The sequence below is a fragment of the Sinorhizobium sp. NG07B genome, from assembly GCF_002532005.1.
Taxonomy (GTDB): domain Bacteria; phylum Pseudomonadota; class Alphaproteobacteria; order Rhizobiales; family Rhizobiaceae; genus Sinorhizobium; species Sinorhizobium fredii_C.
Genome location: NZ_NWTD01000012.1, coordinates 1 through 115,343 on the forward strand (window position 1 = coordinate 1; position 115,343 = coordinate 115,343).

At 58.3% G+C, this 115,343-nt stretch carries 99 protein-coding genes and 6 pseudogenes (1 of these 105 running past the window's edge); 32 read left to right on the forward strand and 73 right to left on the reverse strand.

Features of this window, described 5'->3' with window-relative positions:
* Positions 1 to 195 precede the first annotated feature (195 nt).
* From CO664_RS25410 to CO664_RS31365, 17 genes and pseudogenes are all read right to left on the reverse strand, one after another.
* Positions 196 to 1,200, reverse strand: coding sequence for a nucleotide kinase domain-containing protein (locus CO664_RS25410; protein WP_158254896.1), 1,005 nt, complete (start codon positions 1,198 to 1,200; stop codon positions 196 to 198).
* Between the two features lie 79 nt (positions 1,201 to 1,279).
* Positions 1,280 to 2,095: a deoxycytidine triphosphate deaminase gene (locus CO664_RS25415; RefSeq protein ID WP_097540258.1), complete on the reverse strand. Its 816-nt coding sequence runs from the start codon at positions 2,093 to 2,095 to the stop codon at positions 1,280 to 1,282.
* Positions 2,096 to 2,097: 2 nt separating this feature from the next.
* Positions 2,098 to 2,679 (reverse strand): hypothetical protein, encoded by a 582-nt coding sequence (locus CO664_RS25420; RefSeq protein WP_097540259.1) that lies wholly within the window; start codon positions 2,677 to 2,679, stop codon positions 2,098 to 2,100.
* Entirely contained in the window at positions 2,676 to 3,509 is an 834-nt protein-coding gene (locus tag CO664_RS25425; protein WP_097540260.1) for a hypothetical protein, read from the reverse strand. Before CO664_RS25425 ends, CO664_RS25420 begins: the two co-directional genes overlap by 4 nt.
* Positions 3,509 to 3,964: a C1 family peptidase gene (locus CO664_RS25430; protein WP_097540261.1), complete on the reverse strand. Its 456-nt coding sequence runs from the start codon at positions 3,962 to 3,964 to the stop codon at positions 3,509 to 3,511. Before CO664_RS25430 ends, CO664_RS25425 begins: the two co-directional genes overlap by 1 nt.
* A 194-nt stretch (positions 3,965 to 4,158) precedes the next feature.
* Positions 4,159 to 5,178 (reverse strand): ImmA/IrrE family metallo-endopeptidase, encoded by a 1,020-nt coding sequence (locus tag CO664_RS25435; protein ID WP_097540262.1) that lies wholly within the window; start codon positions 5,176 to 5,178, stop codon positions 4,159 to 4,161.
* Positions 5,171 to 5,527 carry a helix-turn-helix transcriptional regulator gene (locus CO664_RS25440; protein ID WP_097540263.1) on the reverse strand — a complete coding sequence of 119 codons (357 nt, stop codon included), beginning with the start codon at positions 5,525 to 5,527 and terminating at the stop codon, positions 5,171 to 5,173. Before CO664_RS25440 ends, CO664_RS25435 begins: the two co-directional genes overlap by 8 nt.
* Positions 5,528 to 5,535: 8 nt before the next feature.
* A complete protein-coding gene (locus CO664_RS25445) occupies positions 5,536 to 5,898 on the reverse strand; it encodes a hypothetical protein (protein WP_097540264.1) in 363 nt (120 codons plus the stop codon).
* A 29-nt stretch (positions 5,899 to 5,927) separates the two neighbouring features.
* Positions 5,928 to 6,350: a holo-ACP synthase gene (locus tag CO664_RS25450; RefSeq protein WP_097540265.1), complete on the reverse strand. Its 423-nt coding sequence runs from the start codon at positions 6,348 to 6,350 to the stop codon at positions 5,928 to 5,930.
* A 132-nt stretch (positions 6,351 to 6,482) separates the two neighbouring features.
* A complete protein-coding gene (locus tag CO664_RS25455) occupies positions 6,483 to 7,370 on the reverse strand; it encodes a hypothetical protein (RefSeq protein ID WP_097540266.1) in 888 nt (295 codons plus the stop codon).
* Positions 7,367 to 9,232: a caspase family protein gene (locus CO664_RS25460; RefSeq protein ID WP_097540267.1), complete on the reverse strand. Its 1,866-nt coding sequence runs from the start codon at positions 9,230 to 9,232 to the stop codon at positions 7,367 to 7,369. The genes CO664_RS25455 and CO664_RS25460 overlap by 4 nt, the downstream gene beginning before the upstream one ends.
* An 85-nt stretch (positions 9,233 to 9,317) precedes the next feature.
* Positions 9,318 to 9,737 carry a hypothetical protein gene (locus CO664_RS30400; RefSeq protein WP_141471783.1) on the reverse strand — a complete coding sequence of 140 codons (420 nt, stop codon included), beginning with the start codon at positions 9,735 to 9,737 and terminating at the stop codon, positions 9,318 to 9,320.
* Positions 9,738 to 11,106: 1,369 nt separating this feature from the next.
* Positions 11,107 to 12,162 (reverse strand): type I restriction endonuclease, encoded by a 1,056-nt coding sequence (locus CO664_RS25465; RefSeq protein ID WP_176536672.1) that lies wholly within the window; start codon positions 12,160 to 12,162, stop codon positions 11,107 to 11,109.
* Positions 12,163 to 12,584: 422 nt separating this feature from the next.
* Positions 12,585 to 13,346 (reverse strand): DUF2726 domain-containing protein, encoded by a 762-nt coding sequence (locus tag CO664_RS25475; protein ID WP_097540268.1) that lies wholly within the window; start codon positions 13,344 to 13,346, stop codon positions 12,585 to 12,587.
* A 956-nt stretch (positions 13,347 to 14,302) separates the two neighbouring features.
* On the reverse strand, positions 14,303 to 15,190 hold the full coding sequence (locus CO664_RS25485; protein ID WP_176536673.1) for a class I SAM-dependent methyltransferase: 888 nt from the start codon (positions 15,188 to 15,190) through the stop codon (positions 14,303 to 14,305).
* 289 nt (positions 15,191 to 15,479) lie between these two features.
* Positions 15,480 to 16,442: a hypothetical protein gene (locus tag CO664_RS25490; protein WP_234819993.1), complete on the reverse strand. Its 963-nt coding sequence runs from the start codon at positions 16,440 to 16,442 to the stop codon at positions 15,480 to 15,482.
* A gap of 92 nt (positions 16,443 to 16,534) precedes the next feature.
* Positions 16,535 to 16,724 (reverse strand): annotated as a pseudogene (locus CO664_RS31365) (hypothetical protein); the annotation flags it as partial.
* Here CO664_RS31365 and CO664_RS30865 point away from each other — a divergent pair.
* Positions 16,724 to 17,100: pseudogene (locus CO664_RS30865) on the forward strand (transposase); the annotation flags it as partial. The pseudogenes CO664_RS31365 and CO664_RS30865 sit on opposite strands and share 1 nt — an antisense overlap.
* Positions 17,101 to 17,381: 281 nt before the next feature.
* Here CO664_RS30865 and CO664_RS25500 read toward each other — a convergent pair.
* From CO664_RS25500 to CO664_RS25530, 7 genes are all read right to left on the reverse strand, one after another.
* Positions 17,382 to 18,503, reverse strand: coding sequence for an alkane 1-monooxygenase (locus tag CO664_RS25500; protein WP_097540271.1), 1,122 nt, complete (start codon positions 18,501 to 18,503; stop codon positions 17,382 to 17,384).
* Positions 18,484 to 20,034: a hypothetical protein gene (locus CO664_RS25505; RefSeq protein WP_141471785.1), complete on the reverse strand. Its 1,551-nt coding sequence runs from the start codon at positions 20,032 to 20,034 to the stop codon at positions 18,484 to 18,486. The genes CO664_RS25500 and CO664_RS25505 overlap by 20 nt, the downstream gene beginning before the upstream one ends.
* Positions 19,919 to 22,807, reverse strand: coding sequence for a patatin-like phospholipase family protein (locus CO664_RS25510; protein WP_097540273.1), 2,889 nt, complete (start codon positions 22,805 to 22,807; stop codon positions 19,919 to 19,921). The genes CO664_RS25505 and CO664_RS25510 overlap by 116 nt, the downstream gene beginning before the upstream one ends.
* A 199-nt stretch (positions 22,808 to 23,006) precedes the next feature.
* Entirely contained in the window at positions 23,007 to 24,761 is a 1,755-nt protein-coding gene (locus CO664_RS25515) for a lysozyme (RefSeq protein WP_097540274.1), read from the reverse strand.
* Positions 24,762 to 24,813: 52 nt separating this feature from the next.
* Complete coding sequence (locus CO664_RS25520) at positions 24,814 to 26,937, reverse strand: hypothetical protein (RefSeq protein WP_097540275.1); 2,124 nt, start codon at positions 26,935 to 26,937, stop codon at positions 24,814 to 24,816.
* Between the two features lie 121 nt (positions 26,938 to 27,058).
* Positions 27,059 to 29,548: a DUF2235 domain-containing protein gene (locus CO664_RS25525; protein WP_097540276.1), complete on the reverse strand. Its 2,490-nt coding sequence runs from the start codon at positions 29,546 to 29,548 to the stop codon at positions 27,059 to 27,061.
* Between the two features lie 1,059 nt (positions 29,549 to 30,607).
* Positions 30,608 to 30,814 (reverse strand): hypothetical protein, encoded by a 207-nt coding sequence (locus tag CO664_RS25530; protein ID WP_097540277.1) that lies wholly within the window; start codon positions 30,812 to 30,814, stop codon positions 30,608 to 30,610.
* A gap of 79 nt (positions 30,815 to 30,893) precedes the next feature.
* Between CO664_RS25530 and CO664_RS25535 the strand changes: the two genes are divergently transcribed.
* The 3 genes and pseudogenes from CO664_RS25535 to CO664_RS25545 form a co-directional block, all read left to right on the forward strand.
* Entirely contained in the window at positions 30,894 to 31,340 is a 447-nt protein-coding gene (locus CO664_RS25535; protein ID WP_234819995.1) for a transposase, read from the forward strand.
* Complete coding sequence (gene tnpB / locus CO664_RS25540) at positions 31,337 to 31,690, forward strand: IS66 family insertion sequence element accessory protein TnpB (RefSeq protein ID WP_348627807.1); 354 nt, start codon at positions 31,337 to 31,339, stop codon at positions 31,688 to 31,690. Before CO664_RS25535 ends, tnpB begins: the two co-directional genes overlap by 4 nt.
* Before the next feature lie 45 nt (positions 31,691 to 31,735).
* Positions 31,736 to 32,500: pseudogene (locus CO664_RS25545) on the forward strand (IS66 family transposase zinc-finger binding domain-containing protein); the annotation flags it as partial.
* 273 nt (positions 32,501 to 32,773) lie between these two features.
* Here the strand turns inward: CO664_RS25545 and CO664_RS25550 are convergent.
* The 7 genes from CO664_RS25550 to traA all read right to left on the reverse strand — a co-directional run bounded on the left by CO664_RS25550 (position 32,774) and on the right by traA (position 42,291).
* Positions 32,774 to 35,260, reverse strand: a complete 2,487-nt coding sequence (locus tag CO664_RS25550) for an EAL domain-containing protein (RefSeq protein ID WP_097540278.1) — start codon at positions 35,258 to 35,260, stop codon at positions 32,774 to 32,776.
* A 418-nt stretch (positions 35,261 to 35,678) separates the two neighbouring features.
* The gene (locus tag CO664_RS25560) at positions 35,679 to 35,933 is read right to left on the reverse strand and encodes a hypothetical protein (RefSeq protein ID WP_097540280.1); all 255 of its coding nucleotides are present in this window, start codon (positions 35,931 to 35,933) and stop codon (positions 35,679 to 35,681) included.
* A gap of 73 nt (positions 35,934 to 36,006) precedes the next feature.
* On the reverse strand, positions 36,007 to 36,177 hold the full coding sequence (locus CO664_RS25565) for a hypothetical protein (RefSeq protein ID WP_176536671.1): 171 nt from the start codon (positions 36,175 to 36,177) through the stop codon (positions 36,007 to 36,009).
* 439 nt (positions 36,178 to 36,616) lie between these two features.
* Positions 36,617 to 37,228 (reverse strand): TraH family protein, encoded by a 612-nt coding sequence (locus CO664_RS25570; protein ID WP_097540282.1) that lies wholly within the window; start codon positions 37,226 to 37,228, stop codon positions 36,617 to 36,619.
* A 35-nt stretch (positions 37,229 to 37,263) separates the two neighbouring features.
* Entirely contained in the window at positions 37,264 to 38,427 is a 1,164-nt protein-coding gene (locus tag CO664_RS25575; protein ID WP_097540283.1) for a conjugal transfer protein TraB, read from the reverse strand.
* On the reverse strand, positions 38,417 to 38,983 hold the full coding sequence (gene traF / locus CO664_RS25580; protein ID WP_097540284.1) for a conjugative transfer signal peptidase TraF: 567 nt from the start codon (positions 38,981 to 38,983) through the stop codon (positions 38,417 to 38,419). The genes CO664_RS25575 and traF overlap by 11 nt, the downstream gene beginning before the upstream one ends.
* A complete protein-coding gene (gene traA / locus CO664_RS25585; RefSeq protein WP_097540285.1) occupies positions 38,980 to 42,291 on the reverse strand; it encodes a Ti-type conjugative transfer relaxase TraA in 3,312 nt (1,103 codons plus the stop codon). Before traA ends, traF begins: the two co-directional genes overlap by 4 nt.
* Positions 42,292 to 42,541: 250 nt before the next feature.
* Between traA and traC the strand changes: the two genes are divergently transcribed.
* From traC to CO664_RS25610, 5 genes and pseudogenes are all read left to right on the forward strand, one after another.
* Complete coding sequence (traC, locus tag CO664_RS25590; RefSeq protein ID WP_097540286.1) at positions 42,542 to 42,838, forward strand: conjugal transfer protein TraC; 297 nt, start codon at positions 42,542 to 42,544, stop codon at positions 42,836 to 42,838.
* Positions 42,839 to 42,842: 4 nt separating this feature from the next.
* Positions 42,843 to 43,058: a type IV conjugative transfer system coupling protein TraD gene (locus tag CO664_RS25595; RefSeq protein ID WP_018097559.1), complete on the forward strand. Its 216-nt coding sequence runs from the start codon at positions 42,843 to 42,845 to the stop codon at positions 43,056 to 43,058.
* Positions 43,051 to 45,027 (forward strand): Ti-type conjugative transfer system protein TraG, encoded by a 1,977-nt coding sequence (gene traG, locus CO664_RS25600; protein ID WP_097540287.1) that lies wholly within the window; start codon positions 43,051 to 43,053, stop codon positions 45,025 to 45,027. Before CO664_RS25595 ends, traG begins: the two co-directional genes overlap by 8 nt.
* 363 nt (positions 45,028 to 45,390) lie before the next feature.
* A pseudogene (locus CO664_RS25605) lies at positions 45,391 to 45,834 on the forward strand (thermonuclease family protein).
* Positions 45,835 to 46,032: 198 nt separating this feature from the next.
* Complete coding sequence (locus tag CO664_RS25610; RefSeq protein ID WP_097540308.1) at positions 46,033 to 46,290, forward strand: WGR domain-containing protein; 258 nt, start codon at positions 46,033 to 46,035, stop codon at positions 46,288 to 46,290.
* Between the two features lie 273 nt (positions 46,291 to 46,563).
* Here the strand turns inward: CO664_RS25610 and CO664_RS25615 are convergent, their stop codons facing one another.
* From CO664_RS25615 to repC, 3 genes are all read right to left on the reverse strand, one after another.
* Positions 46,564 to 47,544 (reverse strand): DUF3991 and toprim domain-containing protein, encoded by a 981-nt coding sequence (locus CO664_RS25615; protein WP_234819997.1) that lies wholly within the window; start codon positions 47,542 to 47,544, stop codon positions 46,564 to 46,566.
* A 193-nt stretch (positions 47,545 to 47,737) separates the two neighbouring features.
* A complete protein-coding gene (locus CO664_RS30870; RefSeq protein ID WP_176536675.1) occupies positions 47,738 to 47,908 on the reverse strand; it encodes a hypothetical protein in 171 nt (56 codons plus the stop codon).
* 977 nt (positions 47,909 to 48,885) lie between these two features.
* Entirely contained in the window at positions 48,886 to 50,154 is a 1,269-nt protein-coding gene (gene repC / locus CO664_RS25620; protein ID WP_097540288.1) for a plasmid replication protein RepC, read from the reverse strand.
* A gap of 729 nt (positions 50,155 to 50,883) precedes the next feature.
* On the opposite strand from repC, the gene CO664_RS25625 reads away from it, so the two are divergent.
* From CO664_RS25625 to CO664_RS25640, 4 genes are all read left to right on the forward strand, one after another.
* A complete protein-coding gene (locus tag CO664_RS25625; RefSeq protein ID WP_234819999.1) occupies positions 50,884 to 51,279 on the forward strand; it encodes a DUF2867 domain-containing protein in 396 nt (131 codons plus the stop codon).
* Between the two features lie 176 nt (positions 51,280 to 51,455).
* Positions 51,456 to 52,526, forward strand: coding sequence for a LacI family DNA-binding transcriptional regulator (locus tag CO664_RS25630; protein ID WP_097540290.1), 1,071 nt, complete (start codon positions 51,456 to 51,458; stop codon positions 52,524 to 52,526).
* A gap of 206 nt (positions 52,527 to 52,732) precedes the next feature.
* The gene (gene hisC / locus CO664_RS25635; protein ID WP_097540291.1) at positions 52,733 to 53,839 is read left to right on the forward strand and encodes a histidinol-phosphate transaminase; all 1,107 of its coding nucleotides are present in this window, start codon (positions 52,733 to 52,735) and stop codon (positions 53,837 to 53,839) included.
* A gap of 305 nt (positions 53,840 to 54,144) precedes the next feature.
* Positions 54,145 to 55,173 carry an LLM class flavin-dependent oxidoreductase gene (locus CO664_RS25640; RefSeq protein ID WP_097540292.1) on the forward strand — a complete coding sequence of 343 codons (1,029 nt, stop codon included), beginning with the start codon at positions 54,145 to 54,147 and terminating at the stop codon, positions 55,171 to 55,173.
* A gap of 145 nt (positions 55,174 to 55,318) precedes the next feature.
* On the opposite strand, the gene CO664_RS25645 is transcribed toward CO664_RS25640, so the two are convergent.
* Positions 55,319 to 56,245: a LysR family transcriptional regulator gene (locus CO664_RS25645; protein ID WP_097540293.1), complete on the reverse strand. Its 927-nt coding sequence runs from the start codon at positions 56,243 to 56,245 to the stop codon at positions 55,319 to 55,321.
* A gap of 288 nt (positions 56,246 to 56,533) precedes the next feature.
* Here CO664_RS25645 and CO664_RS25650 point away from each other — a divergent pair, with 288 nt between their 5' ends.
* Positions 56,534 to 57,124, forward strand: coding sequence for a NodA family N-acyltransferase (locus CO664_RS25650; protein ID WP_097540294.1), 591 nt, complete (start codon positions 56,534 to 56,536; stop codon positions 57,122 to 57,124).
* Positions 57,125 to 57,520: 396 nt separating this feature from the next.
* On the opposite strand, the gene CO664_RS25655 is transcribed toward CO664_RS25650, so the two are convergent.
* Positions 57,521 to 58,732: a beta-ketoacyl-[acyl-carrier-protein] synthase family protein gene (locus tag CO664_RS25655; RefSeq protein WP_097540295.1), complete on the reverse strand. Its 1,212-nt coding sequence runs from the start codon at positions 58,730 to 58,732 to the stop codon at positions 57,521 to 57,523.
* A 7-nt stretch (positions 58,733 to 58,739) separates the two neighbouring features.
* Positions 58,740 to 58,991 carry an acyl carrier protein gene (locus CO664_RS25660; protein WP_037390236.1) on the reverse strand — a complete coding sequence of 84 codons (252 nt, stop codon included), beginning with the start codon at positions 58,989 to 58,991 and terminating at the stop codon, positions 58,740 to 58,742.
* A gap of 973 nt (positions 58,992 to 59,964) precedes the next feature.
* Between CO664_RS25660 and CO664_RS25665 the strand changes: the two genes are divergently transcribed.
* The 13 genes and pseudogenes from CO664_RS25665 to nodD1 all read left to right on the forward strand — a co-directional run bounded on the left by CO664_RS25665 (position 59,965) and on the right by nodD1 (position 74,151).
* The gene (locus tag CO664_RS25665; RefSeq protein ID WP_097540296.1) at positions 59,965 to 60,555 is read left to right on the forward strand and encodes a NodA family N-acyltransferase; all 591 of its coding nucleotides are present in this window, start codon (positions 59,965 to 59,967) and stop codon (positions 60,553 to 60,555) included.
* The gene (gene nodB, locus CO664_RS25670) at positions 60,552 to 61,211 is read left to right on the forward strand and encodes a chitooligosaccharide deacetylase NodB (RefSeq protein ID WP_097540297.1); all 660 of its coding nucleotides are present in this window, start codon (positions 60,552 to 60,554) and stop codon (positions 61,209 to 61,211) included. Before CO664_RS25665 ends, nodB begins: the two co-directional genes overlap by 4 nt.
* Before the next feature lie 12 nt (positions 61,212 to 61,223).
* On the forward strand, positions 61,224 to 62,570 hold the full coding sequence (gene nodC, locus CO664_RS25675) for a chitooligosaccharide synthase NodC (RefSeq protein WP_097540298.1): 1,347 nt from the start codon (positions 61,224 to 61,226) through the stop codon (positions 62,568 to 62,570).
* A gap of 16 nt (positions 62,571 to 62,586) precedes the next feature.
* Positions 62,587 to 63,204 carry a nodulation methyltransferase NodS gene (gene nodS, locus CO664_RS25680; RefSeq protein ID WP_097540299.1) on the forward strand — a complete coding sequence of 206 codons (618 nt, stop codon included), beginning with the start codon at positions 62,587 to 62,589 and terminating at the stop codon, positions 63,202 to 63,204.
* A 35-nt stretch (positions 63,205 to 63,239) separates the two neighbouring features.
* Positions 63,240 to 64,960, forward strand: a pseudogene (nodU, locus tag CO664_RS25685) (nodulation protein NodU).
* Between the two features lie 4 nt (positions 64,961 to 64,964).
* Positions 64,965 to 65,879 carry a nodulation factor ABC transporter ATP-binding protein NodI gene (nodI, locus tag CO664_RS25690; protein ID WP_097540300.1) on the forward strand — a complete coding sequence of 305 codons (915 nt, stop codon included), beginning with the start codon at positions 64,965 to 64,967 and terminating at the stop codon, positions 65,877 to 65,879.
* A 3-nt stretch (positions 65,880 to 65,882) separates the two neighbouring features.
* Positions 65,883 to 66,671 (forward strand): ABC transporter permease, encoded by a 789-nt coding sequence (locus CO664_RS25695; protein ID WP_097540301.1) that lies wholly within the window; start codon positions 65,883 to 65,885, stop codon positions 66,669 to 66,671.
* A 34-nt stretch (positions 66,672 to 66,705) separates the two neighbouring features.
* Positions 66,706 to 67,758, forward strand: coding sequence for an NADP(H)-dependent aldo-keto reductase (locus CO664_RS25700; RefSeq protein ID WP_097527836.1), 1,053 nt, complete (start codon positions 66,706 to 66,708; stop codon positions 67,756 to 67,758).
* Between the two features lie 147 nt (positions 67,759 to 67,905).
* The gene (locus CO664_RS25705) at positions 67,906 to 68,667 is read left to right on the forward strand and encodes a sulfotransferase (RefSeq protein WP_097527837.1); all 762 of its coding nucleotides are present in this window, start codon (positions 67,906 to 67,908) and stop codon (positions 68,665 to 68,667) included.
* 5 nt (positions 68,668 to 68,672) lie between these two features.
* Positions 68,673 to 69,572 (forward strand): sulfate adenylyltransferase subunit CysD, encoded by a 900-nt coding sequence (cysD, locus tag CO664_RS25710; protein WP_097527838.1) that lies wholly within the window; start codon positions 68,673 to 68,675, stop codon positions 69,570 to 69,572.
* A pseudogene (gene cysN / locus CO664_RS25715) lies at positions 69,572 to 71,464 on the forward strand (sulfate adenylyltransferase subunit CysN). The gene cysD and the pseudogene cysN overlap by 1 nt, the downstream one beginning before the upstream one ends.
* A gap of 215 nt (positions 71,465 to 71,679) precedes the next feature.
* On the forward strand, positions 71,680 to 72,027 hold the full coding sequence (locus CO664_RS25720) for a nuclear transport factor 2 family protein (RefSeq protein WP_097527839.1): 348 nt from the start codon (positions 71,680 to 71,682) through the stop codon (positions 72,025 to 72,027).
* Positions 72,028 to 73,206: 1,179 nt separating this feature from the next.
* Positions 73,207 to 74,151, forward strand: a complete 945-nt coding sequence (nodD1, locus tag CO664_RS25730; protein ID WP_097540303.1) for a transcriptional regulator NodD1 — start codon at positions 73,207 to 73,209, stop codon at positions 74,149 to 74,151.
* Positions 74,152 to 74,296: 145 nt separating this feature from the next.
* Here nodD1 and CO664_RS25735 read toward each other — a convergent pair whose 3' ends face one another.
* From CO664_RS25735 to CO664_RS25810, 15 genes are all read right to left on the reverse strand, one after another.
* The gene (locus CO664_RS25735) at positions 74,297 to 75,175 is read right to left on the reverse strand and encodes an SIR2 family protein (RefSeq protein WP_097527692.1); all 879 of its coding nucleotides are present in this window, start codon (positions 75,173 to 75,175) and stop codon (positions 74,297 to 74,299) included.
* A gap of 40 nt (positions 75,176 to 75,215) precedes the next feature.
* A complete protein-coding gene (nifT, locus tag CO664_RS25740; RefSeq protein ID WP_018097520.1) occupies positions 75,216 to 75,428 on the reverse strand; it encodes a putative nitrogen fixation protein NifT in 213 nt (70 codons plus the stop codon).
* Entirely contained in the window at positions 75,425 to 75,727 is a 303-nt protein-coding gene (locus CO664_RS25745) for a nitrogen fixation protein NifZ (RefSeq protein WP_097527691.1), read from the reverse strand. The genes nifT and CO664_RS25745 overlap by 4 nt, the downstream gene beginning before the upstream one ends.
* 70 nt (positions 75,728 to 75,797) lie before the next feature.
* The gene (locus CO664_RS25750; protein WP_018097518.1) at positions 75,798 to 75,998 is read right to left on the reverse strand and encodes a 4Fe-4S binding protein; all 201 of its coding nucleotides are present in this window, start codon (positions 75,996 to 75,998) and stop codon (positions 75,798 to 75,800) included.
* Between the two features lie 31 nt (positions 75,999 to 76,029).
* Complete coding sequence (gene nifB / locus CO664_RS25755) at positions 76,030 to 77,511, reverse strand: nitrogenase cofactor biosynthesis protein NifB (protein ID WP_097527690.1); 1,482 nt, start codon at positions 77,509 to 77,511, stop codon at positions 76,030 to 76,032.
* A 213-nt stretch (positions 77,512 to 77,724) separates the two neighbouring features.
* Positions 77,725 to 79,470 carry a nif-specific transcriptional activator NifA gene (gene nifA, locus CO664_RS25760; RefSeq protein ID WP_176536676.1) on the reverse strand — a complete coding sequence of 582 codons (1,746 nt, stop codon included), beginning with the start codon at positions 79,468 to 79,470 and terminating at the stop codon, positions 77,725 to 77,727.
* A 148-nt stretch (positions 79,471 to 79,618) separates the two neighbouring features.
* Positions 79,619 to 79,918 carry a ferredoxin family protein gene (locus tag CO664_RS25765; protein WP_018097515.1) on the reverse strand — a complete coding sequence of 100 codons (300 nt, stop codon included), beginning with the start codon at positions 79,916 to 79,918 and terminating at the stop codon, positions 79,619 to 79,621.
* Between the two features lie 11 nt (positions 79,919 to 79,929).
* Positions 79,930 to 81,237, reverse strand: a complete 1,308-nt coding sequence (locus CO664_RS25770) for an FAD-binding protein (protein WP_097527689.1) — start codon at positions 81,235 to 81,237, stop codon at positions 79,930 to 79,932.
* Between the two features lie 12 nt (positions 81,238 to 81,249).
* Positions 81,250 to 82,308, reverse strand: a complete 1,059-nt coding sequence (locus CO664_RS25775; protein ID WP_097527688.1) for an electron transfer flavoprotein subunit alpha/FixB family protein — start codon at positions 82,306 to 82,308, stop codon at positions 81,250 to 81,252.
* A 65-nt stretch (positions 82,309 to 82,373) separates the two neighbouring features.
* On the reverse strand, positions 82,374 to 83,225 hold the full coding sequence (locus tag CO664_RS25780) for an electron transfer flavoprotein subunit beta/FixA family protein (RefSeq protein WP_097527687.1): 852 nt from the start codon (positions 83,223 to 83,225) through the stop codon (positions 82,374 to 82,376).
* Positions 83,226 to 83,412: 187 nt separating this feature from the next.
* Complete coding sequence (nifW, locus tag CO664_RS25785; protein ID WP_097527686.1) at positions 83,413 to 83,796, reverse strand: nitrogenase stabilizing/protective protein NifW; 384 nt, start codon at positions 83,794 to 83,796, stop codon at positions 83,413 to 83,415.
* Positions 83,797 to 84,046: 250 nt separating this feature from the next.
* Positions 84,047 to 85,195, reverse strand: coding sequence for a homocitrate synthase (locus CO664_RS25790; RefSeq protein ID WP_097527685.1), 1,149 nt, complete (start codon positions 85,193 to 85,195; stop codon positions 84,047 to 84,049).
* A 22-nt stretch (positions 85,196 to 85,217) separates the two neighbouring features.
* On the reverse strand, positions 85,218 to 86,408 hold the full coding sequence (gene nifS, locus CO664_RS25795; RefSeq protein ID WP_097540304.1) for a cysteine desulfurase NifS: 1,191 nt from the start codon (positions 86,406 to 86,408) through the stop codon (positions 85,218 to 85,220).
* Between the two features lie 846 nt (positions 86,409 to 87,254).
* Positions 87,255 to 87,575: an iron-sulfur cluster assembly accessory protein gene (locus CO664_RS25805; protein WP_097527682.1), complete on the reverse strand. Its 321-nt coding sequence runs from the start codon at positions 87,573 to 87,575 to the stop codon at positions 87,255 to 87,257.
* Between the two features lie 601 nt (positions 87,576 to 88,176).
* A complete protein-coding gene (locus CO664_RS25810) occupies positions 88,177 to 88,722 on the reverse strand; it encodes a hypothetical protein (RefSeq protein ID WP_018097507.1) in 546 nt (181 codons plus the stop codon).
* A gap of 590 nt (positions 88,723 to 89,312) precedes the next feature.
* On the opposite strand from CO664_RS25810, the gene CO664_RS25815 reads away from it, so the two are divergent.
* The gene (locus tag CO664_RS25815; protein ID WP_097527681.1) at positions 89,313 to 89,843 is read left to right on the forward strand and encodes a nitrogen fixation protein NifQ; all 531 of its coding nucleotides are present in this window, start codon (positions 89,313 to 89,315) and stop codon (positions 89,841 to 89,843) included.
* 49 nt (positions 89,844 to 89,892) lie between these two features.
* Here the strand turns inward: CO664_RS25815 and rpoN are convergent, their stop codons facing one another.
* Positions 89,893 to 91,347: an RNA polymerase factor sigma-54 gene (gene rpoN / locus CO664_RS25820; protein ID WP_097527680.1), complete on the reverse strand. Its 1,455-nt coding sequence runs from the start codon at positions 91,345 to 91,347 to the stop codon at positions 89,893 to 89,895.
* Between the two features lie 77 nt (positions 91,348 to 91,424).
* Positions 91,425 to 91,964, reverse strand: a complete 540-nt coding sequence (locus CO664_RS25825) for a peroxiredoxin (protein WP_097527679.1) — start codon at positions 91,962 to 91,964, stop codon at positions 91,425 to 91,427.
* Positions 91,965 to 92,635: 671 nt separating this feature from the next.
* Here CO664_RS25825 and CO664_RS25830 point away from each other — a divergent pair.
* The 4 genes from CO664_RS25830 (at position 92,636) to CO664_RS25845 (ending at position 96,973) form a co-directional block, all read left to right on the forward strand.
* Positions 92,636 to 93,247 carry a CDP-alcohol phosphatidyltransferase family protein gene (locus CO664_RS25830; RefSeq protein WP_097527678.1) on the forward strand — a complete coding sequence of 204 codons (612 nt, stop codon included), beginning with the start codon at positions 92,636 to 92,638 and terminating at the stop codon, positions 93,245 to 93,247.
* 18 nt (positions 93,248 to 93,265) lie between these two features.
* Positions 93,266 to 94,201 (forward strand): class I SAM-dependent methyltransferase, encoded by a 936-nt coding sequence (locus CO664_RS25835; RefSeq protein WP_097527677.1) that lies wholly within the window; start codon positions 93,266 to 93,268, stop codon positions 94,199 to 94,201.
* Between the two features lie 51 nt (positions 94,202 to 94,252).
* A complete protein-coding gene (gene asnB, locus CO664_RS25840; protein WP_097527676.1) occupies positions 94,253 to 96,133 on the forward strand; it encodes an asparagine synthase (glutamine-hydrolyzing) in 1,881 nt (626 codons plus the stop codon).
* A 177-nt stretch (positions 96,134 to 96,310) separates the two neighbouring features.
* Positions 96,311 to 96,973, forward strand: coding sequence for a GNAT family N-acetyltransferase (locus tag CO664_RS25845; RefSeq protein WP_097527675.1), 663 nt, complete (start codon positions 96,311 to 96,313; stop codon positions 96,971 to 96,973).
* A 363-nt stretch (positions 96,974 to 97,336) separates the two neighbouring features.
* Here the strand turns inward: CO664_RS25845 and phnN are convergent, their stop codons facing one another.
* From phnN to CO664_RS25940, 19 genes are all read right to left on the reverse strand, one after another.
* Complete coding sequence (phnN, locus tag CO664_RS25850; RefSeq protein WP_234819640.1) at positions 97,337 to 97,903, reverse strand: phosphonate metabolism protein/1,5-bisphosphokinase (PRPP-forming) PhnN; 567 nt, start codon at positions 97,901 to 97,903, stop codon at positions 97,337 to 97,339.
* 8 nt (positions 97,904 to 97,911) lie between these two features.
* Positions 97,912 to 98,628, reverse strand: a complete 717-nt coding sequence (locus tag CO664_RS25855; protein ID WP_097527673.1) for a DUF1045 domain-containing protein — start codon at positions 98,626 to 98,628, stop codon at positions 97,912 to 97,914.
* Positions 98,628 to 99,377 (reverse strand): phosphonate C-P lyase system protein PhnL, encoded by a 750-nt coding sequence (gene phnL, locus CO664_RS25860; RefSeq protein ID WP_097527672.1) that lies wholly within the window; start codon positions 99,375 to 99,377, stop codon positions 98,628 to 98,630. The genes CO664_RS25855 and phnL overlap by 1 nt, the downstream gene beginning before the upstream one ends.
* A gap of 54 nt (positions 99,378 to 99,431) precedes the next feature.
* The gene (gene phnM / locus CO664_RS25865; RefSeq protein ID WP_097527671.1) at positions 99,432 to 100,637 is read right to left on the reverse strand and encodes a phosphonate metabolism protein PhnM; all 1,206 of its coding nucleotides are present in this window, start codon (positions 100,635 to 100,637) and stop codon (positions 99,432 to 99,434) included.
* Entirely contained in the window at positions 100,638 to 101,435 is a 798-nt protein-coding gene (gene phnK, locus CO664_RS25870; RefSeq protein ID WP_097527670.1) for a phosphonate C-P lyase system protein PhnK, read from the reverse strand.
* Positions 101,432 to 102,379, reverse strand: a complete 948-nt coding sequence (locus CO664_RS25875; protein WP_097527669.1) for an alpha-D-ribose 1-methylphosphonate 5-phosphate C-P-lyase PhnJ — start codon at positions 102,377 to 102,379, stop codon at positions 101,432 to 101,434. Before CO664_RS25875 ends, phnK begins: the two co-directional genes overlap by 4 nt.
* The gene (locus tag CO664_RS25880; protein WP_097527668.1) at positions 102,379 to 103,485 is read right to left on the reverse strand and encodes a carbon-phosphorus lyase complex subunit PhnI; all 1,107 of its coding nucleotides are present in this window, start codon (positions 103,483 to 103,485) and stop codon (positions 102,379 to 102,381) included. Before CO664_RS25880 ends, CO664_RS25875 begins: the two co-directional genes overlap by 1 nt.
* Positions 103,486 to 104,091 (reverse strand): phosphonate C-P lyase system protein PhnH, encoded by a 606-nt coding sequence (phnH, locus tag CO664_RS25885; protein WP_097527667.1) that lies wholly within the window; start codon positions 104,089 to 104,091, stop codon positions 103,486 to 103,488.
* Positions 104,088 to 104,549, reverse strand: coding sequence for a phosphonate C-P lyase system protein PhnG (phnG, locus tag CO664_RS25890; protein WP_234819639.1), 462 nt, complete (start codon positions 104,547 to 104,549; stop codon positions 104,088 to 104,090). The genes phnH and phnG overlap by 4 nt, the downstream gene beginning before the upstream one ends.
* 189 nt (positions 104,550 to 104,738) lie before the next feature.
* On the reverse strand, positions 104,739 to 105,440 hold the full coding sequence (gene phnF, locus CO664_RS25895; protein ID WP_097527665.1) for a phosphonate metabolism transcriptional regulator PhnF: 702 nt from the start codon (positions 105,438 to 105,440) through the stop codon (positions 104,739 to 104,741).
* A gap of 64 nt (positions 105,441 to 105,504) precedes the next feature.
* On the reverse strand, positions 105,505 to 106,734 hold the full coding sequence (locus CO664_RS25900; RefSeq protein WP_234819641.1) for an alkaline phosphatase family protein: 1,230 nt from the start codon (positions 106,732 to 106,734) through the stop codon (positions 105,505 to 105,507).
* Positions 106,731 to 107,789 (reverse strand): oligopeptide/dipeptide ABC transporter ATP-binding protein, encoded by a 1,059-nt coding sequence (locus CO664_RS25905; protein WP_097527663.1) that lies wholly within the window; start codon positions 107,787 to 107,789, stop codon positions 106,731 to 106,733. Before CO664_RS25905 ends, CO664_RS25900 begins: the two co-directional genes overlap by 4 nt.
* The gene (locus CO664_RS25910; RefSeq protein ID WP_234819638.1) at positions 107,786 to 108,901 is read right to left on the reverse strand and encodes an ABC transporter ATP-binding protein; all 1,116 of its coding nucleotides are present in this window, start codon (positions 108,899 to 108,901) and stop codon (positions 107,786 to 107,788) included. Before CO664_RS25910 ends, CO664_RS25905 begins: the two co-directional genes overlap by 4 nt.
* Positions 108,841 to 110,352 (reverse strand): ABC transporter substrate-binding protein, encoded by a 1,512-nt coding sequence (locus tag CO664_RS25915; RefSeq protein WP_234819637.1) that lies wholly within the window; start codon positions 110,350 to 110,352, stop codon positions 108,841 to 108,843. Before CO664_RS25915 ends, CO664_RS25910 begins: the two co-directional genes overlap by 61 nt.
* A gap of 61 nt (positions 110,353 to 110,413) precedes the next feature.
* On the reverse strand, positions 110,414 to 111,319 hold the full coding sequence (locus CO664_RS25920; protein ID WP_097527661.1) for an ABC transporter permease: 906 nt from the start codon (positions 111,317 to 111,319) through the stop codon (positions 110,414 to 110,416).
* The gene (locus tag CO664_RS25925; protein ID WP_097527660.1) at positions 111,319 to 112,233 is read right to left on the reverse strand and encodes an ABC transporter permease; all 915 of its coding nucleotides are present in this window, start codon (positions 112,231 to 112,233) and stop codon (positions 111,319 to 111,321) included. The genes CO664_RS25920 and CO664_RS25925 overlap by 1 nt, the downstream gene beginning before the upstream one ends.
* A gap of 1,044 nt (positions 112,234 to 113,277) precedes the next feature.
* The gene (locus tag CO664_RS25930) at positions 113,278 to 114,087 is read right to left on the reverse strand and encodes a class I SAM-dependent methyltransferase (protein WP_097527659.1); all 810 of its coding nucleotides are present in this window, start codon (positions 114,085 to 114,087) and stop codon (positions 113,278 to 113,280) included.
* 323 nt (positions 114,088 to 114,410) lie between these two features.
* Positions 114,411 to 115,187: a phosphocholine cytidylyltransferase family protein gene (locus CO664_RS25935; protein WP_097527658.1), complete on the reverse strand. Its 777-nt coding sequence runs from the start codon at positions 115,185 to 115,187 to the stop codon at positions 114,411 to 114,413.
* 42 nt (positions 115,188 to 115,229) lie between these two features.
* Positions 115,230 to 115,343, reverse strand: partial view of an aminotransferase class I/II-fold pyridoxal phosphate-dependent enzyme gene (locus CO664_RS25940; RefSeq protein WP_097527694.1) — the final stretch only. The gene runs 1,074 nt beyond the window's last position; 114 of the gene's 1,188 nt are visible here — the last part of the coding sequence; its start codon lies off the right edge, out of view; its stop codon occupies positions 115,230 to 115,232.

Sequence of the window (115,343 nt, forward strand, 5' to 3'; positions counted from 1 at the left end):
CGAGGGCGTTGCAGCTCTTTAATTTGAACGCCCCCTAGCGAAATCGAAGCCACCGCGGCCTCGGCCGTATGGTTACGCCGCAGGCGGCGCGGCGGATCGTTTTCGGAGCTCGGCCTGCGCGAGATTACGGGCAGGGGGAGATTAGGGGTAATGCATGAAAGAGAGCCCAGCCGACTGACGGTAGAGCCTAAAAAGTCAGCCAGTCCAGGACAAAGACATCTGGCGATTCACGGCAGGGGCTGGGAACGTGGTAATATCTAGCTCAACTTGCCATCGTGGTGGAAAGAATGGCTGTTCTGTTGCCCTACTGCTTGGCCGGTATTGTTGCTTGATACGGGTTCGTCCTGAAACGCCCGCTACAGTTGGATGTGCGACGCGTGCGTATTTGGATATCTCGCAAAACAGATTTTGGCAGTCTATCGGCTGCAGAGGCCGATCTCCCAACCCTTTGAAATCCAGGCTCAATCGTGCAAAAGCTGCAGCTTGGCTTTCGGTTACCGCATAAATAATGTCTTCAGCGGATAGCCTGCCGGTATCGACGCAGCATTTTGCTATGCCGTCGAGCGCTCCTGGACCTGCTATGACAAAGTTGGATTCATCGAAGTCCAACATGGATGAATAGTTCAAATCAATCGCGTATTGGAAAGCGAGGAAGCGCCCGAGGCCAGGATATGGGACTAGCATCTCAAAGACGTCACGAAGTGTGGCGGCCTTAGCAATCTTCGCGGGCAACCCGTCTCCCATCATCAACCTGACCAGAGCGAGATGGTTTGCGTGTTTTCTCACAAAGCCCAACCTCGGTGCTGGCATGATGTATGCTGCAGAATAAATCGTGTGACCTGCCGACATCATTCTGTCCAGAGCGTCAGACATGCTCGAGAGAGAAGTGTGTGCCCAAGACAGAGGCCCGACTTCGCGTTCCAGGCGCTCCCACGTCTCGATTTTATTGAAGATCTTGAACATCAGCGTACGAAAGAAGATCTCTTCGACGTCTTGCGATCGGGCATCATCATATTGAACATGCCGGATGAGGTACTGACTCACGCGATCGGCCGCCCGATAAGCGTTGGTGAAGCGATATCGATCAATGATCGGGTCATCCGTCCATGGGCCGTAAGGGTCCTGTAGACGCTTGAAATAGACCTGCTGGCGCTCATGGGCAAAGCGCCAATACGTGTCAATGATCGGTGAAAATTCCATGCGATGTCCGCCCTAATATCGGTCCTTCCATAGACCGTTAAGACACTCCCTGGAAGGGAGAAACGGCGTAAACCAACAGCTATAGTGTTTTGCTTGAAGTGCCCGACCCTTGTGGAGTCGGCTCGGTCACTGGATCTGGCACAGTCGACCCGGCTTGTGACGCCGGTGGAACGTGTACCGAAAGAGGCGGATTGCTTACAGCATGGGCAGTCGGAGGGGCGGTTGGAGCTTTTTTGAATGACGTGACTAAGATTGTTATTCCAACCCCCAGAAGCAGGGTGCCTAGCCACCACATTATCGACTGCTGCTTTTCGACAGAGACCAATCGATCAGCGAGTTTCTTTTCGGTTTCGTTGATCTTGGTTTCTAGGCTCGAGAGTGATTGCACGCCTTCAGCGATATGCTTTACGAGCGCAGGCGGAATAACTTCGTATCCAGTTTTCTCGCCCATTTGCGTGTGATCACGGAGATCAGCGAACCAGATGTGGAAGCAATCCTCTCCACGAGAAAGGTGAACGGAACCTGGGCCAGCGTTGAAGACGGAGAAAATTAAACGTCCGCTAAACCCGGGGTCGACGTGAAATCCAGAGACGTTGACCAGGCCCTGGAATTTGTAACCAGCCCTTATTGAGATGAAGGCAAGTGCGTCCTGTGGTACCGAGACGCTCTCTTCGGTTATCAACAACGCAAACTGGCCGGCCGGGATCTGGAAGTGCTCTCCAGCCGCAAGAAGCTTTTTCGTCTTTAGTTTTGTATCACTGCCGACTCCTGTCGGAGAGACATAGATTTCAGCCCCGATCGTTAAACGATAGGTGGCCCTATCCAAGAGTTTAGGATCATAGGGTGCGATGAGATGCTGTAGCTGCCTTTTCAGTTCCTCGTTGCCCCAGAACATTCTTAGCCCCTGTTCACCAGAGATCGATGGAAGATTGATCGTTGCTCGATAAATCTGAGGCGCTTTCGATAGCTATCGACGATGTCGAGCTTCGTCGCGGCGGCATAACCCACGACGATCCTGAATAGTGATAGGTTGCTCTCTCGCATCATTGAATTGAACGGTGCCATCTCTAAATGGTCCCATGACTCGCATGCCTTTGAGAGCAATCCCGCCGCAATCGCATATGCCTTGATAAATCCATCTCGGCCCGGGGGGTGTGGGTAGGGCACGTCGGCCAGCCCAGATATTGTTGCCCAATCTTCAGACAGGGACTTGCCTAGATCCTGGTTGAGCGTATTCGCAGTAGCTAGCGTTATGATGAACGCATCCGTGAGCACCGTGGCGAAGCGGTCGTCGTCATCAGCTTCGAAAAAATAGCCAACGTATTTTCCGTTATGCAAGGCCATGTGTTTGACCCGTTCCGCCAATGGCAGAATCACCACATCCTTGTGGAAGCTTTCGTCATGGCGGAGCTGCTCGAGCTGCAGCTCATAGATGAAGCTTTCCGCAGAAAAACGCGCGCCGGTATCAAAGTTGGTCATGCAGTCTCCTCAACCGTGTAGAGCTCGCGACTTGCCGCAAGCAATTCTTTGATATCGCGCATGCTCCACTTCCCGGCTGCTGTGTCGAGCTTGGCATATGTGGAGTTTATCGTTAGGGGACCGATATTTAACCCGGCCTCGTGCGCAAGAAAATACTGCAGTCGAGCAAGCCCTAAAAGGTTCCCGAGCAGCCTCTGCACGTAATAATGCGATCGATAGGTAACATTCAACCTAACCTTCCCATGGTGGAGTTTGACGCTGAGATGCATCAAGCAAGGCAGGTGGCCATACATCGGGCGCCTATCGGCCGCACCATTGTATATAGCAATATCGTCACCGGTGGCTTCGGAGCCGCAAACATCTATTTCGGCACCATCCAGTGCGTGGCCGCAGCCTAGCTCGAAGGTAGCTTTGTAATCACCATGGTCCTGAATTTTCTTCAGCAGATCCTTCAACGGGTTGTAGATCGTTCCATCCCTATCCTTCTGACGTAAGATTCGCATGGCGTAGTTTCCCCACTGCCGATCTTTTCTCGCAGCGTGAATCTTAGCCATTCTCTCGGGATAGACCTCGAATACACCGTTCTTTCCGCCGCGGAGATAATCTTGCAGGGGGAAAATCGTTTCGGCCACGGTATCCACTGAGGCGCCGCCGTGTCTCACCAGAAAGCTGTCAACGCCAGCCAAGACCCTCGCATCGGGTTTAGACAGTGGGGAGGGGTCGGTGATGTGTAAGATAACGTCGAAGTCCTCATGGCCTGTTGTTTTGGCCAAATATTCGCATGCCCGCAGCCAGACTTCGGGAGTACTTTTCCCCTTGATTAGTTCCATTAGTTTCCTCCCATGGACAATATGGCCGTTTCGTACACCTGATCATCGAGATACGCCTTAGACACCCACGCATGGCCGTCCATACCCCAAGTCACACCCCAACTGTTTCGAATTAGGAGGTATCGATGCCCCGTTTGGTCAAGGCCGTGACCAACTGCAAGCACTGCATGGCCGCCGCGTTCGATATCTGTCGGCGATACTTCGATCTTCCCGAATTGGTCCGGAACTCGAAAGTTGTCGGTGATGATGATCCCTAAGACAACGACGAGGCCACCATCTAGCAGGTCGCAAATCTCTTCGAAGTCCAGCTTTCCGACCTTGGCGTCGGCGTGGAAGAGTTTACCCAGATCAGCCGGGGGCGCCCATGCCGGCGGATATAGTTGTGCCTTCTGAAAGGGCCATACCGCTTCCGTAGGCTGTCCATCTTTCATTACTGCGGAAGCGACCGCCTCCATGGTCGCGCCCCTATCAGGATTTGCCCCAGGCGAACGTGCCACTGACTGGAAATGGAGATACTCGACCGACAATGAGAAGGCGCCACCTCGAGCGTGCTCATGCGCAGTTGATGCTGCAAATGCCAGGCAGCAGTTGCGTCGTCCCTGCGTTGTAGGAGCAGGGAACTGTCCGCGTAAATCGACAACAGCGGCGATCAAAATCTAATCCCTCTCCGTCGCCGCTCCGCTCGCGACAGACCACTATCCTCTTTACCTTCGAGGGCCAGGGTCATTTGGAATTGGGAATCTTCATCTGCCTCTTCGCTGCCTGCTTGACGTTCTTGCAACCGGATGCGGGTCACGCCGGGCCCAAGAGGACGGGCGATAACTGTCCGCTGCGCAGGCGCACCGTAATGCAGCGGATCTCGAGAAAAGCTGGATTCATCGGCCAGCACTTCATATCCGGCACTCTTCAGTTCGCTGAAATCCCATTGGTATCCGCCGTCGACCATCTCATCGAGATCGAATCGGACGAGGTCATCGGGATTTCCATTGACACTCAAACCCGAATCCCTGCGGGTAAGGCGCCACACGTCAGCCCAAGAATTCCCCGGACGGAACGATTTACCGACAGCATTTTTAATGTGCGCAACCTTAGAGAGAGCCAATAGCCCAGCGTCTGCTCGGTTTATGATCTGATGGCCCGCCAGCCCCCAGCAAGTTGCAGAGTAACTTGCACCCATACGAAGCGACAGCTGGTATACGATGTCCGGGTTACGAAGATGGGAAGTGCCCCAACCTTGCGTTTTGGCATGGTGAATATAGAGCCACCGAGGCAGAAGAAACTCGGCTGCGAACGCCTCTGCCTGAATTTCTTGCAGATCGCCCTTATCCCAAGAAAACGGATCACGGGCCAAAATTTCCTGCTCTCTATCGATACTGCCGGTATGCTCCAAGATCACGTGTCCGAGCTCATGGGCTGCCGTAAAGCGCTGGATCTGTAAGCTCCGGAGGGTGGTCACCATGATCCCGCGCAATGGCGCTGGAAGACAGAAGCCGAGTGCCGAAGTCAGTGGTTTGAAGATCAACGCGATATCTAGTTCGGCAATCGCGTCGAAAATATCGACCTGGCCGCCAGATTCGATCACTCTTTGCTCGAGGTCAAGACCGCGGTGCACCCGTTTTGCGGCTGCCACTGCCTGTAACCGAGCAAGAGAAGCAGCTGCTCTAGCCATTGTCTCGATCTTTCACAGGCCTGGCTTGGAGAAATTGTGCAAATCGAAGCAGTTCGTCCTGATCTTCCGTCGATAATCCCTTTGCAGCGCGGGCCAGCGCAGTAACGCTATCAGGAACAGCTTCTTCTTGGGCATCACCTGACAAGTGTTCGATTGTCTGTCCGTAAAGTCGGGCGAAACTACTTAGTTCAACCGCATCGACTTTGCGCTTGCCATTCTCAATCTGCGAAAGCGCAGTCCTCGATATACCCACTGCTTGTGCTGCTTCCTCCTGCTTGAGTTCCACATATTCGCGTGCTTTTCTCAGCCGCTCGCCGATCTTCTGCCACCGCTCCTCTTCGTTCGCCATTGGATCACCTACGCTGCAGCCCTCACGAGCGGCTTTTTGACTTTGATTTCTTTTGTAAAGACCCGCTTCAACATCGGTACAAGATGATCCGTCATCTCCTCAAAGCTTTCGTAACCGCCCGGCTTGATGATTTCCGGGGGAAGCTCGATGCCCAAAACCTCTTCGGTAATAACGGTAGCGTCGACGACGCGCTTCGAGTCGATTGCAGGCCTCGCAGATACGATTGATCCTCCTGTCCCGCTCGGTGCTGACGTGGCAATTATATCGTCGATCGAAGTTGTCTCAGCATCGAACCAATCACGTAGTCGATTGAGTAATTCTGGTAACTTGACATCAAACTGCTTGGCAAGATCACTAACGGTCGCATCCATGGCACACCTTCATGTTCGAAAATCCAACATTATGATGACAATCGTGTGGGAAAAGTCAACTCCCTATCGTTTTGCGGGATCTGAAATGCAACTGCAATCGCACCGCAGACATTGTCTCGGCAGAAAACGTCAAGTATCACGCGCCCCCTGTGCCCACTTTCGGTAATAGCGTTCAGTCGATGGAGCGCAGCTCCAGATAATGCGACTGTATTCGGCAGAACGATCTCAATGTTGTGCCAATGGACGCCATCCGTCATGCCCGTTCCGAGGGCTTTTGAGCAAGCCTCTTTTGCGGCGAAGAGCTTTGCGACATAAAGGGCGTCGTTCCACGATGGAGCCCTTTCAAGCTCGACTGGAACGAGGATCTTGGTCACCCAGCGCTGCCCGAGACCAGCAAGTGAACGCCGGATTCTCTCAGCGTTCACAAGGTCGCTTCCAAGGCCAATGATCATCGAATGTCAAAGCCTTCTATCGTGTAGGTATAGGGTGAGTTTCTGCACGAGAGGCGCAGCAATCGGACGTGCAGCCACGTTCTTTAAAAGACCCTTTCCGGCTAGTCGATCCACGCTAGATGCCAAGTCACATCAGTTCGTGGTCACGGCATCATGGATTGCTTGTGCGATCTTCGGACTTCGCAGATAGGCGTGAATGTCATGGCGATCACCCGAATTATCGACGACGTCTATCTCATCGTCGACACCTTCAAAGCCGATCGACTTTTTGTTGATGGGCTTGCCTAGGGTGACAAAGTCATTCTCATTTCGTCCGTTAAGCCATCGTGCCATTGGCGGGTTTGGAAAAAGTCCCCGCTTTGGCAACATAGGCTTGAACATATCGACACTGAGCGGAGACCCCAAGGTCACAAATAGCGGAATGTCGCGGGTCATCATCGAGTCGCTCGCGAGCAACCTGTACCCGACTACAGAGCCCAGCGAGTGACCAATAATAACCATCGGATCTGGCTTGTCATAGAATACCTGCTTAGCAACCGTGTCCGCAATCTTTTCAGCAAGAACTGAATCGCCAATGTAAATCGCGGCTTGTCTCAGGAAATGCTTGGCAACGTATTTTCCTTTTGTCGGAAGAACGTGTTCAAGAGCTCTTGCAAATGCAATTACCCACCCCTCGTGGGGGATCCCCTGTGCTACGGCCTCTTGCGGTAAACCTTCTTCGACTGCCGCCTCTCTCAGTTCATGCTCTGAAACTCCCGCCATCTCCGCGTATGACCTTAGGAATTCGATAGCTAAGCAAGAGTTAGCCTCGACAGGTAAGCCCATCTCAACGGCGGGCGGCCTGTTGCCACTCGCTTGAGCTAGAATATCTGCGTAGTAGGCCGCTTCAATGGAAAGTTGGGATGGTGTAGTCAATCCCAATCGCTGCCAGCCGTCTTCCAACGCTCCGAACCAGCTGTTTCGGATCTGCTCAACCGTCAGACTCTCGTTATTGATGCCGTGGATGAATATCAGTCTCATGAGAAAATCTCTCCAAATGCGTTGGCAATTTCCGAGCTGACGCGTTTGCCCACGAAAGTAGAAATGGATGACGATCCAAGCCGATCGATATTCTTCCAGCAAATCTTGTGAAACGGGTGAGAGCTGGCGCGTAAATACGGCCACCCGGCACGCAAAATCGGAGAAACGCCACCGACGCGACCTTCTGCAGCCCTAGTCCGATTCAGCGTAAACCTCGGGGCCCCGTCCTCCAGATTTTCTGCCTGAGGAACTGATGGTACGTGCGTGCGGAAACCGCCATTGTCATCGATAAGCGGCAGACGAGCTAGCATTGCAATGTCGAACGGGATGGGCTGCCCATGATCGGCATAGTAGTAAGCTACACGGCGAATATTATCTATGTCACCCGCGGAGTTGTAGAGGTATCCTGCGATTACACCCATCATTGGATCCAGATGCTTTGCAAAACGAATTTGGCCAGCCAGCCTTTTAGCATCGACTGCCCTCAGATTGCCCTTTGCTAAAGCGTCGAGCGCCTTCGCCGAGTTTAGTAATTGCGGTCGGTCTTCGTCTCCGTAGACGGAAATCCAGCTCAAAAGCTCAACTTGGAGCCCGTCTCGGGCCGGACTTGTTACCGCAATCGCGTGCATATTGCGGTAAAATGGCAATAGGCAGATCGCGCGATAGTTGAGCCGCGCACAAATAGTGCGCTCTGTTTTGTCACGGACGGTGAAAGCAGAAGCATTAATGCCCAGATCGCGACCGAATTCGCGTAAGCGGCGCGATCTGTCGTCTTCAAACATCAAACGGGCACGGTCACTTCCAAGAACAACGAAGGACTCGTCGTATACTCCGTCGTCGCGCAACAACGCGCCAACCCGCTGCACGAGAGGCGCACGCCAGTCCGACAATGATGTTTCAAGGCGAAACGACTGGCGTCTCATGCGACTGTGCTCTGCAGCTTGAAAGCTCTTCGCGACAAAGTCCTGTATTGCCGGGAGGTCGTTTCGGTCGGGAGGAGGTAGCGGCATTGTATCGTCGTCGGCCTGGCCGGGTTGTTCCGACAATCTTTCGCCGACATCAGGGTCCGGCGGCGCACCATACAGCGGTGCGAACTCTTCATAGATGTGCTCGAAAGGTCGAAACCCGGCATCACACTGAGCGGCTTGAGCTCGATCAACTGCGAGCGCCTTGACGGGAACATTTTCTTCTAGGTAATCGGAGAGGCTTTGACTCGTTACAGCTTGCCGATTCAGTTGTAGCAGCGCACGATCAAGGTTCGTGCCATCTGGCTTTGTGAGCGCTTTGAGCAGAACAGAAGTGAAAACGAGATATGCGGGCCCACCTTCTGCAGAAGGTACAGCGTATGAGTTTGCGCCATCACGGCACGAGTAGAATATATCTTTCTGAGGATTGCGATAATTGCCGGCCAAGGTGTCAAAAACGCCGTTCCCAGCCCCATGCAGAGGTGCAGCTTGTCGGCAGGCATCACTGATTAAAGCAATTTGACGAGGATCGTAGGACGCCAGGATATCTCGTAAAGCGTTTGCGCTAATTCGTTCGGCCGATTGATCCGGTCCTTTGGAGAGAATCCAATACTGGTCCGGCCAAGCTGTGATCCCATGACCGCAAAAATAAACGACTATGCGAGGCCGCTCCAACAAGAGCGATGGATCTGCGTCTCCATCATCATCTTCCGGCGTGATAATTTCCCGAAGGCGTCTGATCGTCACCGGTTCGTTTGCGTCGTCGATCGAAAGGACATCGTATCGCTTCTCCGCCCATTGGCACATCGCTCGGTTTGCTTCGAGCACTCCGGGGAGCTGGGCCATCTGCCTAGGTTTGTGGACTGCAATACCGATAAACAGTGGCTTTCGCGCCATTACTTCTCCCCGATTACACCGCGCGTGTGGGTCAATTCGGCATTTGCCGAGACTTTTGACCATCCTATTGGCTTCATTTCAACTTCTAAGTGATTCGCCGAAATGTCGGATTATGCAACTTCATTCGCAAGCGGAGTTTTGGTGGAGGCGTATGCCATAGCATCGCCGAGGGGGTACTTGAGGGACGGCGCTTATCTTTCCCCTCGCTGAAGAGATAAACGCCGCGCGCGGGCATTTGCTTGGGCAAATTTCCGGCGGACACCGGAGGCATCGCGATCAGCGCCTCAAACTTTGGATGGAGCGCTTCTGAGTACGATTTAAATTCCGGATGCACTGAACTTCTCCCGTGGCAAATTATCAACTTCCAGATAATCAAAAGATGGTGCCGTTCATCGCGTAAGCCCCAGTTTTGTCCCTGCTCACCTTCAAGCGTGGGCGCAGATATCATCTGCCAGCCGACGAAATCGATTGAGGGGATGCCCGGCAGACGGCGGGCTTGCGTCAAGGCCCGCCTAAAGCGCGGCTTTGACCGTGCTTCCGGCATGGAGGCTTAGAAACATCGACGGGACATTCTGCCCGTCAACGCGAACAGGAGAGAGAGGGCAAGCCGTTCTGCCTAAACTAGTCTGGTGGGCGGCTAAAGTTCGGTAGCCACGGCACTCTGCAGGAAACATCGTACTGCCCATATCCGCATTTATTGCCGTCTCTTACGTTGATTCTCGTCACATGAGCCCGCGAAGCAAGGTACCTGTCCCGGCAAATTAGCTCAGCCCAATTTTGAATGTTGGTTCCGCAGGACGCGCGCACGGACTCGCGTGGGCACCCTGCGTCTTTTTCGCCGTCACAGGCCCGAAATGAACCAACGGGCACGCCGATCCAAAGCACGATACCAATTCCGCACACCGCGAGCAGTCTGTAGAACCACACTCGGATCGTTCGGCCCTCGATTTTCCTTAGGCGCTCGGCGTAGAGGTGAATGGCGCATGCAACAATAAAGGCGGCAAAGGCGTACAAATTATCGACCGACGAAATGGCTTCCAACATATCGATCACCCCTTGAAGCGTGCGGGATATTTTCCGTAATAGAGATTATCGAAATCTAATATGCATCGATTAACACTCCTCAAAAAATGACGGGCGCCCGAAGACGCGTGGCTTGATAATCCAGAACACACCCGTGAACCACCCCCTGCAACGAGCCCAATGCAGGGCTTGTTCCGAGCATGTTCACGTTCTGGGCCAAGAAGATCGCATAATGTATCGACTCTGGAACGGGCGGTCTTGAAGACCCCCGCTCGCTTCTTCCATAGCGAAGGGCGACTATGGTGTCATCTGGATCTAGCCATTCTTTGCAGGGCAACTCGATTAAGAATGCAGAGCCCCAAAACGCCCGAGCATGTCCTCCGTTCTCGGGCATTTGCGGGTCTGCAGTTCGAATCCGTTCAAGGCGAGATGTTTAAAGTGCCGGATACGGCGCCTGATGGGGTTCTGTCGGGCAGTGTCGCGCGACTAAATCCCTTTCAGAGGCCAGAACGCGCCCAGAAGCGGACTGATCAGCCGTAGGCGCTCGCGACCCATCGAGCACCAACCGATACGATGTAAAGTATGACCGGACTTCGTCTGGACATTGGCTTTTCAGAGGAAGGAAGCGAGCAAGTCCCTAAGCCAGCGAGGTTTTGCAGAATTCACGTAGTGCACGGCGTCCCCCAGAAGTGAAAGAACGATAGGGCTTCGACCGTAGGCTTAATTCTTCGACTAAAATAAACCTGACGCAAACCGCGCTTCACTCACAGAAAAAACAACTCAGGGGAACACTTGAGGACAACGTCAGCGGCCCGAATCCGGTAATGTTGTTATGTTGTCCCTGGTGGGTGTTATTCGCCCGCGTACTTCTTCGCAGTCGCCCTTAAACGATCGCTGTGATCGTAGATTTGATCGAGAGAGTCGACGATGAGCCGCTCTTCCGCTTCACCATCGAAAAGGCCGATGTACTTGACTGAACGGTTGAAATGCAACCGCGCCAACGGCTTCCGATTGTTGTTGTCGATCAAGATGCCGCAGTAGGATTTCTGATCGCGGATGACCACGCGGTTGGGTGCGATCGTGTCACGGACGATCGCCTTCACGATCATGTAGCCTTCACGCTCCTCTTCGGTCGTGACGACTTCAGGCTCTTCCTCCACCGGCTCGTCGATCTTCTCGATTACTTCTTCGGTGTCCGCAAGAGCGCTGGAAAGGCGGTTCTTGACCGAGTCCATTATCACGTCGCGAAATGCTGTCCGTACGACCCCCGTCAGCATTTCTTTCACCTGGGCAGTAATTCTGCCCTCGTAGACGGTCCCCGCGACAAGCCGAACGAAGTCCTCGGAAGGTTCTTCGATAAGCTTGGAGATCACCTGTTTGACACCGGAGGTGTACTTCAGGCGCTCGGCGGTCGCGAGGATGGCCGATACGTCGAAAGACGCCTTCTCGAACTTCCGCAGTTCGGTGACAATTCCCGAATTGAAATCGGTAACGTCAAACACGAAGAAGGGCCGCGTATCGAGCTTGTTGGGAGCCTCAAGGTCTGTATAGAAGTTGAACGTCCGGCCGTTGGTGAGAATGGCGAACTTGGCGTTCGTCACACTGAAGTAGCGATACAACTGGTCCAGATGCTTCTTTTCCAGCGTCACCGAAATCGGTTTGCACTCAATCAGGATCCGGATCTCGCCATCAATCTTGATCGCGTAGTCGACCTTTTCACCCTTTTTTCCCACGGCGTCAGCCGTGAACTCAGGGATAACCTCGGTAGGATCGAACACCTCGTAACCGAGCGACCGGAGAAAAGGCAGGACTACGGCAGTTTTGACCGCCTCTTCCGTTGCCATGGTACTGGAATGCGATTTCACGCGTTCGGATATCGCGCGCAGGCTCTCTTCAATCGTAGACATCAGACCCCCAACAGATTCTTCAAGTTAAAGTTGCTGATAGAGGTCTCGGCGTCAAGGGCGGGCTTCCGGTTCTCTCATGCCCTGTGTCTTGCTAGATGACGAATGGCTGGCGCGGTCCGGTCCATTCATCGGTTTCCATCTGGAGCGCGAGATCAGCGTCGGCCATGCGTCGTACACTTGATGCGGCGACAAACTGCACTCGCAAAGCGAGCTTAACCACCTGCAGTCGCTTCAATCCGGCGGGCTTGTATCGGCTTTCAACGTAAGGCGGCAGTGCGTCAACGATGGTCTGGACGCGCTGGTCATCGCGGTGCGCTCGCGTTTCCGCCATACGGCGGGCAGGGCTGAATGTGCGGGCGGCCGTGCCTGTTTCGGCGCGGGTAGGCCGGTGATGCACAGAATCAGTCGACGGAGGCAGAGCGCTAATTGACATTCGGCTTGTCCACCAACTTCTCGATCAACTGCCGAAGCTCTGCCGGCGTCGTGTGGCCAGCCACAACCTCGTAGTAGCCGATCCCAGCGCGTCGTAGCGCCTCTTTCTTGACGGCATCGCGCGCGGCTGCGTCACCCTGGTAATGCGCCCCGCCCTGGTATTCGATAGCGTGCCGAGGTTGGCAGTTACCGTCCACCAGCAGCAGGTCTACCCTCTTCGAGTTGATGCAACGGTGCGCGAGCGGATCCTCGCTATGGATGATTTCCCCCAACGAGACTTGTGCCATCACCTGCCAAGTCGGATTGCGGCTAATCACGATGCGGTCAAGCTCTTTGAAAACGCGCGCTTCACTCTTGTTGAGGAGCGGTTGAATGACGTAGTTCGCGCCCATTACGATCCGTAATTGTTCGGGCGCATCGAATCCTTTCGGCCCCTGTGGGACAGGCGTCGGAAGCCGGGGCCCGGCGACCAACTTCGGGCCGCTGCGTTTTCCCTGCCAGCGTGATCGACTCCTTGGCCGCGCCTGGACATCGGCTATATCCGGGTGACGGATGACCGCCTCCTGGCTCCGCATGTTGGACAGGAGCTGCTCAATGGCCATGCCGACGATAACGCCGACAAACAGGGCGGCGATCAGCAGCTCGGGCGCCTCGACATCACCCACCGTCATGCCGCCGGCAGCAGCTACCGCGACCACCCCGATAACCAGTCCAGGTGCAGCGAAAAGCACCGACTTCTGGCGATACTGCATACCCCTCTCCGCCATTTTCGCGCGAAGATCGTAAACGCGGGGGCGTGTTTGCGAAAAGCTACACAAAGTAGTTAATCCGGCGCCTGCAGTCCGTCTGGGTCAGAACGAATCTTCGACAGCCACTTTTCGAACGCCTGCCCACTCCGGCACTTGCTGGTCCTGCCGCAGGCGTAGACGCCTCCATTCAAGGGCGGCAAAAATGTCTTCCGTGGAGGCCCCGGTGCCGACTGGGAGCGCCGCCACGATCTCTCGCTCGAACCGGCGCTGAAGCGCCTCGTCAGGGAGCCAGGCTTGCTCCCACCATGCGACGATGCTCTCCCGCGCTGCGGCGAGAGCTGACGCCGAGGGCAGCCGATCGCGCTTTAGGTGCTGATTGACCCGCGGTGAGGCTGGAAGCAAATTCCAGAGATCGCCACATGGTCAGACCGACCAAGGCAGGCAGTGATCAATGTCCAGCATTCCTGGACCGAGCCGTGCACCGGTCCACACGCAAGTGACCGGCCGTCCTTGCTCGAGCATGCGCTTAGCCGTTGATCGTGCGAGAAGAGTATCTCGGGCCGGGTCGAGCCAAGCGAGTGCAGCTTCGACTTCGCCATACGATAAGAGACGACCCATCCGTTCGCCGTAAGCGCGCACAAGGCGCGCCACTCGTCAACCAGCACCGGTTCGACCCATGGCCCGAGTCGTTGAAGAGTGCGCCAGATATGGCCTGGAACCGTGAGGCTGCCGTGGGCTGCGAGCACCTCGCGGTCCAGCGTCAGGTCGGCTCTGAGGCACGGCGCGGTGGAGGGGGCCGCCCGAAAAACCCTTACCTCTGAGTTCGGGAACCGGGTGTAGTTGGCTGGCATGTCGACAATGGTGCGACGGACTTCTGCCAATGCGCGCGCGACCGCGGCAGCTCGGTCACCGATGAAACGCGCCCCGATACGCAGGTCCTGGCCGACGATCTTGTAGGCTCACAACTCACGGAAGCCTGCCTTGGCGAAGCCCAAGCCGTCCGGCCCTGAGTTGCCGGGCGTCTGCGGTAGCCCAGCGCTGACGAGCGGCAGGTACATGCGGATCCAATTCAAAGCGACCATTCCGAGGGGTATGTCGACTACATCCTCGTCGGCGTGCTGAACGGCGAGCGCGGGCGTCGCGTCTGCGACCCGCGCCACCGCCCGGAGAAGGCCGAGCTTGTAGGTAGAAGACTTCTCGTCATTTAGAATGATACCTCGCAGCAGCGGGAGAGCGCCGGCTCCATCATCTGGCACGCGCAGACATATTCCAGTCCATCGCACCTCATTGCGGCCGAGCTGGTCCTGGCCGGTAACGACTCGCAAAACAGCAAGCCCGTGAGTGCGGGCGAGAGTCTCCACCTCACCAACCGGTGCCGGCCACATCGTTCGGTCTGGCTCGGACGGACCCTCACGCAGGCTGATGAGGATGACGCCGCCGGGTTTGAGCAGGGTCGAAAGCTTGCGAAAAGCTCGCGCCCTTGCAGGGGGTGGTACATGCATCCATACGGCACTGAGAAGGATCAGGTCGAATGCGAGGCCGAGGCGATGCACAACGGCCAGATCCGGTAGGCGGTCATCGAGCCACCGAATCCGCGGGTCAGGATGGCGCCGCTGCGCCTCGACGCGCATGCCGGTAGCCGGCTCGGCCGCCACCACTTCGTCGCCCAGTGAAGCGAGCCATGCCGCATCCCGACCGGACCCTGCGCCAACATCCAGGGCAATCAGATTGGAATCACGGCGAATGTATTCGAGCAACGCAGAGTGCACTGTTTCGGCCGATACGCTCTCGTATTGGGCCTCGAAGGCGCCGGCGCGGGCGTGATATGCGCTGACTGTGTCGCTCATATCGCTGAATCGGTTCCGCTTCCAACATCGACAGTCCCCGACCCCCACAGCGTCCGCTACCCCTTTCAAACGTAATGCTACGTGCTCATACTACCTTAACGGGTCCGGATTTGTCCGCTAATGGACGGGAGCTTTCGGGGCATCGTCGAACTGGATCAATTTCTGCTGTCGGGCGAAATGAAAAACTAACCCCCCCTATTGCCTCATCCAGGAATGTTACCGAAGTTTTGTGCGCTGAGATGGCCGTTCTCTTCTCCTGCCGCGGCGGGAGAAGAGAACGGCGCGCGCTTCATCCAGTCTCCATCGAGTATAATCTGCCCGGCTGTTTCGATCGCCAAGCCTTGACGGCCATTTGCACCGTCCGCAGGCTTTTCTTCGTGAAGCGTGACGGATCGACGCTCATTAGACGCTCCAGGACCGAGGCTGCCGAGACCGCCGGATCCGCCTCTAGCCACGCTCGAATCAGGGGCTCGAATGGCTCCAGCATGCTCTGCCTTTTCGGATAAGGCTTGGTCCGTCGATATGGCCGCCGATGTGTCGGCCGTTTCTCCCCAACCTGCCAGGCTGTCTTCAGGCTCAAGGTGAAGCGTTGCAGATCGACGGCGACCGATTCTTCGGATCTGGCGTTTAGGCCACGCCGATCGACCCGCCTTCCGAGCTCCTCCTGGGCGGCGCGGATCCCGGCAAACAGTATCACTGGATCCGCGCTTTCCAACATCGCCTGGAGCCGATCCTCGTCGGCCTCGGCCACACCGGAATGGGCCAGCACCCGCGCAACAGGCGGCACGGGCGGATGGTAGCGTTTGATGACACGAGCGCCGATCCGCGTCTTCTCCCGCAACTTGAACGAAGGTTGGAACAGGTTGCCATGCAGACGCACCACCTCATAGAGGCGAGCCAGCGCTGTCGTCGCCTCCGCGCCGACGAACCTTCCGTAACCGACAAGCCTTCGCACGATCGCACCGTTCTTCTGCTCGACCCAGGCTTGATCGTTCTTTCGATACGCGCGCGAACGGGTCACCTCCAATCCCTGGCTTCGACACCAGCAGACCACCAGTTCGTTCATGAAGGCGCTGTCATTGTCGAAGTCGACGCCAAGCAGCGGAAATGGAAACTGCGAGCGGGCCTGCTTGATGGCAGCGATCACGAGGCCGCTTTCGCGGGTCCGCACCGGCACGCACTCGGTCCAGCCCGTAGCGATATCGGTCAGCGCAATAAAACAATGGGTTAGGGGATGAAAACGACGAAGCATTATATCATTCGCCGCGGGCTAAGGGGTCCTTTTCACTCTGCCCGTGCGTGGAGCTGATCATTAAGAATGCGGGCCGCAAGCGCGGCCTTGTCCTATGGCAGGAAGCGGCATAGTGACTGGCGACCATTTCGGGGGTGTCCTGGATGGCATAGCTCGCCTGCTCGTAGGAGCCCGTCTGTTTGAGGATATGCGTGGCGAGCACGTCACGGACATTATGCGGCCCATGCGGTAGCAGGCCCTTGATCGCGCCGCGATGTAGGGGTTGTGGATGCCATAGCGTTGGCTGCTGGTCACACACTCGGCGCAAGTTCTATGAGCTGCATGTCCCGGGGTCGCAACCGAGACAGTCGAGCGGATGGCGAAGCTCTGGCAGGTTGAGGAGACCATCCGCGGCAAAACCCCTAACCTCCGCCGCGATCGTCGCCGACCTCTTCGCTCTCTGGCAGAAGACCCTGCCGCGGGTCTCCGGCAAATCGAGGCTCGCCGAGGCGCTTCGCTATGCCATCTCGCGTCGCGCCATCTTCGAGCGCTTCCTGACCGACGGCCGCATCGAAGTCGACTCCAACATCGTTGAACGAGCAAAATCCGGCCCCAGGCCATTACAAGAAAGAACTCGCTCTTCGCCGGCAGCGGCGGAAGGATCTGGGCGACCATCGCGCGGCCGGGAACGTGATCGTCATCCATTCTTGTGTAAATTCAAGCACTCACAATGCTCCTTTTCTCGCCGATGCTAGAAAGGCACCGGCTGCGCGGCCGAACAGGCAAACAGCCCTACCAAAATTATGCCTGCGCATAATATGATCGACGTCAGAGACGCCCCTCCGAGCGCGGCGATCGCGCCCGCCATCGACCGTCTCCAAGCGGATTGCCAGGAACCGCAATGCGGGCACCGCTTGGCAGCATCGTTAAGATCGTCTTTCAAGCACATAGGGCAGGTCTTCATTCTATACCTCCTTTAATAAGGGCGCGTCTTTGGCCGGTTTGACCCTGAATTTTTTTATCCATCAGTTGACGCCATAGAGGGGGAAACAGGGCGATCCAGAGAATTCCGAAATAACCCACCGGAAGTTGAGGTGCGTCGGGGCTTAACGCGAGGCTTTGAAATTCTCGTCCCGGCTGAAAATGGTGATCACTGTGTCTGGCCAAGTCGAAGAGCAAGAGGTTCGTGAGAAAATGGGTCGAATTCCAAGAGTGACGGCGGTCGACTGGTTCGTATAAACCTCGTTCGGTCCGTTTTCGTTGGAGGCCGTAATGCTCGATATAGTTCACCCCCTCGAGCGTTAAAATTCCCGTGATGCCTTGCGCAAGAAAGAACAGCGCCCCCTGAGACCCAAACATGGTGAAAACTAGAATGTGAAGAAGAACGACGATGCAGAAGTAGGCAAGCATACGATTAGACACACTGAACTTGCCGCGCCGCCGAATACGCAATCGGAGTACCTCCCTCCGCCAGGAATTTAGAAAGCTCTTGCACAGGGTTCTGCCGAAGAATGCATAGATGCTTTCGCCGGGACGTGCTGTCGCGGGATCCTCGTAGGTACCCACATTGCGATGGTGTCCGCACATGTGCTCTAGACAAAAATGCGGGTAACTGAACATCGCCATGATGACAACGGCCCACCTTCGATCTTCCTTAGATTTGCTGTGCATCAACTCATGCGCAATTGGAATAGCGAATATCGCACCCAAAAAGCCCGTCGTGAGACAAAGAGGGACAAAATCACTATCGAGCAAATCTTGCCTCGAACCTAAATTTATTTGGGCAATCAAAAAGAGGACAAACAGCAAGGTCGCTACTTTCTTGACAACAATGCCAAGCGGTGGCGCAATCGGGAATTGTTCAAGTGTATCGATAGGGAGGGATGGAACCCGAGGCAAAAGTTCGTCGAGAATTACTAATCCGGCCCAGCACCAAAAGGCCACGCGGGTAACTGTACTTGCAGGACCGTTCGACAAAAAAATAAAGAATAGAAATACGGCATGCGGAACTAAGGATTGACAGAAACGCCACGTGTGCTTCCCTATCGTGAGACGTTTCGCATCAGGATTTGGCTGCCTCATCTTTGTCCCTCCGTATACATGTTGATGAGGACAACTCTGCGTACCAGTTTGCGACAGTCTTATAGTCGGGATCCTCCTTAAATGCTCTTGTCGCGCGAAATCCGATCGATTGCGCAATGATGTAAGCGACCAGTTTGCGAAAGCGCGGTACGTAAAAGTAGGATGTATGGACAAGCTCGCGCCAAGATAGGAAATCGAGAGAACTGCCGTCGCCAGCCAAGGCCAGTGTTGCAATTTGCGTCCGAATTCGCTTTAGCGCTTCCGCGGCGGCCGCGTCACTGAGGTGGGAAATTTCCTTAGCCAAGTCCGCCGGCAGGGGTTTGCCACGCCCACCTATCCAAATGGGTGCGTCGTCGGCAGCAATCACCTCCTCTCCTAACGCGTCGCCACCTAGACTGATCGTGCGTATCTGTATGTGTGCTAGTCGATTCAATATCCAGCTAAGGGCGGAGCTCACATACCCTGCGAACAAAACGACCAGTAGATTGATCAAAACGCTTGCCAACCACAGTCCAGTAAGCCCGGCAAGCGTACCGACGAAGAGGGCGAAACCTAAGAACTGACTGTTGGGGGTGACATCAGCCGCTTGCAGCACCTGCAGAATGTGCACAGTCGGATAGGCGATGACAGCGAGACTGTCTCTAGCGAACGCCTCGAGCCTTCCGACCTGTGATTTAGGGGTTGGCGTCAAGGACACCCATGCTCCTAGATGAGCGGCGAGATCCTCGTATACTGCCCAGTGCGAGAGCGCATACATGATAACTGGAATGGAAATCAGCGACATGAAAGACAACGCAGGGACGGCAAAATTCTTATCGAACAATGAAACCTTTGCCGCTCGCACCCAATGAAGCGCGCCGAGGGCCTCATCATCCGCGTGGAAGAGTGGGAACCATTTACCGAGTAAAGATGTGACGGCCTCTTCCGAAAGCCTGACCGCATAGAGCCTGACTTTCTGGGGCTGCGAAAACAGAAGCAAAATGTAAAGGAAGGCCAACAAGGAGGGACCGCCAAACAATACAATGCGATCGAAAATGGGGTTATCCGACTGCGTCAACAAAACAGATATCGCAAAAGAGGCCCAAGTGATTGCCGTGTAAGCGAACAGAAGATATCCGGCGCGTCCCCAAGGCCGTAGGCGGGAGAACAACGCAAATCGCCTTCGAGTTTCAATGTACGGAGTTCCAATCGTTATCCATCTTCGTGCATAGCGCAGGGGATGACCCTTTTTGGAAGCGTTTACCAATGCTGTCGCAACGACGGAGCCCCCATGGCTATGCCCGAGCAGACAATAGTCCTCATCTTGTCTTTCAAGCTCAAATAGCCGATTGCGCAACGCCTCGGCTGCGGCAAACCGGGACATTTCGCTATTGCAGCCGTCCCATATAATGTGCTCGAACTTGAGTTCGTTCTGCTCAGCCTCGAGAAGGACGCGAAGGTCTTCCTCGAAGAAACTGCCTCGTTGCCACCAACCGGGCCCCCTTTCGGGTCCAGTAGCACCCGTCCCGTGAACCATGACGATCGTACCCATTGATCGTCGCCCCCCTGTTTATTGCGCTCCAGCAGCGCAGATTAATTGAATCCAGATCCCTCAGTTGGTCGATATGTCGTTTAAACCATTTATATCGTCGTCGCTCGCTGTCGGTGATTTCCAGTGTTGAAGCGTTGGCTAGCGCCGTGGGGTGACGTTTAGGGTCACCTAGTCTTTCCATCATGTGCGCCAATAGCCGCTCGCCACGCAGTGAAGCGGCTGACGTCGAAGAAATCGGCCCCAGGTCATTGAGGGTTGCCGAGCCATTTGCCTGAACTTCGGAGAGCGCAACGTTCACGGCGTGAAATCCAAGTGCTCTGTAGGCTTCCATTTGCTCTTCAGAGAAAAACTGATCACTTGTCGCCTCGTGGGGAAAATCCGGATAACGTCTCTCGTAGTCCAGCACGTAATCCGGTTCGTCTCCCCGAACGGCCGCTTTTACATAGAGAAGGATGCCTTTGTCGCCATTTTCATTGACGATACTCCCGACGGCATAGTGAGGAGTTCCCGTCGAGTCAGAGTGCGTCTTGCTTCGATCGGCCAATCTTTGAAGTGCAGCGTGCCTGACAGGCCGCCAATCAAGCGAAACGATCGCGCCGTCGTCGATACGCGCAAAACGCTGCACGTCAGCGGATGCGGAGAAATTCATGCCCGGATCCGCTTCGCCATCAATGACGATTATAAATCTGCAGCGGCGTTTCAGAAGCTGGTACAGCCCGATGTTATCTATGTGGCCGCCGTCGGTCACGTAGATGCGCAGGCTGTCGGAACGTAGCCTTCCAAATGCCTCGGCAAACAGGTAAAGCCGGAAGATATCCTCCCAATGCCGGTCGCGCGTCCTAGGTGTGGAGGGGTTCGGAAGCCAAAAGCGAAGATTTAGAAGCGCAAGCGTAGGGCCGAGCAATCCTATGCCGATCCTGCCCATGCTTGAGGATACCGCGGCGCCGGATATCGCGGCGGCCGCCGCCAAGTCGAGGTCCGGTTCCACCGTCGACAGCCATTCGGGACCCGCGTAGCGTGTCGATTCACTACCAATGGCATGTTGGGAAAAAATAAAGAATTCGGCATTGCGTCCTCGTTTCGCCGGGTCTGGCGAGCGAGGCGTGTCGGGTGCAGGCACGGCAGAAGCGATTTTGCTCCCGCTTGCATTCTGCTTGTCCTTTCTGGGCAATCGGACGTTCAATGTTGCATTCACCAGAAGGTAGGGAGCATTCTCGGGAAGTGCGTGAAGAGGTAGTGGTTGTTCGGTTCTGTCGCATAGACGGTACGCTACCTGCAGCCGGTCGCGATAAAGCCTGTGGAGGCCGTTCGCATTTTCGGTGAATGCCGATGCTACTACCACTCCAGCCACACTGAGTGTCAAATAATTCGACAGAACGATCCAATCCCGTACGGTATCATCGGATCCGCTTCGGGTAGCAAGCGCTAAAAAAGATAGGACCGAAAGCCACGCGCCTACAAGCAGCAAGATGTAACCATTGAACGGGCGTCGCCAGATCGCCGTCAATGCATCCCAGGGTCGACTCTTGTGAGTGCGGCTCAAAGCTTGACCTACTGCGAAGAAAATCGATGCAAAGGAGGCCACGCAGATTGAGAACGTCCAGCTCTTTGCAACGAAAAATTCGGGACCGTAAGGATAGGATGTGCCGACTCGGATACCCCAGATCACGATCGCGAGGAAAACGCCGTATATCATGAGCGGCAGAGTCATTGCTGCGCCATAAAGCGCGATTTTTGCAGCAAGTGACCGCAGGCGTACACCTGTCGAAGGCATATGCAGCGCGTGTTGTATCCAGACCACGAGCTTTGCCTGGAGGCTGGCAGTGAAGGAGAGAATTGTAGCGGCGGCGAGGATCAGCCCTTTGAACCAATTCGTCTCACTCTCGCTGCCCTCCATTTCTGTCGTCACGATTCGTATGATCGTCGGCTGGAGTTCCATTACCAGAGAGACGACGAGCGCGATGATGAGGACTCGACCCACCTTGGCGCCCAGTCCGTTGTGTTCCAGTCCTCCGCCTCGGTGCCGGAGGCTTTCCATATAAGAGCGCCTCAGTGCCCAACCGATCAACCATAGACTCAAGTAGACAGCCGCGATCCTCGAAAATATGAACGGGTCGGCGATAGTGCCCTCGAGAGGGCCCCACCAGTTCCGCCAGCCGGCAGGAAAGGCATAGTTTGCAACGTCCAGCAGGATGCTGTGTTCGAGCTCGCGGGTTGTCGGGTTGGTGAGTACAAAGACAGTCGCGAGAGGCAAAAGGAACGCCAGCAGTAAGAGAATATTGACCGCCAGCCCACGCATGATGATCGCTGCGGATATTGTTATGTCCTGAAAACCGCGCGGTGCGAGGAAACGACTGTAGTCGCGTAAGTGGCTCACAGTTTCGCAATCACGTACGTTCTCCATGGACGCTCTGGAGAATGGGAAACTACATTCTTCCCCACGCTCGCCGGCACCCCGCTGAGCATGCATCGCGGCGATCATGCTGGCGCCGATGTAACCTCCACCTGATACCGTGGAGAGATAGTCCATGCGCTTGATTAGGCCCCAACTGTGAAGTGCCTGCAGGGCACCTAGAGAGAACGAGGCCGAACGGATTCCGCCACCAGACAATGCGACGCCGAACAAGTCCGTGGGGGGGTCAGCACGGCCAGCCTCCGGCACCTTGATTCTGGCGGCACGGCGGCGCGCTCGTATGAATTGGTGTTCGAGTCTCAGGATGTCCTCGAAGCTTCGAGTCCTCAGGATGTGTTCAGTTTCCTCGTCGCTCGTCATAATCCCCTCCCGAGAGCCACGTGGATGGGCAAAGCTCCCAAATGTGGCGTTCCCTGTCGAGAAGCCTTGGCCAAGGCGTCGGCTCAACAAACTTCTTGGAACCCGTCGTGTCTAACCCATGAATGCGATCGTGTCGGACATCTCCTCACCCTCCCGGATAGAAGTCCCCGTCCTAACCGAGATCAGCTGAGAACACCGCCTAGTGAGTGGTACCAGCCGGAGCCACGAGCCCGCTTCGCAGCGCCCGAACCCACTTTTCGACTTTGCCCATCGCCCCCCAGCCTGTCACAGCAGCGAAGACCGGGAAGGCAGCCGCGACCAGCTCGCGGCCAAGCCCACCGCCAGCCTGCGTTGCCGCGCCTGCGGCAGTGCTTGCGTTTGCTACGCCGTCGATCACCTGTCCGGCGACCGCTGCCATCGGCGCCAACGGCGGGAAAAAGATCGGCAGGATGGTTGTCGCGAGCATGCCAACGACCCCTATCGCGGTCTTTCGGCCGTCGAGAGCATGCCCGATCGTCTTGCCGAGCGCACCGTTGACCGGCGTCAGTTCGGGGTCGCTGGCCGATGCAAGGGGATCTTGTTTCTTGCCATTCAGAATTTCACCATTGAGTATATTCGGCTCGGCGCGCAGGAAGTCCTGCAGCCAGATCATGTCGGCGTGATTCGGCGTTTTGCGTCCGCGCAACATAGCGGCGAGTGTCAAAAGCTGTTGCAGCACTTGTGCGGGGTTGACTTCGGTAGGCATAGGTGTGGGCTGCGTTACAGCGGGCACGGTCGTTTCCTCCTGTGGGACATCCTCGTGATCAACAAGCAAATAATAGAAAGTCTCCTGGCTGTGCTTTTTCAGCAGGCCATCGACAAGCGTTTTAAATTCATGCCATTGGTGCGGCGGAACTGTCTGGCAGCCGAGGCTGGAGGTGGTTGTGATGCCGCCGCGATGGAGATTGATCCAGAAGCGGCCCGCAGGTGAGTCTGTATCCTCACCTGTCTCGTCGCGGATCACGGCGCAGTTGCTATCCTGGCGAAAGGCCGGATAGGGGCCATTCTTGCGTGAAAACCCATGCGGGCCGGGACGGTACCGGATTGCCTGGCGCGACTTCAATTTGGCAATACCACGAGCAAACCGGCCGGGATCGGTATTTGCGTTGAAGTTGTGTACGCCGTCCGGTTCGACCACGAATATGGCGTCGTCATAGACGCCTCGATCGTTGGCACCCTCCTTGCCCATTGTGTTAAGGTAATAGCCACGGACGGCCACCACGGCCACCGCGTCGTCTCGTCCCTCCTCGGGAATCAGGTCGTGGAATTTCTGAAGCACGGCCTGCGTGACGGCGGCCGTCTGCTTGGGGCGGTGAAGCGGTAGTAGCTGGGAGATCGGATTGGCCAGCAGTTCTTCGGTGGACTGCTCGTCCTCGGAATTCACTGCGCCGTCGAGGAGCGCCTCGATCTGGTCAGCAGTGAAGATCTCCTCCGAACCACCTTTGTTCTCCAGAACACGGACTTTCGGATTGCCGTAATCACCCTTCGAAAACATCACCGTCTCACGCTCGCGGCGGGCGACAAGGCCCTCCAGGACCTTTCCCTTGCTCTTGTTCCAGCGCGCGAACTCGGCTGCAGCGCCGGCCAAGTCTCCGCTGTTCAGCTTCCGCGTCAACGTGGCGCTTGAAATCGCACCTGTGTTGAAGTGCCAGGAGACGAGAGCATCGAATTGATGCTGCGAGAGCACGGCTCTGACTGCAGACTGGACCTGGCTTTCTGTCTTGGCGAGATCGTTGCGGTATATGTTTATGGCCTCGGTGAGCGAGATCGCCATTCCGGAGCGGGGGAGCGGGGGACCGGCAGCCGCGGTGTGGCCGGCGCCGATCGTCATAGTGCCCGTGCCGTCGTTATAAGCCGCCAAGACGATCGCCTCTTCGGCAAGCATTGCGCAAATGCCGCGTAGACTTGTCTTCACTTCAGCCTCCCATTCTTGAATGGCCCCTTCAACGTTTATAAAAGCGACACATTTACTTCTGGATCATGCTTTCCGCCACGACCTGCTCGGGCACGAAAACCCCGTCTTTGCTGACCCGCGCGATCATACTTGCGGTCGGAGGGCTCCCCGCGCCGGGAAAGATCACCTCGAGCGTGTTGTCTCCTTCCAAATCGTCAACAAGTGTCGGGGTCTGCCGGAGCAGTTCGAGACGCTTCTGCTTCAGGAGTGGTTGCGGTCTGTTGTGGTCATCCTTGGTCGCATTCGGTATCAGCGTCACCGAAGGGATCATTGGCCCGGAGAAGAGACTTTCGTTACAGCGCCCATTGGTTCCGATCTTGAGCGTGGCCAACTCCAGCCCGTAGCCTCCGTTTTCCTCCTTCGCGGCGACGATGCGCGACAAGAGGACGACGGCTTCGTCGGATCCGACGGAAACCACGATCGGAGGCCTAGCCAGCCACGTGCCTTCGAATTTCGGCTGGCACGCCGCGGTGTTCGCCGCGATCAACGGCGCCTCGCCCGAGTCGTCGTCCCTTAGCCCCGGCAAGCGCCATTGGCGGATCTCCACGCGGCCCATGCCCGTATAGTCGGACTTCCGTATCGCTACCAGTGATTGGCGCTCGCCTGTCCGACCCAAGGCGAAAAGCGGTTCGTCGTTTTCCTGTATGTCGGCGAGCCAAACGGAACCGCGCGACCGACCGATATCGTTCTTGGGCCTTGCGGTCTTGCGCGCGATGCCGATGCGCCGCACAAATGCCTTCGATTCATAGTCCTTGTCCCGTCGCGCCCAGGTCATGAGCGGATCGCGTTCCAGCGGCGACTGGAAAACCAGCGGCGCAGAGACGTAGTTGCGATAGACGTAGTCTTCTTCCTGTTTCTGTCCGGGCGTTTCTTTCGCAAGCTGATCCGTTACTCGCAGGGGTTCCTGTGGCTGGTGCTTGCGCCGCACCGCCGTACTGATGAGAATGTCGCGAAAACAGGGTGTGTTCGCACCATTTCCGAGGCAACTGTTCGTCTGCAACGCCATCAAGTGAAGCGTATCTGGCACAGGCTGCGCGCCGTGGGCCGCGACGATCTGGGAAAATCCGCCATCGTCAGGACGCCCGGCGTCCCCCACTTCGACTATTGCTATGGTGCTGCGCGCACCGCACGGATCGCTGTTGCCGAGCATCGCATTGGTCATGCCGGCGAGGTAGAGGCAGTTCCAATCCTCTTTGGTCGCCCGCCGCGGAGCAATCGCCAGGATGCGCCCGCCAGTTTCGCTAAGGCCACGTCGCTGCCACCATACGAACCAGTCTTCCTTGTTGCCGCGATGTGTCGTGGCGACGACAATCGGCGCATTGACGATGTAGGACGGATCGCCAGGTAACTTTACGTGGAGTTCGAGCGCACCAAATTTCGCATCTTTGCTTACGGTCGCTACCGAGACGAACATGCCGGAGGGCCGCATCGAGAACTTGTAAAGCGCCTTCAGTCCCTGATGGCCGTGGGGGGCATCCGCAATTCGATATACGGCGTAGGAAAGAGACCGAACCGGATAGGGGTCGAACTCAAAGTAGGTTGAAGCTCTGCCATCAAGTCCAGCCTTGTTTTCGAGACCTTCCGATAGAGCATCCACGTCCGGGTTCAGCGGCCGGAATGAATCACTGCCGCCGGCGCGAACGCCTAGGGTCACGAGCCTGGCATCGCGGATGCATTTGCTTTGTTTGGCCTCCATGTCACTTCCGGGTTCCCGCCTCTCGATGAAATAGCAAAGCCGAAATGCGTGCTCCTGGAGCAGGAAGTCGCAATCGGCTTGGGTGTAGCCATAGGTGGCCGCACCGTGCCTGTAGCAGTAATCGTGCGTGGCACAGGCCTGCCGCATCTGGAGGCCGATAGCTTCGCGACCTTCTTTTTGGGGAAAGGCGAGGTCGGCCAAAAGTCTGGGCAGGCTGCAACTCAACCCTTCACCCCGTCCGCCGATGATCTGGATATCCGCGGAGGAAAAGGGGATCTGCCCGGAAGTGGGTGGCATCTCCTTTTCCGTCGGCATGGCGGCGTTCGCCAGCACCCTGTCAGCGAGCAAGCGCCCAAAAACGTCCATGCGTATGAAGACGGCCGTAACGGCGACGCAGACCAGAAATCCGATGGTGGCCATGAGCAGATAGACGCGGCGCATTGACCCGTACCTCCTCGATCGTTCTACCTACCATGACGTCGTCTCGTGCGCTGTTTCATTAGGAACAACTGAAAATTGCGAGCGAGCCGCAAGACGCGTTGCGCTGCGGATGATGCGACGCTCAATAGCCGCTGACATTCTCCACAGTGACCCGGGCGGCGCCGCTGTTGTTCCGATAGAAGAGATCGTAAAATCCCGGTAGGCCAACTGCAGCGTCGTTCAGGTAGAGGTAAAGCCGTCCGGTTTCGCGTGGCGTAAACAGGAAAGCGGCACGCGAAATGTCCTCTGGCTTGGGGGCTCGCAGCCTGATAGGCACTACCGCCTGCTCATCGGCGCCGCGGCTGCCGATACGGGCGATCAATTGAAAATAAGGCTGTCCCCACCACCTTCTGAGCGGAACTCCAACGGCTTGTCTGAAGGACCGGATTTTCATTCCCGCTGCGCCAGACCGGATGCTGTCGTCTTTCAACGACGATCCGGGCGGAATGTCGAGTGTGATCCGGTAGCGCTCTCCTTTGAGGAGAACCATCTGCGTGTCCCAGCACATTGAGGCCGGGTCGAAATCCCCCTGGTCCTTACTCAATATTTCAACTTTTTCATCAGACGGATTGTCGTCCCCGCAGAAGGCGCCGGCGGCGCTGGCCACATCGACCGACGCCTTGTTGATCAGGAATAGGGCAGCAAGGCCTGCAAGGCCGAGAGACAGTGCCGGGAAGATATGTTCACGAAGGGCGTTGTAGAGCGCAATCAGTTTCGGGTTGGTCCGCACCGACCGCGCAAACCTCAGGAAAATCGAACTCGTCAGTCTTTGGCGCTCCCTTTTCATACCGATCATGCCGAGGAAGCACAAAAGCCCAGCCGTCGCGAAAAATGCAGCCGCGATCTGCGTACCCGTTGCGGCAGCCGCTATCGCAGCAACGAGGGAGATCAGGGTGCCAGAGGCAGCAAGGCGCTTGTGGTGCTCGGCCCGCTCCTTTGCGAAATATGACTGGTCGCGCCGCCACCTGCCACTGCACCAGGCAATTCGGGCCCGATCGGCTATACGCGTACGAAGAAATGCGCTCAGCCACATCGTGGCCGCCACCAGGGCGGCAAGTATGGCAGCCGCGGCTGGATTGCGGGCGATTGCGTTCAGCCACGGCATAGCAAAACCGGGTGTGAAGAACTCGATAATGCCGGTCAGGCGCCCGACGATAGGTACTGCCCCATTTTCCAGTCGGTCCAGCGGACCGGATGATACATATTCGGCGAACAGCGGGTAGCAGGCGACGAGCAGGACGAGGAACAGGAGCACGTAATAGACGGCGCGGCGCCACCAGATCGTATCGTGCATGACGGCGAAGCGTTCAAGCTGATCTGCCCCGTCCGACGCTTGACGCTCGCGCAGCTCGGCGAGCACCATTTGGGCACGAGCCTGGAGAGCGGAACAGTTTGGCGAAGGTGCATCCCCAGTCCGCGGCGTTAGGAAAGGCACGACAGTGCCGTTCGGCATTCGAATCCGAAAATCGAGCGGCAGGGAGAGAGGCGCGTAGCCGTCGGAACCGTCTGCCATGCGAAACAGAACGCTCCAATCTACCAGCGGGGCGAATTGGCCCAATAGAGTTTTGCTGTCACGCGGATGGTAGCGATAGAAAAAGCCGAGCTTCGCGCGGCTATCGTAGATCCGGCCGTTCTCCGAGGCGAGATCGGCGTATCTCGCGACCGGATCGGCCTTGAACCTCAGCCCAGCAATTTGAGCTTCCTCTATGAGCCAGCACAAAGGCACATAGGCCAGGCGGTCGTCCGGATAGCCGCCGCCGATATTCGAGTGCACACCGGCGAACCATAGCTGGCATAGGCGGTCCGGACCTATTTCGTTGCCATCGGCACCCGTCGGGCTCCACGGAATGGGGAAAAACGTCCGACGCTCGTCATCGAGGCTGAGTGCTTGACGGGCCCGCTCGACACACGGCAGCAGGTGAGATTTCTCGAACGTCATCGGCCAGATCCACCGGTTGACCGCCCGGGTCAACTCATCGATCGGCAAACCATATGCCGCAACCGTGTCCCAAACGCCGACAAAGGCGATCTTCACCTCTTCGGCCGAGCGAGGGCCGGAGCGAGGCCGGACCTCATCGTACGAGCGGCTCCCCGTCAACCAGTTCCAGCGCTTGACGGCTGCATCCCGCAAGCTCCGCCCCCATTGCGTCCAGGGCAGTCGTGACGGAAATGCTTTCTTGCGATACGCCCGGTAGGCCGCAAGCGCGTTACGGTCAAGTTCCTCGTGCGATTGGAAATCGACTAGTCCCTCGCGAGCGACCAGCCCGACCAGCAGACGGATCGTGAAGGCGCCGCGGCTAAAGCCGAAGACATGGATCCTGTCGCCGGGCTGGAAATTCAAGCAGAGGAACCTGTAGAGAGCGATGACACGTCGCTTCACCCCGAAGCCAAGCGCCAGGCCGATCACCTCGAAGGGTTTGAACGAGGAGGTTCCGACCCCGTCGCTGAAGCTCGCGATCTGATCCTGCTCACCGAGATCGAGCGCTTCGTAGAGCCGCCACACATTCGTCTTGAACAGTTTTGCAGCGCTATTGCCCGTTCCGTCTGCAAGAAGCACGATGTTCTTCTGCATGGCATGACGTCCCCAACGAAATGACCGATGCGACCATGTCTATGCTGCCCCACTGTGCGCCGGATGTCCGATCTTGGTCTGAGGCACTACTTGTTTGTTATCCATGCACCCCACACTTCGGCCGCCGCGGGCGTTGAAGTCACAAACCTCCCTTGGCGATTTTGCCACGACAAAGCGGCGCCTATTGCGCGTCAACGACAGCTGCGCGTTGGCATTTGCTTGTTCAGATACGTCCTGCGATACCGGGTCTCGCGCCTGCAGCCTTCGCCGGAACGCAGAAACTGACGCAGCTCTGTCTGCGTATTAGACTAGAAATTTCCGTATAAAATGAATTAGAAATATATACGCCTGAGATTGCGATATGGCAAGCTACGAAACTTTAAAGAGTGCAACGGCGATAGCGGGCAGGAAAAACCTCGCGGTACCGAACCGAAGGTGCGAAACAAAGGTTCTTCTGGCGAAGCCCAAGATGCAGGCCCCAGGCGTAGGAACGATCGGACCGCCTCGGCAGCAGCGAGGATAGAGATCCACATCCGTTTAGGATCTCGTCCGCGCGGTATTGGACAAGCGGGCTGTCAGCCTCGGGCACGCAGATCCAGTGACCTTCCCCTGCGGGCGTATACTGACTTCACTTCCGCTTGCACAAGCGCAAGCCAGATTTCAGATTTCAGGGCGGTGCGGCGTCACAATGGTGGCTGAGCGGCGACTGCTGACGCACAAAAAGAGCGGCGTCCTTCGAGGGGATCGAAGGCGCCGCTGCTTTTGCCTTTGTCGCGCTGAGGTGAGGGCGACGAAGACAAACTCCGGTGTTCCGGAATCGGTTCCCAAAGCGTTACTTCCAATTGAAGGGCGTACAGTAGGGACGGAGCCCCTAGCCGACCGGGAGGTCGCCGCTATTCTGGCGGCCTACCGTCTGGCGTTGGCCCAGGCGTTCCTGATCGCTGTGTTTGTCCTGTGAGATAGAGGCGAAGTCGCGAAGGCATCTGGACCATGCTAAAAAATTTGCGTGCAAGAAGTCTCCGCAGAATAGGAAAGATTCCTCGCCGGGCGCGCCGTGCCTCAAGACAGCCCTGCAACAATACTTAGACCGAGATCATCACGAACCCCGGCGTGGTAGGCTGCAATCAGCTCCGCGGCGAGCGCTTCAGCTTCTTCTGACTTGCGTGACAATGCGCGCCTTTGCAGTTCGGCGTGGAGCGCTCTTTCGATCATTTCCAACGCGTCGGATCCAAGTGGATCGAAACTCAAGGGTTGCGCGAAATCCATCGTATTCCCTCCGACTAGCGTACGCCTCCGAGGAGGGCCGCCTTGCTGAGAAGTGAGGCGAACTGGATGTTCTGTCTATATGGACGTCAATATAGACAGTGTGAGAAGCGTGGATTTAACAATAGAGAAGCGGCCGCTAGTTAGCCGTATGGAGATTGTCGATAGCGGGCGGCGTCGCCGTTTCAGCAACGAGGCCAAACTTGCGATCGTGGCGGAGAGTTATTCCGCCCCGCGTCAGGTGACGGCAACGGCACGCCGCCATGGGATCACACGCTTTCAGTTGAACGATTGGCGTAAAGCGGCTCGCGAGGGACGGCTCGGCAATGGCCGGGGGAGTGAAGGGTTTGTTCCTGCGCTGTTGGTCCCGGAGGCAGGCATGCCGGTTGTTGCGCCGACCAATTCTTCGACGGCACAAAGTGGGCTTATGGAGGTTGTCAGCGCCAATGGTCGCCGTGTGATCGTGGGACGCGATGTCGACGTTGAAGCACTGCTGCGGATCCTGCGCGGACTGGAGGCGCTGCGGTGAATCCGTTTCCGATGGGAACAGGGGTCAAGGTCTGGCTTTCGACGGGGTATACGGACATGCGCTGTGGCTTTCCCTCCCTGGCGCTTCGGGTGCAGGAGATTTTGAAGCATGATCCGTTGTCCGGGCATCTCTTCGTCTTCAGAGGCCGCAGATCGGATATTTTGAAGATCATCTGGCATGATGGTCTGGGCGCCTGCCTTTTTACGCGGCGGCTGGAGAAGGGCCGGTTTATCTGGCCGAACATGGAGGGCGGCGCGGTAGCGATCTCACCGGCGCAATTGTCTTATTTGTTGTCCGGGATCGACTGGCGCAATCCGCAGGAAACCTGGCGTCCAACACGGGTCGGGTAGCATTATGCCGTTGAAACTATTGAGTGAATCTGATCGAATGGCTTCATGACCTCGAAGCCTGTGGATCTTCCTGCGGACCTTGCGAGCGCCTATCTGGCGCTGCTTTCCGAGCGTGAGATGTTGCAGGCTGAACGTGATGTCGTTGTTGCCGAGCGCGATACCGTCGTCGCCGAGCGGGACATTGCGGTGGCGCAAGCCGCCAATGCGCAGGCCATGCTGTCGGACAGTGAGGCCTTGATTGCCAGTCTGGAGCTGGCGATCGAAAAGCTGAAGCGCGAACTGCGCGGCCGGCGATCCGAGCGCACGGCGCGCCTGATCGACCAGATGGAATTGCAGCTGGAAGAACTGGTGATGGCGGCGACGGAGGATGAAGCCGCAGCGCAGGCGGCTGCCGCCAGGACCTCGAGCGTGCGTTCGTTCACGCGCAAACGGCCGGTCCGAAAGCCGTGGCCGGAGGATATCGAGCGTGAGCGTGTGGTCATCGATCCCCCAGTCACCTGCGCATGCTGCGGCGGCTCGCGCCTGTCGAAACTGGGCGAGGACGTCACCGAGACGCTCGAGGAGGTTCCGCGCCGGTTCAAGGTGATCGAGACGGTGCGGGAGAAATTTACCTGCCGTGACTGCGAGGCGATCAGCCAGCCGCCGGCGCCGTTCCATGCGACGCCGCGCGGCTTCATCGGTCCTCATCTGCTGGCGACGATCCTCTTCGACAAGTTCGGCATGCATAGCCCTCTCAACCGCCAGAGCACCCGGCTCAAATGCGAGGGCATCGAGCTTTCGACCTCGACTCTGGCCGACCAGGTCGGGTATGGACATTTACGCTCGGGGACCCTGCGATTCGCCATGAACAAGGTGTGGGTGGGGAGATACCGAACGCGACTGTCAGTCTTCACCGGCCCCTAGCCCGCCGTGGCGCCGTTTCCGGTTGCAGGGCGCCTCAGATTTCCTATTGCCGGGCGGCTCCTTGCACGCTCGGGCGCGAAGCCTTCTTGTTGTCTTGGCAGCAGTGGAGGCCTTTCTTTCTCAAAGAGTGCCAATGACGGATAAGATCGGGCTGCTGAAGGGCAGTCGGTCGGCAACTTGCTATGGCAAACACTTGTTACGCCATGAGTGCATTAGCTCGAGTAACTGTGCAGTGGGCAGGGGGCGTGAGAAAAGGTAACCTTGCGCCTCATCGAAGCCTTCAGCCTTGATAATCTCGAGCTGGTCTGGAGTCTCGACGCCTTCCACGGTTGTGGTGATTCCCAGCGTGCGTCCAATTCCGGCAACCGCCCTGAGGATCGCCAGCGATTCCTTCCCGGCCGGCAGATCGGAAACGAAGCTACGGTCGATCTTGATTTTGTCGAACCGAAAGCTCCTCAGATAGCTCAGCGACGAATAGCCGGTCCCGAAATCGTCGATCGCGACTTTGACTCCGAGTTGCCGAATCTCCTTCAGTATCTGAAAATTGCGGTCGCATTCATCGAGCAATACCGACTCGGTGATTTCGAGCTCTAGGCGCGAGGCATTCAGACCGGTCTCTTTCAATATGTCGCAGACAGTCGCAGCAAGACGGCGGTCGAACTGCGCAGGCGATAGGTTGACCGCCACGCTGATATCGAGCGGCCATTTCGCTGCCTCGGTGCAGGCCTGACGAAGGACCCATTCGCCAAGTGGTAGAATTAGGCCAGCTTCCTCGGCAACCGGTATGAACTCCGCCGGAGAGATCTGGCCTCGTCCTGGTTGCGGCCATCGGACCAACGCCTCACAAGTCGTGAGGCTGCCTGTATGGAGGTTGACCAGCGGCTGGTAGTGGACTTCAAGCGCATTGTTTGCGAGCGCCTGCCGAAGCAAAACCTTCATCTCATGTTTTGCCTGGAGATGCGTGTCCATCCCCGGCTCGTACTCTACATATGTGCCGCGGCCGCCGGCTTTGGCCTGGTCAAGCGCTATATCGGCAGCCTGGATAAGCTCGTCTATCGACTGGTCACCCTTCGGAGCAGCCGCAAGTCCGACAATAACCCCAAGATTGACATGCGATCCTGCGAGCTCATACGGCACTTCAACGACATCGATAAGCTGCTGAGCAAGGTTGCGCGCTTCGTCATTGCTCTTGATGCCCGTGCGCAAGACGAGGAAATCGTCGCCGCCGAGGCGGCAGAGGATGTCGGATTGCTTGACACAATTTCGCAGCCGATCGGCGACACGGCGCAGCAGCAGGTCGCCGCTGGCGCGACCATAGGCGTCATTGATCGACTTGAAGCGCTCGAGATCGAGGCAGAGAATTGCGATCTTCGTGTCCGGCACGATGTTGTTCGATATGCGTTCGAACTCCTCGCGGAGAGACTGCCAATTCGGCAATCCCGTCAACGCATCGTGTCGTGCCATGTGGTGAATTTGCTTTTGCGCCAGCAGTCGGTCCTGTTCTGCCTTGCGGCGTTCGGTGATGTCCAGGGCAATACCAACATAGCCGAGGAACCGTCCGTCGGAGGCAAAGCGTGGCTGACCGAGATCGATGACCCAAGCCCAACTGCCATCGGCGCGCCGGAGACGGTATTCCACCCGGACGGGTTTTCGGTCGCGCATTGCCGCCTCGAACCCAGCCTCAACCTCTTGTCGTTTCTCCGGATGAACTGCATCGGCCCATCCAAGACCTCGGGACTGCTCGGTGGTTTGGCCGGTTGTTTCGAGCCAGCGACGACTGTGGTAAGTGGCAGCGCCGTTTTCATCAGTCACCCAAATCATCACTGGCGCGTCGTCCGCGATTGCCCTGAACCGGGCCTCGCTCTCCTTAACGGCCTCTAAGGCTCTTCGGCGATCGTCGACATCTTCCAGGATCCCGTACCACCGGATGATCGTACCGTCCCCCGCCTTTCGTGCAGCCGCGCGACTGCGAAACCAACGGTGGCCTCCCTCGGCGCTCGCCAGCCGGAATTCGACATCCAGCGGGTCCCCGGTTGAAAGCGATCTGGACCACAGCCGCTCCACGTCCTCAACATCATCAGCATGCACCGCCTTCGCCCGCTCTGTCCCGAGCGCATCGGCAACCTCGAAGCCGGTAATCTCTTTCCATCGCGGGCCGACTTCAAGAACCTCTCCGGATGGGCGCGCCGTCCACGGGACCTGAGGATGGAGCTCGATCAAGGACCGATAATGCTCTTCACTGGCGCGGAGCTCTGTCGCTGCCCTACGACATGCGGTCATATCCAGGATCGTCACCACCAGCAGCATCTCCTTCGAGCCGCCACCGGCGAGTTCGACGCGGCGTTTCTGTGTCACTAGGTTCCTGACGGTTCCGTCGGCTGCAGTGATGTCTTCCTCAAAAGAGAATTCTTCCCCGGTCTCAAGAACCCGTTGGTCCATCGCACGTATGCGATCGGCCTCTGCCGCGGGTAGGATGTCGTGATCCGTGCGTCCGATCAGATCGCTGCGTGCTCTGCCGAGAAGAGCACAGGCGGCATCGTTAAGGAAGCGGAAGCGCGAATGTTTGTCCTTCACGATGATCGGCTGAGGGACGGCATCGGAAATGAGCTCGAGTGCGTGATCGAACTGAAAAAAATCTTCCCATACGCTGGGTTGCGTGTTTTCCATGGCGCTTTGAACGGTCCATTTTGGAAGAAGAGGCTGGCAACGTTTGGTTCCATCGTCGAGGCGAGGAACGCAATCGTCCGCTTGATCGAGTGGCGCGCATCTGCGCCTTGTCAACACTTTACGGTAGCAATCGTGAACAAGAAATGAACGAGTGCGCCTTATAGAAACAACCCCGCCGGGGCCAGATCGTAACCCTCGTGAACCCCTCCGGACACCACGAAGCGACGGCAGCAGCGCTCCGTATGATCAAACCTATGCTGCACTCAAGCAGGTTCATCGGTGTCGGATTCGGTGCCAGCCGGCAGCCGGACGGTTTTTACCCTTTACGCGTTCCGACGCTGCAGGGGGCGGTCATCGATCTGCTGAAAGGGGAGCGCAAGCATGTCTTACCGTTGGCGCGCTTCGTGGACCGTCGCAGTTAAAGTTTGCGTATCGCCAGCATTCTCTCATCTCTGATGAGCCGGTCGCGATCGAAAAGATGAAAGGCAAGCGATTGCTCGAAGACAGCAAGGAGTCCACGCAGGTTTGGTGTTGTGGCCGCCGCTCTCAAGGTCGGCCAAGATTTCACCTGAAGTACCACGTGGCGAGCACCGTCAGCTACGTGTCTCTCCGCCAACGCCAGGTGAGCTTCGATGAGGGCCAGTCCATCCATGATGAAGAAGGATGATAGCATTCGTCGGCTTCGCAGGAAACGTGGCAGCTTAGCGCACAATCGGTGAGACACGTTTCGGCTTTGGCCGCGGCACCTACGCGCTTCCCGCAGTCTCGCTGCCCTCATCCAAGTCGTTGAGGGGCAGGTAAGCATAGGACTCCAGCCACTCGCGAACGAGGAGGCGCATCAGCTCTTCCCGCGTCATCCGGAGTTCTTCGGAGGCGAAAGCTAGCGCTGTCTCTACGTCGTCATCGAATATCATCATGCTTCGCATCTCGCTTTGCTTCGGCGGGAGCTGCAACGACTAAGGCAGTGCCCGCGCGACACGGACACTGCCTTGTTACAAGCCATGAACTGGGAAGCCGCCCGGATAGGGGAGCGGCAGGAGCGGCATTTTTGAGGGCGTACAGAGAACACCGCTTCCTTATTTACATCTGCCATTTACGTCGCTTTGGTGTGCGACGGTACTAAACGCAGGCGTTCTAATTTAGTTCCGGCAAAACAAAGCGGCCGGGTTAACCGCACCTGGCGCAGAGATGTAACCGGGAATAGACTGCCACACCTGCCGAAAAGGTGGGGCAGTGGGAGAAATTCCCCACCCAGTTTTGCGGTTCGTCAACCACTTAGGTGTGGCAATGGAGGCCTCGGCCGATTTGACCATTTTTGATCGGGACATTCCCGTCTGTCTCCGTCGCGCGAGAATGTCATTTGCCGCCTATGCTCGACAGGTCGATCCGCATCTCGGCTGAACCAATCTTGCTGGCGTCGGGCGGTTCGGTGGCAGCTTCTTCCGGGTGGATGTCGCTGTTTTTGTTTTCCGCACGGACCGGCGATACATTTTCCATTGTGACGCTCCCTCCCGGATCGGGAGCTTGAAACACCCTCACCCCCTCGAACTCTCCGGTTTTCCATGCGTAGACGGCGTCTTCGAAGATCTGCAGGAAGGCTTCATCGTGCGTGGGATTGCCGTACCACTTTGAAACGATCCTGATGATCTTGGCGAACATAGCCGTGCCCTTGCGAACGTTTTGGCAAGCGTCGAGCAAATCCCGCTTGAGGTCCGCCGGGTCCTTGACTCCCACGCCAACTGGAAACTGCGTCAGACCGACACGGACCACCGCGCTTCCCGCATATTGCCGCACGATTTCCATCGCTTCGTCGGCTGATTGGGCCGGCGGGACAAGGATCAATCGACCACCCGATCTGACGGTCACGGAGAGGGGATCGGCCGATCCGGCCGCCGTCACGAACTGTTCAACGATCGCCGGCTTCAGGGAAGGGTCGGCACAGTCTTTGATCAGGGCAGCGTCGAGCATGGTGTCTCCTTTGGCATCCGGTATTCAGGGGGCCATCAGGTGTTGAAGGAAAAAACAACCGGTTTTGCGAACAGCTTCGCCCAGGCCGCGGTGCTGGCACGCTGGATGGCGACAATGGACGTCCCTTTTGTCCACCAGCCGTTGCCGACAGCCACGATCAGATCCGGATCACTAAGCATCGATTGAAGGATTGGCCAGACGATCAGTTGCTCATAGCAGATCAGTGGTGCAACTCGTGTGGCTCCGAGAGTGAGAATCGGGTTTGCGAAGAAGTGCGCCCGCGCCCCGCCGCTTTCCTCTAAAAGCGCTCGCCAAGGCTGCCACATTGAGCCCGGCACGGGCATCCGTTCCCGGTAGAGGATCTGACCGCCCTGGGCAGACAGCGCGATGAGCACGTTATCGTATCCGCGTGCGTTGACGACCGCGGCACCCGCGAGAATCGTGATGTCCCGCCCCTCCAGCGACCGCGTCCACAGCCGCTCGATCCTCGGCGTCCAGAAACCCAAGGTACTCTCGGGAAGAGCAATGTAGCGGAGGTCCTCGGCTGCTCGATCCTTCACTCTGGCAATCAAATCACGGTGACGCTGAATGCTGGTGTCCCGCCCAAGCGAAGCACCCAGTTGGAGATTGACGCCCTGCCACGCTTGCGGTGGCGTCGGATCCGTCCAGAACGCGGCGGACCCGAGCCAGAAGCCTACGAGGGCGATAGCAACAGCCGTCCTTAGGCGTGAGACGAGACTCGCCGCGCCTGCTGTTATCGCCGCCAGGCCCCACCATCCCCATCCCGGAAATAACACGCCGGCAGCCGTGACGGGATGAGCCCAACCGGTAATACCGAGAGGCGGAACCGTCATAAGGACGGCCGCCAGGACATAGCGGTAGGGCAGGCTGCCGGCATCTTTCGTCCAAAGCAGCGCGTGCAAAGAGACAAAGCTCGCGGAGGCGATTAGCCACAACAGCAGGCCCGGCCAGAGATCCGAGGCATAGAAAGTTGCCACGCCTTGCGGCAGGCCACGCGACGCCGCCAGGAAGTACCCGATCGAAACGAGTGTTGCCGCGGACCTCGTTCGCGCCAGCGACCACAGGACGGGGAATCCCAGCGCGATCGGCAGCAGCAAGACATGGCCGTTCCATGCTACCGTTCCGGCGATGACCGACGCGATGATGAGCAGCGTTGGTCGGAGCCAATCACGGCGCATAGGTCAGCACCTCCTGCGCCAGGCCGAGAACGTTGGAAGCCGGCAGCGGCCCAAAGTAGCGAGAATCGTAGGAGCCGACGAACGAGGAATGCAGGAACACGTGTCCGTCTGGCACGACGCCGCTTGGGGAAGGCCTCAGCCGCCGACCTTTTCCGTCACGCTGTGCCAGAGCGGAGGAAGGAAGCGCGCGCCCATCGATCGTCACTTCGGCGCCGATTTCGACACGCTGCCCAGCGACGGCGACGACTGTCTTGATGAGCGGCGCGACACGAGCCGGGCAAAGACCGGGGCGGAGATATCCCCGCGCTCTCGCCTCCGGCATGCCGGCCTTCCCGGCTGGGCAGACAAACACCAAGTCTCCGACGCCCGGCGGACGATGTAGCGGAACAATGCGCCAGAGACCGAGAGCCTCGCTCGGAGTTTGATTGATCCGATAGCCACCCAGGAAGCCAGCTACTGTGATAAGGACGATGGCGGCCGCGGCCACCGACAGAATGCTAGCCGTTCGCCTCCGTCGCGGGATGATCGGTAGGCGTTTTTCAGCTCCAGCCCTCATTTAAGGGAGAGCCCCTGGCTCTTCTTCTGCCGCATCGTTGCCGCCTGCTTCAGCGCCTCGGTGGTGCGCTCATGAGCTGCAAGTTGCTGCACCGTCCGCATCGAATTCCAAGCGGATTGCAACTCCGCCTTCTGCGCGTCCGACATGCCGTTGGTCACGGACTGGAACGCCTGTCCGCCCGTGTCCTCGGCGGCAAGAGGCAAGAAGGTCCGTTCGCCAAAACGCTCCGAAATGGCTCTGGCAAATCCTTCGAGCTCCGCTTTCACCATCTTGTCGGCAAGCGCGTATTCGAGCCCTGCCTGAAGATCGTTTCGGTCGATGGCGTCTCGGACGCGCTCGAGCGTCTGCTTTGCCGCCGGCGACAGAGCCGGGATGTGGACCGCCACCTTCAGACGAAGGGCGCGTTCTTCGATTTCATACTTGCGCGCCGCCACCGTCCGTTGACGCAGATAGCGTTCGAGATTGCGCGCCAGCGCGGGAGCGTTAGCGTCGGCCGTATCACGGGTCTGCTTGTCCGCGCGGCTGGCGAGGATGCCGGTCTTGCCCTTCAGCGCGCCAAAGGTTCTGGGCTTCGAACCGATCATGGATATCGTGGTTTTTGCTGCAGCTCTGTCCTTCAGCATCGCGTCGACATTGGCGGCTTTGAACGCCGCTTCCGGCTGGGCATAGACAAGATGGAAACGTGCCGAGACTTCCTGCCATTGCTTCATCAAGCCGGGATCGGCGGCAAGCCTGTCCTCGACAGCCTGTTCGAGAGATTTCGCGAAGGTGGTGATGCCGGAGACCATAGGTTTCAACTCCTTGACCGTGCGCGGTTGAGAGGTCCCGGCTGCGGCAGCAGACAAACCGAGCTTGCCGGCGATCGCTGAGAGACGCGCGCCGAGGTCGGCGAACCTCGATTTCTGGCGGACTGTCCATTCGAGCCGATCGCGGATGAGCGTTCGGGCGACACTGACGAGGTGGAAACCCCGAGCCCTGGCGAAGCGGAGCGCCTGGCGGTACAAGCGGCCGTTCGCATAATCGAGCGTGGTTTCCTTGGCGTTTTTCCGCGACAGGATCGGAATCAGGCCGCCGGCCTTGGCGAAAGACCGACGGCCGTAATAGACGGCAAGATCCTCGCGATGACGTGTCATGGCGACGTAAGCGAGGTGGCGGTCGAGCGACAAGGACGCCAGCACCTTGACCCGATCGACGGTGGCACCCTGGCTCTTGTGAATCGTGGTAGCATAGCCGAAATCGACGTTATTGTAGAAGCGGCTCTCGACCGTAACCTGCCGGCGGTGTTCGCCTTCTCCGGCTTCAGCAACGATGCGGCCGGGCGCTGCGTCGACTACCTTCGCCAACATGCCGTTCTTGACCCCGAGCGCGACCTCGTTCTTCAGGAAGACAATTTGGTCGCCGGTCGCGAACTTGCGGGTTCCGTCCTCGGTCCTGAAGGCAAATCCCTCGTCGACGATGCGGCGCTCGACGAGCTTCGCGCGCGCCATTTCGTTGAGCATGCGAACGTCGCGACGAAGATGAGCGAGGATCAGCGAAGTTCCGATTGGATCGTAGTCGCTGTTCCAATCGGTGATCAGCGCCTGCATTGCCTCGGTTTTGAGCTCCGAGCCACTGACGTGCCCATGTGCGCGATAGGCCTCGACCGCTTTGCCGACATTCCCGCGTGCCAAATCAAGCGAGGCGTCGCGCATCCACTGCTCGCGTTGGCGGTAGATGGTTCCGAGCTCGGCGTAACCGATACGATCGGCAATGGCGCGGAACGCGGCTCCGGCCTCAATCGGTTGGAGCTGTTGCGGATCGCCGATGAGCACGAGCTTGGCTCCGGCCTTGGTTGCCGTTTCGACAAACAGAGCCATCTGTCTGGATGAGACCATTCCGGCCTCATCAAGCACGAAGACGGTCCTGTCGTCGATCAGATCACGGCCCTCGTTCCAGCGAAGCTCCCACGACGACAGCGTGCGGGACAGAATGCCAGCTTCCTTTTCCAGGCCCTCGGCGGCTTTGCCGGCAAGCGCGCCCCCTACAACGCGGTAGCCGGCGGCCTCCCAAGCCTCGCGGGCCGCCTTCATCATCGTCGTCTTGCCGGCGCCGGCACGGCCGATCACCGCGGCGACCCCTTCTCCCGCAACAACGTGAGCGATAGCGGCCTTCTGCTCTTCCGACAGACGAGTGTGACGCGCAAAAGTCATCTTCAGCACGGCGTCTCGAACATCATGGGACGATTGTAGAGAGAGCCAGATTGCCCGTCCGACCATCTCCGCTTCGAGTCGGATCAGCTCCCTTGTCGTGTATTTCGCCGGTGCACGAAGCCCGCTCGCAAAATCAATGCGTTCGCGCTCAAGGCGGAGCGTTTCCGGGCTCTGCAGGATTCTTGCCATCAGACTATGGAACCGGCCGGCATCGTCGAAATAGCGGTGCAGGATCTTGGCGATATCGCGCTCGTCGAAGACGCTTTTCTCCCGGGTGATCAGGTCGAGAACGATCTCCGGACGGCGCTGGATGCGGCGGGCGTTTTCGGCTCGACGCTCTTCCTGCAGCTCCAGCCGTTCCAGCGAAATGTCCCAGTCGGCTTCCGCTGACTTCCGCTCGATCGCCTTGGCCCCGACGCCGAGATGAATGGTCGGCGTGAGCTCGATTCCCTGCTTCTCGAAGGACCGGCCGTCGACCCGTATATCGAGGCCGGCGAGTGAGAGATGCTTGTTCTGGCAGGCGAACCAGCCATCGCGGAAGGCATTGAAGTCGGGGGCGCTGCCGGCCCAAAGCTCGTAGACGATCTTGCCGGAATCGTTGCGGATCGGATTGCCGTCGGGCCCGAGGACCGCGATTTTCTTGGCGCCGAATCCATCTTCGGTAAGCGGTCGCAGCGTCGTCATCAGGTGTACATGCGGATTGCCGGGTGCATCGTGATAGACCCAGTCGGCAACCATGCCTCTCGAGGTGATGTGGCGGTCGATGAAATCCCGTATCAGCACGATGTTCTGCTCCGTCGAAAGTTCGATTGGGAGCGCGATCGTGATATCCTTGGCGAGTTGCGCATCGGCGCGTTTCTCGAACCCCTCGACTTTGTTCCAGAAGGCCTCGGACGCGCCAGACACCGACTGATCGGCGATCATCGCCCGCAGCCAGTCCGGCGCATCGGCCGGGACGACGAATTCTTCGTGCAAGAGCCCCTGCTTGCGGGTGTAGTCGATCGTCCGGGCTTCCCGCTCGAAGGCCATTTTGGCGCAGTGCCGATAAGCCGCCGACAGCACGGCGCTGCGGCCGGAGCCGCGAGCGACGATGCTGACGGAGAAATGAGGGACGGCCACGGCGGAATTTTTCCCGATTACGAGCGGATCAACGTGTTCGACAGCGAGATTGGCCCCGCCGGGCCTCAAGAAGAACGTCGCGCCAGCGACGTATAATTGCGCCCTTGGATGCCGCTCTCACCGAGCGGCCGGGATCATTCGCGAAAGCATCGCCCTTGGCGATTGTATGATTCACAGTAGTGCGTTCCGCACTCACCTCCGGAACATTGGGTCCGAAAGACAGGCTTTCACGCCCAAGGAGACAGTCGAAATGAAAAAACCAGCTTTTAGAATTCGCGACGAAATCGCCAAGCTCCAGGAGCAGCTCAAGCTAGCCGAGACCCGCGAGGCCGAGCGCATCGGCCGGATCGCGCTCAAGGCCGGGTTCGGCGAGATCGAGATCGAGGAAGGTGAACTGCAGGCGGCGTTCGAGGATGTGGCGACACGCTTTCGCGGAGGCGAGGCCCGTTCGACCGGAGGAAAGAGGGCTGCCGGCGCCGAAGAGAGCAGCATGCCCGCCACGCAGAACGCGTCTGGCGCGGCTCAGGGCGGGGTTGGCGAGGCTTGAGCGGATGCGAAGAGCGACGACATCCGACGCCCGCAAGAAGGATACGCGCGAAAAAATCGAACTCGGCGGACTGATCGTCAAGGCGGGGCTGCGCTACGAGAAGCGGGCGCTGCTGCTTGGGCTCCTTATCGATGCGAGCCGGCGGCTGAAGGGAGACGAGCAGGAGCGCTCCCGGCTAACGGCAATCGGTGCAGAGGCCTTCGGGGAGACCGATGACTAGGATCCTGCTTTTCCTTGCACCCTGTGCCTTGATGATCCTCGCGGGCATCGGCATGACCGGGATCGAACAATGGCTTTCCGCGTTCGGCAAGACGGATGCGGCACGGCAGATGCTCGGCCGCGCCGGCATCGCTTTGCCCTATGTCGTCGTGTCGCTCGTCGGTATCTCCTTTCTGTTCGCGAGCGCGGGCTCGATGAGGATCAGGGCGACCGGTTGGGGCGTCGTCGCGGGTGCGATAGGGACGCTCCTCACCGCAGCCATACGTGAGGCAATGAGGCTCTTCGCATTCGCCGAACAGGTCCCGGTCGGCAAGTCCATATTCAACTATCTGGATCCCGCGACTGCGATCGGAGCCACCATCGCGCTGATGTCGGCGCTGTTCGGCATGCGGGTAGCGATTGGCGGTAACGCCGCTTTCGCCAGAGCCGAGCCGAAACGCATCTACGGCAAGCGGGCTCTGCACGGTGAGGCGGATTGGATGAAGCTGTCGCAAGCCGGAACGCTGTTTCCCGAGAGCGGGGGCATCGTCATTGGCGAGCGCTATCGTGTCGACAGGGACAGCGTCGCCGTGCAATCGTTTCGCGCCGACAGCGCCGCGACGTGGGGATCGGGCGGCACGTCGCCCCTGCTTTGCTTCGACGGCTCGTTCGGCTCGTCGCACGGCATCGTCTTCGCCGGTTCCGGCGGTTTCAAGACGACGTCAGTCACGATCCCGACGGCGCTCAAATGGGGTGGAGCGCTCGTCGTCCTCGATCCGTCAAACGAGGTGGCGCCGATGGTTTCGAACCACCGTGGCAGCGCCAACCGCGACGTCTTCGTCCTCGATCCGAAACAATCCGAGATCGGTTTCAACGCGCTCGACTGGATCGGCCGCTTCGGCGGAACGAAAGAGGAGGATATCGCCTCCGTTGCTTCGTGGATCATCAGCGACAGCGGTGGCGCGCGTGGCGTCCGCGACGACTTCTTTCGCGGCGCGGCTCTGCAACTGCTGACAGCGCTCATGGCCGACATTTGTCTCTCCGGACACACGAAGGAAATCGACCAGACGCTCCGGCAGGTGCGAAAGAATCTCTCCGAGCCGGAACCCAAGTTGCGCCAACGCCTGCAGTCGATCTACGAAAATTCGGACTCGGATTTCGTGAAGGAAAATGTCGCTGCCTTCGTCAACATGACGCCGGAGACCTTTTCGGGGGTCTACGCCAATGCAGTGAAGGAAACGCACTGGCTGTCCTACCCGAACTACGCCGCCCTGGTTTCGGGAACGACCTTCACGACGAGCGATCTTGCCGGAGGAAAGACGGACGTCTTCATCAACGTCGATCTCAAGACACTAGAGACGCATTCGGGCCTGGCGCGCGTCATCATCGGCTCGTTTCTGAACGCGATCTACAACCGCAATGGCGCGATGCAGGGGAGGGCGCTCTTCGTCCTTGATGAGGTGGCGCGCCTTGGTTACATGCGGATCCTCGAGACCGCCCGGGACGCCGGCCGTAAGTATGGGATCACACTGACCATGATCTACCAGTCGATCGGCCAGATGCGCGAGACCTATGGCGGCCGGGAAGCCGCCAGCAAGTGGTTCGAGAGCGCCAGCTGGATTTCCTTCGCCGCGATCAACGATCCGGAGACTGCGGAATACATTTCCCGCCGTTGCGGCACGACGACGGTGGAGATCGACCAGGTCAGCCGCAGTTTCCAGTCGAAAGGGTCATCGCGCACACGATCGAAGCAACTTGCAGCTCGACCGCTGATCCAGCCGCATGAGGTGCTGCGCATGCGTGCCGACGAACAGATCGTTTTCACCGCTGGAAATGCACCGTTGCGTTGCGGACGCGCGATCTGGTTCCGGCGTGACGATATGAAGGGGTGCGTGGGCAAGAACCGGTTTTCCGAAGCCGGGAAAGACGTAGCGAGCTTGCCTGATCGGCCGACGCGCAGTGCAACGAGCAAGGGCGATCCGGAGAGATGAAGAGCATCGGAGAAATCAGCATAGCGGCCGCCAAAGGGCGGGATTTCGGGAATTCTCGTCGTGCGAGGAGCGGGAACAGCGCAGCCGCAGGAGCCTCAACAAAGTGGCCCCAAGGGAGGCGGGACCGACTGCGCCCGCCCCTCGCACACCACCCGAATCTCGGCATGTCCTTAAAGACTGAACCGAGTCCGAGATTGGTTGAGCCAAACCGAAGAGGACCGGCAAGTGGCGAAATCGAATGTGGTTCCGTTCAGAAGCGCGCGAAATTCCGGCAGCAGGAAAGATCGAAATCGCCCACAGGGAAAATGGCCCCGATCGGGAAAGAACGGCCCGAACACATCGCTGACAGCGGTCATCTTAGCCATCATCATTGCTGCGGGAGGATGGCTTGCCTTCGGCGGCGCCGGCGATCTCTCTGGTGTCCTCGCTCTGAGCAACATACCTCCGACGGATACGTCGGCGGCCGCGTTTTCATTCTGCGGCGATAGCACGCGAATGAACTGCGTCGTCGATGGCGACACGTTCTGGTTCAAGGGGGAGAAGATCCGCATCGCGGATATCGACACGCCGGAGCTCAGCCCACCGCGCTGCGAGGCGGAACGGATAAAAGGCGAGGCGGCGAAAGCACGCCTGCTGGCGCTGCTCAATGCCGGAAAAGTCTCGCTATCGTCCGGTTTGGCGCGACGAGGACAAATATGGCCGCAAACTCCGTACCGTCACGCGAGTGGGCGCTCACTAGGAGACAGTCTCATCATTGAAGGCCTCGCGAGGCGCTGGGACGGCGCAAGACACGGGTGGTGCGGCTAAGCTGTCGCGAGCAATCGTCACTCGGATGGCCAAACTGCGCTCGCGGTTTGGTGAGCGCGATTAAGGCTGTGCGCCGCAGGCGTCTCGCTCAAAATCCCTGCGGAAGCTTCGCTTATCATCACTGATGTGAATCGATCCTTGCCGAACGATTCATAAGTGTCGTTGGACGTGACTCCCGGGATCGGCGATTCTGATCTCATGATCTCGCAGCTCTATCACCTCTATGTCGAACGCACGGATGCGGCAAAGAACATGGCGCGCTACTACGCCATGTCGATCGAGCCGAACCTGTTCGGGGATATTTGCCTGCTCAGGACGTGGGGCCGCATTGGCGCAAAGGGTCAGACAATGATCCATCATTTCGGGCGGGAAGAGGAAGCCGTCGAACTGTTTCTCGATCTGCTGCGACGGAAGCGAAAACGCGGCTATCGGCCGCGCGCCTCCGCGCCAACATGAGAGAGACTCGCCGGATCGGGCCATGCTGCCTCATCGGCGCCGCTGGGCCGCGCCGTCCTTTACGCAGGCGTCAGCCGGAGGACGGGTCGGGGAAAATCCCCGACAGCCGGGACCCCGGTCGATCAGGCGGACCTGGTCACATTGCAGGACAAAAAAGTGCCGCCTCAGAAGGGCGGCCCGGCCTTGATCGCACCGTTCCGGACCGAAGCGCGGCACAGCCCTCTCGACTCGCCATCCACCCCGTTCGGGCCGCCGACATTGCGACCGGGCGGGTCAAGGGCCGGCTGAAGCCGGGCGAAGCCTGACGCGGGTGGCGCGCATGCGGCACGCCTTTGCCTGCTCCTCCTTTCCCTCTCTTCTATTTCCCTTAAGTTTCAGCGTTTCGTTCCAGTCCTCCTCCGACGGCCGGAGTCGCGTCCAGTCGCAGCCGGCATCACCGGCGAGCAGCCGCAACCGCTCGGCAAAAAACTCGCCCTGGGGATTGGCGTCAGTGGCGGCGACGAGCTGGACGTCGGGGCGCCTGGCCAGTTCGCGGAGCGCGGCGGCCGTGGTCGGCGACCAGCCGCCGCCGGTGCTGAGATAGAGCGTACCATCGCGCAGTCCCTCGATTGCCGCGAGGCTCATGGCGTCGATGGCAGCTTCCGTGACGGCCAGGCGCAGTGCAGTTCCAGGCCCAAAGCGGAAAAGCACCTTCGCTCCTCCGGAGGCGAAGCCCCGATATTGTGGACCCCGCGCCTCCCAACCGGTGACTTCACAGGCCTCATTCGTATGGGCGGCCCACATGCTGCCGTGAGGGCCTTCGCGAAGGAGGTTGCCCTTGATCGCTGCGCGAAGCAGAGCCACGGGCAGGCAGCGCTCATAATGGAGGTAGCGCCACGTCGATGAGCCTGGCCAAGGGCGGCGTCGCGCTTGCCAGCGATCGGCCATAGAAAGGTCGAATTGGTCGTCGGCAATGCGAAGCTGTCGCTCCGGTCCGGAAACTTCGAACCCCACGAGGCCAGCGACCTTTTCAAGGCATTCCATGAAGGCGACGCGATCGAGATGCTGGACGAGCCCGAAGACATCGCCTTTTGCATCGCTGAGAGGGTCGAACCATCCGCGGCCCTCATGCGTGACGATAATGATCTCGCCGCCGCGCCGAAACTTCAGGGCCCGCCGGGTGCTTTCCTTGGCATCGTTTGCAAAACCGGCCTGTTCCAGAACCGCGGCGCAGCTTACCTTGTCGCGGAGCGTTTCTATTTCTCGTCTCTCCATTTTCCTTCCGATCGCGAGAGCGATCGCCTCCATTTCCTCAGCTCTATCCGTCCGCCGCTTGAGCGGCCGCGAAGAGCAAAGGACGCAAGGGCGCGGCCGGCAATTTGGTGAATCATGCAAAGGTCGGCCGCGGCGAAGCCTCCCTTGCGGCCTGCCGCTCGCAAGCGGCAAAGCCGCAAGCTATGCCGGAGGCTCAATGCCAGGGCGTGTATTCATGGACGATTTCAAGATCATCGTCCGGCTCGATTTCGTCGGACGGGAGAACGCCGTATTGGCCGTCGACGGTGAAGAGGGTGACCGGGGCCATCAGGTCGCGGGAAAGCTGAAAGGCGCGGGACTGTGCGAGTGAGAGATCGTGCGACATTCGAGAGCCTCCAATAGGAGCGGGCCAATCCCGCTCGATGGCTCCTCAAAGGCACGGCTTCCGGACGCGATCACCGCAACGCGAAGCGGCAGCGGCCGCAGCTTGGCGCACGGACCCCTCGCGGGTTGATCGTGGAAGATCCGGAACCGTGCCAGGACGCCATCCCAAAGAAGCGGGATTGGACTGCTCTGGTCGGAACTCCATCGTTGCGCACGGTTGTCGGAGTTCGTTGCTGAATTGGTATTCCCGACGCCCATTGGGGCGGAGCCCACGGCCAATCACCTGCTCGGCAAACTGAGTGACCTATTCAGCCACAGGGGCATTGTTGAGCCTAAGCTCGAGAAGGGGATGTCGCGGAGGCTGCAATGTTGCTCCCGCAGACGTGAACCAGGCTAAGCCCGGCGATGACGCATGCGGTAGCCCGTTCGCACATTGCCACGGCTTCAATGCCATTTTTGGCGAGGCGATCCGTCCCCGGCCTTTTCATAGCAATCGGCATGGGTCGGTCCCTTTCGACGCTGCGTCCGCGTCCAACGAGGCGTACGATCTCCAGATCTTGCGACGGCGCCGCTGCAACAGCTTTCCACTGGCGTGAGATCCGGACGCCTGTCGCATGCGCTGTCCGACCGAGTTCCCTTGCCGTACGACCCCAGACGGAAGCGCGACTTTGCTGGTGAATGTGTTTCTTTCCTCGCGTTGAACGAAGGGCGATGGTGCAAGCGGGGCGCTAACGGCGCCGACGTGTGAAAACGTGGAGCACTCGTGTCGTTGCCTATCAGTTTGCGACAAAGCCCTTCTCCCGGCGTGTGATGCGGCTGGGAATAGCCTTGCACCTACCGTGCCAAGGAGAAATTCGTTTAGAAGCAGGGTGATACTTCAAGACTGTTGTGACGTTTGTCGGATATTGTCGGGCATGCGACAACGAAAGAGCGCATTGAACGCTCTTCTGTCCCGTGCCTGAAGATGTTATTTCGAACCTAAGTCAGCGGCTCCATGGTGTAGCGGGCCGCGAGCCCAAAGATCGAACGGGAAAGGTGTAGTTCGCCGGAGCCCGCCCGCTCAGTCATTGCTCGCAGATAGCCCTCTGGCGAGGAGACTTCCTGCCGATCCAGCTTCTGCAGGGTAATCGCGATCGCAACGGCGGCCCGGTGCTCGCCCATCTGATCGACGGCGCGGCGCCGCGCATCGTCCGAAATACCGGCAAGTCGGCACATTTGCGGAGCAATCCGGGTGAGATCGGCCCAACTGCGGGGCAGCGCCAAACCGTAAGTGCTCAGTGCTGGTATGGCTCGCAATATGTCCTGCAGTGCGACCATCTCCTGCCGCGAATGACGTGGTTGTTTGACTGCGCGCCCGCGTCGCCTCGGGCTTGCTTCAGAAGCCCCTTCGCTGGCGGCGCCCGCCCTGGCTGAAGTCATTGGTCCAGCGGTAGCCGTACACTGGTTATCGTTACTCTCTTCATGTGAATCAGGGCTTGTACTCTGTCTGTGCATGCCGCTTTCGACACATTTGCATGCCGAATCTTGCGGCGCAAACGCAACTTCAGGCCGGCGCGGGAGCTGCATAACCCGTTCGACAAACCACTCAAGAAGCGCGGTAGCGCGAAGCAACAGGGCGCTTGATGCGCGCGTCGCGATGCCGACCAAAATGATGACTTTTTCAAGACGCACCTCAAGCCGCGCCCGCGTGCGCTGCGGAAGGCAGCAAGCCGAAGCAAGCGCACGTCGCAGATTACGCAAAGCTCCGCGATACCGCCGCAGCGCTGCATTTGCGGCAGCCTTTTCGACTCTGGCTTGCCTTACGAGTTCATCAAGCTCGCGGTAACGAACGATGAGTATTCGCAGGTCGATCCCGCAACCGTCGACAATGACGCCTTCGACGTCTCGGGTGGGATATCGCTTGTAGTTGCCGCTGTCCTGCATGGTGATCAGCCCGGCATCGAAAAGCCTCGACAGCAGCCGGCTCACCCGCCCGGCCGACCGATTGATTTCGAAAGCGAGTTGCTGGTTCGACTTGAAGACGATTGGCCGGCCGCCTTTGTCGAAAGCTTCCGCAGGTGCCGTGTTGATCAGTGTGGTCAAAAGATACGCTTCGGTCGCATTGACCATCCCCGTGCAGGGCAGATTTTGCGCAAGCACGGCGAGCTGTCCGCGTGTCACGGTGCCGATTTCAGCCGATAGTGCCAGCCGTCGGAATTCGGCACGTGTGGGCGTCTGTCTACGGCCGATCGACCGCTTTGGTGGCATCGGTTCTCGCACTCTCGTCTCCTGTGTTGGAGACCAGGCAAAGAAACCCCATTCACCGAAACGGTGTTTTTTAAGTTGACGGGGGAAGTGAGGTTTGCTACTGAGGATTTGGCAAAATTGATTATTTAGCAAACCGCTTCCGGATCTGTTTCGGGGCGGTTTTCTTTTCTGGTCCGGTCGGTTTTTCTCCGTTGCAAGTTTGGAATACTTTGCTCAACCGAAATGAACTTCGGCGCATTTTGCGCGGACGATAACCCGAATCATCTTTTTGGCGCAACAATCGTGCAACGCCGCTGAGCGGACCAGTGGCGCAAACGACTGCGTGACTAGCGGGTTGCCGTGATGCAGAGCTCGCGAACTGCCAACCGATTTGCATTTGAGCACGCGGCCTGTCTACCAACGCTGCCATGCTCAAGCGTTCTGCCTCTATGGCTTATGCGGCCCGGTCTTGGGCTTTGATGTCGTCGTCCTAAAGCCGCTGCGGCTTTCTGGTGGGACGCACGTGCGACGATTGGCGCTCGGCTGCGACAAGCGGTCTCGTAGCTGGTACCTGCTCCCGGAGCAATCATGGACCATTCAGGGTGGCGGCAAGCGCCCCGGCAATGCGCTTAGCAAAGGCGAAAGGAAGCACTCATGAGACCACGAAGGGTGCCCGTCAGTTTGCCGAACCCTTGGCTTCCGGGAGCAGACTGGGCCGATCGTCACGAGCTTCTCCTCTTCTCCGAGCGCATGACTGCCGCCGAAGCGGCACTCCGAGCACTTCGGAACGCTGCGGGCTGGGTGCGAAGTTTTTGGGAATGGCGCAACTGCGTGGCAACTGCCCTTGGGCTGAACGCGGCCCCGCACCCCACTCAATCCGACCTGATCGGCAGCATTCCGATCATGCACAGCGGCGAACGGGAAACTGTCGTCGGCTATGATGCGCGGCACTTGCATTTTCGTATTGTGGTGGATGTTCGTGAAGGTCCTGCCGACGGCCAGGTCATCGGAATGACCACCTTGGTGCGCCGCCGGAGCGCGATCGGGGGGCTCGTTTTCGCCGCGGCGATTCCCTTGCACAAGGCGATCGCCCCGGCCTTGCTGAGGGGAGTTGCGCGACCCGGCCACGGCGTAGGGAAACGGTGATACACAACTAGAGATTGATTCCGCCCGCCCACATTTTTCTCCATTTCTCGCGCCCCTGCCTCGACCGCTCTGGTGCCGCGATGCAATGCATCGATGCCGTGGATGGGTTGATAGATATCCATCAAAATACATCATGTCTTTGCATCCTTTCCGATGACGATTTATCAGATAGAGCCATGACCAAGCGTCCCACAATTAGCGATCTCGCACGCGAATCAGGATTAAGCGTTGCGACGGTCGATCGAGTTTTGAACGCCCGCCATCCGGTACGGGAAGAGACCGCGCGGCGCGTCTACGAGGCGGCGCGCGCGCTCGGCTATCCTACGGCTCGCCTCATGGAGCAGCGGAGGCAGCAGAATCTGTCTGACTACCGGCTGGGTTTTATTCTCAAGAAGCCCGCACACCCCTTCTTTGCCGCCCTTGCACGCGAAGTCGAGGCGGCAGTGAATGCCGCATCTTCTTTTCACGGCATTCCGTCCATCGAGTTCGTAACGTCGAATGCACCCGGCGACCTGGCAGTGCTTCTCAAAAATATGGGCGCACGCTGCCATGCGATTGCCATGGTCGCTCCGGACCACCCGACGATCACGGCAGCAGTCGAAGATTTGAAGGCAAAAGGCGTTCCGGTCTTCTCTCTGCTTTCCGATTTCGCTGCGGGCGCACGCGCGGGCTATGTCGGGCTTAACAACCGGCAGGTTGGGCGGACGGCTGCCTGGATGGTAGCCAAGGCCGCAAAACGGCCGGGCAAAGTGGCGGTCTTCGTTGCAGGTCACCGTTCCCTGGCGGAGGAGCTTCGGGAGATTGGCTTCCGTTCGTATTTCCGTGAGAACGCGCAGAAATTCGAGGTGCTCGCTACGTTGGTGAGCCCCGAGACACGGCAGCTCACCTATGAAGCTACTCTCGATATCATTCACCATGAACCCGAGCTCATCGGATTTTATGTGCCTGGTGGCGCTATGGAGGGAGCCATCGCGGCGCTGCGCGAGCGGCGCGAGCGCCGGGATCTTGTCGTAATCGTCAATGAGATTACACCGGACTCACGGGCGGCGCTGGCAGATGGCGTCATCACGATGGCGATCGCCACGCCGTTACGGCGGCTGTGTCGCGAGCTGACGACGTTGATGGCGCGGGTAATCGAAACCGGAACGGCAATTCCTTCAGGGCAAATCGACCTGCCGTTCGAGATCTACTTGCCGGAAAACATTCCATATCCGACCGAGAGCGCGAGCTTTGGCGATCTATCATAATGATAGATTTAAAGATAGAATCCTATCATCGCATCAGGAAATTTATTGACGCTCCTCCGTCAGTCTGGTCTCGTGGGTGTGCTTCTATGGCGCGGCGACCTGCCGCAAAGGATCCGACCGCGCTCCAAAGCGGAACGCCAAACTGGCGCTAAACACTCAACCAAACGGCGAGGCCTCGGACGTGGAGACTGAAAACGGAGAAAGATATGCCTGACGCGAAATTGCAGAGCGTGCTTTCATCTCTTTCGCAGCAGGCGAGTGAGTTAAATGCGCTGCCGTCCAAATGGCCGGTGCCTGATGCAACCTATGTCAAACTCGACACGAATGAGAATCCATTTGCGCTGCCGGCGCCCGTGATGGAGTGCGCCGTTGCGGCGCTCAAACGCCAGTATCTCTATCCGCAAGATGATAATTTCAGCTTGAGGGAAGCAGCTGCCAAAGCGTACGGGCTCTGTAGGGATCACGTGATCGCCGGCAACGGTTCCTCTGAACTGCTAGGGCTTATCTATAAGGCTTTCCTTAGTCCGGGCGATGCCGTGGCGATGATTTCGCCAGGATTTTCGTTCAACCGCAAACTCGCCACTTTGCAGGGCGCTAAATTTCTCGAAATACCATTGAGCGAAGCTTATGTGCTGCCGACAGAGCAACTGCTTTTCGGCCCTGCCAAAGATGCCAAGTTCATCCTATTAGCCAATCCGAACAACCCTACCGGAACGTTTCTTCCGGTAGCCGAAATCGAGAGCCTCGTAGCACAATCGGACCGATTGATCGTGGTGGATGAGGCCTATGTCGACTTTGCGCCGGACAATGCGCTGCGCCTTCTCGATCGCTATTCGAACCTTCTGATCTTGAGAACATTTTCGAAAAGCTATGCCGCCGCCGGCATTCGGATTGGTTTCGGTTTGGGTCATCCTGAGCTTGTTGGAAGGCTGCGCAATCTTCAGAATGTCTTCAACATGAACGTGATCGGCCATGCCGTTGGCATCGGCATCCTTTCCCATCGTGAAGCGTATGAAGAGAACCACATACATATCAAGCGGGAAAGACAGAGAGTGTGCGTGGCGCTGTCGCAACTTGGTTTCTCCGTGACACCTTCCAATGCCAATTTCCTGCTGGCCCAAGTGCCTTCAGGGCAAGACGGAACTTGGTGGCAAGCATCTCTGAAGAAGCGAAAGATACTCGTTGCCGTATTTCCTGAAGATGGTCTCGAAAACTGCATTCGCGTCAGCATCGGTACAAAAGCCCAAATGGATGCTTTTCTCACAGCTGTCAGAGACATTTCTGGCCGGCTTCAGCACGACGCTGGCCGCTGAGTTCTGACTGTTAGCCACAGGCACACTTACACCCACTGATCTTCAAATTCAGACAAGCCCACATCCTCGCTTCGTAGAACCGCGAACGAGAATGGGTATCGCCTTTCGCTGGAGCCACTCAGCAAAGCTCCAGGGATAAGCCCGTGCGTACTGACGGTCACCGCTGCCGCGCTGTCCGACGCCGCACTGAGAGGACCAATATCGAAATGAGGAGCAAAGACAATTCTCGGACCAGATACACATCAATGCCAGCGGTCGCTTGGGCCGGCTGCCAAAATTTCCGCGCCAGAGTTGGAGATAATTGAATGAAAAGCGCCTCTTCTTCTAACCTCGCCATCGGCATCTTCGATCACCTGGACGAGGACGGCAGCGATATCGCCCGACAATACGCGGATCGTCTGACGCTGGCGGAGACGTGTGATCGCCTCGGTTTCTATGCGTATCATCTCGCAGAGCACCATTTTACCCCTCATGGGAGAGGTCCGTCGCCAAATCTGTTCCTATCGAGCGTCGCACAGCGTACCCGGCAGCTTCGTCTCGGCCCAATGGTAATGCTGCTTAGCCTTTGTCATCCGCTACGCGCGTTTGAAGAGATCTGCATGCTGGATCAATTGAGCGGTGGCAGGCTAGAGCTGGGCATAGGGCGCGGCTCTCTCCCGATCGAATTGGGTTACTTCGGGATCGGTGCGGACGCGGCACCAGAACGCTACGCGGAAGCCAGCACGATACTTATGAATGCAATGAGAGGGGGTACGCTGTCCTATCAAGGCGACTATTTCGAGCTGAATAGCGTTCCGTTGACGCTGAGGCCATATCAGCGTCCGCATCCGCCGACCTGGATCGCCACCAATCGACCCGAGTCCGCAAGCTGGGCGGCCGCGAACGGTACGAACATCGCGTGCGTAGGGCCTGCCGCTTCAGTTCGCAAAGTCACTGACGCCTACCGCGCCTATCGAGAGCGCTGCATTGACGTCGACGATCAAGCGCCGTTTCTAGGCCTGCTTCGCATGGTTGTAATTGGACGCTCTGAAAGAGAAGCGGTTTCGCTTGCGATGCCTGCTTACACCCGGTGGCTCGAAAGCTTTAAGTTTCTCTACGAACTCAATGGGATCCCGACACCACCAAACCTGCCTTTGACCTTCGATGCAGCGATCGAAAGTGAATTGTGCGTAGCAGGAACGGCAGCTTCTGTGCGGCAAGCCCTTCTTGATCAGCTGGAGGCGGCAGGCGCCAACTATCTGCTATGTCAACTCGCATTTGGAAACCTGCCACTAGAGGCTTCGCTCTACACCGCGACAACCATTCGGTCGGAAATTATGGACCGAGTTGCCTGACGATGTGATACACCAACTCGAAACTCGGTCATGCTTGTCTCGGCTGCGAGGCTCAGCTTGGCGCGAGCGCCCGGGTTGTAATCTACTCTACGATGGCGGTACCCCGCGCTGCGGTTTGAACGCTTGAATCCGGGCCGCCGAAACGTCACCTGGGCTCTTGCGGCAAACCCATGCGGGATGCCTCCTCTACCAGCATATCGCGCATCCAGAGGCTTGCAGGATCACTATTGTGAAGGGCAGGCCATTGAACGGCCTCGGTGAATGGGGGAAGTGGCAACGGGAGCTCGACGATCCGCAGCGGAATAGTTTTTGCGAAACGCTGTGCCAGTCTTAGAGGCATGGTCCCTATACGCTCGGTACCCGATACCATGGGCGCTATCATGCTGAAGCCCTGTACCACAACGTCGACACGTCTCTTCATGCCGTGTTCGAGCAAATACCATTCTTCGAGGGATGGCTTGCGCGTATTGCCGAACTTGACCACGACATGCCCCATCGACATGTATTTCTCGAATGTAAGCGGCTCTGACAGTTGCTCGTTCGCGCGACAACCGACGCAAACATGTACCTCCTCGAACAGTTTCGCTCGAGGATGAGCGTTTGACATGAAGATTTCCGGCAGGATCAGAAGATCGATGTCGCCGCGCCGAAGAAGGTCCTCATAGTCGTCCGCAATGGGCAGAAATTCAAAGCTGACGCCCGGCGCTTCGCGCGCAGCCCGCTCCACGATCTTCTCGAAAAAAACGATTGTGGCGTAGTCGGAAAGGATGATTCTGAAGCGACGATCCGACTGGGCCGGGTCAAACGGATCCGAGGAAATGATCGAGACCTGGACGTGCAGCAGGGTCTCGCGAACCGCCGGGGCAAGCCGTTCCGCACGTGGTGTGGGAATCAGCTCACGGCCAATCATTGTAAAGAGCTCATCGTCGAAATAGGTGCGCAGGCGCCCGATCGCCGCGCTCATGGCCGGCTGACTGAGATTGATGCTGCGTGCGGCAGCCGTGAGGTTCCGTTCGGTCATCAACGCGTCGAGCGCGACGAGGAGATTTAAATCAAGGCCCTTGAAACGCATTTGCTCAATTATCCATGGTGTGGATGCGTGACATCCAAACTATCGATTTTACGTATTTACCGGCTTACTCCATTAGATCGTTGTCAATCGAAAGAAATCAAGGGCATCGTCGGCAAATTGCGAGCGGTGCAGGAAGTGACCGAAAGTGGTTGGAACGCCTGTCAGCTCTGGAACATGGTCCCCTGAAGGATTGTACGAGCTCAATGGGCTAGCGGACGCGCCCCATCGAGCGTTGCTTTCAATCGCCTAAACTGTCCCAAGAATTAGCGAAGAAGGAGAGGTCTGTGCATGGGCTCTGAGGTGCGGTGGAAGCTGTGCTGGGAAAACGAGTTGCAACTCGCCGACCATATCGAACTCGCTGAGTTCTTCCAAAAGACATATGGGCCGACCGGCGAGTTCAACGCCAAACCATTCGAAGGCAGCAGAAGTTGGGCCGGAGCGAGGCCAGAGCTTCGCGCGATTGCCTACGACTCGGACGGTGTAGCGGCCCATTTGGGCGTGTTGCGCCGTTTCATCAAGGTTGGCGCGGTTGACCTCCTGGTGGCTGAACTTGGCTTGTACGGGGTGCGTCGGGATCTCGAAAGACTCGGAATCAGTCATTCAATCCGCGTTATGCTTCCAACATTGCAGGAGCTTGAGGTTCCGTTCGCTTTCGGCACGGTCAGGCACGCGCTGCAGCAGCATGTTGAGAGACTTGGCCGACATAGTCCAGTGACCGTCCTGTCGGGGCTTCGCGTGCAGTCCACGCTCCCAGAAGCTCGTCTCGACAAGCCGCCAACGCGTATCGAAGATGCACTTGTCATCGTTCTGCCAGTGGGGCGGCCAATCTCCGATTGGCCCGCCGGTACAATGATCGAACGTAACGGGCCGGAGCTATAGGGAGCTCGATTGCTTTTGATGTGTGCGAGCGTGCCCTGAGGTACCCACATGCTTACTGCGGACGCTCACGGCTGAGTACCCACTCGGGCGAGACCTGATGCAGTAAAGCATGAACATCGTTGGATCTTCTTCTATGCGCCAACACTGTGGTTTCATGCTCGACCGGCTTGCCGATCGCAGCCTCATCAGGGGCTGCTCCAGCAATTACGCTTAAGCTTTTGAAATTTAAGTGCGCAGCGTCTGTCGCGGACCCATGCCGTCATTGCGTTCACGACAACGGCTGCGCCTTTCTTCCTCCGGGACCTGGGACTGCATTTGCGTGGATGGCTCCGTCCGGCCGCCGACTTTTTGCCGCAGAATTTCTCTGATTTCAATGCGGCTCCTTCGCAAGAGCCGTCAGGCCGCCGTAATCGCCAGCACGGCGTTGGTGCCGCCGAAGGCGAAAGAATTGCTGATCGCTGCTCGCACCTTGCGCTGGCGCGAAGTGCTGGGTGTCACGTCGAGGTCGCACTCCGGATCCTTCTCCCGGTAGTTCGCAGTCGGCGGGATTAGCCCGTCGCGGAGCGACATGACACAGGCAATCAGCTCCAGAGCGCCGGATGCCCCCATGCAGTGGGCATGCAACGACTTGGTCGAGGAAACCGAAAGGACATCGGCGTGACTGCCGAAGACGCGGCGAATTGCCTGGGTCTCGAGCCGGTCGTTGTATTTGGTGCCTGTGCCGTGCGCGTTGACATAGTCAATGTCCTCAGGCAGGAGCCCGGCATCGGCAAGACAGGCCTTGATTGCGGCGATCGGGCCTTCGACGCTCGGTGCGACAATGTCGGATGCGTCTGCGGACATTCCAGTGCCGGCAAGCTCGGCAAGGATCGGAGCGCCGCGCGCCACGGCGTGCCCATAGGTCTCGAGGACCGCCATGCCCGCGCCCTCGCCGAGCACCAGGCCGTCTCGATCGGCAGAAAACGGCCGGCAAGTCTCGCGGGCGACGGCGCGCAGCGCCTCCCAAGCCTTCAACACACCAAAGGCGAACGGCGCGTCGGTACCGCCAGCCAACATGACGTCAGCCCTGCCGAGCCTCAGCTGGTCGATCGCAGATATGAACGCGTGGTTTGACGACGAGCAGGCCGACGTTACGCCGAACACGGGCCCACGCAGCCCGTAGACCATGCTTACCTGACTGGCCGGTGCGCCTGGCATGGAGCGAGGCACCGCAAAGACATTCGTGTGTGATTTCCCGTCGATGAAGAGCCCGCGATAGTTCTCTTCGAGCGTCTCAGCACCGAAGATAGCTGTGCCGACAACCGCGCCGATGCGATTGGTGTTGACATTGTCGACGGTGAGCCCCGATTGCCGAAGCGCCTCGCCAGCGGCGAGAACAGCCAGCAGGCTGTAGCGGTCCATCGTCGCAAGGCGCTTGCGATCGAACTCGACCTCGGGCAACTGCTTGACCTCTGCCCCGGTGCGGATTTTCGTCTTATGGAGGTGGATCCTGGTGATCTCGCCGATCGCCGATCGGCCTGCTGCCATCGCTCCCCAGATGGATGGCACGTTGACGCCCAAGCCGCAGATGCCGCCGAGGCCGGTTATTACGATACGGGACCGGGCCATGCGAAAGCTAACTCTTAGCTGTAATTAAAGCGCGTGTCGCCTCGACGAGGTCGCCGACGTTCTTGAGGTTGCTCCAGGCCTCGGAAGTGCTCATCTCGATCTCAATGCCGTAGGCGACCTCGAGATCAAAGACGATCTCGGTCAATTCGAGCGAGTGGATTTCAAGATCTCCGAGCTCTGAGTCCATCGTAATTTCTTTGTCTTTGTCCGCATGAGCTTTTATCTTTTCGATAATCTCGGTTGCCAGCTGATCGGCCATTGCCCTCACCCAAATTCCTGTTTCAGTTCCCTGTGCAACGAAGCTGAGCGGGCCAGCTGCATCTGCAGTTCCACACTGGAACTTTGTCTTGTTCAACGTACCCTGTGGTCAGTCTTCATTTTGCTTGGTGGCCGCCAAGGCCAGGCAGACGCACACAATCACGAAGAATTTCGCGTGAGGCCTTGCGTGAAGTGAAAGCCGTACCTCATCGAAATACGGAGTTGTATTCGTGTAGCGGTCGCATGTCCTCGCATATCGTGTAGCAGTTAACATTAGGCGCCGCGGTTCAAGCGATGTTGCACGAGAATTCGCGTCGTTCCTCCATGCAGCTTTCCGTAACATTGGTAAAATCGATTATATGGATGGCATGCATCCATGTGTTGAATGCACTGCAGGACATGCTTGGCGCTTTGCAATTGCTGGCCCTGGGATGCGGGTGCGTTTGGGCGACGTCTTGAGAGGGAGCAACTTCCCGTCTCAACCGACGGTGCCCGATCCTATGCTCAGGCGCGCCGATGTTGGCTCGCAGTTTTTGATCTGAGGACGGCCTCAATAGGTGGGATAACCACGACGGCCGCGCGGACTAATCTTTTGATGCTGAACGCCTGCCAGCTTGCCCAATTAGAGGTTCAGCACGACACAGACTGACGCGCTCACGACCGCTAATCCATCCATGCCGTCGATGCATGCCATCCAAACAATCGATTTTACGAATTCATTGGCCTGCTCCATTAGAAGCCGATCACTTGACGAAAATCAAGATCCATCGACGGCGCATTTTGCGAGTGGCGCAGGAAGGGACCGGAAGTGGTTAGGCAGCCCAGGCAGTTCTGGAACGTGGTGTTACGACAGGTTCGAGCGTTCCAGTTACAGGTGATCGCGATCGCTGACGACAGCCTCTGACGTTCAACATCGCTCGCAGCTTCGATCGTGTGATCGGGCCTAGCAGCAGCAAAAATGAGGAGGTCTTTGCATGCGCTCTGAGGTGCAATGGCGTCTATGCTGGGAAAATGAGTTGCAACTCTCCGACCATGTAGAGCTCTGCGAGTTCTTTCGAAAGACCTATGGCCCGACCGGCGAGTTCAATGCAAAGCCTTTCGAGGGCAGTCGAAGTTGGGCCGGAGCCAGGCCTGAGCTGCGGGCAATCGCCTATGATTCCCGTGGGGTTGCTGCCCACATGGGCTTGCTACGCCGTTTTATCAAGGTTGGTGAAGTCGACCAACTCGTGGCTGAACTAGGATTGTACGGGGTACGCCCGGACCTTGAAGGGCTCGGCATCTCCCACTCGATCCATGTCATGCTTCCAGTACTGCAGGAGCTTGGCGTTCCCTTCGCTTTCGGCACAGTTCGGCATGCGCTGCGCAAACATATTGAGAGATTCGCCCGGTACGGTCTGTTGACCGTCATGTCTGGGGTTCAGGTGCGGTTCACCCTGCCAGAGGCGCGTCTCGACAAACCGCCCATACGCATCGATGACCCACTTGTCATCGTTCTGCCGGTTGGTCAGTCGATCTCCGACTGGCCAAGCGGCACGATCATCGATCGGAACGGGCCAGAGCTATGACGCACCTCGATTGCTTGACTGAAGTGCGCAGCGCCGGCAGTGACGATACCGCTCAGCGCAGCGTTTACTTGACGTTCGACGACGGTCCTCATCCATTTTGTACTCCGGCAATTCTCGATGTGCTGGCGGAACACCGGGTCTCGGCAACATTCTTCGTCATCGGCCAGTTCGCGGCCGACCAGCCAAGCCTCGTCCAACGAATGGTCGCAGAAGGGCATGAAGTCGCCAACCACACGATGACACATCCGGACCTGTCCACATGCGGACCGGGCGAAGTAGAGCTTGAAATACTTCAGGCGAACAGAGCCATCAAGGCGGCGTGCCCTCACGCCTCGGTGCGGCACATCCGTGCTCCATATGGCATCTGGAGCGAAGAAGTGCTGACGGCGTCGGCGAAAGCTGGGTTGACCGGGGTCCATTGGTCGGTCGATCCTCGAGACTGGTCCTGCCCTGGCGTCGACGCCATTGTTGATGCAGTGCTCGACTCTGTTCGGCCGGGCGCAATTGTGCTCTTGCACGACGGATGTCCTCCCAACGAAATGCAGCCCGGCACTGGCCGCAATCTGCGCGCGCAGACCATCTTGGCGCTATCCAGCCTAATTCCTGCCTTGCATGGCCGCGGCTTTGTAATCCGCTCGCTTCCTCAAGATCACTGAAGAAGAGATCCCATGAATTTTCTTGATACAACCAGCACCGTCGCCATCTCGCTTTATGCGCTGCTCTCGACTGCTTATAAAAGCATGCAGGCCGTTTACTCTCAGCCGGCATTCGATTCATCGGCGTCTGAGCGCCCGGTCGGCTTCGACCAGCTGCCGAGCGTGGACGTCATCGTCCCTTGCTTCAACGAAGACCCGAGCACGCTGTCTGAGTGCCTGGCTTCCATCGCAGATCAGCAATACCCCGGGGAAATGCGCGTCTATGTGGTGGATGACGGTTCTGGCAATCGCGACGCGTTGCGACCCGTGCACGAGACCTTCGCGCGCGACCCGAGGTTCGATATCATTCTGCTTCCTCAGAATGTCGGAAAGCGCAAGGCACAGATCGCCGCGATACGCCGCTCTCATGGAGATCTGGTGTTAAACGTCGACTCTGACACGATACTCGCGTCCGATGTCATCACCAAGCTTGTACCCAAGATGCAGGATCCGGCCGTCGGCGCGGCCATGGGACAGTTGACGGCCAGCAACCGAAGCGACAGTTGGCTGACCCGTTTGATCGATATGGAGTACTGGCTGGCTTGCAACGAGGAGCGTGCCGCACAGGCTCGCTTCGGGGCCGTTATGTGCTGCTGCGGCCCATGTGCCATGTACCGCCGCTCTGCGCTCGTCATGCTGCTGGACCAGTACGAGTCCCAATATTTTCGGGGCAAGCCAAGCGATTTCGGTGAGGATCGGCATCTCACCATTCTCATGCTGAAAGCCGGCTTTCGAACCGAGTACGTGCCAAGCGCCATCGCAGCTACAGTCGTTCCGAACAGGCTAGGTCCGTATCTGCGCCAACAACTGCGCTGGGCACGGAGCACGTTCCGGGATACGTTGCTTGGACTGCGCCTGCTGCCCGGCCTCAATCGCTTTCTGACACTGGACGTGGTCGGACAGAATCTCGGACCGTTGCTTCTGGCGCTATCGGTACTAACAGCGCTCGTACAGCTCGCACTGACAGGGACCGCGCCTTGGTGGACAGTCCTGATGATTGTGGCGATGACCATGATTCGCTGCAGCATTGTGGCGTTTCGGGCCCGCCAGCTTCGATTCCTGGGCTTTTCTCTGCACACATTCATCAACATTTTTCTGTTGCTGCCCTTGAAGGCCTACGCGTTGTGCACACTGAGCAATAGCGACTGGCTGTCGCGCAGCTCTGCTGGCAGCTCGTCGAAAAAAGCGGCGGAACAGGGCCCCATCCAACGTTCGACGACTGAAGAATGTTCGGGACATACGACACCGCTTCGAAGGCTCAACCTTGCACGCGACTCTTCGAGGCTAGTGACGTCTGAATGCATTTGCAGCGACGAGTAAGAGCTACATACCCGAGGTGAACGAGTTGACACAGATCGACAATTATCAATTGCTGAATCGGGAACTGGCCGCAGACGATCCATGGGGACTCGACGCCAATCCATTCGAGCGTGAGCGCCACACTCAGATGCTCCGCCTGTCGCTTGCCCAGGGATCTATCTCAAATGCGCTCGAAGTGGGGTGCGCTGCCGGCGCCTTCACGGTGCAGCTAGCACCCCACTGCCAACGCCTCACCGTGATCGATGTTGTGCCTCAAGCTATCGAAAAAGCGCGCCGACGCATGAAGGACCCGCCGCACATCAGCTGGATAGTCTCTGATGTTCAACAGTTTGCACCTGATGAGCGGTTTGATCTGATCGTTGTGGCGGAAGTGCTCTACTACGTTGGAGGAATAGCCGAGATGCGTGCGGCCGTCCGCAATTTGGTGCGGATGCTGGCGCCAGGTGGACATCTCGTTTTCGGATCGGCGCGCGACGCCAATTGTCGTCGCTGGGGCCACGTTGCTGGTGCTGAGACGGTCGTCGGCATGCTGAACGAAACTTTGCTCGAGGTAGAGCGGCTCGAGTGCCGGGGTGAGTCGGTCAACGAAGACTGCTTGCTCGCCCGTTTCCGGAATCCGGTTTCTGCTTCCTGACGAACTGAACCGTCGACGTTAGACATGGAGACACTATGCGCATCTGTGGTATCAAGCTGACCCATGACGGGGCGATCGCGCTTGTCGAGGACGGACGGCTCGTCTTCTGCATTGAGCAGGAGAAGCGGGACAACAATCCGCGATATCAAACCGTAGACAATCTCGACGCAGTCGTCGCCGCTTTGGCGCAACACGGTCTCAATCCGCGCGATATTGATCAATTCGTTATCGACGGCTGGGATGGTGAGGACGAGTCACAGTTCCAGGTCCTCAGTGGAGTGACGCCCTTAACCCTAAAAGGGGCGCCTTATGTCGAACGCCATGCCGATGGCCTTCTCGAATCCCTCGACGGCTCCGGACTCGTTCTCGACGACCGGGCATTTCCTTACAAGAGCTATCCTCATGTTACGGGCCACGTGGCCTCCGCATACTGCACCAGCCCCTTTGCCAGCACCGGGCAACCTGCATTCTGCCTCGTTTGGGACGGCTGCATCTTTCCCCGCCTCTATTACGTGGACGGCCGAGGCGCTCGGTTCCTCGAGTGCCTGTTCCCTGTGATAGGCCAGGCCTATGCTGCGGCGGGCCATTATTTCGGCCCCTATAAGAAGGCGAGCCGGGGAGGTTGGGATCTAGGGATTGCTGGTAAGCTGATGGCCTATATCGCGCTTGGGTCGGTTGATGAAGATATCGTCGCGGTGTTTCAGGAGCTCTACGAGGAGCACTTTGCGGCCGACACGGAGCATGCCAGTCGCTACCGCGCCAACATCACGGACGCCGAGTCTTCGCTCGCAGCTGTGCATGATTTCTTCGAAGCCAGCGTGATGCGTTTGGAGACGAAGGCACCTGAAGACGTGCTTGCGTCGTTTCATCTCTTCCTTGAGCGTCTCCTTGTCCGCGAAATGACAAATGCTGTGCGGCGCCATTCGTTTCCGGGCCCGAAGAACCTGTGTATAGCCGGGGGTTGCGGTCTCAATATCAAATGGAACAGTGCACTGCGGGAGACGGGCCTGTTCAATGCCGTCTGGGTACCGCCATTTCCGAATGACAGCGGCTCGGCAATCGGTGCCGCTTGCTGCGCAATGGTGGAGCAGCAAGGCTTCGTGTCCCTGGAATGGTCGGTCTACAGCGGCCCGGTCTTGCAGATTGGGCGTGTGCCGCCGGGATGGAAGGCCCAGCTGTGCGGCATGCCGGAACTTGCCACTATCCTCGCCAGCAACAAGCCCGTGGTTTTCCTTTCCGGGCCCGCCGAGCTTGGACCTCGCGCGTTGGGAGGCCGAAGCATTCTGGCAGCCGCGACCTCGCCGGAAATGAAGGATTTTCTGAACGACGTGAAATTCCGCGAACACTTCCGGCCGGTAGCGCCGATATGCCTGGAAGACCGGGCGCCGAATATATTCAACCCTGGAACTCCGGATCCCTATATGCTGTTCGATCATCAGACTCGGAATGGCAGGACAAAATTCCGGCTGTTGTCCATCTCGATGGATCGGCACGATTGCAGACCATGTCGAGGCACTCTCTTCATGAAGTGGCCGAGCTACTCGTCGAATATGAAAAACTCACGGGCATTCCGCTGCTTTGCAACACGAGTGCCAATTACCATGGACGAGGCTTTTTCCCGGATGCAGCTGCAGCCTGCGAATGGGGACGCATTGACAACATATGGTGCGACGGCCTGCTCTACACGAAAACGCAGGTAACCGAAGAAACGCCAGTCAGCCCTCGCAGTAACCAGTCGGCCCTCACGGTAAGATGAGCGCATGTCCATGACGTCTATCGACCTTTCCGGCGTAAGCAAGACCTATGGCGACAAGGTTGTGGTCGACAAGCTGTCGTTCAGCGTTGCGCCGGGGGAATGCTTCGGGCTGCTTGGACCGAACGGCGCAGGCAAAAGCACGATTGCGCGTATGATCCTCGGCATGACATCGCCTGATGCGGGGAAGATTACTGTGCTCGGGGTGCCGGTACCGGCAAGGGCTCGCTTGGCGCGAAGGGGCATCGGCGTGGTGCCCCAGTTCGACAACCTCGACCCTGAGTTCACTGTACGCGAGAACCTGCTGGTCTACGGACGCTACTTCGGCATGAACACACGCAAGATCAAAGCGGTCATGCCGTCGCTTCTTGAGTTCGCACGCCTGGAGAGCAAGATAGATGCGCGGGTCTCCGAACTTTCGGGCGGCATGAAGCGGCGCCTGACGCTTGCACGTGCATTGATCAATGACCCGCAGCTGCTTGTCATGGACGAGCCGACCACCGGTCTCGATCCGCACGCACGCCACCTGATCTGGGAGCGCCTGCGTTTCCTGCTGGCGCGCGGCAAGACGATTATCTTGACGACCCACTTCATGGAAGAGGCTGAGCGGTTATGCGATCGGCTTTGCGTGCTCGAAAGAGGTCGCAACATTGCAGAAGGGCGTCCGCACGCGCTGATCGATGAACTGATCGGGTGCGAGGTAATCGAGATCTATGGCGGCAATCCGCATGAACTGGACTCTCTAATTAGACCATATGCAGATCGCATCGAAATCAGCGGCGAGACACTCTTTTGCTACGCCCCCGATCCGGAAAAGGTGCGAGTGCAGCTGCGCGAGCGCTCAGGATTGCGTGTTCTGCAGCGTCCGCCGAACCTAGAGGATGTGTTTTTGCGGCTGACCGGGCGAGAGATGGAGAAGTGAGCTATGGGTGAAGGTTTTGCCGCGGCTCTGCCCGCCAACGCTTGGAACTGGATCGCGGTGTGGCGACGCAACTATCTTGCCTGGAGGAAAGTAGCACTTGCTTCAATTCTCGGGAACCTGGCTGATCCTATGATCTACCTGTTCGGCCTCGGCCTTGGCCTCGGACTTGTTGTAGGTCGCGTCGACGGCACGTCTTACATCGCGTTCCTGGCAGGCGGCATGGTGGCGACAAGCGCGATGACGTCTGCGACATTCGAGACGATTTATGCGGCTTTCGCGCGAATGAACTCCCAGCGAACCTGGGAAGGGATCCTTTACACACAAATGACACTCGGCGACATCGTTCTCGGTGAGTTGGCATGGGCAGCCAGCAAGGCGTTTCTCGCCGGTACGGGTATTATGATTGTCGCCACCGTGCTGGGCTATGCGACGTGGCCGTCCGTCCTTTATGCGCTACCGGTCATCGTGCTCACTGGATTTGCCTTCGCGAGCCTGGCGATGGTGGTCACGTCCCTTGCGCCCAGCTACGACTACTTCATTTTTTACCAGACGCTTGTCCTTACACCGATGCTTTTCTTGTGCGGCGCGGTGTTTCCAATCACGCAGCTGCCCCAGACCTTCCAGCAGGCAGCGCAATTCTTGCCACTAGCGCATGCAATCGACCTCATACGTCCGGCAATGCTTGGCCGCCCGGCGGGCAGCATGGGCCTGCATATGGGCGCGCTTTGCCTCTACACAATCCTGCCGTTCTTTCTATCGGCGGCACTGTTTCGTCGGCGCCTGATGTCTTGACGCCACCCACGATTACACGAGAAGGAGGAACGCGATGCAGTGTCGCGAACTTGGCCGCAGCGGTCTGAAGATAAGTGTGCTTGGCCTGGGCACAATGAGCTGGGGAGAGCAGAATACGGAAGCGGAGGCGCACGCGCAGATGGACGCGGCCCTCGATGCCGGCATAAACTTTGTCGATACCGCAGAGATGTACCCCGTGCCGCCCCGCCTGGAGACGCATGGCCTGACAGAGCGTTGCATCGGCAGCTGGATACGAAAGACCGGCCGCAGGCAGGACATTGTGCTCGCAACAAAAGCCGTCGGGCCTGCTCGGGCAGGAAAAGCGAACTTGCCTTATGTGCGCGACGGCCGGGTCAGCTATACTCGCGCCAATCTGTTCGAGGCCGTGGACGCCAGTCTCCGAAGGCTTGAGACGGATTATATCGATCTCTTCCAGCTGCATTGGCCAGACCGAAGCACTAACGTCTTCCAGCTGCTCGACTACCAGTACGAGCTGGACGACGATACTGTTGCGATCCTGGAGACGCTGGAAGCGTTGAGCGCACTCGTCGACAGCGGTCGCGTTCGTCACATCGGGCTCTGCAACGAGACAGCTTGGGGTCTTGCGCGCTTCCTGCATCACGCGGAAGCACAAGGGCTAGCACGCGTGATAAGCACTCAGAGTCCTTACAATCTGCTCAACCTGGATTTCGAATATGGTCTCGCCGAGATGGCGCTGCGCGAACAGGTGGGCCTCCTCGCGTATTCGCCGCTCGCAATGGGCACGCTGACCGGGAAATACCTCGGAGGTCACCGGCCAACTGGCTCGCGGCTGAACTTGTTCGGACGGTTCTTCCGCTACAGCAACGAGAGGGCTCAGCACGCGGCACTCGCATATACGACGCTCTTCCGTGAACATGGCATCGATCCAGTGCACGGCGCGTTGTCGTTCGTCAGGGGCCGGCCATTTGTGGCAACCACCCTGATAGGGGCCACCTCTGTGCAGCAACTGCAGCACAACATCGCCAGCCTGAAAGTCAACCTGTCACGCGAAGTCCTGGATGGTATCCAATCGATCTATCAGCGCTATGGAACGACGGCACCATGAGCCGCGGCGGCCTCCCTGCTGCAACCTACGCCAATTTTTGAGCAAGTCACGCGGGTGAAACTGGACTCGCGCCGATCGGGGTGGGCGAGTTCGTTATGCTGGCGCCACCCAAACTTTCACGAATTATTTGAGTCGGGAACACGTGCAATGACCAACACCGCACCGGCGCCTGAGCCATTTGCGATCCTTGGAATGCCGAGAACTGGAACGCACTACCTTGAAGAGTTGCTGAATGAGCATCCGAACGTGTTGAGCAACGGTGAGCTGCTTAACACGTACGACGCGAATTGGCCCGATAAGGATCGCCTGCTAAGCAGCGATCGCGAGCTTCTGGAACTTGCCTATCTGCGATTTCCCATGCGGAGCGACAAGAAGGTCACGCATGTTGGATGCAAGATCAACGAACCGCAGTTTCAGGAACGTCCGAGCTTTTTCAGCGAGCTGGCGCGCTGGCCAGGGCTCAAGGTCATCCTTTTGTCTCGCAGGAACACCTTGGAGTCGCTGCGTTCGCTGGTGCAGGCAAGGCAAAGCCGCCAATGGCTGAAATTCAGTTCGGACGACGATACGGCTCCGCCGCCGCGCGTCAACTTGTCGATCGACACCTGCGAGGACTACTTCAAGGCCGCTGATGAGTTTCATGCTCGCGTCGCGCACTCCGTCGCTTCGAACAGGTTGCTTGAGATCGAGTATGAGAGACTTCTGCGTGAACCCACCGGATGTCTGGAAGCCGCCTGGCGATTTCTGGGCGTTCCTGCGTTGCAACTTTCAGGCAGCGGTACCCTTCAGCGCCTGGAACAGCGGCCGCTGGACGAAACCGTAGAAAATTTCGAAGAGTTGCGGCGTCATTTCGCAGGCGGACCTTACGCGAGATTCTTCGAGCTTGATGACGCATTGGTGCCGGTGGGGTAAGTGACATGTCTCTTTCCCATCTCCGGAGACTTGAAGCCGAAGCCATTCATGTCCTTCGAGAAGTAGTCGCGACGTTTTCGAACCCGGTTGTCTTCTATTCGATCGGCAAGGACTCGTCCGTTCTCCTGCATCTGGCGATGAAGGCGTTCTTTCCGGCAAAGCCGCCCTTTCCCTTCCTGCATGTGGACACGACGTGGAAATTCCGGGAAATGATCGAGTTTCGCGATAGGATGGCGCGAGAACGCGACTTCAAACTTCTCGTCCATGTCAACCAGGACGGCGTCGAGCAGGGTATCAATCCCTTTACGCATGGGTCCAACCTGCACACCCACGTCATGAAGACGATGGCGCTGAGGCAAGCCCTCGAGAAATACGGCTTCGACGCGGCTTTGGCGGGAGCGCGGCGGGACGAGGAGAAGTCGCGGGCCAAGGAACGCATGTTCTCGATCCGCAACGCCCAGCACGGCTGGGACCCGAAGCGCCAGCGGCCGGAGATGTGGAAGACCTACAACACCCGCGTCGGTGCCGGTGAGACGATGCGGGTGTTCCCGCTCTCCAATTGGACCGAGTTCGATATCTGGCAATACATCCATCAGGAAAATATCCCGATCGTGCCGCTCTACTTTGCGGCGCGCCGGCCGGTGGTGAGCCGCGGCGGCATGCTGATCATGGTCGACGACGGCCGCATGCCGCTCGAACCCGGCGAAGAGGTCGTGGAGCGGATGGTCCGCTTCCGTACGCTCGGCTGTTATCCACTGACAGGCGCGGTCGAATCCGAGGCTGCCACGGTTCCGCACATAGTGCGGGAGATCATGACGGCGCGCACGTCGGAGCGGCAGAGTCGCCTGATCGACACGGACGAAGTCGCGGCGATGGAAAAGAAGAAGCGGGAGGGGTACTTCTGATGTCGCATATGCCTCCGATACCGCCGCACGACCTGGCGGCGCATCTCGCCGAGCACGACAACAAATCGATCCTTCGATTCATCACCTGCGGCTCCGTCGACGACGGCAAGTCGACGCTGATCGGGCGTTTGCTCTATGATGCGAAGCTGATCTTCGAGGATCAATTGGCCAATCTCGGACGCGTCGGCGCGGCGAACGGCAGTGAGATCGACCTGGCGCTGCTTCTCGACGGCCTTGAGGCCGAGCGCGAACAGGGGATCACCATCGACGTCGCCTACCGCTATTTCGCCACGGCGAAGCGCAAATTCATCGTCGCCGACACGCCCGGCCACGAGGAATATACCCGCAATATGGTGACGGGCGCCTCGACGGCCGATCTCGCCATCATCCTGATCGACAGCCGCCAGGGCATTCTCCAGCAGACCCGGCGTCATTCCTATATCGCCTCGCTGCTCGGCATCCGCCATGTGGTTCTGGCGGTCAACAAGATCGATCTCGTCGACTTCCGCCAGCAGGTCTTCGACGAGATCGCAACCGACTATCTGGCCTTTGCCAGGGAACTCGGCTTTGCCAGCATCCAGCCGATCCCGATCTCGGCGCGGTTCGGCGACAATGTAATCTCGGCCTCTGTAAACACGCCGTGGTACAAGGGGCTGGCACTCCTCCAATACCTGGAAACAGTGGATTTCGACCCACCCGCAAAGGAGCGGCCGTTCCGGTTTCCGGTCCAACTGGTGATGCGGCCGAACGCGGACTTCCGCGGCTATGCAGGCCAGGTTGCGTCGGGCCATATCTCCGTCGGCGATCCGGTGGTCGTCGCCAAATCCGGCCAGCGATCCACAGTCAAGGAGATCGTGACCTATGCCGGGAGCCGCGACGCGGCGGGGGAGGGGGAGGCCGTGACACTCGTCCTTGCCGACGAGGTCGATGTCTCGCGCGGCAACATGCTGGTCCCCCCTGCCGCGCAGCCGTACGTGGCCGACCAGTTCCAGGCGCATGTGATCTGGTTCGATGCAAGTCCGATGTTCCCGGGGCGGAGCTACATCCTCAGAACCGAAACCGACAGCGTCAGCGCAACGGTGACGACCCTCAAGCACCAGGTGAACATCAACAGCCTCGTCCGCGAAGCCGCGAAATCGCTACAGATGAACGAGATCGGCGTCTGCAACATCTCGACGCAGTCACCCGTCGCCTTCGACGCCTATAAGGACAACAGGGCGACCGGCAACTTCATTTTCGTCGACCGTGTGACAAACGCCACCGTCGGCGCCGGCATGATCGACTTCCCGCTCCGCCGCGCCGACAACGTCCATTGGCATGCACTTGAGGTGAATAAAAGCGCGCGCAGCGCGCTGAAGAACCAGCGCCCTGCCGTGCTCTGGTTCACCGGGCTTTCCGGTTCCGGCAAGTCGACGATCGCAAACGCGCTCGACCGCATCATGCATGCCCGCGGCAAGCACACCTACCTGCTCGATGGCGACAATGTGCGCCACGGGCTCAATCGGGATCTCGGTTTTACCGAGGAGGATCGTGTCGAGAACATTCGCCGCGTAGCGGAGGTGGCCAAGCTTATGGCCGATGCCGGCCTGATCGTTCTGGTGTCCTTCATCTCGCCGTTCCGCGACGAACGCCGCATGGCGCGCGAATTGATGGAAGAGGGCGAGTTCATCGAGATCTTCATCGACACGCCGATCGACGAATGAGCGCGGCGCGATCCGAAGGGGCTTTATCAGAAGGCTTTTGCCGGAAAGATCGCAAATTTCACCGGCGTCTCCTCACCCTATGAGGCGCCGGAGAACCCGGAACTCCATCTGAAGACGGTCAAAGAGGACCCGGTCGCCCTTGCGCTCAAGATCGTGGACTTTCTCGACAAATGGATGGAGGAGAAATGACACCCCTTTGCGAAGTCTTGGTACGAATAGCGCTCGATACGGGAGCGGCATTCTCTGATGTATCTACGAGGCCCCCGCCAAGGTGTCTTGCAAGGGCGTGCGGGTCCAACGTTCTTGAACACTGACGAGGCGTTCTTGAGTGCTCCTCATCACGGTCAAGGAGTCGTACTTCAGGCGTGCTCCAATGATCCTAGCCGGCAGATGGAACATTCTCGATGAAGCCGCGTGAAATCGTCGAAGAGTGGATTAGACGCTTCAACAGGCGTGACGCGGTCGCCCTTGCAGAACTGTATCGAGAAGATGCCCTGCACCTTCCAGCAAAGCAGCGTTCTGTCGAAGGTCGCTCTGCAATCCAGGAAATGTTTGAGCAGGATTTCGCGGTTGCGGGAATGACCTGCGTTCCAGAGGTCATATACGAAATAGGTGCTAGCGCAGTACTCGAATGGCGCGATCCATCCGGCCGGCGAGGATGTGGCGTCTTCGCTGTGCGCGATAGCCGCATCTCCTTTGCGTACTGGGACGAACGTGCATCCGTCCGGATGCAAAATCTTCCGATCCAGTGAAGGCCATTTGCCTTTCGATCGTGCGCTCTGTTTTCGTTTCAGGGACCATCTGTGGTCGGCAGCGTTCCGGTGCCCATTGTTCTTCTCAGCACCGGCGGCCGCTGCTTGCGTTCATCATCCATAACGAGAATGGGGTCCATCCATACAATCGATTTTACCGATCTCGCGTAATGCTGCATTGACGAAGACCTGGGCACTGAGGCCCGCCTGCACGACCAGACCTCCCAGTCGTGCATGATTCCAACACTGGATGGCCGGGATTGTAATCCGCTCCGTCCTCAATCATGTCCCGCTCCGGCCGTGGCCGGTAGGAGGAGGCGAACCAGGCTCCATTTTAGAGAAGCCGCAGGGGTAAGATGCCGATGCTCAGCGTTGTCATTGCGCACGACGAAAATGTCCTCAATTCCGACGACGTGTGCACGCCGGTTGTTCTTTTGCCTCGGCCAAGGGCGGCGGAGTCTTCCCTGGTTTCTTCTCAAAAATCGTCGTCGAGCTCCGTAGTTGCATGCTGAGGCGCTGGAACTTTCCCCTGATGTCCTGCAAGCGCAGGCCGTGTCGCTCGAATCCCTGGTTCTTCGGTGTCCCGAACGACAAGGTGTCGAAAGTGCACTTCTGGTTCAATTTCAACATAGAGCATCAAGCGAGGCGCCACAGAAATGAATGACAATGCTCTTCTGGCTTTCGCTGTAACGCTCGGGCTCTTTGTCGGCGCTGCTGGCACAAGGCTTGTTGTGTCGTTGATCTTCCCCTCTGCCCAGTCCCAGACTTTGGGGCGTCGTCGGAGGCTGAAGCACTGTGGTCTACCGCATCTCACCCTGCTTTCCCATTGGAACCGGAAGCACAAAATCGCGCATGCGACAGGCCAATGTGTGCTCGCACAGATCCCGACTTCGCTAGGTCAGCATGCCCCCTCAGGTGGTGCAGGCTGATGAGATCGGCGGCTTTGCCCGGCGTCCGTCGAGTGGGTGGCGGCAATCACGATTCAAAGCCGCTCTGCAGCCGGCTTTAACGTCACCTGCCCATTCTTCTATGCAGTCAGCTCGATCGTGCTCATGGCCCTTCATTTCTTTTGCTTAAAACGAATTCCATGTCGGAAGCGGATACGCTGGGAAGAAGGCAAGCTTTTGCCTGCCAAGCCTCGTCACCCTTCTCGACACCTCGCGACGGGTAGATGAAGACATGCGCTTCAAGGGCCTTGATCTAAATCTCCTCGTCGCACTCGACGCCCTGATGGCGGAGCGTAATCTCACGGCGGCGGCACGCACCATTAACCTGAGCCAGCCGGCCATGAGCGCGGCCGTCGGCAGGTTGCGCACCTATTTCAATGACGACCTTTTTACCATGGTTGGCCGCGAACTCGTTCCGACCCCGCGTGCGGAACGGCTCGCGCCCGCAGTGCGCGAGGCCCTGCTTAACATCCAAATCTCCATCATTTCCTGGGAGCCGTTTTGCCCAGCCCAATCGGATCGCTGCTTCAAAGTCATTCTTTCCGATTACGCCGCGCTCGTCTTTTTTGAAAAGGTCGTGAAGCGTGTCGCCCGGGAGGCGCCCGGCGTCTGCTTCGAGTTGCTGCCTCTCGCCGACAACTACGATGATTGCCTGCGGCGCGGTGAGGCTGATTTCCTCATCTTTCCGGAATTGTTCATGTCGGGCGCGCATCCTAGGGCGACACTGTTCGAGGAAACTCTCGTGTGCGTGGGCTGTCGCACGAACAAGCAACTGTCAGAGCGACTTACATTCGAGAGATACATGTCGATGGGGCACGTTGTAGTGAAGTTCGGAAATGCCCGGACGCCTTCCATTGAGGAATGGTATTTGCTTGAGCACGGGCTTAAGAGACAGATCGAGGTTGTCGTGCAGGGCTTTAGCATGGTTCCGTTCATGCTTTCAGGGACCCAGCGCATAGCGACGATGCCCTTACGCCTTGTCAAGCAGCTCGCAAAAACTATTCCCCTGCAGATCGTAGAACTTCCGCTACCAATGCCCGCATTCAACCAGGCCGTCCAATGGCCCGCCCTCCACAATAGCGATCAGGCGAGCCTCTGGATGCGAGACGTGTTGTTTCAGGAGGCATCCCGCATGGCCTCCCCACGTGAGGTAATGAGACGTCTCAGACTACCCTAGCACGCTACCCTCCCCACCTTAGTCTCAATAGCCGAGATTATCGACGTCCACGGCAAATGCGCCTGCAACGTCGCTCAAGTATCCGCCGCCCGATGGACGCCTTATGGATGCTTCGTTTCCGCAGCACTCCTTGGCTGCACTTTTCTCATTCGACAAGCCGAGCCGCAGCTTCGCCAGTCGGCACGTCGATGAGCGTGATAGCGCTTGCTGCAAGGAAACGGCGTTCGTTGTTGGTCAGCGCTGCCGCATCGAGCACCGCAAAACGTGGGCCGTTGGAGCGCTTCATGATCTGTCGGGCGTAGGTGCGCAGCATCTGGTCGTTGAAGCGGCAGCCGATGAAGAAGAAGCCCCTATTGGTGCGCCGCTCCTTCACCGCTTCAGGGATCGGCGTCTGAATATCTATCTCGGTCAGCACTTCGACATAGTCGGAATCTGAGACGAGAAAATTTGCCGCCGGCCTGACGCTGCCGTGAGGCGTGTAGAGAACCGTCTTTGCCGCCGATCCCATTCCGAGTTCCCTCCCGGACAAATCGTAGGTTTTCGTCCAGATGTCGCCGTATCCGGTTGCTCTGGTGACGCCTTGTATCTCAACCACATCCGTTCGATCAGTCTCAGCAAGGGCCGCCCGCATTGTTGCGTCGTACCAGCTATCGATGATGAGGGAGAGGGGCAGCGTTGCGAGCCAGGCATGCAGAATGGTCGGCGCCACCGGCGATGCGAATATATCGGCCATCCAGGTTTGAAGCGTCCGGCGATGCCGGCGCTGTTCAATGAATTGCGCGACCGACCACATATTGGTGCGTATTCTGGAAGGGGCTGGCGCCCGCGTGTTGAGTGCCGCCGCGACGGCTTCCGGCTCATGCGGTACAGTCGGCGCCGCAGAGCTCAGCCGTAGTAGACCCGGACCGAGATAGGGAACGATCGCATCGGCGGCGAGTGCTTCCTTCAGCAGATCAAGCCGCTTTTCCGCATCGCTGTTGCGCAAAAAAGGGAGACGGTCGGGGGTGGTCACGATGGTATTCATGCTGCTTCCTCTTGCCGCCTATCCTGACCTATCTGCAGCATCAGTCGTCGTCGAAAATCCTCCTGGCCTCGACGGTGATCGGCAGGCGCGTATCGCGCGGCAGGTCAGGGAGGGCGAGCCGCCAGCCGTTCTTGAGCGTTACAGCCCCTCCCCACAGGTCTTCATTCTCGACCTTGATGATCGGCTCCTCGAGATCCTTCTTAGGAACATAGGCCGACAAGCCGGCGCTGGTTCTGCGGATCATTACCTTCATCGTGCTGTTCCTTCGCTGACGACAGTGGCGGCTTTCTCAGTGCTCGTCAGTTCACGCGCCCGCATGCCGACAACGGTGCCGCGATCGATCCATTCGACGGCATAGATGTAGAACTGCTGCAGAAAGGTACCGATGTCGCGCACATAGCCTTCGTCGCCTTTCCGCACCAGGTTTTCCCCGATGGTTTTGCCCGGATAGGTGCCGTCATTCTTTACGTGGCGTGTAGCACGGACCCGCTGACCGGGCATGAAGAGCGGCGGCTTGCGGATCTCGACCTCCTGTTCGCGTGACAGGTCCATTGCGTTCTTTCGGTTTTGGACTGCATGATATCGATAAACGGGTGCAACGAGCGCCGGGGGGATATCCCGACTATGCTGGAGCGGGAACGCAGGTCTTTGGCACTGGACATACGAAGGCACATTGCTGCAACTCGAAAGCTCCCTTGCATTCGGTGCACTTGTTCGGATCGATCACGTAGGCCTCGCCCTTGAACTTGATCGCGCCGGAGGGACATTCGAACTCGCAGGCGCCGCACTGGGTGCATTGGGATGCAATGATTTTGAAGGCCATTTTCAGCTCCTCGTTCGGTTGGAATCCGGGCTCAAGCAGTGGCCGTAAGTGGTTCGGCCCCAAACTCTTCGGCATAAAGTGCGCTGATGGCCGTCTCGATGTAGTCATAGCCATAATCGTCAATTGCTCGGATTCCGGCTTCCCTGAGCTGATCGTTGGGGCAATCTCCGATTTTGGCGCACAGGACGATATCTATGCCTTCGAGCGCGGCGATGAGGGTTTCGAGCGCATGCTCCTCACCAAAGCCGCCGCGGCAATACTGCTCTACCTTGCGATGCCCGACGAAGTTGATACCACTCGCCGACGCTTCATAGACCTGGAATTCCTTTGCATGTCCGAAGTGTTCATTGATTCGGCCGCCGCCCTTCGTTGCCACTGCGAAAAGAAGCGGTCCGTTCGAGCCCGCCGCTTTGATCACTCCGATCGCCTCCTTCTTGGCAGCCACGTGATCGCCTCGCTCGCGAGCCACCACCTCCCGATAGGCCTCGCGCTTGCTGGCGTCGTAGCCGACCTCATCCGGGATCTGATCGACGGTAAATTCCTGACCGCGATCCTCCCCGAGCAGGCCGACTGCATCGGCCCGGCACTGCCGACAATGGCGCATCAGCTTCGCACCCCCATCAAGACGATCTTGAAGGGCCTTCAGTTCGGCCGCCCGCGGGCCGCGCTGCCCGGTCAGGCCATAATGCGTGCCATGCGCCGGGTCGGAAATCAACGGCATCACGTTGTGCAGGAACGCGCCGCGATCCTTGACCCATCTGTTCACCTCGATGAGGTGCTCGTCGTTGACGCCGGGGATCATAACCGAATTGACCTTGGTGAGGATGCCCCGCGCCGTCAGCATTTCCAGACCCAGCATCTGCCGCTCATGTAGGATTTTGGCGGCTTCTAGCCCGGTAAAGCGGCGGTGGTCATGAAAAATCCATGGGTATATCTTCGCGCCGACTCTCGGATCGACCATGTTGATGGTGATCGTCACGTGATCAACATTCATGTCAGCAAGCTCGCCGACATGGTCGGGCAGCGCTAGACCGTTGGTTGAAAGACACAGCTTGATATCGGGGATCTCTCTGGCCACCCGTTCAAATGTTGCCTTTGTCTTCTTCCAGTCATAACAGGCATCGCCTGGTCCGGCGATGCCGAGCACGGAAAGCTGCGGGACTTCATTGGCGACCGCAACGACCTTTCTGAGCGCCTGGTCAGGCGTCAGCTTTTCCGAGACGACCCCTGGCCGGCTTTCGTTGGCGCAGTCATATTTACGATTGCAGTAGTTACACTGGATGTTGCAGGCTGGTGCGACCGCGACGTGCATGCGCGCGAAATAGTGGTGCGCTTCTTCTGAATAGCAGGGATGGTCCTTGATCTTCTCCCAGACAGCCGGCTCGACGTCGTGCGGCTTTGCGGACGTACCGCACGATGAGGCGGCGCAAGCACTGGACTTCGCTGTGGCCAGCAGTTGGTTCATGGTTGTCGTGCTGGTCAGGCTCTTGAGCGAAATCATTGGTGGGGACATTGAAGGCTCCGTTGCTGCTTAACGTCGCGGTTCAAAAAGCAAGCGCCATGCCAATGAAAAGAGCTGATTTTTTCAACGGATTAGCTATTTTGTCCGGTTCCCTCCATTTGCGACCCGACATAGATTTGTCAGGCATTCGACAATAGACAGACACCGGTAAGATGGCGCTCGCCTCAAGCGCGGCGGGAGGAGGGCAGGTCGTGTCACCAGGGCTTAGAACTTCTTCACCTCGATTTGATGCCGGCGGAGAGCATAACCAACCTGACGTGGCGTGAGGCCGAGGAGGCGAGCCGCTTTGGCCTGAACCCACCCGGATTTCTCCATCGCGTCGATCAGCCGTTCCCGCTCGGTCAGACGCGCACCGATTGCGGGGCAGGCAGGATCGTTCGGATCGCAGGCTTTGGAGGAGACCTCGCCGAGAGCGGCGCCGGCGCGCCTGGCCGCGAACGGGGATCCAGCCGACATTGTGCTCTCTCTGGCGAGCTCATCGATGGCATTGTCGCCGATAGAACCGTCAGCTCCCTTCCACAGACGCGCAGAGAGGCACTGGCTGTTCTTGCAGGCGAAATCCAACGGACCGATGGTCCCTGACTGCGCGAGAGTTGCCGTCCGTCGCACGCAGTTTTCAAGCTCACGGACGTTGCCGGGGAAGCGGCACTGCGAGACCAGGTCAAGCGCCGACGGCGCGAATGTAAGTTCGCGGCCATTCTCCTTGTTGAATCGCTTGAGGAAAACTTTCGCAAGACGAGAAATGTCGCCGGGTCGATCCCTGAGCGGCGGCAATACAATTGGCACTACATTGATGCGGTAATAAAGATCAGCCCTGAACTCGCCATTGGCGACAGCCATTTCGAGATTCTTGTTGGTGGCGCATATGAGACGAACGTCGACCTTTAGTGTTCTGGTGCCGCCAACCCGCTCCAATTCACCTTCCTGCAAGACGCGCAACAGCTTGGCCTGAAATACAGGGGAGATCTCGCCGATCTCGTCAAGCAACAGTGTTCCGCCGTTTGCCAGTTCGAAACGGCCCGCGCGCTGTGAGATAGCTCCGGTGAAGGCACCCTTCTCGTGGCCAAAGAGCTCCGACTCCAGAACAGTTTCAGGCAGTGCGGCGCAGTTCAATTTGATGAAAGATTTCGTCCTTCGAGGTGAGAGCTCATGGATGGCCTGTGCAAAGGCTTCCTTGCCGGTGCCGCTTTCGCCCCGCAGGAGTACCGTGGTATTGGTGGGGGCCACGGCCGAGACGGTTGCGAGCACCTCCTTCACAGCGGCACTTTCCCCGACGATCCAATCGATTTTGGCAGGCAGACGCCCGCCGACGTCGTTTCTCTTACCGACGTCAGATTTCTCGCCTCTGCGTTGCTCCTGCGTGAACCGCTGACGATCCAGGCCAAAGGCGCGATGGAGCGAGATGCTCTGGCCGACAAGGTTGGCAACCATTGTGAGAAAGCCTACGTCCTCGTCATAGGTGAGGTTAGTGGCGTCGTCACTGACACGAACGATCGATAGTGTTCCAAGAATTTTGCGCTCGGCCTTTACTGGAACGCCGATAAAGGCACCTGGTATGGTGCCGCCGCTCGAAGACGTCAGATCACCCTGATAGAGCTCCGACGTGCTGGGATCCTCTATGACGACCGGCGCCCCGGTAGCAACGATTTCGTCTATTGCGGCCTGCGATATAACTCGGCCGCCGCCGGATTGAGGTGAGGGTGTATTGCCCGCAGTCGCGATAATTTCGGGCTCGGTTCCATCTTCCAGGATGACGATTGCTCCGTAACGCATTTCCACCATGGAGGAGAGGATGTTCACGACATTGGTGAGCGTGATCTCCAGCCGGGTGGGCGCGGTCAGGACTTTCGATATCTGGTAAATTCCGCTGACGAAGATATTCCCCTTGGTTTTTTTGGCTGATTCAGACCGCCTTCCTTCGGGGAACGCACCGTGCAGCATTTGAGCCATTGAAACTCCTCACTGGTTGTCAGGTGCTCCTCCCAAGCGACCTTTTCCTCTGAACTCTGGAAGCATAGGACTCCAAGGTCCTCCTGTGCAAGTTTTTCGACAACCTAAACAAGCGAATGCTGGTTCCGATACGCGCGCGCGAGCCTCGTCATCCAAACTTGAAGAGGACGCCGTAGCCGCCTCGCGGGTAATTCCACTCGATCTCACCACTAGCCTCGCACAGGACCCTGCATGTGCCGCATTCCATGCAGCCGTCGGCGGTGATCTCCACTTGGCCGTTGTCATTCAACTCATAGCATTTGGCCGGGCAGATGCTCGTCAGGGCGAAGAGATTCGCGCTCGGCCACTGGTGCGGTCGCACTTTGATGTGCGGGCGTCCTGAGTCGACAACATAGCGGTTCTGGTAGAGCTTGTCCTCTACGCGTAAGTTGGTGACTGCAATCGTCATCTCATCCTCCTTCAGCGCCAGGCGAGTGCCAAGCGGACCGCGTCACTAACGAGCCCCCACCGCGAACGAGCCTTGATGAAGGCGGCCGTGGTTGCCCGTTCCTTGTCGAGCTTCGGGGTGCTGTCGACACGCATGAAAGTCTGCGCTGCCTGCGACAGCAACTGCGGATAAGTCGTGAAGAAATTCCGGGAATTCGTGTGAAGAAGGGCAGGCATATCCTTATATTTCCTCATGTCTTTGATGACGAAGGACTTGTCCAGCATTGACTTGTAGAGGGCGAGGTTTTCCTTCGTCATTGGCCGCCCGCCTTTCTTGACCAGGAAGATAGCCTCACCGGCGAGGCGCCCCGACGTCATGGCGAGGTTGGATCCCTCGCGGTGCACCGCATTGTTGAGCTGCGCTGCGTCGCCTACGACGACCCAGCCGTTGCCGAAGAGCTGCGGGATGGCCTTGTACCCACCCTCCGGAATGAGATGAGCGGCATATTCCTTGACCTCCGAACCCGCGATCAGCGGCTGGATGGACGAATGTTTCTTGAAGCTTTCGAGCAGCTCATAAGGGCTCTCCATTGTCGCGGCAAAGTCAGATACAAGGCAGCCGATGCCGATCGAGATCGACTCTTTGTTGGTATAGAGGAAGGCGAGTCCGGCCATGCTGCGGGAAATGGTGCCGGCTGCCTCGATCACGCAGCCTTCGTTTGCCTTCAGGCCGAACCGCTGGTCGATCACCTCTTCGGGCAGGAAATGCATCTCCTTTACAGCGAGCGCCACGTTTTGAGGCTTTGGTGTTTCACGCAGGCCAGCCCGCGTGCCGAGAAGCCCATTGACCCCTTCTGCAAGAACGACCACGTCCGCAAGGATCATGTCGCCGATGCGGTCGGTAAGAACGCCGATCACCTTTCCGTCGCCGTCGCGGGCGAGCTCCGTCACCGTCGTCTCGCAAAGAACCGTGGCTCCCGCCTCGCGCACCTTGCGCGAAAACCACTTGTCGAACTGGGCGCGAATGACCGTATAGCGGTTGTGTCTTGACTCATTGAAGTCATCCGACCGGTACTGCATCCCGATGTGGGATGTGTCGTCCATCATCCAGAACCGCTGCTCGATCAGATGCCGCTCCAATGGCGCATCATCCCGAAAGTCCGGGATGATTTTCTCCAGCATGTTCGAGTACATGATGGCGCCCTGGACATTCTTGGAACCCGGGTATTCGCCGCGCTCCAGCTGCAGCACCTTGAGGCCGCGGCTCGCCATCGTGTAAGCGGCCGCGTTGCCGGCCATACCGGCCCCGATAACTATGGCGTCAAACTTTTCCTCGCTCATGGCCCGTATTCCTCAGTTCGCAAGCTTGTCGCGACTGTGCGGCGACAGCCGATGGGTGAAGACTTCCGTCAACGACGGCAGGAAGCGGATCGCATCGGTTACGACGCCGAGGTGAGCGAAATCGAAGATCGGCGCGTTCGGGTCGGTATTGATCGCTACAATGAGATCAGCTCCCCCGACGCCAACCCGGTGCTGGATGGCGCCCGATATTCCGGCCGCTATGTAGAGCTTCGGCCGGATAGTCTTGCCCGTCTGGCCGATCTGCCGATCAGCCGGCATCCAGCCCTTCTGGACCAGCGGGCGCGAACAGCCATATTCGGCCCCAATCACCCGTGCGAGATTTTTCACGAGCTTCAGGTTCTCCGCCGCACCGAGACCAAGGCCCCCGGCAACCACGACGTCGGCATAGGCGAGGTTGGCGTTCAACGACTGGCCGTCGGACAGGAAGCCGAGTGCCTTGGTGACGATCTCTTCCTCGGCCATAGGCACTTCGTGTTGAATGACACGACCGACCGGCTTGTTCATTCGCTCCGGCATGGCCATTACCCTTGGCCGCACTGTGGCCATCTGCGGGCGGCAGTTGAGCGTGTAGATCGTGCAGAGCAGGGAGCCGCCGAAAGTCGGCCGTGTCGCGGCAAGCGAGCCGTCGGTGTCCACATCGAGTTCGGTGCAGTCGGCGGTTAGCCCTGTCAACAGGGTCGTCGCCACGGAGCCCGCAAGATCGCGGCCGAGCGTCGTCGCACCTAAAAGCAGCACCTCCGGTTTATAGGTCTCGACAAGATCCGTCATTGCTTTGGTGAAAGGCTCGTTGCGATAGTCGGCGAGCAGAGGTGCCTCGACGATGTAGGCAAGGTCGGCGCCATATGCGAAGGCCTCGGCGACGGCATGCCAGGTAGCCTCCCCCGGCGGTCCTAGAACGACGCCGGCGAGCTCGACGCCCAGCTTGTCAGCGAGCTTGCGGCCTTCGCCGAGCAGCTCGAAGGAGACCGGATGAACCTGGCCGCGTTCCAGCTCGATGAAGACCCAAACGTGCCGATAATCCTTGAAATGCTCGGGGAGCTCCTTCTTCATGCCGGCCCGGCCAGCGGCTGGAGGAGGGGTGTCTCGTTTCGTGTCCAAAATCGGCTCTCCTGCCTTCAATCGTCGCCGTCGAAGGCGAGTTCGTCTTCCAGCGCCGGCTGGCGCGAGAAGATCCCGGCGATCAACTCTTCAGCAAGATCGCGGGGCGTCTTTTCGGTGGTATCGATCTGCTCTGCCTTTTCGTCCCGCGCAGTAGGGGCAAAGACGCGTTTGACGACGGTTGGAGAACCGCGCAGGCCGCATTTGGTGAGGTCCTCAATGCCGGCGTCGGCCGCGTTCCACTTCACGATCTGGCTGCGCGCGGCGCGGAGCGCGTCGTCGAGCGAGCCGCGGCGGATCTCGTTGGTGCCTTCCAGCATGGTGATGAGGCACGGGAGCTTGCTCATCAGCGTCTGCGTGCCTCCTTCCGAGCGGCGCTCCACTGTGATCGCGCGCGCATCGAGATCGATCGAGACGATCTTCGCGACGTAAGTGAGCTGCAAAAGGTCGAGGCGCTTGGCGATGCCGGGCCCAACCTGGGCGGTGTCGCCGTCGATCGTCTGCTTGCCCGTGAAGACGATGTCAGGCATACCGAAGGTCTCTCCGATCTTCGCAATGGCCTGAGAAAGAGCGAATGAGGTCGCCAGGGTATCGGAGCCGGCAAAATACCGGTCGGTCAAAAGGACGGCGCGGTCGGCGCCGTAAGTGAGCGCCTTGCGCAATGCGTCCTCTGCCATGGGCGGCCCCATGGTAAGCACAGTGACCTCGCCGCCATGGCAGTCGCGCAATCTGAGGGCCTCTTCAAGGGCGAACAGGTCATAGGGGTTGATGATGGTTGGCACCCCCTGACGCATGATCGTGTTCGTCACCGGATGGACTCGTATCTGTGCGGAGTCCGGCACCTGCTTGATACAGATTACGATGTGCATAGCGGTGTCTTACTCCCTCCAATTTGTATGGCGCGCATGGAACTCATCTGCTTGGTAGCATCATTTGTGCCAGACGCTCCGCCCTCTCCTATACGTTTGAAAGGAATGTAGATTTCCGGACAAGAGGTGTTTGCGCCGTGACTGATTGTCGGATTCTGGACAGCATCTTGTCGCAACTGCGACGGGCTCATTCCCTCCCGAACGGTTTCAGGACTAAGTCTAACGGGACAAAGGCGCGGACCGGTGTGGTGGGATTGTCCGGATCATGATCCTTGAGCACCTTGAAGACCCGGTGCTTAAGGGGGGATGAAGTCGCGAAATCCTCGTAGGCCCGTTCGAGCATGGCGTGGGCCCGGGCCGCAATCACCTGATCGGGCAGGCCGGAGAAGTCCTCTTCGGCGAGGTATTGGCCCATACGCTTCATGATGTGGAGTCGCGAGACGTCGAGCACTTTCGGGTCATATGAGACGCCAAGCACCGCAAAGAACTCCTCTGCAGCCGACAGGCCCTTCAGCCGCGCGAGGATGTCATTGGTATCAATATGGTCAGTCCTATTAGAGCACTTGCACATTGCATTCTCCCGGGGTCGACAAAAAGGTGGTTTCGAGTGCTGCTGGGCTGACGTAAGTCCGAGCGCCAGCGAACGATCGGCGAGGTTTGCCACACGAAACATACGGGCGGCGCTGGAACCGGTAAGCGCGCCGGAGCGCGACTGGGCGGAACTCTGCGGCTCATGCTCATTGGAGACCACGGAACGCCTCTTCACCGCGCACCGGCTGCCATATGGACGAAACTGGTGGAGTGAAATGACATCGCCCGGCTCACTCGCTTCCAAGGTATCGGTCTGACGCTGCACGACACAGTTCGTCGTAAAGCTTGACCAGTTGGGTTTCAGTGATGGTCGATTTGATCTTGGACGCCTGGGAGCGGACGCGGGAGAGGATCGCGGCTGTCAGATCCGGGTCAAGTTCGCGCCCTTTTCCTTTCAGCACATGTGCAATGGCAGTGGCGTCGGAATGCTTGCCGATGACAATCTGGCGGTGGCGGCCAACGAGAGCCGGATCGAGCCCTTGGCAAGGGCCGGGCGCCTTGAGCTCTGCTACATCCAGGCCGGTTTCATGAGTGAAGATATCTGCGCCGACCACCGGGTTGATGGCTGGTATCCGACGACCGATAACGCGCGCCACGTGGGCGGCGAGCTCGGGTAACGCTTTGAGAGCAATGCCGGTATTTTCGCCCTCGAGCACAGCCAGTGCAGCAGCGACCTCTTCGAGCGCGGCATTGCCGGCGCGTTCGCCCAGACCGCCGACGGTGACGCAGGCATGACGCGCCCCCGCGCGGATCGCCGCCAGTGTGTTGGCGGCAGCAAGGCCGAAGTCGTTGCGGCCATGAAATTCCAGATCCATCAGGAACTGTGACGCCAACTCGGAGACAAGATCGAACGTCGAAAAGGGGTCGAGAACTCCGATCGTGTCGGTCAGCCTGACGCGGCTTGCGCCTGCGCGCCCAGCCGTTTCGATTACATGGGCGAGATGAGCTCGATCGGCGCGCGATGCATCCTCGCATTCCACTGCCACGAAGAGGCCTCGGTCGGCTGCGCGCCCGACCATCCTCTCGACGATTTCAAGCGCTCCTACCCGATCAAGGCCGTGCTTGCCGCTCAGTTGGATGTCCGATGCGGGCAGGGACAGATTGACGGCGGGCACCCCGCATTCAATTGCTGCGTCGAGATCCTCTGACGTCATCCGGCACCAGGCCACGAGCCGGACGGGGAGACCCAATGCGACCACCGCGCGAATCGTTTCGATCTCGTCGGGGCTGATGCTTGGGCTGCCGATCTCGATCTCCCAGACGCCGGCTGCAGCGAGCGACTCGGCCAGTCCCAACTTTTCTGCCGTGGTGAAGGCGACGCCAGGAGCCCGCTCACCGTCGCGCATGGTCGTATCGTTGAGAAAGATCTGCCGTTTCATGAACCGGGGCCGCCTCTTCCCCTCAGCGAAGATCAGATCGTCGGGTTTCCGGAGTCGATCCAGACCGGGGTATGTCGCGCAACTTCTCGACTATCCCGGGTATCACCTCGAGCACCCGGTCCACATCCTCCTCGTTGTTGTGGCGTGAGAAGGAGAAGCGGATTGTCCCCTGTGCCGCGCTATCAGGGTAGTTCATTGCCTTCAAGACATGGCTCGGTTCCGGCGAGCCGGAGCTGCAAGCGGAGCCGGAGGAACAGGAAATCCCGTAGCGACTGAGGAGAAACAGCATGCCATCGGCTTCGACCTGGTGGAAGGAGATGCTCGCAGTATTCGGCAAGCGCTCCAGCGGGTCGCCGGTGACGACGGCGTAGGGAACACGCTGGAGAACACCTTTCTCCAAGCGGTCTCGCAGCGATTTAACCCGTGTGTTCTCATCGTCCATGAATTTCAAGGCGAGTTCGGCTGCCTTGCCGAGCCCGACTATGCCAGGCGTATTCTCTGTACCCGCACGCCTGCCCCTTTCCTGGTGCCCTCCCTTGATCAGCGAGCGGAAGGGCACGCCACGCCTTATGTAAAGTGCGCCGCTCCCTTTCGGGCCGTGCAGCTTGTGGCCTGAGAGCGAAAGCAAGTCGATTGCAGTTGACTTGAGGTCGATTGGAACCTTGCCGACGGCCTGGACTGCGTCGGTATGAAAAAGGGCGCCGACCTCCTTTGCTAGATTTGCGAGTTCGATTGCGGGAAAGATCGTACCCGTTTCGTTATTCGCCCACATGATCGAGACGATTGCCACGCGCGGGCTGAGCGCAGCCTTGTACGCGTCGAGGTCAAGCCTGCCAAGGCGATCAACTGGGATCCTATGTACCTTGACGCGGCGTGTCTTCTCAAGATCCGCGCAGAGCGTTAGCACGGCCGGATGCTCGACAGCGGAAGTCACGATCTCCTTGCGCTCAGGCATCACCTCAAGCGCCGAAAGGATCGCTGCATTGTCGCTTTCCGTCCCGCCTGAGGTGAACGCGATCTCGGAATCGAACTCTGCGCCGATCAGCGCTTGCAGCTGCCGGCGCGCTTTTCTCACAGCCACGCCGGCGGAGGAGCCAAACGCGTGCGTTGAAGAAGGATTTCCAAATTGATCCGTGAAGAAAGGCAGCATTTCTTCAACCACTTCAGGATCGACACGTGTCGTTGCGTTGTTGTCGAGATAGATGGATCTCATGGACGCATTCTCGGCCAGCGGGGAGCAACGTGAACATTTGTGTGCTCGACCCCATTGGTTGCGCGTGCGATCAATGGTGACCGAGGCGACCAGACACGCGACCGAGGCTCGCGGTGAGCTGAGGGAGCCTGAACACCGCTGACATCACGAGTGTCGCGGTCACGGCAGGTCTCAGGTGAATGCATCCCCTTGACAGTGTTGCGATTTGGATTTGCATCGACGGGGGTCTTTGTTTTGCGCACACGCCTTCTCTCACGCAGTGAGGGCTTCGGTGAACATTGCTGCACGGCCCCCGACAAACATTTCCTCCAATGCTTTGGGAGACGTGACTCCGTTGCCACGAGGCTTCGTGTCGTGAGTGACTTGCCGGCTGGTGGTGAGACAGTTGGGGCGGATGTCCTGATGATCACCCCTTCATCAACGCTGAAGCTTTTGCACGCTGGGGCGCCTCGCTCGCGAGGCCAGATGCGGCCCATACCGCGGAATCTGGCCTTTGCATCAATTCGCATTGCGGGACGGTGCATCCCCTCCTGCAGCATCCTGTCAATAAACCCTGCCGTCTCCCGATGCGTGAGGCGACACGCGTCGCCGGCAGTCGTCCCGACGATGCGGTCGGCAAATTCCGACAAGACGGCGATCGCAGAGCTGCAGCGCAACAAATGGGATTTCGCGGCAGTGATCGCTTCCGCACCGGGATCGACTCTTGTCATCAGGTCAAGCCTATTGCCGCAGGAGATGGCGCCGACCTTAGTGACCTCAGGAACGCCGGCCTTCACCTCGTCGAAGAAATATCCTTCGACCATTTCGCAATTGTTTCCCATGGCTCTTCTCACTTGTGGCAGGTGATCAGCCAAAGGACTTTCCGCACGCACAGGTCTCCTGCGCGTTTGGATTGTCGAAAACAAATCCGGAGGATTCGCCCCCCGTGACGAAGTCGACGGTCATGCCAGCGACTTGCAATTGCGATGCGACGTCTACGAACACCTTTACTCCGTCGGCCTCAATCACGGCGTCGTCCTCGCGCGGCGAGCTTTCCAGCCCCATCAGGTATTTGAAGCCTGCGCAGCCGCCCGCCTGGATCATGATGCGAAAACCTTCCACCGGCTCGGCGGCTCGCGAAAGAGCAGCTTTCATGACGGCGACGGCATTCTCGGTGAGCGTGATCATGCGTTGGGTTCCCTTCGACGGATGCGTTCGGCGGGCAATCACGCATCTGCCGTGCCAACGAAAAACCGTTTGCAAACAACGTAACGCCTCTGACATTTGTGTCCGATGTCCGACATCGTCACACATGGGACACAAACCGGTCGCCGGCCAAGACTTTGCAACAAAGTACGGTTTTGGGGTTTGCCTGAACTGCTGGACTGTGCCTCGGCTCGCCCTCCGCCGCGCGGTCAAGTCATCCTCGACGGGTTGCTGCAGCTTGTGCCGGACGTCACGAGATGCACTTTCTCGCGCCGGCACTTGCTACCGGCTGACGTCGCAACACCCTGCGCAAGATCATGAGCGTAATCCGGCGAGATCGGCTGAAAAGCTGCGCTGCGTGCGCCTGTGTTCGCACTGTTATGACCTGTTTCCGGCCTTGGAAAGAACGCAATTTCCTCACCTGGTTGAGGGTTAGTGCGGAAGAACGCCTTGCCGTCGGGGCTTGCGCCCCCGGCGGTCTGGCTGCAGAGATGCGAGCGAAGGCCCGTCAGGTGCGACAGGCACTGCTGGAAGGCTAGCAGAGACCTGGTGTGCCGCGCGGCGGGCGTGAGCATGGACCTCTTCACTCAACGGCTTCGAGCGTCTCGAAGTGAAACGGGCCGCGTACGCCGGTAGAAAAGCGTTCGGCCGCGTTGAGCGCTATCGCCAACCTTTCCTGAGGCGGAGAGTGGGCCGATGCGAAAAGCGCGCCCAGTGCGATTTGTTCGCCGCATCCACAGGCGTCGTAGCCATCGGCCGCCTCGCCGACCTGATAGTCCGTGCAGATTTTGAAGAGCCGTCCCTGATAGCCGACGAGGAAGGTGCCACCGCTCTCAGCTTCGTTGCGCTTCTGTGCGAAGCCGCCATCTTGAAGGCATCGGCGAAGCGCGTTCACAAACTCAGTTACCATAAACGCGTAGACATCTGTTTTGGCATGCCTTTCCGGCGGATCGAAGGAGTGTGCCAACAGCTGGCCCAATCTAAAGGAGCTCGTAAATCCGAAGATGAAGTCTTGCTTGCGGAAGACCTTGCGATCGGCCCGGATGGTAAGCGATCGGCCGTCCGAACCAGCGCTGTCGCCGCCGATGTGAACTGACCCATTATCAATAAGACCGACAATGCATGTCATCTGCTGCTGCTCCTCCTCATGTGGTCTGTGCCCGGGCTACTGTAGAACTGTTGCGGCAAGCAGCTCGACCGAGCCCTAGCGCCTGCCTCGGGGATTATGTGCAAGGATTGTACCAAGCAGCGCCCAGGCTTGCGCAATCGGTGGCAGATTGTTCGACGGTCTTCTTCGGCCGTCTTCGGTATCAGGGATGATCGCCACACTGGCAGCGCTGGAGGTGCTCGCGCCTAGAGGCGATGACAGCTGTACACAGTGCAAAAGGAGCGGCGGATGTCGGGTTTTGTCGATTGCGAGACAAGTAGCTCAATCACTTCCTGCTGTAGTCTCATTGAAGTTATTGAACGAAGCCCAGAAAATCAGCTCCGACAGCTTTGCTACGCAGCTGGCATGACTTTTGAAGATCCCTTGTCACAAGGCGGCGAGTGCCGACCGATATGACGTCCATCGATGGGAACGGAAGGACAAGCGGCATGTCAGATCTGCGTCAGATGCGCATTTTTTCGGGGATGGGCGTCACCCGTGGAATGCGAATATCCTACCGGTCCAGTCGGCAGCAACACTCACAATCGCCCGACGGTGGCGGATGGCCGCGTATGGACCTCGAGATGGATTTCGACGAACATGTGCTTGCCTGTGTTCTTTCGCGAGCGCTCGAGGAGATCGAAGCCGGTGAGGCGACGGCGACCGAGGCGACCGGCCTCTCACGTGGAGAGTTGCTGGACATCCTGACCCGCTGTTTCCCCACGAGCCTCATCCACGGCTTCTCCTTGGAAGAGGTGAGCAATCCCGAGCCTGGTATGGAAGAAGAACTTCTGCGTCGCCTGCTGCTGACGCATGCCCGCCCGGGCGACCCCACGAGCGCCCGCTTCGCCAAGATTGTCGCTCGGCGTGCCTTGCGCGATGGCCATCTCTGGCAGGAGCTCGGCCTCGTCGACCGGTCCGAGCTCAGCCGTTTGCTCGCAACGCATTTCCCCACACTGGCAGAGGGCAACACAAACAACATGAAATGGAAGAAGTATCTCTACCACAAGCTCTGCGAGGCTGAAGGCTTTTCTCTCTGTACCGCGCCGAGTTGCCGGGAATGCAACGAGTTCAAGAGTTGCTTCGGACCGGAGGAAGGCTAACCAGCCTCCCCGGGGTCGCGCTCGGGATCTGTCAGCGGAAATAAGTCCGTCAGGCCTTTGACCGCCATTGAAGCCGTACACGATTTTCGCGGCGGCGTTGCACGGAGGAGGGTATGTTCATTGCCTCCCGATACTTTGTGACGGTGCGGCGCGCAATGCTGATGCCTGTTTCCTTTAGTCGGGCGACGATTTCATCGTCGGAAAGCACGTCATCGGCCGTTTCTGCGGCGATGATCGCCTTAATGCGATGGCGGACAGCTTCAGCGGAATGCGCATCCCCGCCTTGGGTGGAGGCGATCGCGACTGTGAAAAAATACTTTAGCTCGAAGACGCCGCGCGGAGTGAGCATGTACTTGTTCGATGTCACCCGACTTACAGTCGACTCGTGCATGTCGATCGCCTCAGCGACGGTCTTAAGGTTGAGCGGCCGAAGATGGGCGATGCCATGTTCCAGAAACACATCCTGCTGACGGACGATTTCAGTGGCTACCTTCAGGATCGTTTTGGCGCGCTGATCGAGGCTGCGAGCCAGCCAACTCGCGTTTTCTAAGCATTCGTTGAGGAATGCCTGATCTGCCGAATTGTTTGCGGTCAGGCGAGAAACTTCGGCAAAATAGGTTTGGTTGATCAGCACTTTGGGCAGAGTGTCGGGATTAAGCTCGATTTGCCATCCGCCTCCTGGCGAGGGCAGAACCCAGACGTCGGGTATGATATAGTCCGGACCTCCGGATTGATATCGGTTTCCAGGCTTAGGATCGAGCATGCGGACTTCATGCAACATGTCGAGGAGGTCGTCTTCGTCAACTCCGCAAAGCCGCGTCAAAGCCTGAAAGTCGCGTTGTGCCAACATCTCAAGATTGGCGATCAACGCTGCCATCGCCGGGTCGAAGCGATCTCGTTGGCGCAACTGTATCTCAAGGCATTCGCTGAGAGTTCGAGCGAATATTCCCGGTGGATCAAGGAGCTGCAAGGTTCCGAGAACCCGTTCTACATCAGCCTCTTGGACACTCAGCCTCCGGGCAAGCTCCAAAAGGTCTACATGAATATACCCAGTGTCTTCCAGATGTCTGGCAAGCTCGCCAGCGATTAGCCGCTCCTGTGGCGTGAATGCAGTAAGGGCGACCTGACGAGCGACATGGTCCTGCAATGTTTCCGCTGAGGCGGCAAACTCCGCCGGGTCAGGCCTTTCCCCGGAGGCGCTGTTGGGTGTGTCGCGGATCGACTTCCATTGCCCGAGCAGTTCCGAGTTCTCGGACCTCGGCCCATCTGCGTTGTTTGCGCGCGCGCAGATGCTTGGATCTTTCCCTGGGAATGACGATGGATCGGCAGAGGTCGCGCTATCGTTCGACGCCAATTCCAGGAATGGGTTCTTTTCAATTTCCTGCTCGACGAACTGATGCAGTTCGCAATGCGCCAGTTGCAGCAAGCGTATCGACGCGATGAGTTGGGGCGTCATCACGAGCGATTGCTGCTGACGTTGAAGAAGGCCTACAAAGGACTCCATGAAGAGCGAAACTCCTGTCGAGCGACGCACCGGGCCGTGCGTGATGGTGGCTGTGAAACGGTGGCTGCTCCTCTAGGTCATGCGGCGGCCGGGGCCTTTAGCCTTTCGAGGATATTTTGTGGAGACGTGACGCCATAGGGGTCGGCTTCGCAGTTGTCGGAGAGGCCTTCCTCCTCGAACCACTGCTCCACCACGCCATTATTGATTATCGCTGCGTAGCGCCAGGAGCGCATCCCGAATCCGAGATTCTCCTTGGCGACCAGCATGCCCATCTTGCGGGTGAATTCGCCCGAGCCATCGGGAATGAGCTTCACGTTCTTCAGCCCCTGGGCCCTGCTCCAGGCGTTCATGACGAATGCATCATTGACGGAGAGACAGTAGATCTCGTCGATGCGCTCCTTCCGGAACTCGGTGTAGAGGTCCTCGAAGTCGGGCAGCTGGTAGGTGGAGCAGGTTGGGGTGAACGCGCCCGGCAGCGAGAACAGGATGACCCGCTTGCCCTTGAAGTAGTCGTCGGATGTCTTGGTCTCCCAACGATATGGGTTTGGGCCACCAATAGACTCGTCGCGAACACGCGTGCGAAAGGTGACGAACGGAACCTTCTTTCTGATGGTCATCAATATTGCTCCTCTACAAGAAGACCTGACGCATTGCTGCTTAGGTAAGGCTCACGCTAATCCGCCTAGCCCACATATGGTCGTGCAAGTGCCATGCCATCCTAGATGGCGGGATCGCGCTCTTTAGCGCGGAGCAGCCTTGCCTTGCGCGGGAGGGCCCTTCCCAAGCACACCCGATAACTGCTGTCGGCAGCGAGGGTCCCATAGGTGGGACTTTCTTGTGTCCGAAGCCGGACAACAATGTAGGAGTCCCGACCAAAGTTGACGCTTGCAGACACTCTTTTGAGAACTGCTGAAGCAAGTATAGGCCGTATATATTCCCAAATATATCCGACACACTACTTGCACATGGTCCCTAATGTATTCATTTGAGTTTAAGGAGGGATGACAATGGGCAAGGTGACGGCATTTTCAGTGAACGCCAACGTGATGGATCTCATGCGATTTGATGGCGCAACGCTTCGAACGATAAGCAGAGCGAGAAACGACTCGCGCATCTACCGTCGGGCTGCCGCTCGCCGCAGCTCGCCGGCAAGAACTCAAATGGCACGAGATCGGCAGTTAAGAAGCCCTCTATGTCGCAGAGAAATTCATTCGGCTTGGCCTCCCGCTCAAGAGACTCGAAAGAGTACGCAGCCGGAGCTCTGCTGTCGGCGGCGAGGTAAGGAAAAATGATCCGCTATCTCTTCGATGCTGCAAATGCTGTGACCGCCCTTGGACTGATATTTGCAATGAGCGCGATTTACTTGGTGCTTGTCGAACGTTTCGATGCCGGCATTTGTTTCGCACTATGGGCACTCTTAGCGGATGACGCCGACGGCATGATTGCAAAAAGCTCGCCGAATCGCACGGCCGTGACGGCGCAATTCGGGCGCGCCTTCGATGGACTCGCTGATCTGATTTACGCTGCGGTTTTCCCTGCAATTTTGATTTTGTCATTTAACGCGTTTTCAGTTCCCGCGTTTCTAGCTGCTGTGTGTCTGGTTCTATCCGGAGCGCTGCGGCTGAGCTATTTTTTAACATTTGGGCTCGATGCCGATGGATTCGGTAGAGGACTGCCTCTCAACAACGATCTATTCGTCTTGGCGTTTCTCTTTGCTGCGAACCACTATTTCCCGATCCAAAGCCTTGGGACCGTGTTGATCGGGGCGGCGTTTATGCTTTCGGTCCTTCATCTCTCAACCTTCAGGTTTCCCGGCACGGGCAACAAACTGCGGCTCACAAACCTGACGCTCGCGGCAGTGGGATCTATCGGGCTGCTTGCTGGGGGGCTCGGAAGGTAATCGTCAGGAGGAGAAGCAATGGATACGGCATTCGAGGTCGAAACACGTGCAGTCTTTGATCGCTATCAGCGACAGCAGGAGGAGGATGAGCATATCTTTAGCCGGTTAGTGTCGTTGATCGATGAGGAGTATTTCGGGTTTGATCCAGGCGGGTTTCGTGGACTGAGCATCCTCGATGCCGGCTGCGGCTCCAACGCGAATGCATCCTACGCGTTTCTGGAAAAAGGCGCCGCAAAAGTCATTTCGCTCGAGCTCGGTGAGGAATGGATGGATTGCGCCGCGCGTCGATTATCGAAATTCGGTGCTCGATCATCGCTTGTCGGCGGAAGTGTTCTCAATCTGCCATTTGATGACAACAGCTTTGACTTTGTGCACTGCGCTGGTGTTCTGCCTCACACGGCTGATCCGCGACAAGGGTTCGATGAACTGGCGCGGGTGACGCGCGCCGGCGGTCACTTCTTCCTCACGATCATGGGGACCGGAAATGGTATTCTATATCGTTGCATCAATCATTTGCGCGAACTGTACGCTTCGGATGCCCAGTTCCGGCAAACGGTTGACAATCTCGACGGTAGGACGGCGCAAGAGGCTCTCGACTGGATTTTCGCCATCAGGAGCGGACATGAGCGCCCCTCGGTGAAGGGCGAGGAAGACTTCCTGCGCAGCCTTTTCGACGACGATCTTTTCGTCACATTGCGCGATCGGTTCCAGGCGCCGACGTATCACGAGTTCGCCTTTACCGAACAACAAATGCGTGACTGGTATCGCGAGAACGGTTTCGAGACGGTACGGCGGGTCTCAAGATACACGAAAGGCTTCAAAAATCTTCGCCGGTTTCTGGCTCCCATGTATCTGCACTACGACCACCCGCTCGCCAGGTTTTGGTTTGGAGACGGCTGCATACAGATGATTGCGGTCAAGGCTACGGAAAGCCTGTCAGACGTCGTGCGATAACCATGCTGGCGCCCGTGGAAAATAGGCTCGGATTGCGGGAAGGAGGCTACATTGTGCGGCATTTTTGGTTTCATAGCCCATGCGCATGATACCTCCCTCTCGAGAGACGTTTTGGAGCGCTGCGCGGAAGAGATTGCCCATCGCGGACCAGATGCCGCCGGTTGCTACATTGGCCGGAATTTTGGGTTTGCCCATCGCCGGCTTTCGATTATCGATCTCGACCCTCGTTCCAATCAGCCGTTCGTTGAAGCGGATACCGGGATTGTCATCACCTACAATGGCGAAATCTACAACTTCCGGGAACTTCGCGTCGGGCTAGAGAAGGAAGGAGCGATATTTCGCACCGCGTCCGATACGGAGGTGATCTGCAAGGCCTTCGCCAGGTGGGGGCCCGACTGCCTACACATGTTTCGAGGGATGTTCGCCTTTGCGCTCCATGATCCGCGCTCTCAAGCCACATTCTTGGTTCGCGATCGTCTAGGAATAAAGCCTCTCTACTACGCTGATACGCCGACGGGCCTTGCTTTCGCTTCGCAGCCGTCAGCAATTCTTCGTTGGCCCGGTGTCAATGCGTCCATTGATCCGATCGGGGTGTCGAGCTTCCTTTCGTTCCGCGCCGTCTTTGGCGAGCGTTCGCTGTTTAGCAACATCAAGAAGATGCCTCCCGGCACTTGGATGCGCTTGCAGGGAGGCGAGCGGCTGCACGAGCGGTGGTGGTCGCCAAAACCGGGCAAGGTGGAAAACGCCCGTATTCACCATATGATCGGCGCCGCTGTTGAGGAACACCTCGTCGCAGACACACCGGTGGCGGCGCTCCTGTCTGGAGGCTTGGATTCCAGCATCGTTGCTTACGAGATCACCAATCGCTCATCGGCGAAACCCACTTGTTACACGGGGGTCGTCGAAGGAGAGGGCTATGACGAAAGTCCGTTTGCCGCTGAAGTCGCGGCAGCGATAGGTGCACCTCACCGCCTCGTTCCCCTGAAGTCGACGACTGACATTGAGACCGTAACGCGACTTACTGCACTCCGTTGTCATCCGCTCGGCATGCACAATGAAACGGCTATGCACCTCCTCGCGCAACATGTCGGGGCGGAATGCAAAGTCGTGCTAACTGGTGAAGGCGCTGACGAACTCTTTGCCGGATACAGTCGGATCTATCGACTGCCCTTCGATTTGATGCGCGACAGCGGGCTTGCGTGGATTCCCGCCCGGTTCGGCCGCACATTACGGCAACATATCGGCCTGCCGAACGAACGGTGCTCGGAATTCGAGCTGTTCTTAAATCAGTACGCGTACTTCCCGATTGATGAAAAACTATCGCTGGCCAAGAAGGCGTGGAGCCATGCAATCAACGATGACGAGACGCTGATCGGGTGGATGAAAGAGACATACTTTTCGGCAGGTGACAGTCCAGCCGCTCGCATAGCCCGCTTCTTCGTTGAACATCATTTGACCGCCCTGCTGGAGATGGTCGACAACACGACGATGGCAGCGGGTGTCGAGGCTCGTGTTCCCTTCACCGATCATCGGATCGTCGAGCGGGCGCTATCGATGCGGCCCGCAGAGCGTCTGCGCTGGCGCAGCAGGTGGGCCGCGGTGAAGGCTTTCACAACGCCGGTCAGCTCGTTTAGCGAGCGTTTGGACGTCTCAAAAGTGCCGTTGCGGGACGCCTACACCCAAGTGCTGCCGTTGTCCGTCATCACACGCAAAAAGCTCGGTTTTCCGTTGCCGTTGGGTAACTGGGCAGCCGGCGAGGGATCGCGTCCTTTTCGAGACCTGTTATTTAAGAGCACCCCTGCTATCGCCGACTTCATCGATGTCGGGGCGCTTAGACGCTGGTACGACGCGAAGGCTGCTCGCGCGTCCGATGCATTTGGGAGGCAATTTTGGCTCATCAGCAATCTCGAAATCTTCCTGCGACAGCACTAACGGTTTTGCGCGGTGCCGTCGGAAAGAGGGCTTGCAAACCCTCGAAGGGTTGCCGTTCGCCGCCATTCTGATTCTCGCAGGCCCGCTCGGCCTGACTTTCCCATTCGGTCGGCCAATCGCATTTCGCTGTCCGCGCCGGCCAATCTGATTGGCCAGAGCCCATGAGGAGGATAGGCAATGAAAGCAGCGGTCTTTGAAATGACTGATCCCTTCCTAAGCGCTCCGAGACCAATCCGGAGTGACAACATCGTCCTGGAGCCGCTGAATGAGGGCCACGAGGAAGAGCTCCGCATCGCCGCGGCCGATGAGAGAATCTGGCAATTTCTCGGGACGAATGGCGCAACCGCTTCAGGATTTCGGGATTGGTTCGTCAGGATGATCGCAGAAACGGTGGACAGGCAACGGCGGGTCTATGCGGTTAGGACTGCTGGCGCCGGCAAAATTGTCGGGGCATCCGGATTCAAGGATATAGATGTCTACCAAGGGCGTGTGACGGTTGGCAGCACCTGGCTGTCGCCGCATGCCTGGGGCACCAACGTAAACGCGGAAGCGACTTTTTTGCTGCTGAAGCACCTCTATGAAGATCTGAGGGTCAATCGATGCGAATATTTTGTTCATACCGAGAATGTGAAGATGCTTGGGTTTCTCGATCGGATTGGCTTCGTGCAGGAAGGAGTTCTCAGAAGTCGATTCCGATTGAGCACGGGCGAGATTTGCGACTTGGCTGTCGCCAGCTGCCTGGGCGACGATTGGCACATCGTTAGGCAAAGGCTCCGGTCGCGAATGGACCGTAAGGGCCTTCATCTGGGGGCTTCGAATTCGGCGACACGACAGGACTGATAGGAATGGAACTTCAAACGTCAGATGTCAGAGAGCTGATGAATTTTTCGGATGATTGAGACGGAAAGGGGAGATCCGTACCCGAGACCTTGTTCGGCTCTTTGGAACCTCCGAGGAGACGGCCAAAGGCGAGATCTCAAGCTCTTCGCGTGAACCATGGCCACGCAGGGCATGCTGCATAGGTCTGCTCCCAGTAGCGAAGTTGGGCACGGACTACTGCGGCCCACCCGACAGTGTAGTGCCAGTAGATAATGCGAATTGCTCACATAGCTTTGGCCCGTATCCAACGAGACGGGATAAGTGCCGCCGTCGATCATTGGGGAATTTCCTCCCAGGTGGCCTCGGGACTTCGATGCAACCGCCTCATTGCTTCGCCCGCCCAACCTGTGCAACAAACGCGGCAAGAAGGCGTTCCCCAGCCGCCTCCACCGAACCCGAGTTGTCGATATGCACCACGTCAGCACCATCGACCAGATATTGATCACTTCGGATTAAACGCCCCCTGATGCTTTCTAGATCTTCGCGTCCCCGTTCGACCAGACGCCTTGCCAAGGCGTCTATTGGCGCGGTGACGTTGATGACAAGCAGTTGCGGGTATTGCCGCCGGGCTTTCGAAAGGACGGCGCGAGAGCCATTGGCCACAACGACATCGTCCTGCTCTAGCCACTTATCTATTTCCGAGGGAATGCCATAACAGAGGCCATGCGCCTGCCAATGAAGCCCGTAGGCGCCTGCGAGAAGCCGCCGCTGGAACTCGTCATAGTCAACCGCCTCATGGTCCTCCCCGACCGCGACTGGCCGACTGATGACCCGGCGTACGAAGCGAACGCGAGGATCATCTTTGAGCCGGCTTCGCACGTATTCGATCAACGTGTCTTTGCCCGCACCGCTTGGCCCCACAACAATGGCAAGTGCTCCGCGGGGCGACATCATTGGCCTCAGATCGCCGTCTTAAGCAACGCTTCGCCTTTCAAGGCGAACTGCGAACGAACGACGAAATTGCCCCCGCAGTCCTCCTGAACGAACAGGGACAGTGTGTCGATGCGGAAATCCTCGGACAGGTGCGGCTGGAAGACCTTTTCCAGGCGCGCCCTCGTTCGCGCGCGGCCCTCTTCCGGAACTCGGTCGGTCAGCGTCATATGAAAGGAAAATCGATCGAGGACATAGGGGTAGCCCCACTGGACGAGATGGGAGGTCTCGACTTCATCGAGCGGACGTTGCAGCCGCCGCTGCAGTTCCGGTGAGTTCATAGGGGCCCGGAACCGGTCGAACTCTTCGACAATCTGCGCAGCAAAACCGCGCAATGCCGGGATGGGAGTGGCGGGAGCGAGCGCAAAGAAGCCGCCGAGAAGATCGATCTTCAATGATCCGATCGGGCAAGGTGGCCGCGACGAAGCGAAGCTGCTGAGCGCCCATTCCAACTCATCGACCGATGCGCCTTCTCTCAACCGGAACGGCGCCTTGAGCGTTGCGTGAAAACCATATCGGCGCGGCTCAGAAGTTAGAAGGGCGTCTGCTTCCGATCGAGCCGCGCCGGTTACATCAGTTCTGCCGAAAGGATCATGGCCAAGCCATGCACTCGCCGCCCCGGTCAACGGATGTTCCCTAGCCGGTGTGTAGTAGATGGCATAGCGAGGAGTGGATGGCTCCGGCATCAGGCGCACGCCTCCGTCAGGGCAACAGCCGGTAGTGCCATGGCGGCCGACTGACTGCCGATCCCGAACAATCTGTCAGCAGCGGATTCGCGCACTTCCTCGTCGTGAAAGATGCCGACGATGGCAGCGCCGCGAGCCTTCGCCTCGTTGATCAGACCAACGACGGTCGCGCGATTAACGGCGTCGAGCGAGGCCGTCGGTTCGTCGAGCAGCAGGACCGGATAGTCGACCATGAAGCCACGGGCGATGTTGACGCGCTGCTGCTCGCCGCCGGAGAAGGTGGCTGGCGCCAGGGACCAGAGACGCTCAGGGATGCGCAGCCGTTTCAGCAAGGTTTTGGCGAGCGCCTTGGCCTCCTCCGCCGGCATGCCGTTGGCGACCGCTGGTTCGGCGACGACGTCGAGGGCACCGACGCGCGGGATGACGCGCAGGAATTGGCTGACATAGCCGATTGTCGAGCGGCGGATCTCCGCCACTTCCCATGGCTCGGCGGCGAGCAGATCGACGGTTTCGCCCATGTGCTCGACCAGGATCTGACCTTTATTCGGCTTGTAGTTGGCATACAGTGAGCGCAACAGGGTCGACTTGCCGGCGCCGGATGGTCCGTGCAGGCAGACGCATTCGCCGGACCTGACCGTGAGTTCGATGTTGTCGAAAACGGGCAGGACGATGCCGCCCTGGGTGTGGAGCGTGAAGCTTTTGGAAAGGCCAATGGCGCGAAGCGCGGCGTTCGGTAACGCGGTGTTCATGGAACGGTTCTCCCGGTGTCTGGTCGAAGACAACGTCTTGTGATCTGCGTTCTGTCAAAAGACCTGCCGGCCTTCTTTCCAGACTCTTCGGACAAGCGGAATGTCGTTGATCTCAATGACATGGCAGAGATCGGCTCGGGTGCCGACCTTGATCGCGCCTCTGTCGGCTAGCCCGGTCGCCGAAGCAGGGGCTGAACTGACGGTGGAGATGGCCTGCGGCAAGCTCATCCCGACCGGATCTCTGGTCAGTTGAAAGGCACCATGCAGGAGGCTCGCCGGAACGTAATCCGAGGCGAGGATATCGAGATGTCCGGTTGTCGCTAAATCCCGGGCGCTTATGTTTCCCGAATGCGAGTTGCCGCGAACGACGTTGGGTGCGCCCATCACGACACGAATGCCTAGCGAGTGCGCCATTTCCGCCGCCGCCCGCGTCGTCGGAAATTCAGATATCGAAACACCAGCATATATCGCTTCTTGAACATGCTCGGCTGTTTCATCGTCGTGACTGGCGAGCGGCAGTTGCCGAGCGCGGACAAGCGCGACGATGCGGGCCTGATTTTGAGGTCCAATCGTCCGGGACGCTTCCATCCATTCTTCAATACGGCGATCCGCGTCCTTGTCCGACCAGCCGTATTGCGTGATCTGCATTTGGCGGAAACGGTCGAGTTCCGGCGACTGACGATGACCGGGGGCGTGATCCATAACCGAGACGAGCTTCACGAGCGGATCGTCCACCAAGGGTGTCAATCTGGCCAGAACTTCCTCGTCCGTCACTTCACAGCGCAGGTGTAGAAGATGATCGGCTCGAAGCACACCACACTCCTGGGCTTCATGGATGCCATCTACGAGGATGGGCAGAATGCGAGCCCGATCGTCTTGCTTTCTGTAATCGCGGGTCGTTGACCCGATGCACAGGGAATCAAAAACCGTCGTAATGCCGGCTGCGGTGACCAGGGCATCATGGGCTACGACAGCGGACAGCGGATTCCAGACCACGCCGGCGCGCGGTAGAGCATGCTTCTCCAGATTGTCGGTATGAAGGTCGATAAGACCCGGTATCAGATAGCCTCCGTCGAGATCGATCGCCTTGGTGGCCTTGCTCCTGCCCGGGGCGATGTCATTGATGTGGCCGTCAACGACATGGACGGTTCCTTCATAAACCTCGTCAAGCAGGACAAGTCGTGCGCCGGTCAAGGTCAATTCGTTGGTGATGGAGCCTTTGACCGCCACACCGCACGATGAAGTGTCAGTTTCGAACATTTAAAGCACCGATGATACTAGAAGTTGAGTGTAGGCGTGATGCGGATCATCCAGGACCTGGTCTGCCAGACCGGTCTCCACAACGTTACCTCGCCACATCACGATGATGCGGTCCGCCAATAGCCGGGCAACGGAAAGATCATGGGTGACGATTACCGCCGAAATCCCACAGTCCAGAACCAACTGTCGCAGCAGATCCAACAGCCGAGCTTGGACCGAGACATCGAGCCCGCCTGTCGGCTCATCCATGAAGACGAGGCGCGGCTTGGTGACGAGAGTTCTGGCGATCTGCAGACGTTGCTGCATGCCGCCGGAAAAGGTTCTTGGATGGTGATCAGTGCGCCCCAGCTCAATCTCGACCCTGGCGAGCCAATTCTGGGCCTCCTCGCGTATGCGGCCATAATGCCGGGCACCGATGGCCATCGGTCGCTCGCCGATGTTGCCGCCTGCACTGACTTCCATTCTGAGGCCATCGCGCGGGTTCTGGTGCACGAGTCCCCAGTCGGTACGCATCAGCTTGCGTCGCTCTGGCTCTGACAAAGTCAGAATATCCGTTTGCCCTTTGTCATTGAGGTCGTAAACCACTGAGCCTGTGTCCGGCATCAATCGCCCCGAAAGGCAGTTGAGCATGGTCGACTTGCCCGATCCGGATTCACCGACGATGGCGATAATCTCCCCTGGAAAGAGGTCGAAGGAAATGTTCTGACAGCCGATCGTCTTTCCATAGCCCTTCGTAAGATTTTGCACGGAGAGCAGTGGTTGTCGGCGATTGGGTTGGACCTGAATTGCAGTTCTCATCGTGGTTCCGGTCCCTTCTCGGTTTTGGAGGTCGGGAGCGATCCAGTAGGATTCTGGCCTTCACCCTGATGCCCAAAGTGACCTTGGCCTCGACGGGCTGCGCAGTAGTCGGTGTCGGAGCAAACGAACATTCGCTGCCCGCTATCATTCACGACGATCTCGTCGAGGTAACTGTCGGTTGCCCCACAAAGCGAGCAACATTGCCTCCATTTCTGCACCCGGAAGGGATGATCTTCGAAGTCGAGATTCTGCACGCGCGTGTAGGGTGGGACAGCATAGATCCGCTTTTCGCGGCCTGCGCCGTAAAGCTGGATTGCCGGATTGTCCGCAACCTTCGGATTGTCGAATTTGGGAATAGGCGACGGCGACATCAGATATCGCCCGTTGGTCATAACCGGATAGCTGTGAGCCGTGGCAATGTGGCCGAAGCGCGCAATGTCTTCGTAAAGCTGGACGCTCATCAAGCCGTACTCTGCATAGGCATGCATCTTTCGCGTCTCAGACTCCCTTGGTTCCAGACTGCGCAACGGTTCGGGCGAGGGGACCTGGTATACGATGACCTGACCCTCTCTGAGAGGCGTCTCTGGCACGCGATGGCGTGTCTGAATGATTGTTGCCGCAGCGGTTTGTTCGGTCGTCTCGATCCCAGCCACGCGCTTGAAAAATCGGCGGATCGAGACCGCGTTCGTGGCGTCGTCCGCACCTTGGTCGATCACCTTGAGCGTGTCGTTTGGACCGATAACGCTGGCCGTCACTTGTATGCCGCCGGTGCCCCATCCGTAGGCGAGCGGCATTTCGCGGCTGCCAAACGGAACCTGCAGGCCGGGAACGGCCATCGCCTTCAAGATGCACCTTCGGATCATCCGTTTGGACTGCTCGTCGAGATAGGCAAAGTTGTAGGCTTGGCCGGCCTGCTTGGCCGCATCGTCAAGAGTGCCAGTCATTACTCAGCCGCCTCCTTGGTTGAAAGGCTGCAGACCTGCTCCTCGCGCAACCGCCGTATGAATTGCAGGTCACCCTGAAAATCGACGTAGTGAGGTAAGGTCAAATGCGAAACGAACCCAGCCGCCTCGAGATTGTCGGTATGAGAGAGGACGAATTCCTCGTCCTGTGCGGGGTATTTCACATCCTCGCCATATTCACTGGACCGCAATGAGCGATCGACGATCGCCATTCCCATCGCTTTCCGCTCACTCTTTCCGAAGGAGAGCCCGTATCCCCGCGTGAAGCGCGCCGGCTCGTCGTCCGTGCCTGCAAACAAGTCCAGCATCTGGCATTCGGCGACGGTGATGTCTCCTATCGAAACTGGAAAGCCCAGTTCCTCGGGAACGACTTCGATCGCGACGTCTCCGACCCGGGTTTCGCCGACATAGGGATGGGCCGCGCCGTAGCCACGCAGGGCGGAATAAGCCAATCCCACGACAAATCCTTCGTCGCCACGCGCAAGATTTTGCAGACGCTGATCGCGACCCGCCGGCAATGCCAGAGGCTCTCGCGTCAGATCGAAAACTGACGCTTCGTCAGGCGCAGGCACTTCTGCCTCGATCAGGCCTTCATCGGAGATGCTGTCGAAAGCACGCGGACAATTGTCGTCGAGCGGGGTCGCAGCCAGTTCCGCTTTCGTCTCCTCGACCTCAGCGTTGTCGAGGAGGTCGAAATCAAGCAGTCGATGCGTGTATTCGTAGGTCGAACCGAGGACCTGTCCCCCAGGAACGTCTTTGAAGGTCGCGGAGATCCGTCGCTGGATGGCCATGCGGTCCGTATCTATCGCATTCGACACTGCGAAGCGCGGTAAGGTCGTGCGAAACGCCCGCAGGAGGAAGATCGCCTCGACTGCGTCGCCCTGGGCCTGCTTCAATGCCAAGGCCGCAAGTTCTCTGTCGTAGACAGAGCCCTCGCACATTACCCGGTCTACGGCGAGACCGAGTTGCTCGGCGATCTGAGAAACCGTAAGTTCGGGAACCTCAGGAACGCCGCGTCTATCCTCTGCGATCAAGCGGTGCGAGTTGAGGATAGCCTGTTCGCCCCCTTTTACAGCCACATACGCCATTTAAATCTCCACCGATATGCTGCGAGAAAGAGCAATGATTGCGCTTTCGGAGGCAAAGAGGACATCGACCCCGATCGGGTAAAAGTCCTGAGTGAGCTGCCAATCTTGCCAGAACCACGACGGAAGCCCCTCGATGGCGACTGAGACCTCGTGCTGGATCCCCGGCCCACGCCACCGAACCGGTGGACCGCCAATAAAGGAGGGCACCTGGACAACAATGGTCGTCGAGGTCTGGGGCTCCAACTCGGTGCCGAGCTGAAACTCTGCTAGGCGCGGCATCGTCGTCGGATCAGCCACGATGGCAAATACCGCTTGCTCGGCGCCATCAGCGAACGGCGTCCCGCAGTGAAACCCAAGGTAATTACGCACGTCGCCGCGATTGCATCGGGAATCGAGCCAAACGGGCGTTTCGAAGTCTGCCAATGTGAGGCAAGCCGAGACGGTCGCCGGTGCGAGCGGCCCGACTGCCGTAGTTACAAAGCCAAGCGTTTGCGGGCGCCCTACATATCCATAGGCATCCAGAATTCGGCGGAACGTGTCTTGGCTATCGAAGACGGGATTTGTGAATCCGGGCCCGATCCCGGAAGTGTCCATAACGCTGCTCATTCCGGACTCGTGCCCCGCGCCATTGCAAAAAAATCGACCTTTGTGGAAGCCGCCTTGCGGCTCTTCAGCTCACGTCCGCTCGCTTGCATCGCTTCAAATCGAGCGACCAATTCACGACTCGCGGCGGCGACCTCATCTTCCCGCTGCAGGATCGCATCGAAGACTGCCGCCAGTTCCGCATGGCGTTGGTCGCGTCCGAGCACGAAGGCGAACCCCGTCGTGCCATCGGCGAACCTCAGGGCACATCGGGTCATCGTGGCCTCACCGAGGTTGAACGGGCTGCCGGTACCACCTGCGCGTCCACGCACCAGCACGAGGCCGGTCTCGGGCCGACGCAGCCATTCATATTGCGGGGCGATGGGCAGATCGTTCCAGGCGCCCTCAAGGTCACAGCACCTCGTTCGCGCCAGAACCGCCATCCATCGCTGTCTGTTTCCGATTTGATTGCGTACTTGCATTTGCCGCTTATCCAATGGCTGACCTACGGGCCGCGCTGCTGATAACTAGATGTCTAGGTATCTAGGTATGTGCTCTTTGCAACACTTTGATGACAGAAGCTGTTTCAGCAAAAAAGTTTTGGTCAGATTAACACAGGGAAGAAGAGCGGCGCTGGGTGGCTGGAGCCGCGAATGCGCTCGCAATCTCGTTTAGTCATCGCTTTCTATCAGGTATTCATATCGGTCGGCTCGTATAACGCTAAAGGCGTATTTGATCGGCAATCCATCCGGAGTGACATCGACATTGGTCTCGAAGAGCACCGGGCTGGACGATGATATTCGCAGCAGAAGGGCCTCCTGCTGGGTGGGCCTTCGGGCCGTTATCCGCGTCCATTTTCGCTTGTATTCCGGAATGCCACAGCGCTTCAGCGCCGCAGTCGGAGAGTTCAGTCCATGGAACGCCGAGACGAGACCGGGAACTCGCTCGACGGGAAAATAGCTCGTCCCGGTTGCCAAGGGCCAATCGTTAATGAACGAAGTCGCCCTGACGGCGGTAACGAGCGCCGAAGGAGCGATCTTCAGATGCGTCGCAACATCAAGTTCGACGGAGATCTCGTTGATGGACAAGATCTCCCGTTTGACCGACTTGTTCTGGCCAAGAAGTTTGAAGGTGAACCTCGGATCACTGTCCAGGCTATGCGAAATGAAGTCGTCGGCAACGAAGGTACCGACACCGTGTTGCACCCGCAGAGCGCCCTCAGACTCCAAAACCTTGATGGCGTTGCGCACTGTGTGGCGATTGACGCCAAATCGTTCTGCCAGGACAAGGTCCCCAGGCAGGCGACCGTTCTCGAAGGCTCCCGCATGGATATCGCTGAGTATTCCGGAGCGAACAACTTCCCAACGCTTCATCAAACACCATTTCAATTAATCGATACGAGCCATTGCATTCCCCAAAAGGGGTGCATAGCCCTATCTATCCGAAAAGCGGCCGATCGGGAAATATCTTGGTGGGTAGCCCAAGGATGGATGCAAGCGTCGGCGCAAGGCGGGTTGCTTCAGCTCCTTCCGCCACCGCGACTGGAAGATCAGCCCCGGATATGATGCAGATACGATCGTCCGCACTCATACCTGGCCGAAAGCCATGGGTGGACTTGTATTTTGGCCGACCGAACGGCTGGTCTAGCGGGTGACCGGCTGGCACTTCCTCGAAATCATGCTGCGGCGGAGCCACGAAGGTTGCGATGCGCTCGCGCAGCCCAACCGGTAAATGCGCATCGTTCCAGGGTTCCGCCCCGACCGCTGCCAATCTTTGTGTAACCTCCGCGCGATCGGCAGCGTTCTCGACCACGACATGCAGCGTCGCGCCTTCGGAGCTCCAGCGCTTACCGGGAATAATCAGTTCGGGAAGGATCGAGGTGTTGATATTGCCGTGGCCGTGATCGCTGGTAATTGCGATCACGTAGTCGTCTAGCCGGCCGGAACGCCGCAGGCTTTCCAAGCAAAGACCGACCAGGGAGTCGGCGAAAGCAACAGAGAAATGGGCCTCTTGGCTCTCGTACCCGAACTCGTGCTGGAACATGTCTGTGACATTGATTTCGGTGACCACCAGATCGGGCGGCTCTTGTGATGCGATCAACTTTGCGGTGGCGGAGACGGTCAGTTGGTCATCGATGAGCGTCGCTGTGACCCGGGAGACGGTATCGGGCCTTGCGGGCTCTTGAACGAAGGACGGCAGGGGAACCCCCGCCAGGCGGCCGCGCGGATCCTTCACTCTCAGGAGATAAGGCATACTCCCGTCGCTCGGAACCTTGGTGAAGCCGTGGCCGCGCATCCAGCTCGGCGGGACATAGACGGAGGTGTCTTCCGGGTTGATGAGAGCGTGCCCGATGCAGGCCACATCCAGACCCGCGCGTGAAGCAAGGGTTGCAATCGTTGGAACAAGAACATGCTCCACCTCGGCGGCGATGAACGCTCCGTCGCTCAGGACACGATTGCCAAAAATCCCGTGCATGTCTGCCGCGACGCCTGTTAGGATGGAAGCCCGACCCGGCATGGAGGTCCCCGGCACAGCAGACCGCATCCGGCGGACGCGGTACCCTCGGTCCGCGAGTGAGGACAAATTTGGGAGACGCTCCCGATGGTTCTCAAGATAGTCCGAGCTCACGCCATCGATCATGATCAACAGAAGTTTGCGGCGCTTCATTTCCAATGTAATCCCCTCAAATCGAAAGGTTTTTGTTTGATGCAGGCCGTCCAGTGCCCTGGCGCAACCTGCCGCAGTGCCGGTGGAGCCATGGCACATTCCGGACTTGCCACTGGGCATCTGGTCCTAAAGACGCAGCCGGATGGCGGTGAAACGGCACTCGGCACTTCACCTTTCAGGAGCACCCGGTTTCGTCGAAGGCTTGGATGTTCGACAGGCAGTGCGGATAGCAAGGCATCGGTATAGGGATGTGCAGGCGCATCCCAGAACATGGCCGAAGGGGCGATTTCCATGATCCGACCGAGATACATGACAATCACCCGGTCAGCGATATGACTGACCGCACGCAGGTCGTGCGAGACGAAAAGCATCGTGAGCGACAGCTTGCCCTTCAGATCGAGGAGCAAGTTGACGATCTGCGCCTGAACCGACACATCGAGAGCCGATACGGGTTCGTCGGCGACGATGAAGTCCGGCTCGGTCGACAGTGCCCTGGCGATGGCAATCCGTTGGCGCTGACCCCCGCTGAAGCTGTGCGGGTAGCGCGCGGCATGCGTCGGGGAAATTCCGACCTGGGAGAAGAGTTCTGCCACGCGCTGGAGACGTGCTCGCGGGGTCAGATGAGCATGATGGATCGACAGCGGTTCGCCGACGATCTCCCCGACGGTCATGCGTGGATTGAGGCTGCTGTAGGGATCCTGGAACACCATCTGCATATGCCGCCGAAAGGAACGCATTTCCTTTGGCGTCAAAGTCGTCAGATCGACCCCTTTGAACCTAACCCGACCGGAACTCGGCGGGGTCAGCCGCAGCAAGCTGCGCCCCAGTGTCGTCTTGCCTGAACCGGACTCGCCGACCAGTGCAACGATCTCACCAGGAAATATCGAAAACGATGCGCCGTCGACGGCTTTGATGAAACTCTTGGAACGGAACGGCGATGTCCTGCGGAGTGGCAGGTGAACGCGAAGTTCTTCGACCTCGAGCAGGGACGGACCGCCGAACGCCGGGATCGCACCGCGATCAGGCGTGCCGGAATGGGCAAAGGACGCATTCATGCCGCGATCTCCGGCTCCGAAGCAGCATCGGTGATTTCGCGCCAACGCCAACAACGAACACTGTGCCCGTCGGTCGTGTCGAGTTCCGGCACGTTGCGTGCACAATCCGCCACCGCATGGCTGCAGCGCGGGCGGAAGGAACAGCCGGTCGCAAGATGAGCAAGTTCGGGGGGGCTGCCGCGGATGGCGGAAAGCCGTCGTGGAATTGCGCAGCCGGGTTGCAATCGCGGCCGCGCTTTCAGCAGACCGCGCGTATATGGCATCCGTGGCGTGTCGAAGATCTGCACGACACTGCCTTCCTCGACAACCCGACCGGCATACATCACTACGACCCGGTCCGCGATTTCGGCAACGACACTGAGGTCATGCGTGATGAACAGCATGGCCATGCCGGTCTCCTGCTTTAGGTCGTGAAGCAGGGCCAGGATTTGCGATTGGACCGTGGCATCGAGAGCCGTCGTCGGCTCGTCGGCGATCAGCAATTTGGGGCGACATGAGAGCGCGATCGCGATCATTGCCCGCTGGCGCATGCCGCCGGAAAGCTGATGCGGATAGTCATCGAGACGCCGTTCGGCATCGGCGATACCAACGCGATCGAGCAGTTCTCTCGCTTGGCGTCGTGCTTCGCGAAGCGTACATCGTTGATGGGTCCGCAGCACCTCCATCAACTGGTTACCAATCGTGTAGACTGGATTGAGCGCCGCCGCCGGCTCCTGAAAGATCATGGCAATATCATTGCCAAGGATACCCCGCAGGCGCCGCGCTGGAATTTGGAGAAGGTCCTCCCCTTGATAGAGGGCCTTCCCCGCAACGATGCGCCCCAGCGACTTCGGAACGAGGTTCAGGATGGAAAACGCGGTTGCCGATTTGCCTGAGCCGGATTCTCCGACAAGGCAGACCGTGCTGCCTTGTCGAACCGAGAATGAGACCCCTTCGACTGCTTTGACAGTTCGATGGTGGGCATGGAAATGGGTGCGCAAATTCTCGACGCGCAGGAGTTCGGCTTGGTTCATCATAAACCCGTTCTGATAGCTGAGCGGAAGAGCAACATTCACTTGAAGTGAATGTTGTTCGGCCGGAAATCCATCGTGTATTCGGTGTTCGGCAGCCACTCAAAGTTGCTGCGAACGCCGTAGAATTCCGGCGCACGATAGAGGTACGTACCGGGCGCTTCGTCCTCGAAGATATCGATCATCGTTTGATAGATGTCGTAGCGACGTTTGCTATCGAGTGTGGTCTCGCCCTCTTTGGCGAGTTCGTCGAAGCGCTGCTCGTCTTGCCAAAACCGCTTCGCCCAGGTCATGTAAAGCGTGACCGCGGGATCGGTCGGCACGACCCAATCAGAGCCGTTTCGTACCGTGAGGACCGGATCGTCCTTTTTCAGCTTCGACCATCCTTCATCGACACGGACGCTGGCATTGACGCCTATCGCCTTCCACATCTCAGTGACCGCCTCGGCTACCGGGACGCCATTCGTGTAGTAGACGGGGTGCGTCACGTAGTAGATCGGCTGCCCCTTGTAGGAAGACTCGGCGAGGAGTTGGCGGGCGCGCTCGGGGTCGAACGCCGGAGTCGGCCGATCCGGATTATAGAGTTCCGGTCCCCAGGCCTCATATTGGGCAGAGTGTGGCAGCGTGGCCTGGCCATTCCACAGGGCGTCGACGATCAACTTGCGATCAATGGCAAGATTGAGTGCCCGACGCAGTTTCTTGTCGGCCATCACCGGGTTGAACGTGTTGTAGAGAAGGAAGTGGTGGTTCATCAATGCGCTGCGCACCTCGCAGCAGCCGAGGGTCTTTACCGCCTCCAATTGATCTGGCGGCAGGCTGTTGATGACATCGACCTCGCCGTTCGCGAGCGCGGTGATCCTGGCCGAGACCTCGGGGATGGACTTGAATGTCAAGCTCGAGATTGTCGGCCGACCGCCAAAGTAAGTATCGTTGGCCTTGAGCTGCATGCTCTCGTCGGGCTGGAGCTTGACGAAAGCGAACGGGCCTGTTCCGACCGGCTTTTGGCCGAAGCCGCTCTCTCCGACCGACTCGAAATAGGCTTTCGGCACGATGTCGCTCGAATGATAGGCAAGCAGGTGTAGGAGTATCGGGCTCGGGGCCGTGGTGGTGATCCGGACGGTCAGATCATCGACGATGTCGACCCGTTCGATCACCTTGAGGAGGTTTCTGGCAGAGACGTAGTCCGATTCCGGATTCAAGATTCGATCGAAGGTGAACTTGACGTCGGCACTTGTGAAAGGCTGGCCGTTATGAAACCGCACACCTGGCCGCAGCGAAAATTCCATGGTGCGATCGTCGACCCGCTTCCAGCTCTTCGCAAGGCCAGGAACGAGCTCATAAGCTGTCCGATCCTTGCTTTTGGAAAAGTCCCGCGCAACGAGCGTGTCGAACATATTGTAGGTGATCGGGATGTCGACATTCCCAAGGGCCATTGCGGGATCGAAGTTGGCGCGGACGGCATTGACGCCCACGGTGAGCGGAGGTCGCGTGTCTTCCTGCGCGACCACAAAGGTCGGCAGCAGCATAGCGACTGCTACGAGTAGGTTTCGCATAGTGTCTCCTAAGTTTGGGGTTTTGAGGTTTTCCTGCAGGAAGGTCTGAGAGCTGCGCGATCTAGCTGCGGCTCCGGGGATCGAAACTGTCGCGCAACCAATCGCCGACCATCGATGCTGCCAGCGTGATTGCGACGATGACCACACAGGGAAATACCGCCAGCCAGGGGGTGGTGATCAGATAGTTCCTCGACTCGCCGAGCAATGAACCGTGAGAAACATTTGGCGGCTGAACACCCACGCCAAGGAACGACAGCGACGACTCCAGCACGACGATCTCGGCGAAGCTCAGGCTGGCCAATACGATGACGGGCGAGAGCGTGTTGGGAAGCACGTGACGCATCGCGATATGCCTGGGGGAAGCGCCGGAGGATCGAGCCGCTTCTACGAAGCTGCGTCCGCGCAGGGCATGCACCTGGCCACGGACGACTCGAGCATATTTGTAGTAGTCCGCAAATCCGATGATCAGCACCAAGACAAGGGGACTTGGGCCGATGAGGGCAACCGCAGTCAACGCCACCAAAGTGACCGGCACCGAGGCCTGCGCATCGACCACAGCCATGAAGCAATGGTCGATCCATCCTCCCATGCTTCCCGAGACCAGCCCACTCAGCGTGCCGGTGATGACGCCGACGAGGACGCCAGCGCCAGCGATGAGTAGCGTGGTTTGGGTTGCGAACAGAAGCCGAGAAAACAGGTCTCGGCCGAGATGATCCGTTCCAAGAAGGTATTCGGCTGTACCCCCGGCGAACGCCGGCGGCCGAAGTCGGTGCAAAAGGCTTTGGTCGGCGATGTCATGCGGCGCAATCACCGGAGAGATCGCGGCCAGCAACGCTATCACTGTAAGGATCAGGAACGAGGCGATTGCGACCGTCGGAGGCCGACGACGCCGGCAGGTCTCGGTGGAGACGATACCCTCTTCGGTTCGGGAAGGACTCAATTCCGGCGCGCTGGTCTCGATGCTCATCATGACCTCCCGCGCACTCGCGGATCGAGCAAGCCGTACCCGATGTCAACGAGAAGATTGGTGAGGATGATTGCTGCTGAAAACACGAGAATTCCGAATTGCAGCATGGCAAAATCGCGTTGCATTACCGCATCGAGCACCAGGCGTCCTGCTCCGGGCCAGGCAAACACCGATTCCGTTACCACGGCGCCGGCAATCAGGCCGCCAAATTGCAGGCCCAGAATTGTCAACACGGGGAGGATTGCGTTTCTCAGCCCGTGCTTCACCACGACACGGAACGGACTCAAGCCCTTGCTGTACGCATAGCGCATGTAGTCCTGAGACAGGACCTCCAGCATGCTGCTGCGAACGAGCCTTGCAATGTTGGCGCAGGTAGCAAGAGCTAGGGTAATTGCGGGCAGGAGCAGATGTTTCCACGTGCCCATGCCGCCGCTCGGCAGTAGTTTTAGAGAGAAACTGAAGATCAGAATGGCGGCAATGCCGACAACAAAGTTCGGAATGGCTTGCCCCGCGATTGTTGCGGTCGTGAGGAAGCGATCAAAGACCGTATTGTGATGTAGTGCGGCCAAGAGGCCGACGGCCATGCCGACAATCACCGACAACACGAAAGCTGGAATGGTTAGGAGCAGCGTATTGGGAACTCGTTCAACGAACAGCTCGACCACAGGCCGGTTCGAAAAGAAACTCTGCCCGAAATCGCCGCGCAGGAGTGCGGTGCTGTACCGCACGTATTGCGTCGCGACATCATCGTTCAGTCCGAGCTTTGCCCTTAGCTCGACACGTTGTTCCTCTGGAAGGTCAGGCGGAATGAGGAAGGAGGTGGGGTCTCCGGTCATTCGTGTCGCAAAGAACACGATGGTGAGGATCGCCCAAAGCGTGAATGCGCTACGCAAGGCCAGCGAGATGAAAAACACTAACTCTCCTCCACCCAAAGCAAGAAGCCAAAGAACGCTCCTCAGCTGAGCCGTCTAGATGTCTAGGTATCTGGTGGATTAAGGCATATATGTTACGCTTTGATGACATTCGCGACAAAAGTGTAGAAAATGTCGCCATATATGTAATGTTTGCGACGAATTTCGCACCGAAACCCTGCAGTGAGAGCACGAGTCGCTCGCAAATTGGACGAGCGACATAGCCGCGACGGCAATGTCGAGCGCACAGATGATGGACCGCATCTGGACACGCACCTAGCCCGATGGATCACAATTTGCCGCGTGCCGGACGGTGTCTCGGCGGCTGCCCGCCCAGAACATCGAGGCGGTGTTTTCCCTGAGCGACGACATGGCGAAGCTGCGCCCAATCATGTGCCGCTGCGCGTGTCACCGCCCATTTCCGAATGAAATTCGTATGCGCGATCTCGTGCAGGCTCACAAGCAGCCGAGATGCAAAAAAAGCGGTCACGCAAGCTGATGGCCTTTTTCGGCCTCCCGCCAGATAGTTTGACAGATGAACATGTCAAACGTGGTGAGATCACTGGGTCGGGAACTGTCAGGCCTTTCGCATGCTGGTCGACGGCGCATAGCCGCTTCCCTACGCGGATCGAAGCAGCAAGCGCGACTGGAGGCCTACCAGGAATTGTTCGCGGCTTCGACTCTGCTCGCTACTGCTACCAATGATCCAGGGGGAACCACAAGGCACTCGCAATCACACGCGATCGCGAGAAAATGTGCCCTCCTCCTTTGGCTATAGGTCAGGAAGTGCGACCAACTCTTCAAGCGTAAAGTAGCGCCAACGGCTCGCGCGCGATGAGAAAGAGGAGACGAGATTATGATCTGCCGATGCCCAATGCTGGAAGAAGGGGGCCCGGTCAGGTATCTTCGGAACTTAGTGTCTGGCTATGTTGATGCCCATGCTAAGATAGAAGCAGCCCCAGGCGCACAGTGCAGTATCCAACCCGCGCATATGAGTTTGCAAATAGTCGTCATGCAGGCCGCTTTCCACTCTCATAGGATCTGGTTCTATTCGCCAGAGGTCGCGATTCTATTGGAACTCGCATGGTGCTTGCGGAACACGGACATGTATCGTGAAGATCTATTGTCAAACGGGCGCCTCTGCCAGTCTCCGTGGCGCTCAAGAAGTTCAAGTTCGCTGATCCTTGCGAGCAAGTCGAGTTCGGTTGGGTAGACATATCGCATCTTAAGCGGCATCGTCCGGCTTCCAGAAGGTGTAATCCAGAAGTCCAGAGAAATAAAATACTGCTGATTACGGTCGTGTCTGGCAAACCGAACCATCGCGCGACGCTCATCAACGTGTATGACCGTAGTTCGTTGGTCGCGATGGCTGCCTTCTCCAGTGAAGTCACTAGTATATGGATAGCTCAAATCAACAACAAAGCATCCGTTCGGCTTTAGGGCCTTTGCAGTTGATTTCAAGCAACTAAGCTGTTGCTCGACTGTCAGCATAAGCGAAAAAGTGTTACCGACACAGTACACGAGATCATAGTGAGTGCCCAGGTCAAAGTCTGCCATGTCGCCTAAGTGTGCCGTGATAGACTGCCCGCCTTCCTTTGCGAGAAGCGAGGCAAGCATGCTTTCTGAGTTATCGAGACCGTGAACCGAAGCTCCTGTCTGTGAAAGGGGCAAAGCGAAGTGGCCGTTTCCGACGCCCAACTCGAGTGCCGTTCCGTTCTCTGCGAAGGGCGCGAGAAAACGGACTGCCCGCTCGATCTGGGTCGACTTGTTGAGCGCTTCCCCATACTCATCGTAAATATCACTCCAAATTTCGCCATAGGCGGTATAAGCATCTCTCTCTTCAACAGGATCGTTCATGGTATTTCTCTCTTGGTGAATGATTAATACGTCGAGACGCCCTTCCCAGACTTGGCCACGAGAGTTGCGATGCCGGTAAGGCGGTATCGCGGCCTTGAAACCCCCCACTACATGCGTCGAGTGCGGAGCTTCGATTCATCACGATTGCGCGTCCGAGCGGTGATGGCGCCGTCGGACAATGCGCGAGCAACTGCCACGAAGCGGTGACAACAGCGAGATCAAGCCGCCCGTTCAATTCCAATCAATGCGCAGCCGCACGTCGTGATCGCATTGGCCTAATCAAGGACACTGTCGAAGCATCGACCTGCTCCTCGCCGGATCTGCTAACACGCGATTTCGGGGGAGGTCCGGAATATTGCCTCCGCGATGCGCAGATCATCCTCATTATCGATCTCATACCACCTGACGTCGTCACATCTGGCCGCGGCGATCCGCAAGTTCCTCGTTTGCACGAGATTGGAGAGCATCTCCTCGGTATAGGACTTCACGGCGCCACTGCGGATGATACTGTCGAGATGCGGGACGATCGTCTCGCGCAGATCGTTACCGGAAAACCGAATCAGATTCATCGTCTTGAAAAGCCGCGGCGCGCCGTCGACCAGGTTGGCGGCCGTCTGCTTCATCCGGACTTCGCCGATATAGCCGTTCTCTGTGAGGACGACCGCGGAGCCTTCCATCGAGCGGTCAAAGGGTGCGACCGCGGCGACATTCTCTGCTTCTCCCGTCCCGAGATAGCGAAGCGCATCCAGTTCGAAAAAGACGTCTGCCTCCAGAAGGTAGACGTCGCCGGTCAGCAGGACGTGCCGTGCCAACCAAAGGGAGTACCCGCTGCCGGTCCTGTCGAAGACCGAGGATTCGACATAATTTATTTCGAGCTTGCCAAAGTGATTGCCGCAGGAGTGCTGGATCGCATCCTTGCGGTAGCCGACGACGATGGTAACTTCCTCGACGCCGACGGCCTCGAGATTGCGCAGCGCGTTGTGAAGGATGGGCGTACCGTTGACCTCGACGAGCGGCTTCGGCCGCAGGTCGGTCAAGGGCCGCAGGCGGGATCCTAAACCGGCCGCGAGTATGACTGCTTGCTTGGGAGCATTCGTCATCCTAAACAGGTCTCCTACTGTTACCGTCACAGCATTATCTTGTCACTCCCAGGCGTTCAGGACCTCGACGAGCCGGGTAAGGCCAGCCTTTAGTTTCTCGGGGGGAACCCCGTACGAGAGGCGAAGGCCAACCGGGTCACCGAACGCCGTCCCCGA

Bases quoted from the DNA above. Each gene is read 5' to 3' on its own strand.
- CO664_RS25445 (WP_097540264.1), bottom strand. From the start codon at position 5,898: ATGGATGCGACCGTTAGTGATCTTGCCAAGCAGTTTGATGTCAAGTTA.
- CO664_RS25460 (WP_097540267.1), bottom strand. From the start codon at position 9,232: ATGGCGCGAAAGCCACTGTTTATCGGTATTGCAGTCCACAAACCTAGG.
- CO664_RS25425 (WP_097540260.1), bottom strand. From the start codon at position 3,509: ATGGAACTAATCAAGGGGAAAAGTACTCCCGAAGTCTGGCTGCGGGCA.
- nifA (WP_176536676.1), bottom strand. From the start codon at position 79,470: ATGGCTCAAATGCTGCACGGTGCGTTCCCCGAAGGAAGGCGGTCTGAA.
- nodD1 (WP_097540303.1), top strand. From the start codon at position 73,207: ATGCGCTTCAAGGGCCTTGATCTAAATCTCCTCGTCGCACTCGACGCC.
- CO664_RS25830 (WP_097527678.1), top strand. From the start codon at position 92,636: ATGATCCGCTATCTCTTCGATGCTGCAAATGCTGTGACCGCCCTTGGA.
- CO664_RS25550 (WP_097540278.1), bottom strand. From the start codon at position 35,260: ATGGAAAACACGCAACCCAGCGTATGGGAAGATTTTTTTCAGTTCGAT.
- CO664_RS25420 (WP_097540259.1), bottom strand. From the start codon at position 2,679: ATGACCAACTTTGATACCGGCGCGCGTTTTTCTGCGGAAAGCTTCATC.
- CO664_RS25455 (WP_097540266.1), bottom strand. From the start codon at position 7,370: ATGAGACTGATATTCATCCACGGCATCAATAACGAGAGTCTGACGGTT.
- CO664_RS25615 (WP_234819997.1), bottom strand. From the start codon at position 47,544: ATGGAGAGACGAGAAATAGAAACGCTCCGCGACAAGGTAAGCTGCGCC.
- CO664_RS25570 (WP_097540282.1), bottom strand. From the start codon at position 37,228: ATGCTCGACGCTGCCCTGATCAAAGACTGTGCCGACCCTTCCCTGAAG.
- CO664_RS25630 (WP_097540290.1), top strand. From the start codon at position 51,456: ATGACCAAGCGTCCCACAATTAGCGATCTCGCACGCGAATCAGGATTA.
- CO664_RS25665 (WP_097540296.1), top strand. From the start codon at position 59,965: ATGCGCTCTGAGGTGCAATGGCGTCTATGCTGGGAAAATGAGTTGCAA.
- CO664_RS25505 (WP_141471785.1), bottom strand. From the start codon at position 20,034: ATGGGTACGATCGTCATGGTTCACGGGACGGGTGCTACTGGACCCGAA.
- CO664_RS25905 (WP_097527663.1), bottom strand. From the start codon at position 107,789: ATGAATGCGTCCTTTGCCCATTCCGGCACGCCTGATCGCGGTGCGATC.
- phnH (WP_097527667.1), bottom strand. From the start codon at position 104,091: ATGAGCAGCGTTATGGACACTTCCGGGATCGGGCCCGGATTCACAAAT.
- traG (WP_097540287.1), top strand. From the start codon at position 43,051: ATGACTAGGATCCTGCTTTTCCTTGCACCCTGTGCCTTGATGATCCTC.
- CO664_RS25650 (WP_097540294.1), top strand. From the start codon at position 56,534: ATGGGCTCTGAGGTGCGGTGGAAGCTGTGCTGGGAAAACGAGTTGCAA.
- CO664_RS25880 (WP_097527668.1), bottom strand. From the start codon at position 103,485: ATGGCGTATGTGGCTGTAAAAGGGGGCGAACAGGCTATCCTCAACTCG.
- cysD (WP_097527838.1), top strand. From the start codon at position 68,673: ATGTCTCTTTCCCATCTCCGGAGACTTGAAGCCGAAGCCATTCATGTC.
- CO664_RS25485 (WP_176536673.1), bottom strand. From the start codon at position 15,190: ATGAGCGACACAGTCAGCGCATATCACGCCCGCGCCGGCGCCTTCGAG.
- hisC (WP_097540291.1), top strand. From the start codon at position 52,733: ATGCCTGACGCGAAATTGCAGAGCGTGCTTTCATCTCTTTCGCAGCAG.
- CO664_RS25780 (WP_097527687.1), bottom strand. From the start codon at position 83,225: ATGCACATCGTAATCTGTATCAAGCAGGTGCCGGACTCCGCACAGATA.
- nifB (WP_097527690.1), bottom strand. From the start codon at position 77,511: ATGTCCCCACCAATGATTTCGCTCAAGAGCCTGACCAGCACGACAACC.
- CO664_RS25875 (WP_097527669.1), bottom strand. From the start codon at position 102,379: ATGACTGGCACTCTTGACGATGCGGCCAAGCAGGCCGGCCAAGCCTAC.
- nifT (WP_018097520.1), bottom strand. From the start codon at position 75,428: ATGAAGGTAATGATCCGCAGAACCAGCGCCGGCTTGTCGGCCTATGTT.
- CO664_RS25735 (WP_097527692.1), bottom strand. From the start codon at position 75,175: ATGAATACCATCGTGACCACCCCCGACCGTCTCCCTTTTTTGCGCAAC.
- CO664_RS25930 (WP_097527659.1), bottom strand. From the start codon at position 114,087: ATGAACGATCCTGTTGAAGAGAGAGATGCTTATACCGCCTATGGCGAA.
- CO664_RS25810 (WP_018097507.1), bottom strand. From the start codon at position 88,722: ATGACATGCATTGTCGGTCTTATTGATAATGGGTCAGTTCACATCGGC.
- phnF (WP_097527665.1), bottom strand. From the start codon at position 105,440: ATGAAGCGTTGGGAAGTTGTTCGCTCCGGAATACTCAGCGATATCCAT.
- CO664_RS25745 (WP_097527691.1), bottom strand. From the start codon at position 75,727: ATGGACCTGTCACGCGAACAGGAGGTCGAGATCCGCAAGCCGCCGCTC.
- CO664_RS25750 (WP_018097518.1), bottom strand. From the start codon at position 75,998: ATGGCCTTCAAAATCATTGCATCCCAATGCACCCAGTGCGGCGCCTGC.
- CO664_RS25530 (WP_097540277.1), bottom strand. From the start codon at position 30,814: ATGGATTTCGCGCAACCCTTGAGTTTCGATCCACTTGGATCCGACGCG.
- CO664_RS25790 (WP_097527685.1), bottom strand. From the start codon at position 85,195: ATGAAACGGCAGATCTTTCTCAACGATACGACCATGCGCGACGGTGAG.
- CO664_RS25595 (WP_018097559.1), top strand. From the start codon at position 42,843: ATGCGAAGAGCGACGACATCCGACGCCCGCAAGAAGGATACGCGCGAA.
- traC (WP_097540286.1), top strand. From the start codon at position 42,542: ATGAAAAAACCAGCTTTTAGAATTCGCGACGAAATCGCCAAGCTCCAG.
- CO664_RS25900 (WP_234819641.1), bottom strand. From the start codon at position 106,734: ATGAAGCGCCGCAAACTTCTGTTGATCATGATCGATGGCGTGAGCTCG.
- CO664_RS25655 (WP_097540295.1), bottom strand. From the start codon at position 58,732: ATGGCCCGGTCCCGTATCGTAATAACCGGCCTCGGCGGCATCTGCGGC.
- CO664_RS25660 (WP_037390236.1), bottom strand. From the start codon at position 58,991: ATGGCCGATCAGCTGGCAACCGAGATTATCGAAAAGATAAAAGCTCAT.
- phnK (WP_097527670.1), bottom strand. From the start codon at position 101,435: ATGAGAACTGCAATTCAGGTCCAACCCAATCGCCGACAACCACTGCTC.
- nifW (WP_097527686.1), bottom strand. From the start codon at position 83,796: ATGTGCAAGTGCTCTAATAGGACTGACCATATTGATACCAATGACATC.
- CO664_RS25935 (WP_097527658.1), bottom strand. From the start codon at position 115,187: ATGACGAATGCTCCCAAGCAAGCAGTCATACTCGCGGCCGGTTTAGGA.
- nodB (WP_097540297.1), top strand. From the start codon at position 60,552: ATGACGCACCTCGATTGCTTGACTGAAGTGCGCAGCGCCGGCAGTGAC.
- CO664_RS25440 (WP_097540263.1), bottom strand. From the start codon at position 5,527: ATGGCGAACGAAGAGGAGCGGTGGCAGAAGATCGGCGAGCGGCTGAGA.
- CO664_RS25775 (WP_097527688.1), bottom strand. From the start codon at position 82,308: ATGAAGAAGGAGCTCCCCGAGCATTTCAAGGATTATCGGCACGTTTGG.
- CO664_RS25770 (WP_097527689.1), bottom strand. From the start codon at position 81,237: ATGAGCGAGGAAAAGTTTGACGCCATAGTTATCGGGGCCGGTATGGCC.
- CO664_RS25490 (WP_234819993.1), bottom strand. From the start codon at position 16,442: ATGCTTCGTCGTTTTCATCCCCTAACCCATTGTTTTATTGCGCTGACC.
- CO664_RS25415 (WP_097540258.1), bottom strand. From the start codon at position 2,095: ATGTTCTGGGGCAACGAGGAACTGAAAAGGCAGCTACAGCATCTCATC.
- CO664_RS30870 (WP_176536675.1), bottom strand. From the start codon at position 47,908: ATGTCGCACGATCTCTCACTCGCACAGTCCCGCGCCTTTCAGCTTTCC.
- CO664_RS25410 (WP_158254896.1), bottom strand. From the start codon at position 1,200: ATGGAATTTTCACCGATCATTGACACGTATTGGCGCTTTGCCCATGAG.
- CO664_RS25430 (WP_097540261.1), bottom strand. From the start codon at position 3,964: ATGGAGGCGGTCGCTTCCGCAGTAATGAAAGATGGACAGCCTACGGAA.
- CO664_RS25645 (WP_097540293.1), bottom strand. From the start codon at position 56,245: ATGCGTTTCAAGGGCCTTGATTTAAATCTCCTCGTCGCGCTCGACGCG.
- phnM (WP_097527671.1), bottom strand. From the start codon at position 100,637: ATGTTCGAAACTGACACTTCATCGTGCGGTGTGGCGGTCAAAGGCTCC.
- nodC (WP_097540298.1), top strand. From the start codon at position 61,224: ATGAATTTTCTTGATACAACCAGCACCGTCGCCATCTCGCTTTATGCG.
- CO664_RS25705 (WP_097527837.1), top strand. From the start codon at position 67,906: ATGACCAACACCGCACCGGCGCCTGAGCCATTTGCGATCCTTGGAATG.
- CO664_RS25520 (WP_097540275.1), bottom strand. From the start codon at position 26,937: ATGCGCCGCGTCTATCTGCTCATGGCCACCATCGGATTTCTGGTCTGC.
- CO664_RS25560 (WP_097540280.1), bottom strand. From the start codon at position 35,933: ATGCTATCATCCTTCTTCATCATGGATGGACTGGCCCTCATCGAAGCT.
- CO664_RS25510 (WP_097540273.1), bottom strand. From the start codon at position 22,807: ATGACGAGCGACGAGGAAACTGAACACATCCTGAGGACTCGAAGCTTC.
- CO664_RS25695 (WP_097540301.1), top strand. From the start codon at position 65,883: ATGGGTGAAGGTTTTGCCGCGGCTCTGCCCGCCAACGCTTGGAACTGG.
- CO664_RS25610 (WP_097540308.1), top strand. From the start codon at position 46,033: ATGATCTCGCAGCTCTATCACCTCTATGTCGAACGCACGGATGCGGCA.
- CO664_RS25855 (WP_097527673.1), bottom strand. From the start codon at position 98,628: ATGCCGGAGCCATCCACTCCTCGCTATGCCATCTACTACACACCGGCT.
- CO664_RS25915 (WP_234819637.1), bottom strand. From the start codon at position 110,352: ATGCGAAACCTACTCGTAGCAGTCGCTATGCTGCTGCCGACCTTTGTG.
- repC (WP_097540288.1), bottom strand. From the start codon at position 50,154: ATGCCACCAAAGCGGTCGATCGGCCGTAGACAGACGCCCACACGTGCC.
- CO664_RS25535 (WP_234819995.1), top strand. From the start codon at position 30,894: ATGGACGTCAATATAGACAGTGTGAGAAGCGTGGATTTAACAATAGAG.
- CO664_RS25465 (WP_176536672.1), bottom strand. From the start codon at position 12,162: ATGTCTACGATTGAAGAGAGCCTGCGCGCGATATCCGAACGCGTGAAA.
- phnG (WP_234819639.1), bottom strand. From the start codon at position 104,549: ATGCAAGTACGCAATCAAATCGGAAACAGACAGCGATGGATGGCGGTT.
- CO664_RS25920 (WP_097527661.1), bottom strand. From the start codon at position 111,319: ATGAGCATCGAGACCAGCGCGCCGGAATTGAGTCCTTCCCGAACCGAA.
- nodI (WP_097540300.1), top strand. From the start codon at position 64,965: ATGTCCATGACGTCTATCGACCTTTCCGGCGTAAGCAAGACCTATGGC.
- CO664_RS25450 (WP_097540265.1), bottom strand. From the start codon at position 6,350: ATGATCATTGGCCTTGGAAGCGACCTTGTGAACGCTGAGAGAATCCGG.
- CO664_RS25475 (WP_097540268.1), bottom strand. From the start codon at position 13,346: ATGCAGTATCGCCAGAAGTCGGTGCTTTTCGCTGCACCTGGACTGGTT.
- CO664_RS25825 (WP_097527679.1), bottom strand. From the start codon at position 91,964: ATGACCATCAGAAAGAAGGTTCCGTTCGTCACCTTTCGCACGCGTGTT.
- rpoN (WP_097527680.1), bottom strand. From the start codon at position 91,347: ATGGAGTCCTTTGTAGGCCTTCTTCAACGTCAGCAGCAATCGCTCGTG.
- nifS (WP_097540304.1), bottom strand. From the start codon at position 86,408: ATGAGATCCATCTATCTCGACAACAACGCAACGACACGTGTCGATCCT.
- CO664_RS25765 (WP_018097515.1), bottom strand. From the start codon at position 79,918: ATGACGATTGCAGTCACCAACTTACGCGTAGAGGACAAGCTCTACCAG.
- CO664_RS25640 (WP_097540292.1), top strand. From the start codon at position 54,145: ATGAAAAGCGCCTCTTCTTCTAACCTCGCCATCGGCATCTTCGATCAC.
- CO664_RS25625 (WP_234819999.1), top strand. From the start codon at position 50,884: ATGACTGCCGCCGAAGCGGCACTCCGAGCACTTCGGAACGCTGCGGGC.
- CO664_RS25835 (WP_097527677.1), top strand. From the start codon at position 93,266: ATGGATACGGCATTCGAGGTCGAAACACGTGCAGTCTTTGATCGCTAT.
- CO664_RS25575 (WP_097540283.1), bottom strand. From the start codon at position 38,427: ATGCGCCGTGATTGGCTCCGACCAACGCTGCTCATCATCGCGTCGGTC.
- CO664_RS25720 (WP_097527839.1), top strand. From the start codon at position 71,680: ATGAAGCCGCGTGAAATCGTCGAAGAGTGGATTAGACGCTTCAACAGG.
- traF (WP_097540284.1), bottom strand. From the start codon at position 38,983: ATGAGGGCTGGAGCTGAAAAACGCCTACCGATCATCCCGCGACGGAGG.
- CO664_RS25815 (WP_097527681.1), top strand. From the start codon at position 89,313: ATGGACCTCGAGATGGATTTCGACGAACATGTGCTTGCCTGTGTTCTT.
- CO664_RS25805 (WP_097527682.1), bottom strand. From the start codon at position 87,575: ATGATCACGCTCACCGAGAATGCCGTCGCCGTCATGAAAGCTGCTCTT.
- phnL (WP_097527672.1), bottom strand. From the start codon at position 99,377: ATGAACACCGCGTTACCGAACGCCGCGCTTCGCGCCATTGGCCTTTCC.
- CO664_RS25525 (WP_097540276.1), bottom strand. From the start codon at position 29,548: ATGCAGAAGAACATCGTGCTTCTTGCAGACGGAACGGGCAATAGCGCT.
- phnN (WP_234819640.1), bottom strand. From the start codon at position 97,903: ATGTCGCCCCGCGGAGCACTTGCCATTGTTGTGGGGCCAAGCGGTGCG.
- CO664_RS25565 (WP_176536671.1), bottom strand. From the start codon at position 36,177: ATGATGATATTCGATGACGACGTAGAGACAGCGCTAGCTTTCGCCTCC.
- CO664_RS25435 (WP_097540262.1), bottom strand. From the start codon at position 5,178: ATGGCTAGAGCAGCTGCTTCTCTTGCTCGGTTACAGGCAGTGGCAGCC.
- CO664_RS25700 (WP_097527836.1), top strand. From the start codon at position 66,706: ATGCAGTGTCGCGAACTTGGCCGCAGCGGTCTGAAGATAAGTGTGCTT.
- CO664_RS25500 (WP_097540271.1), bottom strand. From the start codon at position 18,503: ATGAGGCAGCCAAATCCTGATGCGAAACGTCTCACGATAGGGAAGCAC.
- CO664_RS25845 (WP_097527675.1), top strand. From the start codon at position 96,311: ATGAAAGCAGCGGTCTTTGAAATGACTGATCCCTTCCTAAGCGCTCCG.